This is a genomic window from Pseudomonas sp. LAIL14HWK12:I1, from assembly GCF_003202095.1.
In the GTDB taxonomy this organism is placed as follows: Bacteria; Pseudomonadota; Gammaproteobacteria; order Pseudomonadales; family Pseudomonadaceae; genus Aquipseudomonas; species Aquipseudomonas monteilii.
Map to the genome: position 1 here is coordinate 284,211 of NZ_QJKG01000003.1, position 111,402 is coordinate 395,612.

Consider the following 111,402-nt stretch of genomic DNA (forward strand, 5'->3'; position numbering starts at 1 on the left):
GTCCTGATGTTTGAGGTCGAGCACTTCCAGTGCTGTCCAGTTGCACCTTCTGGGGCCTTCGCTCAACAAACTTTATGCTGATGCATGATCAGGACGTAGTTTAAGCAGGGCGTCTACATGAAAGGTATTGAAGATAATTCACAGGTTTTTTAGCGTTGCTCATGATGGGTGTCATGGCCAGTAGCAGGCGTGTGCCTGATGGACGCGCCGAGCGAGCCCTTGGATGACAGCCTGTTCAGTTGATGAACGCTCCTCGGGCCATGCCTGGTTCTCAAGCGCGCTGAAGGTATTTCTGGACTTGGCACGAAAATCTCATGTCAATCCAAAGCCATACTATTCTTTTGCCTTTGCAACCACCCTTCATGGAAGAACAATAAAAGGGGGCTTACATGAGTTGTCTGATCTGCGCAGGGCAGGCTGAAACTGTCGAATGCGCCCACGGATGGGAAGCGCGGTGTTGTTCCCGATGTGGATGTTACCGAATGTCCCAAACGCTCATCCTGACCATGATGGAGGAGGGGCAGATTTTCGATACTGCGCGAATGCGCGAATGGCTGACGGCTCGGCGCGTTCAGGACGCTGTGCCTTCGATCGACCATCATCAGGCGATACTGGCCCGCTGACAGGGTAATCAATCCGGTACGGCAACCCCGGACATTTCGATCAGACTGCGGCATCATGGTTTGCTCAATCATCACCTGATGCCGGAGACAACGATGATCAAGACTGGCGATCAACTGCCCGACGTTACCCTTTACGAATACAACAACGATGCTGGCGTCTGCGCGATCGGCCCGAATGCCTTTTCTGTTCGCGACCGCTGCAAGCAGAAAAAAGTGGTTATTTTCGGCTTGCCTGGCGCGTTCACGCCCACGTGCTCCGAACGCCACGTTCCGGGTTACGTAGCGCAGGCGCAAGCGTTGTTCGCGGCTGGCATTGACGAAATTTTCTGTGTTTCGGTAAACGATGCCTTTGTCATGAATGCCTGGGGTAACAGCCTGCAGGTGGGCGATGCGGTGAAGATGATCGGCGATGGCAATGGCGAGTTCAGCGACGCACTGGGCTTGATCCAGGACCTTTCGGCCCGCGGGCTTGGGCGCCGTTCGCTGCGTTATGCCATGGTGGTCGACGACCTGATCGTCCAGCACGTAGCGGTGGAAGCGCCTGGCAAGTTCGAGGTCAGCGACGCGGGGAGCGTTTTGGCTGCGCTGCGCTAGGTTTACCCGCCCCCAAATCTGACACCCTTGATGAAGCATCCGATGATGACCGCCTTGGGCGGGCCATAGGACGTTGCGCGCGTAAATCCTGACGTAACCCTAAGCCCCGCCACTAATGGGGCGGGGCTTTTTCAGGCTCCGGTCATGATCACCCGTGACAAGGAGCGTGAGCATGTCCCCAATGCCACTACGTTCTACCGTCGATGTGGTTATCAGCGGGAGGCTGAAGGAATCTACACCTTGCCTTCAGGGCTTGAGCTGGCCTGCACACCCATGCACAAGCGATTGACTGGATACGCATGGCAGGGATAAAGCCTGAGCAGTTGACTCTCCCGTTAGGGGCAGACTTTACCCTGCACGCTTTCTGTTCAGGATGAAGTGATGATGAGCAAACGAGTACTCGTGGTGCTGGGGCACCCGTCAGGCGAGAGTTTCTGTGCAGCGCTGACCGAGAGTTATGTCGAGGCGGCCAGAACTGCCGGCCATGATGTAAGGGTGTTACGGCTTGATACCTTGAGCTTCGACCCGGTGCTGCGCAGCGGCTACCGGCAAGCGCAGCCATTGGAGCCCGACCTGCTCAGGGCTCAGGCCGACATCACCTGGGCCGAGCACTTAGCCTTTATCTACCCCATTTGGTGGGGCGGTATCCCTGCATTGATGAAAGGCTTTTTCGACCGCGTGTTCTTGCCCGGTTTCGCGTTCCGGTATAGGGCAGGCAAGGCTTTCCCCGAGCAACTGCTCAAGGGCCGTACGGCGCATTTGCTGGTGACGATGGATACACCGCCGTGGTACTACCGTTGGGTGTATCGCATGCCTGGCCTTCACCAAGTGCGCAAGACCACGTTACAGTTTTGCGGTATCAGACCGCTGCGTACCCTGATGTTCGGTCCGCTGCTCGGCTCCAGCGCGCGGCGGCGCGAAACCTGGCTCCAACAGGCACGAAGCATCGCCGGCTGACCTGCGCCTATGAGGTTCCCGAACCGCTGGCGCCGTGCAATGATGCGCCGCCCACTTATGAAAAGGACGTTCATGTACATCGGCAAAGCCGCCCAACTGTCGGGCACCACGGTCAAGACCATCCGCCACTATGAAGCGATTGGCCTGTTGCCGCCGCCCGAGCGCCAGGGGCAGTACCGCGTTTACAACCAGCAGAGTGTCGAGCTGCTGACGTTCATCAAATGCGCGCAGCAGTTGGGTTTCAAACTGAAGGAACTGCAGGCGATTCTGCCGAGGCATCAGGGTGCTGATTTGCCGTGGGAGTTGGCGGGCAAGGCCATTGCCGACAAGAAACGCGAAGTGCTGGGGCAAATCACTGGGCTACAACAGATATACGCAGGGCTCCAGGCGTTTGAAGCACGCCTTGAAGGTACCAGGTATCAGTGCGGGCTTGACCCGCAAGTACGGGCGTAACCCGTGCCAGGCAACCCTATTTCCTGGACTGGCGGCATCCGCGTGAAAGGTGCGGCTCGCAAGTGACCGCTCCCAATCCAAGCGGACACTGAGAGTTAGAGGGCTGTTGTGGCCTGCCGAACAACATTCGAGCGCCGCCAGCAGGCAAGCATGCAAACTGTCCTTACGCTGCGCTCGATGAAACGTGACCCTGTGCTCAGTTCGCGGGCAAGAGGATCACGAAGTTCTTTTTCATGTCTTCCAGCACGGTCCATTTGCCCTTGGCGCCCGGTTCGATAATGAACGTGTCGCCAGCGGCCAATGTGGTGGGGGCGCAACCCTCGAGCTCGATGACACAGCGTCCACTCAGGACATGGCAGAACTCCCAAACTTTGTAGTCGATGCGCCACGCTCCGGTACTGGCTTCCCACTCTCCGGAAATACGACCTTGCTGTTCATCGTGATAGTACTTGGACGTCAGCGTATGAGGGGTGCCCTCCACGACCTCTTCAAAAAAGGGAAGGTCGCGCACCGGTTGAATGTCCAGTTCGCGGAACACGGTCAGTTTCTTGTTCATGGTTTTTTCTCGAGCACGTTGTGGTTGGGGCGATACATCAAATAGGCTTCACCGGTTACGCCCAGCATCGGGTGCGGAACGATCTGGCAGGTTTTAACAATTTGAAAACCGTGACGTTCATAGAAACGGCGTGCACCGTGGTTTTCTGCATAATCGATCAGGCATAGCCCATCCAGGTCAGCGTCCTCAGCGCGCTGCTGGGCGTGGCGAAGAAACTGGACGCCCAGCCCCTGGCTGCGCCAGGCCTCATCCAGGGCCAGGCTGGATATGTACAAGGTGTCGGGTATTTCCATGTCGGAATACGGCGCGAGGACCGGGTCTGTCTCGACCGGCCTGTCAGAGGTCTCGCGCAAGGCATAGCTGTGCATCATGCCGATGACGTGCCCTTCGTAAGTGGCCATCAGGCAGTTTTTGTAGGAAAAGTCGCCCTGTTCCCTGGCATAGCGAGACGCACCGACACTCAGCAATGCTTCTCCAGGTGCGGCAAGCTTGCTCCAGATGTAATCGGCCATGCCTTCCGATGTCAGTTGAAAGAAGCGCGCAATATCGTGCGCGTCCGAGGCTTGAGCGGGTCTGAAGTCGATAGGCACGTACGGTGCTCCCATGGGATCGGGTGGTTAGTTTTCAAGGATTACGCCTTAGACAGGGAGGCAGGGTAGGCGGGTTGAGCGGTTCCCATCATGCTCTGGGCGAACACCGTCCGCACCGCGTGCGACTACCGACCGGAAACTACCGGTCAGTAGCGATGAAGTCGTAGCGCGCCACGAGGTTGGTGACGGCGTAGCCGCCCTGCGTAAAGGTGTGCAGGGCGGCACCGGTTTGCCGTGAACCCCTGCGTTCAGGTTCAGAGCACCTTGAACCCATGGGTGCCATCGCGCTCGAGTTGCGCGATCAGACCAAACTCCCAGTCCAGATACCCCTGCATCGCCTCGCGAGGATTGTCCGTACCCTCGTAGGGGCGCCGGTAGCGGTCGCTGCGTGGTACGGCAAGCTGCGTTTCGCCGGTTTCCAGCGGTTTCCCGGCAGCGATCCAGCGCGTGGTGCCGCCTTCGAGCAGGTAAACGGGAGTGCGGGTGAGGGCCTGCAGGTCACGCGCGGCGAAGCGTGCCAGCAGGCTGCTGCCGCACGTCAGTACGTAGCGACTGGCCTGTGGCACCCGTTCCAGGGTTTCGGCCAGTTGCGCGCGAATCGCCCAGTGCGCACCGGGGATATGACGCTTGACGTAGTTGGCGCTGGTGGTGAAATCCAGCACCACGGTGCCGTCTTCCTGCAGCCAGCCTTGCAACTGTTCGACACCGATCTCATTGGCCTTGGGTAGCTCCGGCAGCGGCGCCTGCCAATCGCCGACGGCGCTGAAATCAGCCGCCGACAGCCCGTCCAGCACCGCCACCTGCCAGCCCATCTGCGCCAGCCACGACGCGCTCATGTTGGCGCGCACGCCATCGTCGTCCACCAGCACGATGCGCGCGCCGCGCACGCTGGCGACGTGGTCGGTTTCCTGCACCAGCTGCCCGCCGGGCACGCTGCGGCTGCCGGGCAGATGGCCTGCAACGTATTCTTCGGGCGTGCGCACATCGAACAGGTAAGTGGTACGGCTGGCGTCGGCCTGCCAGGCATCAAGCCCGGCGCGCTCCAGGCGCAGCACGCCGGCGCGGTCGGCCACAGCACGAGCCTGGCGGGCGGCGTTGGCACGGGTGCCGGCGCTCACCTGGGCGAAGGTCTTGTCCTGGCCGTGAGCCAACTGCTGCCCGGCCAAGGTCCAGCCGATGGTGCCGTTGCGCAGGGCGGCCACCGGGTTGGGGATGCCGGCGTTGACCAGCGACTGGGTGCCGATGATGCTGCGGGTGCGGCCGGCGCAGTTGACGATCACCTGGGTGGCCGGGTTCGGCGCCAGCTCGGCCACCCGCAGCACCAATTCGGCGCCGGGCACGCTGATGCCACCGGGAATGCTCATGGTCTGGTATTCGTCGAAGCGCCGGGCGTCGAGCACCACCACGTCTGCCTTGTCATCGAGCAGCGCCTGCACCTGCTCGGCGGCCAGCGAGGGGGTGTGGCGCACGCTCTCGACCAACTCGCCGAAGGCTTTGCTGGGGACGTTGACGTCACGGAACAGCTCACCGCCTGCCGCGCGCCAGCCGGCCAGGCCGCCGTCGAGCACGGCCACGTCGCTGTAGCCTAGCGCGAGCAGGCGCTGCGCCGCCACGGCGGCCAGGCCTTCGCCATCGTCGTAGACGGTGATGGCGGTGTCACGTCGCGGCACACGGGCGAAGATTTCCAGCTCCAGTTTCGACAGCGCCAAGTTGGCGGCGAACAGCGGGTGCTCCTGGGCGAACGGGTCCTCTTCGCGCACATCGATCAGGGCCAGTTCCTCGCGGGCCAGCAGGGCGCGGCGGATGTCTTGGTAACGGCGGGTGGTGACTGTGCTCATGGGGCAGGGTTCTCTTTGGACAGGTCCCAGATGTTGGGCAGGCGGGTATTGGAATAGCCGGAAATGAACGCTTTTTCGCTGCCGTCCTCGGCGTAGACCGCGCGCTTGACCGCGCCGATGTTGCCGCCGTAGACGTGGATGCTGATCGACACCTGATCACTGAAGGCATTGCTGACCTGGTGAATGTCACCAATGCGCGGCGACACGGCCTCCACCTGACCTGGCGCCAGGCGCACCGGTGCGCCGCTGGGCTGCAGTGCGCCCTGGGCGTCGCGGGTGAAGTTTTGGGAGTATTCGGCGCCGCGCAGCATCCCGATCAGCCCCCACACCCGGTGATCGTGGATGGGTGTGCGCTGCCCTGGCCCCCAGACGAAGCTCACCACCGAAAAGCGTTGGCGCGAGTCGCAGTGCAACAGGTACTGCTGGTAGCGGTGCGGGTCGGGCTGGGCGAGGTCGTCTGGTAGCCAGTCGTCCTGCGCCACCAGGCTGGCCAGAAGGCCCCGGCCGCGATCGAGAAGGGTGGCTTCGTCGGGCTGCTGTTCGAGCAACTCGGCCAGGCTGTCGATGAAGTGGCGCAGGCGCTCCGGGTTATGGCTCATGGTTCAGGCTCGATGTTCAGGTTTCATATCACCCTAGCAAAGCCTGTTTCTATTCTCAAAATGCAAAATAATCATAAGCTAATATGCAAATAATGCATTTACAGCAGAGCGTTTCTGCTTTCAAATCGCATTACGCCGAAGGCATGAGGTTATGCCCAAAGCGCATTTCACAGCGGCTTGATTGATCTATAGATTATAAAAATCGATCGAGTAAGACTTAAAAGATATAAAACCGTTGCCACGAGACCGCACCTGCGGATCGGCCCTGACGTGCCCCAAGCGGGCATCTGGAGACCCCCGTGCGTTACTTCAAGCAACTGGCCGTCACTGTGCTGGCCACCACCTTCAGCCTTGCCGCCGCCGCCCAGACCTTGGTCGTAGGCGACCAGAGTTACAACGCCCGCGCGGTGATGGAAGCGGCCGGGGTACTCGACAACCTGCCTTATGAGCTGGAGTGGAAGCAGTTCACCGCAGGCTCCCCCGTGGCCGAGGCGCTCAACGTCGGCAGCCTTGACATTGGCCTTCTGGGCGATGCACCGCCCTTGTTTTTGGGCGCCTTGGGCGCGCCGATCAAGGTGATCGCGGTCAGCCGCCAGAACCTCGAAGGGGTGGCGATTCTGGCGCGCAAGGATTCGTCGATACACAGCCTGCAAGACCTGCGTGGCAAGCGCGCGGCGATCTGGAAGGGTTCGTGGAGCCAGCAACTTTTGTTCAGCGCCTTGGACAAGGCCGGCGTACCGCGTGATGCATTGGAGCTGCGTTACCTCAGCGCGCTGGACGCTTCCCACGCCCTGGATGGCGGCTCGGTGGACGTGATCGCCACCTGGGAGCCCTACGTTACCCAGCAAGAACGCCAGGGCGCCCGCGTACTGGCCACTGCCGAAGGCGTAATACCGGCGCAGAGTTTCGTGGTGGCCAACGCCAAAGCGGTGGACGCCAAGCGCACGCAGATCGCCGACTTTCTGCAACGGCTGAAAAAAGCCCGCGACTGGACCCTGAGCGACCCGGCCCACACCGAGGCCTACGCCGACGCCTGGGCCAAGCGCACCCGCGCTGACCGCGACATCGCCCGCGCCTGGTTCGCCCGTGCGCGCACTGACCTTGCGCCGCTGAACCCGCAGGTGATCGTCGACGCGCAGAAAACCGTGGACTTCTTCGCCGGGCTCGGGCTGATCCAGACGTATCCGGCCAGCAGCTTGTTCGATACCTCGTTTGGTGCGGCTATCGAGCAGCCGGCTGTCAGCCAGCACTGAAGCTCTGCGCTGGCTTCTTCGCGGGCAAGCCCGCTCCCATAGGCAAGCGCAGATCCCTGTGGGAGCGGGCTTGCCCGCGAAGGCCTCCCCTTGATTGCAAAGGACTCCCCCCATGACCCAACGCAAAATCAAACTCGGCGCCCTGACCATGGGCTGCGGCGGCCCCGGCCGGCACAACCTGTGGCTGGACCCCGAACTGCCGGCGGACGCCAGCGTCAACATCGACTGGTACATCGACATCGCCCGCCAGGCCGAGGCTGCGCTGTTCGACCTGATGTTCATCGTCGACAGCCAGTTCATCACCCCTGGCTCCCCCTCGCACTACCTCAACCGCCTGGAGCCGCTGACCCTGCTGTCGGCCCTGGCCGTGAGCACCCGCCATATCGGCCTGGTCGGCACCCTCACCACCTCCTACAACGCCCCGTACAACGTCGCCCGCCGGCTCGCTTCGCTGGACCTGATCAGCAAGGGCCGCGCCGGCTGGAACGTGGTCACCAGTGGTGATGCCGGCACCGCCGGCAACTACGGGCTGGACGAACACTACGACTACGACACCCGCTACGCCCGGGCTCAGGAGCATGTGCAAGTGGTACAGGGGCTATGGCACTCCTACGAGGACGACGCCTTCCCCCGTGACCGCGCTAGCGGCCGCTTTCTCGACCCCGCCAAGCTGCACGGGCTGAACCACAAGGGCGAGCACTTTTCGGTGGTGGGGCCGCTGAACATCCAGCGCTCGCCCCAGGGCCAGCCTGTGATCTTCCAGGCCGGCGACTCCGAGCAGGGTCGCGACCTGGGTGCGGCCACCGCCGATGTGGTGTTCACGCATGCCGCCAGCATCGAGCAGGGCCAGGCGTTCTACCGTGACGTCAAGGGCCGCGCGGCACGCCTGGGGCGTGATCCGGAGCAGTTGCTTGTGCTGCCGGGCGCGGAGATCTACGTGGGGGATACTGACGAGCACGCCCGTGAGATCGAACGGCACTATCACCAGGCCGATCACAGCTTCGAGCTGGCGCTCAAGGAGTTCGGGCGCAATTTCGGCTGGCACGACTTCAGCCAGTACGAGCTTGACGCCCCATTCCCGCAAGAGAGCCTGGAGTATGCCCGCAGCAGCTTCTTCACCAATGCCAAGCGCATCGCCGACCAGGCGCGGGACAAAGGCTTTAGCCTGCGCCAGGCGGTGGAGTTCGGTCGCCAGTTGCGTCCCGGCGCGTTCGTAGGTTCCGCGCAGACGGTAGCGGCGAAGATGGCCGAATGGTTCGAGGCGCGGGCTTTGGATGGGTTCAACATTTATATAGGGCATCCGGGGCAGTTCCGTCGCTTTACCGAGGAGGTGGTGCCGCTGTTGCAGGAGCGTGGGGTGTATCGCACGGCGTATGAAGGCAGCACCTTGCGCGAGAGCCTGGGGCTGTCGATTCCGCGTTTTAGCCGGTAGATCGCCGGGGCTGCAACGCAGCCCCCCTTTTCAGAAGTTGTATGTCACCCGCCCAAAGTAATACCCCCCGGTAAACCCATACGGCGAGTACACCCCATACCCCTTGACCATGGTCTTGCTGCTCGGTGCCTGGCGCTCGGGGTACACATCGAACAGGTTACGTGCGCCCACCGCCAGCTCCAGGTCCTTGGTCAGCTGGTAGCCCACGTCCAGGTCGGTGATCCAGCGCGCTTTGTACTCGCGGTCCAGCGAGCGATCATTGGCGGCGTTGACCTCGCGCCACGAGCCATAGCGCGTCAGCCCCAGGTTGACCCGGTAGCGGTCCAGCCGCCAGTTGCCGCCCAGGATCAGCTTGGTGTGCGGCTGCACCTCGGTGAGCAGGTTGCGGGCCTGGCGGTCCATCAGCGTGTAGGGGGCGCCGAGAATGTTCACGCTTTGCTGGTAATCGAGGATCTCGGTGTCGTTCCAGTTGAACGCTGCGGTCCACTTCACGGTGCCGGCGCTGCCTAGATCCTGGTCGTAGCTGCCCACCAGGTCCAGGCCCTTGGTGCGGGTGTCGGCGCCGTTGGTGAAGTACTGCCCGCCGGAGGTCGAGTCGATGCCGTTGTCCAGCAATGCCTGAGTGACTTCCGGGCCGAGCAGGGTGCCGGTGAGGGTGATGCGGTCGCGCACGTTGACCAGGTAGGCATCGGCGGTGAAGGCCAGGCGGTCGCTGGGTTGCCAGGTCAGGCCGAGGCTGTAGTTGGTGGATTTTTCAGGTTTGAGCGCTTCGGCTCCTAACGCCTTGGCCGCCGCCGAGTCCACCGGCAGTACGCCGTAGTTGATCGACTGATACACGCCATTGACCACACCATAGGTGGTGGAGCGCGCGCTGAACAGGCTGTTGGCCAGTGATGGTGCACGGAAGCCGTTGCTCACCGTAGCCCGCAGTGCCAGTTCCGGGGTGAACTCGTAGCGGGTGGTGAGCTTGCCGCTGCGGGTGGCGCCGATGCCACGGTCGTAGTGCTCGTAGCGCACCGCTGCGCCCCAGTACCACTGCGGCAACGGGTTGAAGCCCACATCCAGGAAGCCGGCGTAGCTGTTGCGGCTCGCGCTGGTAGCCTCGGCCGGTGAGATGCCGTTGGTCACCTGGGCGCCGGAGGCGGCGCAGTTGCCTGGGGTGGGGCAGTAACCGCCGTCGGCCCAACTGGCCCAGTCGCCGGCTTGCACCTGATACGTGTCGCGGCGCTGTTCAAGGCCCCACGAGAAGTCCAGCGGCTTGCTCAGCCCCACCTCGAAGCTGCGGTGCAGGTCGAGGTTGCTGGTCAGTTGCGAGCTGACCCAGGTGCCGGACTCGAAGTGGTTGGGCGTCGCCTCGCCCAGCGAAGGGTTTTGGTTATTCCAGGTGCCTTGGGCGGCTTCGTTGCGCCCGTAGGTGCTCGACAGGTCCCAGTCCCATTCGCCGGCCAGGCCCTTGGCACCGAACGCTGCCTGGTAGTCGTGCTCTTCGATGTACCAGGTGGGCGTGTAGCCGGACGGGCGCCCATTGGGCCCGGTGGTGATGGTGTTGGCGATGGTCGGCAGACGGAAATTCTGGCCCTGCTCGGCCTTGCGGTACGACCAGGTGCTGAACGAATACAGGGTCAGGTCGTCTTGCAGGGGCAGTTCGGCGTTGTAGCCCAGGGTCAGCAGGTTGATCTTCGGCGTGCCGTAGCCGCCGTAGGTGACCTTGCCGGCGCGGTCCAGCGCTTCGGCCTGGCTGTAGCCGTTGGCACTGGCCTTGTTGTCGTCGTTCTGGCTGCGCGCATCCATCGCCAGCTGCAGGATGCCGTCACGGCCGATCTCGAAACCCTTGTTCAGGCTTTGCTGCACGGTCTGCTTCTTGCCGTCGTAGCCCTGGCCGGCAGTCGTCACAGCGGTACCGCTGGTATCGGCCTTGAGGATCACGTTGATCACCCCGGCGATGGCGTCCGAGCCATACTGCGCGGCGGCGCCGTCGCGCAGCACCTCCACATGGTCGATGGCGCTGATGGGGATCAGGTCCAGGTCGCTGGGCGCAGCACCGGCGTTGATGCCGCTGATGTTCAGGGTGGCGCTGGTGTGGCGGCGCTTGCCGTTGACCAGCACCAGCACCTGGGCGGCATTGAGCCCGCGCAGGTTTGGCGCGCGGGCCATGCCGCTGGCGTCCCAGCCGGTCTTTTCCGGCAGGGTGAGCGAGGGCACGCTGGCGCTCAGGGCTTCCATCAGGCCGGGCTTGCCGGTCTCCTGCAATTGCTTGGCGCTGATCACGTCGATCGGCACGGGGCTTGTGGTGACGGTGCGCTTCTCGGCGCCACGGTTGCCGGTGACGATCACCGTGCCCAGGGCCTGGGCACTGGGTTCATCGGCCAGTGTCGGGGTAGTTTGCAGCCCCGCGGCGAGGGCCATGGGGAGTAACGAGGCAGAGGTAAAGACTTGCTTCATGCACGCAGTTCCTTGTTGGGCGGGGTGGCGCGCTCAGGGCGCCTTGGCCGCGATAGCGTCGATTTCCACCAGCGCGCCCGGCAACGGCAGGGCCACCACCTGCAAGGCGGTGCGGGTCGGGGTGCGGGGTTGATCGGCGGTGGCGAAGAACTCGGTGTAGGCCGCTTGCAGTCCGGCGAAATCGAGGTTGCCGCCATTGGCCGGATCGCCCACCAGGAACACCCGCAACTGGACGATGTCGCCCAGGTCCAGGCCTTGGCTCTGCAAGGCTGCGCGCAGTTTCTTCAGCACCGACCGGGCCTGTGTTTCGGTATTACCCAGGGCCGCGACGCTGCCCTTGGGCGCCTTGGGGTCTGCTACATCCGGCAGGGTGCCGCTGATGAAGGTCAGCTGACTGCCGGCCGGCACCGTGACCAGTTGCGAGATGGGGAAGTTCGAGCCAGGTGGCGCGACGCGCTTGATGCCGTCGGCGTGGGCGTTGAGGGTCAGGGACATGAGCACTCCGGCAAGTAGAAGAAGACGAGGCATGGGTAGAATTCCTGCAGGGTCAGGCGGCAGCGCCGCGGGTGGTCTGGCTGGCGTGTCGGGCGATCAGGCTGACCACGCGGCGGGCGGATTCGGCGGCGCTGTTCTGCCAGATGCCCACCCCGCCATGGGCCAGGGCGTCACTGGCCAGCCAGGTGCGGCCCTGGGGCTGGTTGAGCCGGTCGTAGCCGGGCTGGGCGACTTCGTCGTGGACGATCCACGGCGCCTCGCTGAAGGGGATCTTCGACCAGTTCACCACCACCGGCCGGCCGAGTTTCTGGCTGTGACCGGGGTGCAGCGATTCCACCGCCTGGCGCGACGAGGCAATCTGCGCGGCCAATGGCTTGGCGGCGAACTGCTGGGCCACGCCACCGGTGTTGTAGGTGGCCACCAGCACGCCTTGGGCGCTGTTGAGACGATCACTGGGGTACCACAGGGTGCGCGCCTCGTGGTTGATGTAGCTGAGGCCGCCGTAGATCTGAAAATCCGTTTCCCAGAACCGCGGCGACTGCCAGGCCACCTTGTTGGCCTTGTCGCCTTCGGCGCTGGCGATGGCTTGCTTGAACGGCGCGTCGAAGTTATTCGGCAACTTGGCCAGCAGCGGCAAGGGCAGGGTGACGATGGCGTAGTCGGCCTGTTCGACGTGCTGCTGGCCGCTCTTGCGATCACGCCACACTACCTTGGCGCCGGTGTCGCCGGTTTCGACCCCGAGCACCTCGGCGCCCAGGCGTACGCTGTCCTGGACCTGGCGGTAGAAGGCCTTGGGGATCTGGTCCATGCCGCCCACTGGCTGGAACATGGTCGAGGAAAACTCGGGGATCTCGTCGAACACCAGCGGCAGTAGCAGGTTGCTGTCCAGCAACTGATCGAGCGGCACGGGTTGGCGCTGGATCGGCGTCTGGTCGCCGGCGCCAGCGAAGCGGGTGTAGCCGGCGCGCACCGAGCCGCGGTACTGCTGTTGGCTGTCGAGGTCACCGTAGACCTTGAGGAAGTCCAGCAGCGCCTTGCGCTGGCCACTGCTGAGTTCGGCATCCAGGCTGTTGCGGCTGACGCTGCGCGCCAGCAGTTCGCTGAAATGCCCACGGGTGTCGTTGACCGCCTGGCGCAGCAGCAGCGGTGGACGGGCAAGGTCGGGTTGGGCCAGGGCGTTGCGGCTGCTGTTGACCAGCACCTGCAACTCTACGCCCAGTTCGCGGCAGTAACCCAGGATGGTCAGGTGATGGCTGGGCAGGCGCGCGGCGCCGGCGTTGAAGAACTGGCCCTGGTCGAACTCCACGCGCTGCGTGGTGCCGTCGTTGTGTTCGATACGGTCGCCCTGGCGCAGGGTCCAGACCCGGCCGCCGACCCGCTCGCGGGCCTCCAGCACGGTCACATTGAAGCCTGCCTTGCGCAGCTCGTAGGCCGACACCAGTCCGGAAATACCGGCGCCGACAATCAGCACGCGCTTGCCGTTGCCACCGTTGGCGGCCAGTTGCAGGGGTTCGAAGGTGGCGGCCAGGGCGTTCTGCCCCAGCGCGCCCAGTGCCGCCGAATAGCCGCCGATGGCGGCGAGGCGGGCGATCAGATCTCTACGGGACAATCCCATGTCGCGGTCTCCGAGAAGTTGGGTTCGGATGTGCGCAACAGGGCAGGCGGACGCATGGCGAGGCCCGACGACGGTTGGCACGAATCCATTTGCCTCCGCCAGGTCGGGGTCGGTTTACAGAACTTAATGATCTTTACGTGGGTTGTGAAAGGCTTTTTTGTTCTAAGTTAATTATGTAATTCAATCATTATGTTTGTTTTGCTAAATGCGTTATTTGTATTTTGTGGTGTGTTGTTCATTCATTTGGCGGCAACATGAAAAGGCCCCTTCGCGGGGCAAACCCGCTCCCACGATGCACAGCGGTCGTGCTTTCGTGGAAGCGGGTTTGCCCCGCGAAGGGGCCGTTGCCGTTATGAAGATCTAAGCCGTACGCGCGCTACGCTCACCTTCCCGCAGCGCAACCAGCGCCTTGATCCGCGGAATCAACGCCTGCCCATACTCCACCGCATCGCGCAACTGATCGAACCCCCGGAACAAGAAGGTACTCACCCCCAGCTCGTAATACGCGTGCGCAGCCTCGGCCACCTGGTCCGGCGTGCCCACCAGCGAGGTGGAGTTGCCCGCACCGCCGCCGAGCGCGGCGATCTCGGTCCACAGCCGGGTGTCGTGCACCTTGCCGGCCAGCTGCACCAGCCGTTCGGAACCCACGTTGCTCTTGCCGAAGTTCTTCTCGCGGCGGTTGCCCTGGCGGATGCCGATACGCTGCTTGGCGTCGGCCAGAATGCGCTCGGCGCGGGCCCAGGCTTCGTCCTCGGTGGCGCCGAGGATCGGGCGCAGCGACAGGCTGAAGCGGATGTGCTTCTCGCGCCCGTAGCGGGCGGCGGCCTTGCGGACCTTGGCAATCCGCTCGCGCACCTGCTCCAGCGGCTCGCCCCACATCATGTACACGTCGGCGTGCTTGGCGGCGACCTCCACGGCGGCGTCGGAGGCGCCGGAGAAGTAGATCGGCAGCTTGCCCACCGGTTTGACCAGGGTCAGGTTGTCTTCCACCCGGTAATGTTCACCCTGGTGGTCGAAGGGCTCGGTGCGGGTCCAGGTGTTGCGCAGCACCTCCAGGTACTCGTCGGTGCGTGCGTAACGGGCGTCCTTGTCGAGAAAGTCGCCATCGCGCTGCAGGTCGCCGCTGTCGCCGCCGGTGATGACGTTGATCGAGGCGCGGCCACGGCTGAGCTGGTCGAGGGTGGCGAACTGGCGGGCGGCGAAGGTCGGTGCCTGGAAGCCTGGGCGGTGGGCCACCAGCAGGCCGATGCGCTCGGTCAGCGCGGCCACGTAGCTGGCCAGGATCATCGAGTCCGGCGCGCTGGTGTTGACTGCCAGCAGCGCCTTGTCGAAACCGCCGTATTCCTGGGCCTGGGAGAACGCCTTGATGAATTCCAGGTCTACCAGCGGGCCGCGCGGGGCCTGGGATTCGCTGCCTTCCTGGGGGCCGATGAGGCCGACGAATTCGAGAGTCATGGAGCAAAATTCCTTTTCTGGGGGTATGGGCGGGCTGGGGCCGCAAAGCAGCCCTGGCGGTCTCAAGCCACTGCGCTTTGTTCGCGGCGCAAGGTATTGCGGTTGGCCGGCACATCCAGCCCGAAGTTGGCGCGCAGGGTGTCGCCTGCGTACTCGCCGCGTACCAGCCCGCGCGCCTGCAACAGCGGTACCACCAGCTCGGTGAAGTACTGCAGGCCATCGGGCAGCAGCTGGTTGATGATGAAACCGTCGGCGGCGCCGTGCTCGAACCAGTCCTGCAGGGCGTTGGCCACTTGCTCGGGGGTACCGACGAAGTCGCGGCGCGGGCGCGAGAAGCGCAGGGCCAGTTCGCGCAGGGTCAGTTGCTCGTCCCGGGCCAACTGCTTGAGCTGGTCGGCGGTGCCTTTGTGGCTGTTGTCGCCCAGAGTGCCCAGGTCGGGGAAGGGCGCGTCCAGCGCGTGCTGGCTGAAGTCGTAGTCGTTGAACGGGCGGCCCAGGGCGACGATGGCATCCTCGATGCTCACCAGCTCCACGGCCTGCTGGTAGCGGTGTTGCACTTCCTCCTCGTCACGCCCGACGATGGGGCGGATGCCCGGCAGGATAAACAGCTGCTCAGGGTCGCGGCCATGCTTGGCAGCGCGCTGCTTGAGGTCCTGGTAGTAGGCGCGGGCGTCACTGAACGACTCGGGGCTGACGAAGATCGCATCGGCGTTCTGGGCGGCGAAGTTACGTCCGTCCTCGGACACTCCGGCCTGGAAGATCAGCGGCTGGCCCTGGGGCGAGCGCTGGATGTTCAGCGGGCCTTTGACCTTGAAGAACTCGCCCTGGTGGCCGAGGGTGTGCAGTTTGTCCGGGGCGAAAAACTCGCCGGTGTGTTTGTTGCGGGTGAAGGCATCGTCCTCCCACGAATCCCACAGGCCCTTGACCACCTCGACGTGCTCGCGGGCGATGCGGTAGCGCACGGCATGCGGCGGGTGCTCGGCCTTACCGAAGTTGTCGGCAGTGCCTGATAACCACGAGGTGACAACGTTCCAGCCGGCGCGCCCGCCGCTGATCAGGTCCAGCGAGGCGAACTGGCGTGCGACCTGGAACGGCTCGGTGTAGCTGACCGTGACCGTGGCCACCAGACCGATGTGCGAGGTGACTGCGGCCAGGGCCGAAAGAATGGTCAACGGCTCGAAGCGGTTGAGGTAGTGGGGGCTGGAGCGGGCGTGGATGTGCAGGCTGTCGGCGATGAAGGCGAAGTCGAATTTGGCGGCCTCGGCCAGCTGCGCCTGCTGCTTGTAGAAGCCGAAGTTGACACTGGCATCGGCCAGCGCCTCGGGGTGTCGCCATTCGCCCCAGCCGTGGCCGACACCGTGGATCATCGCGCCGAGTTTGATTTGTCGCTTGCTCATGGGGAGTCCTTCTGCAATCAGGTGATGGAGGCCTCCGCCGGGTGTGGGGTCGGACTGGTAAAGGGGACGTTAGCGTGGAGGGGAGGGGGTTGTGAAAGGCTTTGTGGTTCTAAGCTAATTATGCATAAGTATTATTTGAGAAATTAAATAATATGCATTGTTTTTTGTTTCTGCCTGATCCTGTCGCAGGCTTCGCCAGCTCCCATAGTGTCCGGTGTGAACCTTGTGGGAGCTTGCGACAGGGCCGTCAAGGCAAATCAGGGGATCCGCCTTTACACCGCCACCGGCAACACACTGCGCGAATGCCCCGGGATCGCCGCAATCAACTCCCGGGTATAGGCACTGGCCGGCCGGCTGAACACCTCCAGCGCCGGCCCTTGCTCCACCACCTGCCCGCGCCGCAGCACCAGCACCTGATCGGCCATGCTGGCCACCACCGCCAGATCATGGGACACCAGCACATAGGCGATCCCCAGCTCGCGCTGCAACTCATCGAGCAGCGCGAGGATCTGCGCCTGCACCGACACATCCAGCGCGCTCACCGGCTCGTCCAGCAGCAACACGTGCGGCTCCAGCGCCAGGGCCCGGGCGATCGCCACCCGTTGGCGTTGGCCACCGGACAACTCCCGCGGCAGGCGGTCGAGAAAGTGCACTGGCAACTGCACCCGGGCGATCAATTCACGCGCCTTGCGCTCCAGAGCCTGGCCCTTGAGCACACCAAACGCCACCAGCGGCTCGACGATGCTGTCGAACACCGTGAAGCGCGGATCGAGCGCGGCGAAGGGGTTTTGCTGCACCAGCTGGATACGCCGGCGCAGTGGCCTGAACTGGCGCCAGCTGTAGTGGGTAACGTCCTGGCCTGCAAACTCAACACGGCCCTGGCTGGGCGTCTCCAGCCCCAGGGCGATGCGCAGCGCGGTGCTCTTGCCCGAGCCCGATTCACCGACGATGGCCAGGGTTTGGCCTGCTTTGACCTCCAGGCTCAGGTCGTGCAGGGCAGTGAAGTTGGCGTCCTTGCCCGGCAGCGCAAAGCGCTTGCCGACGTTGCTCAGACGCAGCAGCGGCGTTTCTCCCAGGGCTGTGTTCGGCCGCTGGCGCGGCACGAAGGCGGGCGCAGCGGCGAGCAGGTCGCGGGTGTAGGGCTGTGGCGTGCCCCACAGCACCTGACGCGGCGAGGCGTGCTCCACCAACTCGCCGTGCTTCATCACCAGCAGGCGGTCGGCGCGGTCGCAGGCCATCCCCAGGTCGTGGGTGATGATCAGCAGCGAGATGCCGCGCTCGGCCACCAGCCGTTGCAGGTGGTCGAGAATGCGCCGTTGCACGGTCACATCCAGCGCGCTGGTGGGCTCGTCTGCGATGATCAGGCGCGGATCGCCGGCCAGGGCGATGGCGATCAGCACCCGCTGGCGCATGCCGCCGGACAGCTCGTGGGGGTATTGGCGGGCGCGCAGGGCCGGGTCGTCCAGGCCCACTTGGGTCAGCAGCTCCAGCACATCGGTGTCCAGCCCCGGATAACGCCGGCCGCGGGCCAGCAGCAGGGCTTCGGCGATCTGCCGGCCAATGCGCAGGGTGGGGTTGAGGCTGACCATCGGGTCCTGCGGTACCAGGCCGACGGTACGCCCGCGCAACTGGCGGCGGGCCGGCTCGCTGGCCGTGGCCACATCGACCCCGGCGACCAGCAACTGGCCCTGGTCGATCCGTGCGTTGCCCGGCAGCAGGCCCAGCAGGGCGTTGGCCAGGGTCGACTTGCCCGAGCCTGACTCGCCGACGATGGCCAGGGTTTCGCCCTGGTTCAGGCTGAACGACAGTTGGCGTACGGCTTCGGTACGCTGCCCGGCGAAGTGGTAGCTGACACTGAGGTCGCGGACCTCGATCAACGCAGGCTGGCTCATCGGGCATGCTCCTCGACGCTGCGCGCCAGGTGGTTGAGGCTGAACACCACGGCCACCACGAATAATCCCGGCAACAGGGACACCCACGGGGCGGTGATGAGGAAGTGGCGGCCATTGGCGATCAGTGTGCCCCATTCGGCCGCCGGTGGCGCAGCGCCAAAGCCGAGAAAGCTCAGGCCCGCGGTGGCGAGGATGGCCGCGCCGAAGTCCAGGGTGGCGAGCACCGCCACTGGCCCCCAGGCATTGGGCAGCACATGGCGCAGGAGCGTGCGCGCCCAGCTGGCGCCGCCCAAACGCGCGGCCTCGACATAGGGCAGGGTCTTGATGCGCAGCACCTCGGCGCGGGTGGTGCGGGCAAAGCCGGGGATGATGCCGACGCCCACGGCAATCGCTACCGGCACCGTGCCAAAGCCGATGGCGGTGACGATCGCCAGGGCCAGCAACAGACCGGGCAGGGCCAGCAGCACGTCGATCAGGCGCATCAACGCGGCGTCCACGCGCCCGCCGGCAAAGCCGGCCAGCACGCCCAGGCCCAGGCCGCCGGCCAGGGCGATGACCACCGCCAGCAGCGCGGCCTGCACGCTCAAGCGCGCGCCGTAGACCACCCGGGTGTACAGGTCGCGGCCCAGCTCGTCGGTGCCGAACCAGTGCACAAGGTTCGGCGCGCTGAGTTTGTCGGCGGGGGAGGTGGCGTAGGGGTCGAAGCTGGTCAGCAGTTGAGGAGCCAGCGCGCTCAGCAGAGCGAACAGCACTACCAGCAAGGCCAGGCTGAAACCGGGGCGGCGCAGCAGCGGGGCCAAGGCCTCGTGCAGGCGTTGCCAGCGCGTGCGGCGTTGCCATTGCTGTGCAGCCGTTGAGGGGACTGGATGATAGAGGCGAGTATCGGAAGTCATATCAGCTCACCTTGGCGGTATGGGTGATGCGTGGGTCGAGGTACGGGTACAGCAGATCGACAATCAGGTTCACCACCACGAAGGCCGCCGCTGACACCGCGACGATGGCCAGCACCACCGGAATGTCCTGGCGTAGCACGGCTTCCTGGGCCAGGCGGCCGACGCCGTTGCGCGAGAAGATGGTCTCCACCAGCACCGCACCGGACACCGTGTTGCCCACCTGCAGGCCAACCAGCGTGAGCAGAGGCAGCGCCGCGTTGCGCAAACCATGCCGGGCCTGCACCTGCGCCCGGCTCAGGCCCTTGGCGAAGGCGGTGGCGATGTACGGCTCCTGCCACACGCCTTGGAAGCCTCGTTGCAGCACCTGGGCGTACACCGCAGCGCTGGGAATGGCCAGTGTCACGGCTGGCAGCACCAGGCTGGCAAAGCCCTGGCTGCCGGTGGCCGGGAACCAGCCCAGACCAAAGGCGAACACCTGGATCAGCAGCAGCCCCATCCAGAACACCGGCACCGAAAAGCCCAGCGACGGCAGGCGGGTCAGCGCGGTCTTGAGCGGGCGCCATTGCAGGTAGGCGGTCAGGTAGGCAAGGCCCACGCCACCCAGCAACGACAGCACGATCGCCAGGCCGGCCAGCGACAGGGTCTGCGGCAGGCGCTCGGCCAGCAGCGCGGTGACCGGCCGGCCCAGCGAAAGTGACTGGCCCAGGTCGCCGTGCACGGCGCGCCAGAGCAGGTCGAAATACTGCTCGAACAGACCCTTGTCCAACCCGTAGTAGGCGCGGGCCTTGGCCAGGTCTTCGGGCGACAGGCCGTCGGCTTCCATGCCGGAGGCGCTGAGCATGATTGCCAGGGTGTCGCCCGGCAGCAGGTAGAGGATGAAATAGCTGATGGTGTAGGCACCCCACAGCACCAGCAGCGCCTGGCCGATGCGGCCGATCAGGTAGCGCTTCATGGCTGGCCGACCTGGATGTCACTGAGGAAGGCGAAGCCTTCGGCGGTCCAGCGGAAGTCCTTGACCCGTGGTGCGGTGGCCGCCTGCCAGACCCGTTCGTACAGCGGGAAGGCTGCCGCCTCGTCCACCAGCAGGTCCTGCAACTGGCCGTAGGCGGCGGCACGCTGCGGGTCGGCGGTGGCGGTGATGCCGCTGTCGAACAGCGCCTGGACCTTGGGCAGGGTGTGCGGCTCGTAGCTGTTGGTGGCCAGCGTTGCGCTGTTGGCGGCGCGCGGGTCGAGGATGGTCTGCAGGATGATCGGGTCGGCGCGGGTCATGTAGGTGGACGTCAGGTCGTAGTTGCCGGAAGTGTTGCCGGCCACCCACTCGGCGCGGGTCAGCACATTGAGCTTGAGGTCGATGCCTACTTTGCGCAGTTGGTCCTGCACCAGCACATCGCCTGCGCTTTCGGCGGGGGTGAGGTTGTAGCGCAGGGTCAGGCGCTGGCCGTTCTTCTGCCGGTAGCCGTCCTCGCCCTTGTGCCAGCCGGCGGCTTCGAGCAGTTGCTCGGCGCCCTTGGGGTCGTAGGCCAGCTTGTCGGCCTGGGCCTTGAAGTACGGCGTGGTCACGTCGTACACCCCGCTGACCACCGGGAACTCGGCGTTGTACACGGTGTGCGCGTAGCTGGTGCGGTCGATGGCTTTCTGCAGGGCAAGACGCACCTGGCGGTCGCCCAGCAGGCGGTTGTTGCGGGTATTGGGGTAGAGGTTGAGCGCAGGCCCCGGCAGCGACCGGCTCTGGATGGTCGCGCCCTTGGACTGGAACAGCTTGAGGTCGACCTCCGAGAACGGGGTGCGCGGCCACAGGATGTCGGCTTTGCCTTGCAGGAACAGGCCGTTGCGCACGCTTTCTTCGGGAATGTAGCTGACCTCGACGGTGTCCAGGTGGGCAGCGCCCTGGTTGCGCACGTTGGCCGAAGCCCAGGCGTAGTCCGCGCGTTTGACCAGCTTGGCGCCGACTTCCGGCGTGTAGTGTTCGAGCACGAACGGGCCGGTGCCGATGATCTTGCCCAGCGAGCGTTCCTGGGCGGTCAGCTTGTACGAGGCCGGGGCGAGGATCGCCAGGTTGGTGGTCGAGGTGGCTTGCAGGAAGCCTGCATTGGGCTTGGACAGCACCAGGCGCACGGTGAAGTCGTCAATCACTTCGGCGTGATCGTAACCGGCCAGGTAGGTGGCGCCGAAGGTGGCGGGGAGTTGCGTGGCGAAGGCCTTGTTGCTGTCGAAGGCTGTCTTCACGGCGTGTGCGTCGAAGCGCTCGCCGTTGCTGAACGTGACGTCCTGGCGCAGGTGGAAGGTGTAGCTCAGTGCATCGCTGCCGATCTCCCAGTTTTTGGCCAGCCACGGGATGATGCGTCCGGTGTCCGGGTCCTGGTCGGTGAGCGACTCGGCGACGTTGCGCAGCAGCACGCGGTGTTCCAGCCAGTAGACCTGGAACGGGTCGACGCTGACCAGGGTGGTGTTGTCGCCCCAGAAGGCGATGTTGAGGGTCTTGCTGGCGGCGGTGTTGTCGGCGGGGGAGCAGCCGGACAAGACCAGGGCCAGGGAACTGATGGCGAAAAGGCGGTGCAGTGAGGGCATGGGGTGATCCTTGATCAAGATGGAGTTCGCCAGTACCGGCCCTTTCGCGGGCTTGCCCGCGAAAGGGCCGGTACTGGCAGCAGATGCCTTCAGTCAGTCCTGATAGTCCCGCCCCTCCCGATCCAGCTGGCGAATCAGCGCATCCCAATGCCGCTGGATCCCCTCACCCTGGCCGTCGGAAAACCGCTTGGACTGCTCATGCACTTTGGCAATCGCCGCCGGCGCCGCATGCAGCAGCTGATCATTGCCCCCAGCCTGGGCCGCCACCTGGATATTGCACGCCCGCTCCAGCCCGTGCAGCTCGCGGAAGGCATGCTCCACGCTGACACCGCCCGTGAGCAGCCCGTGGTTGCGCAGAATCAGGATGTTGCTCGCGCCCAGGTTGGCCACCAACCGCTCTTGCTCGTCCAGGTCCAGCGCCACGCCTTCGTAGTCGTGGTACACCACGCGGCTGTAGTAGGCCAGGGCGTGCTGGGAGATCGGCAGCAGGCCATCGCGCTGGGCCGACACCGCCGCGCCGTCGCGGGTGTGGGTGTGCAGTACCGCCTTGAGGTCGGGGCGGGCACGGTGGATGGCGCTGTGGATCACGTAGCCGGCCTGGTTGATGCCCAGCCCCAGCGGGTCGTCGATGATCGTGCCGTCGACATCCACCTTGACCAGGTTGGAGGCGGTGATTTCATCGAACAGCAAGCCGAAGGCGTTGATCAGAAAATGCTCCTCCGGCCCCGGTACGCGGGCCGAGAAGTGCGTGTAGATATGGTCAGTCCAGCGAAACAGCGCGGCCAGGCGGTAGGCGGCGGCCAGCTTGACGCGTACTTCCCATTCCTCGGCGCTGACCCGTTGGCGAACGCTCTGGGCGGTATTGCTGGTGACGGCAGACAGTGAAGTCATGGTGTGTTCTCCGGTGGTCAGTAGCCGCGCGCGGTATCGACCAGGTTGGCCAGGGGCGCCTGCTCGCGGTAGCGGTGGAAGTTGGCGATGAAGGCGTCGAGGAAGGCCGGGTAACCGTCCTCGGAAATAGCCGAGGTGTGGGGTGACAGGAACACCCGTGGGTGGTGGTACAGCGCATGGCCCGCCGGCAGCGGCTCGGGCTCGGTGACATCGAGACTGGCGCGGGCGATCAGGCCGCTGTCCAGCGCGTCGAGCAGCGCCTCCTGATCGAGCAAGCCGCCCCGGGCGATGTTGATCAGGTGCAACCCGGGGCGGGCATGGGCCAGCACCTGGCGGTCGATCAGCCCGCGGGTGGCGGGGGTCAGCGGGGCGGCCAGCACCAGGTGGTCGCTGCCAGCGAACAGCTCACGCAGATCGGCGGCACGCTCCACGCCGGGAATCTCGGCGATGGGGTGGCCGGGGCGGCTCAGGGCCAGCACTCGCAGGCCGAGGGCCTGCGCCTTGCGCGCCAGGCTCTGGCCGATGCTGCCAAAGCCGAGAATGCCCAGGGTGCGGCCACGTACCGGGGCCAGTGGGGTCAGGCGCCAGTCGGCGTCCTTGACCCACAGCTCCGGCAGTTGCTTGGCGGCGGCGAACACCAGGGCCAGGGCGAACTCGGCCACGTGCTCGGCGTTGGCGCCCTTGCCGCTGGTGACCGGCGGGCCCTGGAACACCCAGTCGGGGTAGAAGTCGATGCCTGAGGACACCAGTTGTACCCACTTCAGGTTCCACGGCCAGCCCGGCGGCGGGGTGTCGACCCGCTGTCCGCGGATGTTCACCGGGCGCAGAATGAAAACATCGGCGGGTACATCGACGTGTAACTGGCCGAAGGGGATATCGATTACCTCATGGTCCACCAGTCGCTCGCGCAAGACTTGGTTGGCCTGGGTGTCCAACTGGCTGGCGATGATCGAACGGCTCATGCTGCGACCTCCGTCAGCGCGTTGCGGCCGACCTGGCCGAACACCACATCGTCCTGGGGCGTGTGAATGCGGCTGCACAGCACGTCGCGGTAATGCCGCTCCAGTGGGTTGCGCCGCGACAGCCCTGGGTTGCCGGCGGCTTCGATGGCCAGCTCGACGGCCTGGATGGCGTTGGCGCTGACCAGGTGCTTGATTTGCCCGGCATGACTTGGGGCGATGTGCCCGGCAGCGGCCGAATCGAGCAGGCTCTGATTGGCGAACAGCAGGGTGTCGATGCGCCCGAGCACGTCCTGGAAGCGCGGTAGGCTGGCCAGTGGCGCGCCGAGGTTGGACGGCGTGCGCTCGTTGAGAAAGCGCGCCAGCCAGTCCCGCGCGGCGCGGGCCACGCCGTCGTACACCGCCGGCAGCAGCACGGCCATCCACAGCAGCCCCTCGCCATCAAGTTCGGCGCGCGGTGCGCTGGCGGGACTGACACTGACGGCGTGGTCGAGGGGGATCAGGACGTCGTCGAAACGCACTTCGTGGCTGCACGTGGCGCGCATGCCCAGGTGGTCCCAGTCGTCGATGATGCGGATGCCGGGGGTATCGCGGTGGACCAGAAAACCACCGACCAGCGGGTCGCTGTCATCGCTGCGGCCCCACACCAGGTACCAGCTCAGGCCATGGCTGCCGGTTGAGTAGATCTTGCGCCCGCTCAGGCGCCAGCCTTCGGCGGTGCGCCTTGCCACGGTGGCCGGCAGCCCGCCACGGGCCGGGGTACCCAGCTCGGGCTCGACACGCAGGGCATTGATCAGGGCTCCGTGGCGCACGGCGTCGTCGGCCACGCGCTGGCGCAGGTGGGCGGGCCAGCGGGTGTCGTCTTGCAGGCGAAAGTGTTGCAGGTACTGCATCACCAGGATCAGCGCGGTGGCCGGGTCACCCTTGCCGACCGCGCCGATCACCCGGCGCGCGGTGGCCAGGTCCGCGCCGCCGCCTCCGAGGGCGCGGGGCACGGTGAGGCCCAGCAGGCCGTGGCGCTGGAGCAGGTCGAAGTTGTCTTTGGGAAACTGCGCGCTGCGATCGTAGCGCTCGGCGTTGGCCGCTAGGGCCTCGGTGAGTTCGGCCAGGGCGCTGTCGGAAGGGTGACTCATGGGGGTTCATCCCTGAATGACGGTGTGTGACTAAGACCGTATTCGTATGAATGAGCTCTGTAAAAGTCTTTTTTGTTCTATGCTAATTATCAGTTTATGGAATTTATATTTTTACTAATTATGCGTAATTTGCATTTAGAGGGGCGTGGCGGGCTTCCCCGCGATGGCGATGTCAGCGTTGTACCGCTATCGCGGGGCAAGGCGTCACGCTTTCACCCTAACAACCGATGTCCCGCCACCTCACCAAACAGCTCCACCGGCTCCTGCAAGTTCCCCAGATAGCGCGGATGGAACAGCCACAGATCCACCTGCGGCTTGAAGTCGCTCACATTCAGGACCTCCAGGGTATCGCGGTGCCGGCTGGCCATCAGCAAGGGCTCGGGCACCAACCCCAGGCCTTGTCCGTTGGCCACCAGCCCCAGTTGCAGCTCGGTGCCGAAGGTCTCCAGGTTGATCGACAGGCTCAGTCCCTGTTCGCTCAGCGCTCGCTGCAAGCCTGCGCGGAAACCGCAGCCATCGGGGTTGAGCACCCAGCCACGGGTGTAGCAGTCGCGCAACTTGTAGTTGCGTTTGCCGGCGCTGCCCTTGGCAGCCACCACCTTGAGCGGCATGCGCGCGATAGACTGGCTGGCGATGCCCTCGGGGAAGATCTTGCCCGGCGGGAACAGCGCGGCGGCGGCGTCCAGCTCGCCGTTTTCCATGCGCGCGATCAGGCTGCTGCCCCAGCCGCTGCTGACCTGGGTGCGCAGTTGCGGGTAGGCCTCGCGGATCTGCGCCAGGGCGTCGAGCAGCACCACATCGCCCAGGGTTTGCGGCACGCCCAGGCGCAGGGTGCCGGAGGGGGCGCCGTCGTTGGCCACCAACTCGCGCAGTGAATCGATCTCGCGCAGGATCGCCTTGCACTGCTCGTACACCCGCAGGCCCATGGGGGTTGGCTTGAGCGGCTTGGTGTTGCGGTCGAGCAGGGTCGCGCCGAGGTCTTCCTCGAAGTTCTGCACCCGGCGGGTGATGGCCGGTTGGGTGAGTTGCAGGGCCTCGGCGGCGAGGTTGGTCGACTGGCAACGAATGACCGCCACGAAGGCGTCCATGTCATCGATTTTCATGTTCGGTGCTCACGCAAGAGAACGGAAAAAATAAGGTATTAGCATAATCCTGGTTCTATGTAATGCCATATATTCTTGCAGGAGAGCACCCAGCCCCGCTGGGCTGCGCTATCGCGCAGAGAACTGATTTCGCCAGCGCGCCGCGTACCCTTGGGGAGCGGTTTTCGCCGCGAAGCAGACAACGCGGTGCATGGCACCGGCTACGCCGGTGTTCGCGGCTAAAGCCGCTTCCACAGGTTTTCTGTAAATTTGCATATTAGGTTATTCCTAAAATCACTTTTTGTAATTATGCACTTCTCGCTACAGTCGCAGCTCCCGGGCCGCAAGACGCCGCCCGCCACGACACCGAGGAGCGCCATGTCCATTCGTTCGAAGTTGCTGACCCTTGCCGCCGCTGCGCTGCTGGCCAGCCAGGCTGCCGCCAGCGAGCGCCTGACCCTGCGTATCGGCGACCAGAAAGGCAATATGCGCGCCCAACTGGAGGCCGCCGACGCCCTGCGCGATTTGCCCTATGACATTCACTGGGCTGAGTTTCCCGCCGCCGCACCGCTGGCCGAGGCGCTCAATGCCGGCGCCATCGACGCCGGCATCATCGGCGATGCGCCGCTGTTGTTCGTGCTGGCCTCGGGGGCGCCGGTCAAGGCCATCGCGGTGGACAAATCCGACCCCTATGGCACCGCGCTGCTGGTGCGCCCGGACGCTCAACTGCACAGCGCCGCCGACCTCAAGGGCAAGCGCATCGCCACCGGTCGCGGTTCGATCGGGCATCACCTGGCGCTCAAGGCGCTGAATCAGATCGGCTTGAGCGAAAAGGAGGTGGAGTTTCGCTTTCTTGGCCCGGTGGACGCCAAGATCGCCCTGGCCAACGGTTCGGTGGACGCCTGGTCGACCTGGGAGCCCTACACCGCGCTGGCCGAACTGAGCGGGCAGGGCAGGGTACTGGTGAACGGCCGCGGCCTGTCCAGCGGCAACAGCTTCCTCGCCGCCACCGACAAGGCCCTGGACGAACCTGCCCGACGCGCTGCGCTGCAGGACTACCTCAACCGTCTGGCCGGCGCCCAGGTGTGGGCCAACCAGCACCTGGACACCTACGCCAAGAACCTGGCCGCGATCATCGGCTTCCCCGAGGACGCCGCGCGCCTGCAATTCGAGCGACGCCAGTTGCGCTGGCAGGTGATTGACCCACGCACAGTGGCCGAACAACAGGAAACCGCCGACTTCTACCAGGCCCACGGCCTGATGAACCAACGCCTTGATGTGGCGCCGACCTTCGCCATCGGCTTTACCGTGCCGACCAACGCCAAGCTGGCCGCACAACCCTGACCCGGAGACCCGCCCCATGACCTTCAAACCCCTGCGCCGTGTGGCCCTGGTGCTGCTGGCCAGCGCCTTGCTGCCGAGCTTTGCCAGTGCCGAGCAGACCCTGCGCATCGGCTACCAGAAATCCTCGACCCTGCTGACCCTGCTCAAGGCCCGCGGCACCCTCGAACAACGCCTGCAAGCCGAGGGCATCCGCATTAGCTGGCACGAATTCCCCAGCGGCCTGCCGCTGCTGGAGGCACTGAACCTGGGTAATGTCGACCTGTCGGCGGACGTCGCAGATACCGTGCCGGTGTTCACCCAGGCCGCCGGCGCCAAGCTTACCTACTTTGCCCGGGAAACCCCTTCACCCACGGCCCAGGCGATCCTGGTGCCGGCAGACTCACCGCTCAAGACCCTGGCCGACCTCAAGGGCAAGCGCGTTGCGGTGACCAAGGCCGCAGGCAGCCACTACCTGCTGATCCAGGCCCTGGCCAAGGCCGGGCTGACCTTCAAGGACATCACCCCGGCCTACCTGATTCCCGCCGACGGCCGAGCCGCCTTCGAGAACCACAAGGTCGATGCCTGGGTGACCTGGGACCCGTACGTGGCCAGTGCCCAGCGCCAGCAGAACGCGCGTATCCTGGCCGATGGCAGCGAGCTGGCCAGCTACCAGCGGTACTACCTGGCCGGTAGCGACTATGCCAAGACCCATCCCGAGGTGCTGCAGCAGGTGTACCTGGCTCTGCGCGAGGCAGGTGCCTGGACCAAGGCCAATCCGGCGGAGGCTGCGCGTATTCTCGGCCCATTGTGGGGCAACCTGGACAGCGCCACGGTGCAGCAGGCCAACGCGCGGCGCAGTTATGACGTGCAGCCGGTAAAGCTGGACAACCTGGCTGAGCAGCAGCGTATCGCCGATGCGTTCTATCGCGAGGGGCTGCTGCCAAAGGCGGTGGATGCCAGCTCGGTGAGCCTTTATGAGCCGGCACAGGACTAGCCATTGTTCTTAGGTCAAGCGTCACCGAGCTGAAGACTGTGCGTGGAATTGTTGGGCAGCCTGCGCCTGTGGTCAGAAGTCGTAGGCGATTTTGCTGTACCAGAATCCGCCGCCAGGATGGAAAGGGGGGGATCCGTAGTTGTACTTGTAGGCAGCCTGGGTAATGCCGTTGTTGTCGGGGCGCACGTTGAACAGGTTGGTGCCGCCGATGCTGAGCGTCAGGCTGTCGAAAAACACGTAGGACAGGTCGAGGTCGGTGATCCACTTGGCGCCAAATGAACGGTCATTGGCCGCATTCTGTTGCCAGGTCTCGACCTTGCCGTAGCGGGTGGTTTGCAGGTTGGCGGCGAAGTTTCCAAGTGTCCAGTTCGCGCCCAGTATCCATTTGCTGCGCGGGGTGGCCGCCACCAGCAAACCCTCTGCGGCGTGACCAACGACACTGATGCCCGCATTCTGCAGTGCGGCCGGCGTACCGCGGCTGCCTTCGACGGTCGTCTTGTTGTAGTTGAAGGCCGCGCTCCAGCGCACATCGCCCCAGGCGCCGAACTGGCTGCTGTGATCGGCTACCAGGTCGATGCCACGCGTACGGGTATCGAAGGCGTTGGTGTAGTAACTGACCCAGGTATTGCGTGCCACGCCGACGGATTCGAGGATGTCGCCGATCGCGCCGTTGCCGTTGCTGCGGTCATACAGGTTTTCACTGAGCAGGATGCGGTCGTCGATGTCGATCACATAGGCGTCGGCGGTGAAGCTGGTACGCGCAGCTGGCTGCCAGGTGATACCAAGCCCTGCGTTACGCGATTTCTCTGGTTTCAGATCCGCTGCGCCCAAGGCTTGAGCTACCTGGCTGTCCGGCGTTGCGGTGTAACGCAGGGCGGGTACTGCGTTGCCATTGGCATCAGCCGCCGTACGGTTGTCCGTTACGGTGTAGCCGAGCTGGGTCAGAGAGGGCGCTCGGAAGCCGGAACCCAGGGTACCGCGGACGGCAACCTGGTCAGTAAGCGCGTAGCGGGAGTTCAGCTTGAAGCTGTAGGTGTTTTCCTTGATGTCATCATAATGTTCGGCGCGCCCGGCGAGGCCGATGTACCAACGTTGGGTGAGATCGAAGCCAAGATCCAGGTAGGCTGCAAAGTTGTTGCGTTTCAGATCGGCCTCGTCTTGCGGGCGGATGGCCAGCACGCCTTGGGCGCCCGTTGAAGGTTGGGCACCATTGGCGACATACAGCTGACTGCCCACCGGGAAGGTGTAGGGGCCGACGCTGTAGGCGCGTGGGTCATTCCCGGCAAATGTCCTGAAGCGCTCCCAGCGGTGCTCCAGTCCAACGGACACTTGGGTGGGGACGGACACACCGAAAAGCCCATCGAAGTGGCGCGTGATATCCAGGTTGTTGACCCACTGTTCGAACTGCAAGGTCGCCAGGTCATCCCACTTGGTCGGGGACTGGGGGCCATAGGTCGGGTTGGCAGTCAGGTCGCTGGCATGCTCGATCTTGTTCCGGCCATAGCTGGTGGACAGGTCCCAGTCCCACTCGGCCGCGTTGCCTTTACCCCCGAACAGGATCTGATAGTCGGTGTCCTTGAGGTTGTTCAAGGGGTAGTAGCCATCCGGAAACAGCTCCGGGATCGATGCCCCGCCGTTGGCCGCGCGCAACTGGTTGTTCGCTTCGGTCTTGCGCTCGCCATAGGTGGCATAGGAGTAGAGCTTGAGGTCGTCGGCCAATGGCAGCTCGGCATTGTAGGCCAGATTGAATGCTTTCAGATCCGGGTCGCCGTTCTTGGTGCTCACATGATCCCAGGCGGCTTGGCGATCATCCTCGAAAAACGCACGGACGCTGTCCGGTGACTTCCCGACCCACGTAGCGGTACCGCGTTTGCGGGCATCTGCAGACAGGTGCAGGAAGCCCCCGTCACCCAGCTCGAAACCATGATCGGCAGCGCTCTTGATGGTTTCACCCTGGCCCGAGAACAATTGACCGTAGCTGGCCTCGGCATGACCACCAGAAGCACTGCTCTTGAGGATGATATTGATGACCCCGGCTACTGCGTCCGAGCCGTATTGGGCTGCAGCGCTGTCCTTGAGCACCTCGATATGGTCGACGGCACTGATCGGGATCATGTCGATGTCGACAGCGTTGGCGCCACTGGTATCGATGCTGCCATTGGCGGGGGCAGCGCCGTTATGCCGACGTTTGCCGTTGACCAGTACCAGCGTGTAGGCCGGCCCAAGGCCGCGATTGCTGAGCGGGCGTACTTGCGAGTTGACCCCGGCGATGTTGGTGCCGAAGTTGAACGATGGCAGCAATTTCGATATGGCTTCCGACAGTTCCGCCCGACCGGTCTTGAGCAGTTGCTCGCTGTTGATGATGTCGATGGGCGCTGGGCTGTCGGCGACCGTACGTTGGTGCCCACGCAGGCCAGTGGAAATTACCGAGACGGTGTCGAGCCGAGTCTCCTCCTGCTCGGCTGCCTGCACTGAGAGTTGCGGCAGCGCCAGGCATGCGACGAGTGCTGTCAGCCCTGATCGCAGTGGAAAGGGCGGGCGTTGGTTCATGTTGAGCTTTCCTTGTGTTGGCAAGCGGCAATCAGGGGCCGCGTTTTGTTAAGCCAGCACTGGCCCTTGGTGCGGGTACAGGATGCTTAGTCCCGATACAGTGGGACGTGTTGTATGGTGGGTGGGTTGGCCTGAGCGTGGGGGCGTTGGCATGCAGCGTTGGTCTCTCATCACGGGTGTAGGGGGGCAGATCGCAGCGCCGCTCGCTTTAGCGCCCCAGCGTGATGAGGTGGCCGTGTAAGACCGTATTCTTATATTTTTCCTCTGTAAAAGGCTTTTTCGTTCTAAGCTAATTATTACTACTACTGATTTATCGTTGTTTGAAATATGCAAAACTAGAATTTTAAACTCCTGGATGGCTAGCCTTCCATTGACCCGCACGATTCAGGGCTGCATCGATATGAATGTAACCCGGCTACGTTGACGGCGCATGGATGGGGACAGACAACAACAAATGGAGAGGTGCGTTATGAGTGGTGTTCTGATTGATGCAAGCCAGGCGACGTTGCTGGTTGTCGATGTGCAGGAAAAGCTGATAGGTGCCATGCATGAGGCCGAGCGCCTCACCGCACGGGTCGAGTGGCTGGTGGCTGCCTGCGCGCGGCTGGCCTTGCCGGTGGTGTTTTCCGAGCAGTATCCCAAGGGCCTCGGCCCGACCCTGGCACGGCTGAGGGAAGCCTGCGCTTCGGCGCCGGTGGTGGAGAAGCTGCATTTTTCGTGCGTACCCGCCGAATGCCTGCCGCAGGCGATGATGCAGCGTGAGCAGGTCATTCTCTGTGGCATCGAATGCCATGTGTGCGTGCTGCAGACCGCACTCGACCTGCTGGCCAGCGGCAAGCAGGTGTTCGTGGTCGCCGACGCCACGTCGAGCCGCACAGCGGAAAACCACCTCGCGGCGCTCCAGCGCATGGCGGCGGCTGGCGTTCAGGTCGTCACCCGCGAAATGGTCGTGTTCGAACTACTGCGCAGTGCAAGCCACGAACAGTTCCGTGAAATCAGCAAAGCCTTCCTGGCGGGCGAGCAGCCTTAGCTGACCCATGCAGGGTAGCCTGGGTAGTTGTGCTGGCGGCAATCAGAAGCCTTCCAGCACAATCTTGCCGCGCGCTTTTCCACTTTCGATCATGGCGTGGGCGCGCTTGAGGTGCTCGGCGTTGATCGTACCGTAGTGCTCGCCGAGGGTGGTTTTGAGCACACCACTGTCGACCAGTTGCGCAACGCGATCGAGCAGTTGGTGCTGCTTGATCATGTCTTCGGTCTTGTACAAAGAACGCGTGAACATGAGTTCCCAGTGCAGCGACAGTGACTTGCGCTTGAGCGGCATGACATCCAGCTGCGCCGGGTCGTCGATCAACGCAAGCTTGCCTTGTGGGCGAAGCACTTCTACCAGTTGCGGCAGGTAGGTGTCGGTGTGGGTAAGGCTGATCACGTAATCGACCGGGCCCAGCTTGAGCGCCTCCAGCTGAAGCGGGAGCGACTCGGCGTGATCGATCACATGATGGGCGCCCAGTGCCTTTACCCACGCCTGGGTTTCGGGCCTTGACGCTGTGCCGATGACGGTCAGTCGAGTGAGTTTGCTGGCAAGCTGGACCAGGATGGAGCCAACCCCGCCACCGGCACCGACCACCAGAAGGCGCTGGCCTTCGCCACCGTTTTCTTCAACGCCCAGGCGGTCGAACAGCAGCTCCCAGGCGGTAATGGAAGTGAGGGGCAGGGCGGCGGCACTGGCATTGTCCAGGCTGCGAGGCTTGTGCCCGACGATGCGTTCATCCACCACATGCAGCTCGCTGTAGCTACCCGGGCGGTCAATGGCGCCGGCGTAGAAAACTTCATCGCCCGGACGGAACAATGTGACCTCAGGCCCGACCTCGCGGACAACGCCGACAGCGTCCCAGCCCAGCACCTGTGGCTGGTCACCGCCGCGGCTTGCACGGATTTTAGTATCAACCGGGTTGACGGCAATGGCCCTGACTTCGACAAGCAGGTCCCGGGCACCGGGTTTGGGGGTGGGCAGTTCCGCGTCGTACAGCGATTGTGGGGCGTGGATCGGCAAACCGGGTTGGGTGTAAACGACGGCCTTCATTGGCGCTACCTCCAGGGTGGTCGAAAAGTGCATTCAGGCTATGCGATTCGATTTGCTCAAAAAACAGCCTGAATGCAGTAAGACTTTCTCGTTTTCAATGAAAATGAACGGTGCGGCTTGGGCTCATCTTGATCACTAGGCCCTGTAGCGGGGCGCGAGCTGGTTGCTGGACAGTTGGCCGAACAAGGCCTGGCGGCTGGCTTCGTAATGCTCGAACGCTTGCAGGTCGTGTACCGAAGGCAGGGAGATCAGCACACCCTTGTCGAAGTCCTGCAGGGCGCCGTCCACCAGGTCCTCGGCCGACATCACGATGGCAGGGTCGAGGTTTTCGAGCGGCAAGCCACCTGTCTGCCAGAGGTCAGTCGCCGTGGCCCCGGGCAGGACAGCCTGGACCTGGACGCCTTTGCCGGCCAGTTCCTTGTCAAGCGCCTGGGTGAACGCGGTGACATAGGCCTTGCTGCCGCCGTAGACGCCGTTAAGCAGTTCCGGTGCCAGGCTGACGATGGACGAAATGTTGATGACCGCGCCTTGTTTGCGCGCCACGAAGCCAGGCACAGCCGCGTAGGTGAGGCGGGTGAGGGCGGTCACGTTGAGGCTGATCATTTCGGCCATGCGCTCGACGTCACTTTCCAGCAGGCCGGTATGGGTACCGATACCCGCGTTGTTCACCAGCAGGCTGATGCTGGCGTCTTCGCGCAGTTTGCGTTCGACCTTGGCGAGGTCGGCTGCGTTGGCCAGGTCGGCCGGGAACACTTCCACGTTCTGGCGGGTTTCGCTGGTTAGCCGGGCGGCCAGTGCGTTAAGGCGTTCGCGGTTGCGTGCTACCAGCACCAGGTCATAGCCACGTCGGGCCAGATGGTCTGCGTAGATCGAGCCGATGCCGGTGGAGGCGCCGGTGATGAGCGCGGTGCCTTTGAATTGCTGCGTCATGGTGATGCTCCTGTGTTTGGGTGTGGAGCCATCATGCAAAATGTATTTTGTGACTTAAATGACGTATATGATACGTTTTCAGGACATCGCAAAGAGGGCTTCAATCATGCACCGGGTTGGCTACCTGATACCCGAAGGCTTCCAGGTCATGTCCCTGGCAACACAAACCGTATTCGAATTCGCCAATATCGTGGCGGGCGAAGCGGTTTACAGGATCGAGAATTTTTCCATCGGGGGTGGCACGGTGCGTTCTTCCCTGGGGATGCATATCGACACGTTGCCATTGAGCGCACCGGGCCTGGCCGACACCTGGATGGTCGCCGGTACGCTGACCCCGCTCACGCCCCCCAGTGAAGAGGTACTCGCCAGCGTGCGTGGATTCGTCGACGGTGCGCGCCGCACCGCAGGCCTTTGTACCGGCTGCTTCATGCTGGCGCAGGCCGGTGTGCTGGATGGCCGGCGCGCCACCACCCACTGGGCTTATGCAAACAAGCTGCGCGAGTTGCACCCGAAGATCGACGTCGAGGAAGACCGGATTTTCATTGTCGATGGGCCGGTATGGACGTCCGCCGGCATGACCGCCGCCCTGGACATGGCGCTGGGCATGGTCGAAAAAGACCTGGGCACCGAGCTGGCAAGGTCGGTGGCGCACAAGATGGTCATGCACCAACGCCGCTCTGGTGGGCAATCCCAGCATTCCGAACTGTTATCGCTTTCGCCCAAGTCGGACCGTATCCAGAGCGCGCTGGATTACGCCCGCAAACACCTCAGCCGCCCGCTAAGTGTGGAGGAACTTGCCGATGTGGTGCACCTGAGCCCGAGGCAATTCACCCGTGTATTCACCGCTGAGACCGGTGAGTCACCCGCCAAGGCCGTTGAGCGCCTGCGGCTGGAGGCAGCCCGTTTGATGATAGAGCAGAGCCGGCATAGCCTGGATGTTGTAGCCAGGGAGACCGGGTTCAGGGACCGCCGGCACCTGCGAGAAGTGTTCATGCGTGGGTTTGGTGTGCCTCCACAGGCTGTGCGCAGGGATGCCAGGAGGTTAGTGTCCATTTGATAGTGGGCGCTAGGGTGGCGGGGTGTTAACACCCTGATGCCGCAAGATAAAAATAGGTGCGTGCCTCACTTGCGGGCCGCCAGGACTCGGCGCACCCGCAGGAGGTGACTGGCAGGCTAACCGGCGTTCAAAGGCTTGGCGTTAGCGGCCTTTCTCATGCTTATGGCTCCCCACAACAGCCCGACTGTTGCTGCAATGAGCGAGCCGGTAAGGATGCCGAGCTTGGCTGCACCCAGTGAACCTGGGTCAACAAAGGCGAGGTTGGCGATAAAGATCGACATGGTGAAACCGATGCCTGCCAGCAAGCCGATCAAGGTAATGCCACGCCAGGTGACACCCTTGGGCAGTGCACACCAACCCAGGCGAACCATCAGCCAGCTGATACCGACGATGCCCAGGGGTTTGCCCAGGACAAGTGCCAGGGTGACAGCGAGCATGACGTGGTATGGCCCTTCGGAGGACAGGTCGACCCCAGACAGCCCGACCCCGGCATTGGCCAGCGCGAACAGGGGCATTATCACGAAGGCGACCCAGGGGTGCAGTGCACTCTGTACCCGCACCACAGGCGGTACCAAGTCACGCTGGGCAAGCCGCAGGCGTTTCAGCGGGTCGATCAGGCTGCTGCTGTCTTGCTCTGGCGCTTTTGCACTGCCGAGCAAATCGTTGGAGAACCGCTTGACGGCGTCCACAGGGCGCTCACCCATGGGGGCTGAGCGCACGGGTGTCATGAGCCCAAGCACCACACCCGCCAGTGTGGGGTGGGCGCCGGTCATCAGCACGCCGAGCCAGGTAATGGCGCCCGGAATAACGTACGCATAGGCCGAACCAACGCCGATCTTCTGCAACCCGACAACCAGCAGGATGCCAATGATGGCAACGCCAAAGCCGGTGTAGTCCAGGCCCCCGGAATAGAAAATGGCAATGATCAGCACCGCGATGATGTCGTCGATGATCGCAAGTGCCAGCAAGAAGATACGCACGTTGGACGGGATCGATTTACCGAGCAAGGCGAGCACGCCAACCGCGAAGGCGATGTCGGTGGCCGTGGGGACAGCCCAGCCGTTCTGTTCTTGCGGGGCATGCGCGAACGCCAGGTAAATCAGGGCGGGTACAACCACGCCGCCAACGGCTGCCGCCATGGGCAAGGTGGCCTGGCGCAGGCTCGCCAGCGCGCCTTCGTGAATTTCGCGACGGATCTCCATGCCGACCACCAGGAAGAAGATGGTCATGAGGCCGTCATTGATCCAGAAGTGCAGGGATTGCGAGAAGACCATCGACCCCACACCGAACGTTAGCGATGTGTGCCAGAGCGTATCGTAGCTATCCGCGAGGGAAGAGTTTGCCCAGGCGAGTGCAGCCAGGGCGGCTATGAGCAGTACGACACCACTCACGGCCTCGACATGCAGGTAGCGTTCAAGCGTGGTGAACGCGCGACGGGCCAGTTGTTGGGCGAGGGGAATTCGAATTTTTTGCATAGGCACAAGCAACCCCGCAAGGCGGCCCGACCTGCGCTGTTCTTTAACCTGCGTCGCTGCCTCATGCAGCTAGCACCCGGGGGGAGTCTATCATCCAAAACGCGGTTTTGCGGTGATAGATTGTGACGCTCCTTTTCCGCAGCTCAGGATCAGGTGGCGTGCGCCATGGAAAACGGCGGAAGAACAACTGTCACTCAACCCCGCGCTAACTGAAGCAGAAGCAAAGGCTAACGCTTGCCAGGGTTGTCAGGCCAAAAAGAGCGGGGCTGGCACCGACCTCGGCCCACGCCCTTCAGAGCAGAATGTAGTCGCTGAACTGTCGGACACCCGCATGCTCGCCCTTGACCAGATGCACATAGCGGCCTGCCACCAAGTCGACCGGCAGGCAATCGTCGACATCCAGCACAGCGTCGATATGTGGCTTGAGCCAATCTTCTGCCATGCGTTGCTTGCCCAGGCGCTTGGCCTCGGCCTTGTCGACAGCCGCCACCAGCAGGTACCGGTGAGCTTCGCCGAAGACCTGCCGTTCATAACCGCCCAGGTTCAGGAAAAACAAGCGCATGGCGCCGGGGCCGGGGGCTACTTGGCTCAGTTCGACACGGTAGCCATCGACCCCGCCGACTTCCAGCCAGGAGTCGATGTGCAGGCCTTGTGCGCTGCCGAACCAGGCTTCGCGCAGTTGGGGATGGAGCTGCTCCAGGGTGTCGGCCTGGGCGAAGACCACATCGTGGACTTCGATACGGGCTCGAGGGTGGCGACCGCCGAGCATGACGATGTAGAGCATGAGTAATCCTTTGGGGCAGCATCAAGCGCTGTAGTGTGAACACCCTAGCGCTGTTCGCCAAGCGCACAATCGGTCGGCACGGCGCCGTTCAGCACGCGTCATAGCAGCCAAGGAAAGGCAGCGCCTGGCAGGCCGGGATCCTTCAGGATCGATGCACTGCTGGCAATGTCCGGCGCCAGCCAACGGTCCTGGGCATAGGCCGGCACCCGTTCGCGCAACAACCGCCAGGCTACGTGGGTCCCTGCGCCAAAGCGCTGCTCCTTGAGGAACTCGAATGCCTGGGCCGCCAACAGGTATTCGATGGCAAGGATCTGTGTACAGTTTTCCAGGGCGCGGTGCAGCTTCAAGCCTGCGTTGGTGCCCATGCTCAGGTGATCCTCCTGCAGACCAGAGGTGACGTAGTTGTCGACGACTGCCGGTTGTGCGAGCTGACGGTTTTCTGCACACAGTGAAGCAGCCACGTACTGGACAATCATCATGCCCGAGTTCACACCCGGTTGGCTGACCAGGAAAGCCGGCAAGCCGCTGACCAACGGGTTGATCAGGCGATCGAGTCGGCGCTCGGCAATCGCCCCGATTTCGGCCACCGCGATGGCCAGCAAGTCGGCCGCCATGGCCACCGACTGGCCGTGCGGATTCGCCTGGGACACCACCCGATATGACTCGGGTGTACCGAGCAACATGGGGTTGTCGGTCGTGGAGTTGAGTTCGGTTTCGATCTGCCGCGCAGCGTGATCCAGCTGATCGCGCGCGGCGCCATGAACCTGCGGAATCGAGCGAATGCTCAAGGCGTCCTGGGTGCGAATGCCATGGCTATTGGCAATGATTTCGCTGCCGTCGAGCAGGCGACGCAGGTTACTCCCCACGCGCTGCATGCCGGGGTGCGGTTTCATCGCGATGATTTCGGGGTCGAAGGCGTCGAGTTGACCCCGCAGGGCCTCGAAGCTCATGGCGCCGATAACGTCCGCCCATTGGCTCAGGCGCGTGGCGTCGTCCAAAGACAGGCAGCTCAGGCCCGTCATGCAAGGGGTACCGTTGACCAGGCACAGGCCATCCTTGGCGCCCAGTTTGACCGGCGCCAGGCCGACGTCGGCCAAGGCTTGCCGGGCCGGCACGATCTGGCCGCGATAACCGACCTGGCCGACGCCCAGCAAGCTGATGCTGATATGTGCCATGTGGGTCAGATACCCCACAGACCCCTGTTTCGGAACCTGCGGGGTGATGTGCTGGTTAAGCAAGGTCAGCAGCGCCTCGACCACCGTGCGCTGAAGGCCGGAACGGCCCTGGCAGAAATTGATGATCGCTGCGCACATGATCGCGCGGGTCTGTTCGTCTGACAGCGCTGTGCCCACGCCACAGGCATGGCTGAGCAAGGTGTTGTGCGACAGCTGGCTGAGTTGTTCGTCCTGCAATGAGACATTGCACAAGGCGCCAAGCCCGGTGTTGACGCCATAGGCGCGTTCACCGCTGGACACGATGCGCCGGACAATCGCCTGGGCGTTGTCGATCCGCGCCCAGGCCGATGGAGCCAGCTCAAGCTTCGCCCCGTGTCGGGCCACTGCCACCACGTCCTGCCAGCGAACTGGCGCGTCGGCGATGATGATCTTTTCGGCAAGTGACATACACGCGGTTCCTTAAAGCGAAGCTACACGGCGCTGCACGAAACGGTCTACGTATTCGTCCGCAGGCTGGTAGAGGATTTCTTTCGGCGTGCCGACCTGGATCAGGCGACCGTCCTTGAGAATGGCAATCCGGTTGCCGATACGCACCGCCTCGTCCAGGTCGTGCGTGATGAAGACGATGGTCTTGTGCAGGGTCTTTTGCAGTTCCAGCAACTGGTCTTGCATCTCGGCGCGAATGAGCGGGTCAAGGGCACTGAAGGCTTCGTCCATCAGGATGATGTCGGTGTCGGCGGCCAACGCACGGGCCAGGCCGACGCGCTGACGCATGCCGCCTGATAACTGGTGCGGGTACGATTTTTCGTAACCCTTCAGGCCCACGGTGTTGATCCAGTGCAGGGCACGGTCGGTGCACATGGCCTTGCTCTCGCCACGGACTTTCAGCCCGTAAGCGACGTTGTCCAGCACAGTGCGGTGCGGCAACAGGCCGAAGCTCTGGAACACCATGCTGATCTTGTGCCGGCGGAATTCGCGCAGGGCTTGCAGGTCGTATTGCAGAATGTCTTCGCCATCAACCAGGATCTCACCGCTGGTCGGGTCGATCAGACGGTTGAAGTGACGCACCAGGGTTGACTTGCCCGAGCCCGACAGCCCCATGATCACGAAGATTTCACCGCTGCCGATGGACAACGACAGATCGTTGACCCCGACCACGCAGCCGGTTTCGGCCAGGACCTGATCTTTGGTTTTTTTCTGGCGGATCAGTTGCAGGGCATCTTCGGCGCGGGCACCGAATACCTTGAAGACATTTTTGACTTCGATCTTGTTCATAGTCTGCTTGGCGCTCATTTGCCCACCCCATGCCGTGGCCGGCCATAGGCCTGGGTAATGCGGTCGATCACAACCGCCAGAATCACAATGGCCAGGCCCGCTTCAAGGCCGCGGCCCACGTTCAGGGTCTGGATGCCGACCAGGACGTCTTCACCCAGGCCACGGGCACCGATCATCGACGCGATGACCACCATCGACAGGGCCATCATGGTGGTCTGGTTGATACCGGCCATGATGCTCGGCAACGCCAGTGGCAACTGCACGCCGAACAGTTGTTGCATGCGATTGGCACCGAATGCATTGATCGCCTCCATGACCTCGCCATCCACCTGGCGAATGCCCAGGTCGGTCAGGCGAATCAGCGGCGGGGCGGCATAGATGACGGTGGCAAAGATCGCCGGCACCTTGCCCAGGCCGAACAGCATCAATACCGGAATCAGGTACACGAAGCTGGGCATGGTTTGCATGATGTCGAGCAGCGGCATCAACACCGCCCGCAGGCGATCGTTGCGCGCCGACAGGATACCCAGCGGAATGCCGACCAGGACCGATATCAGCGTTGCCACCAGCATCAGCGCCAGGGTCTGCATCAGCTTGTCCCAGAGCCCGACCGCACCGACCAGAAAGAGCAAGCCGACGATCACGGCAGTGGGCACGACCTTGCGGGTGGCGTGCCAGGCAATACCGGCGACGATGGCCAGCATCAACCACCAAGGGGTTGCGCGCAGCAGGCCCTCGAGGTTGACGATGGCCCACAGCAGGGTGTCGGAAATGTGCCGGAACACCTCACCGTAGTTGGTTACAAGCGCATCGACCCAGCCATTGACCCAGTCGGCAATGGAAAACGTGAAGTTTTTGGGAAACATGGAATTCTCTCGAGCAAGTGTATGAAGCGGACTGTCGTGTCTTACCCGGCAGGCGCCGGAGGAGCCCACACGCTCAGAGTGCCGCGTCTACCTTTTTGGCTGCGTCTTCGCTGACCCAGCTGTGCCAGACTTCGGGGTGTTCCTTGAGGAACAACCTGGCCAGTTCCGGCGACTCGATACGTTCCTTGGTCATGCGCCCCAGGTTCTGGTTAAGCAGATCGACCGGCAAATTGACCTTTTCCAGCACCGCCACCAGTTCAGGCGCCTGCTCGTGGAAGGCCTTCGATACACCCACCTTGATGGTCAGGGCTTTATTCACGCCCGGCTTTTCGTCCAGCTTGACCAGGTCCAGCTGGCCCATCAGCGGCGTCGGCGACCAGTAGTAGAACAGGATGGGCTCGCCACGCTTGTAGCTCGACAGTACGGCAGCATCCAGTGCCGGGCCGGTGCCAGGGCGGAAGTTGGTATAGGTGCTTTCCAGGCCGTAGCTTTTCAGCATCTCGCTGTTGTCAAGCTCGCAGGTCCAGCCGGCCGGGCAATTGTAGAAGCGTCCCTTGTCCGGCTCTTCGGGGTCCTTGAATACCTGGGCGTATTGCCCCAGGTCGGCGATGTTCTTGAGGTTCGGTGCCTTGGCTTCAAGTTTGCGCTTGGCATCGCCCTCAATCACATAACGCGGCACATACCAGCCTTCGACCGCGCCAACGACCGGCGAACCGATGCCAATCACCTTGCCGGCAGCCGCAGCCTTGTTCCACACCTCGCTGCGCCCCACCCACTCTTCGGCAAATACCTGAATATCGTTGCTGCTCAGTGCGTTTTCCATGGAGATAGAGTTACCTGGCAGGCTATCGGTATCGCAGCCATAACCATGCTTCAGCACGAACTGCATCACGTCAGTGAGCAGCATCCCGCTTTCCCAGTTCAAACCGGCGAACTTCACCGGTTTGCCAGACTCGCACCAACCCGCTGCCTGGCTGGTGACAGCCGCTGCCAGCAGCCCGAAAGAAAGTGTCGTGGTCAACAGAGCCTTTGTAATTTTCATTGTGACGCTCCCAAACAAGAATGGAGTGCGGCAGTTGAGGGCATCCGGCCCAAAGAGGGTCGCCAAACTGGCTGATAAGCCTTGTAATCGGCGTTGGCGTGGCACTTCTGATCGGTGGCCACTGCGTAGGAGAAATATTTCACAACCTCAAAAAAGGATAAAATAATATGTGCTGATGTATCACAACGGAAAAAACTATGAAGTTCACACTGCGTCAGCTTCGCTATGCGCTAGCAGCTGCCAAGCACGGTAACCTGACGACCGCTGCCATGGAGCTTCATGTTTCACAGCCTTCCATCTCGGCGGCCATCACCGAACTGGAAGAGGTGTTGGGCCAATCCATTTTCGTGCGCCAACGTGGCCTCGGCATATCGCTGACCCCATTCGGTCGTACCGTCATGGTCCAGGCCCGTCGCGTTCTGGCAGAGGCTCGGACCTTTGCCGAGATCAATGCCAATGCAGGGGAGTGCGTCGGCGAACTGGTGGTCGGATGTTTTGAAGACCTGGCGCCCTATTGCCTGCCACAAATTGTGCGGCGGATGCAGGAGTCCTGCCCAAGGGTCACTGTCGACATGCGCGAAGGCAGCTTCGATTATGTTGGCAAGCGGCTGGGTGAAGGGGCGATAGAGTTGGCAATCACCTACGATCTGGGTTTGCCGCCGAATACGCAATGCACCCAGTTGTGTGAACTGACTGCTCAGGTACTGCTGTCGGCCGATCACCCGTTGGCCAAGGAGTCGCGTGTCAGTCTCAAGGCGTTATCCGAACATACGCTGGTCGTTACCGATCAGGTCCACAGTTGGCAGCATGTGTTGGACCTGTTCAGCTTTTACGATCTTTCACCCGCCGTTGTGCACCGTGTGCGCACGTTCGAGCTGCAGCGTAGCCTCGTCGCCAATGGGTTTGGCGTGGCGCTGATTTATACCCGGCCGTTTGGTGACCGCAGTTATGATGGCCAAGCGCTGGTCTGCAGGCCGACTGAGGAGAAATTGCCAACGCATAGCATAGTGCTGGCGCATGATCAGCGCTATCCGCTGACGCCTTCGGCCGAGGCGTTCAAGGAGCTGGCGGTGGCATGGTTTGCGGAACGACCGTCGTTTGCATCCGAGTGAATAATGGGTGGCGGGATTACGCGCTGTGTCACAACCCGTTTGTTATTTCCCGGCAGGGTTTGCAAAAGTGTGAACATGACGATTGGGCAAGTAACCCTGGACGTAACGCACCGTCTTTTCCAACGTTCGCGCCATGTCAGGATGTGCCAACTGATACTTTCGTTCCAGTTGCTGGCTGTCACTCATGTCGAAGCGCTGTGTCTGGATGAAGTGCAGTGACTCGGCGCTGATCGATAATCGGGTGGCCAGTCCGGGAATCGCCAATAGCCACTTCAGTAACCCTATCGGTACATGCTGGCGCGGGGCCTTTATCTCCAGCGTTTGTGCCAATTGCTCGAGCATACCCTGCAGGTTCGGCGTGTGCTCATACAGCGCCAGCACCTGCCGGTTGGCCATTGACGGGTCGAACGCCACGCAGGTCATCATCTTTACCAGGTAATCGACGCTGACCAATGGCAACCAGTGCCTGGCGGAACCAGGGATAGCCTTGAACCGGCCCAGTGCCAGATTTCGAATGAGATCTACCAGGGGTTGTCCTTCAGGGATGTGCCCACTCTCGCTGTGACCACACACCGTAGCAGGATGAACGATCGCGTAATCTGCGCCTACCTCCTGCATGTAACGGATGACAGCGAAATGAGACTCCAGCTTGCTGCCTTCGTAGCCACCCACACGGCCGTAGACTGCAGGCCAATGGGTGTTTTCAGGGTGCTCGTTATCAACCCCGATACTTGCAAGATGGCTAAGGTTCTGCAGCATATAACCGCCCACCATCAGCAAGCGCATGCGCTGGTTCGCCGCGAGCCTGGCGACGTTCAGCGCCCCTTGTACATTGACTGTGCGGGCCTGCTCCATTGTCAGGCCCCAGGTAAACTGTGCTGCGAGGTGGAAGACCACAGCCGCCGAAGATACGCATTGCCTGTCTGCTTCGCTGAGTCCAAGCCCATCCCTGCTGATATCTCCCCCGACTGCATGGATATACGCAGGGTTACCTCCCAGTTGCCCTACTTGCTCCTGGAGGCGTCCGATGTTTTCAGGGGTGCGCATGAGCACCCAGGTCTTGTGCCCTGCCGCGGTAAGACGGGCCAGCAAATGTTGACCCACAAACCCACTGCCGCCGGTGACGAAGCATTCCACGCTCATATCTGAATCCTTGTCTGAATGATCGGCGCAGGCTAAGGTGTAGAGCGTACTCTACAGTCAAGGAGTTTTTACTGTGAATGTTGGAGAGTTGGAGCGCCGGAGTGGAGTGGGCCGCCATACATTGCGCTACTACGAGCAACTCGGGCTTATCGTGGCCCATCGTCAGGCCAACAACTACCGAAGCTACAGCGACCAGACCGTTGTTGATCTGGCCTTTATTCAAAGTGCCCAGAGCGGCGGTTTTTCGCTCGCCGAGATCGGTGAAATACTTGCGGCCAAGCGGGGCAATACGCTCGATTGTGCGCAAGGCGCGATGTTGGTAGCCAGCAAGATGGCCGACATTCAAGCGAAGATCACCACGCTGCAAGCCGCCTATGCCCTTCTGGGCGCGGAGCGCGCAAAGCTTGAAGCCAGTGCCGTTGCCAACGGGCTGACCATTGCTCACCTTCCTGCTATTTAGCATACCGCAACGCGGTAGCTTGTTTATTCGCAATTATTTCTCATTTACACTTGTGTCTTGTTTCGGAGCCTACCTCTTATTCAGGATGCATCGTGTCGTTCGATCCCGCCAAACCGACGTTGCTGTCTACATTGGTACGTCACTATGACGATCTGGTGGACCACATTCGCCGACGCTTCGGCGACAGAAGCATGGCGCGTGATGTTGTGCATGACGTGTGCGTGCAATTGCTTGAGCGCGGTGAGAAAGAAGACGTTCGAACCCCATTGGCCTTGTTACGAAAAATCTCCCGCGACTCCGCCATGAGTCGCTATCGTAGCGATCGCCGCCGAGGCGCCTGGATAGAGGCGATCTCCGAGCTGCCTGAGGTGGCCTGCCCGGCAGCCACCCCGATGACCAGGTATGACAGCGAGCGCGAGTTTCAACTGCTCGTCGACGCGATCACAGACCTCCCACCTCGCTGCCAAGCTGTTTTCGTCATGCACAAGATTCACCAAATCCCCCAGGCAGAAGTAGCCACTCGCCTCGGTATTTCCATCAAGACTGTGGAAAAGCACCTGCGCCTGGGGCTGGCGGCATGCAGGCAACGGCTTGGGCGCGATGAGGTGCACCCATGACGAAGCAACCCGAACAGGTGCCACTGGACGAGGCTCTTGGGCGACATCGTGAAGAGCTCAAGCAGCTGTTCCCCATGCCGCCGTCCAGGCCTGCGCCCTCGAAGGCAGCAAAGTCGGCAGGTATCACGCTGGCGGTTGCGATCGCCTGTGCAGGCTTGGCCTGGCTGAACCCTGCCTACAAGAGCGAGCGTTTCGCTACCGCCATTGGTGAGCGGCGTGCTGTGCTGCTGAACGATGGAAGCAAGCTGCTGCTCGACAGTGCCACGCATGTCGATATCAGCTGGCGTCTGCTCAGCCGCGACGTCGACCTGCGCGCAGGGCAGGCGCTTTTCGATGTCTCCTCGGCCGTGTATCGCCCCTTTGTAGTGTCCGCTGGCCTGGCGAAGGTCGAGGTGCTCGGTACGCTGTTCAATGTCCGCCGCCTGGATAACGACGCGGTGCGTGTGACCCTGGCCCATGGACGCGTGGACGTCACCGCTACAGCTGCAGAACACGCGCCGGTCACCCTCAGGCCAGGGCAACAGGTCGACTCGATTGGCGGGCAACTGATGCCGGTTGCGAAGGTCGACGCCTTGAAGGCGATGGCCTGGAAAGATGATCGCATCGTGTTCGAGCAGACGTCGCTGGATGAAGCGGTGTCGTTGCTGCGTCACTACCGCAAGGCATCCATTGAGCTGAGCGACCCAAGCTTGGCTGCACTCAAGGTGACAGGGGTCTTCGAGGCGCACAATGTCGATCGACTGCTGGATCTGCTACCGAGCATCCTGCCCGTCGCCGTGTTGAAAACAGAGGATGGCAGCGTCAGGATTCAACGTAAATCGGCAATAAAATAATGCTCATGCGCAGGTAGGGTTTCTCGATTCCCATGGCGGCTATTGAAAAAAAGCCCAACCAACAAAGGAACTCGAGACGTGCATTTTCCCCTCCGCAGTCGCCAACTACGCCTGTCATTGCTCGCCAGTAGCCTGCTCATCGCAATGTCGGCCCAGGGCCGGGAAAAGGTGAGCGTGGATCTCCCCGCCGCGCCGCTGGGGGAGGCCATCAACGCCCTTGCGCAGCAGTCTTCGGTACAGGTCATCTTTGCCAGCGATCTCGGTGCAGGCCGAAACGCGCCTGCGGTGAAAGGGCGGTTCACACCTGAGGAAGCGCTTCAAACGCTGCTCAAGGACAGTGGCTTGCAGGTACAGGCCAAGGATGAGCGTACGTTCGTCATCGTCGCGCAGGGTGCCCCTGCATCCAGCCTCGTGACCCCGAGCGTGCCCGTGGAAATGGCGCAGATGGAAATCACCGCCTCGCGCACCAGCAGCAGCCTGGTTTCCGCAACGCGGCAATCCACCGTTCTTGAGCATGAACAACTGCAGGAGCTGCGCCAGGGTTCAGAGAGCCTGGCCACGGTACTGGCCAAGGCGATTCCGGGCATGTCCGACTCCAGCCGCACCATCACCGAGTATGGCCAGACCCTGCGCGGGCGCAGCATGTTGGTCATGGTCGACGGGGTGCCGCTCAATACCAACCGCGACTCTTCGCGCAACCTGGCCAACATCGACCCGGCGCTGATCGAACGGGTCGAAGTCATCCGTGGCAGCAGCGCCATCTACGGCAGCGGCGCCACGGGGGGCATCATCTCCATCACTACACGGCCTGCCGGTGGTGAAAACCGTGCCGAAACCAGCCTGAGCGCTACCTCGCCACTTACCCGCCTGGGCAGCGATGGCCTGGGGGGCCAGTTCCAGCAGTATTTCGCGGGCTCTCAGGGAGCGGTGGACTACGCGTTCGACTTCGGCACCCGCCACATCGGTGCCTCGTACGATGCGCATGGCGGCCGGATCGCCCCGGAGCCCAGTCAAGGCGACCTGTTCGATTCGAACATCTACAACATCGGCGGCAAGCTGGGGCTGCACATCGACGAGAACCAGCGAATCCAGCTTGCAGTCAGCCACTACGATGCACGCCAGGACAGCGACTACGCTACAGACCCGAGCGTCGCGAAACTCCCCGCAGGCTCTGTGCCGGCCAATGCGATCAAGGGCCTGGATCTTGATGAACAGAACCGCATTCGCAACACGTTGGTGAACCTGGAGTACGAGAATCTCGACATTCTCGGCAGCCGGCTTTCTGCCCAGATGTACTACCGGGACTATTTCACCCGCTTCACGCCGTTCGACGCCCGGGCCGTTGCCACTCGCGGCGGCAACGTGGACCAGATCATGCAGAACAGCGAAGTGTTCGGCAGCCGGCTGACCCTGCGCACGCCGCTTGGCGAAAGCGGGAGTACCGAGCTGGTGTGGGGTGGCGACTATAATCAGGAGCGCAGCGACATGCCGCTCGATGTCTTCGACCCTGCGGTTTATGACGCCAGTGGCGGCCTGGTCTTCGACAAGACCGGCAAGCTCACCTACATGCCCCCGCTGAGGACGCGAAGCGCCGGTGCCTTCGCCCAGCTACAGCATCGTTTTGATGAGCATTGGTCTGTCGACGGCGGCCTGCGCTACGAATACTCCACTGCCGAATTCGATGACTTCGTTCCCTTGTCCGAATCCACGGCTGCCTCCCCGGTGGCGGTGAAGGGGGGCGAAGTTCATTACGATGCGCTGCTGTCGAACCTGGGCATCGTCTACTCACCGGTACTCGGCCAGGAGATCTACGCCTCTTTCAGCCAGGGCTTCCAATTGCCCGACGTGGGTATTCAATTGCGCAATGCCCGCCGTGGTTTCGACATCGGCGCATCGAACCTGGAACCGGTCAAAACCAACAACTATGAGCTTGGCTGGCGAGGAGAGCTGGGCAGCAACACCCTCGGCACCTTGGCGCTGTTCTACACCACCTCCAAACTGGGGGATGTGCAGAGTTTCAACAATGGCCTGATTCTGACCCGCACCAAGGAGCGCATCTACGGAGCTGAAGCCAGTGCAGATTGGCTGTCGGACGATGCGGTGTGGGGCGCAGGGGGGAGTGCGACCTGGATGCGCGGACGAGAAAAACCGGACGGCAAAGGCTGGCAAGACATGACCGGCTATCGCGTTCCACCCCTGAAGCTGACCGCCTACGTCCAGTACAAACCGACACTGGAGTGGAGCAACCGCTTGCAAGCTACGTTCTTCGACGCCAAGGACTACAGGCTCGACGGCGTGGACAGCTTTGGTCGGCATCAAGTGAGTAGCTATACAACAGTGGACCTGGTCAGCCAGTACCAGATATCCGCTGACGACAAGGTAAGCGTCGGCATCCAGAACCTGTTCAATCGCGACTACTACCCGCTCTACAGTCAATTGCTGCGCAATAACAACAACACCAGCCACTTGCCAGCACCCGGCACTGTGTTGACTGCCAGTTATACGCACAATTGGTAAGGTGATTAACATCACCGGGCCGGTATGAAGCCTGGTGATCGTTTACAGGGCGAGACGCTTTGTGGAACGTGATGCAGTAACCTTGCAGTGCTCGCAGTCATACGCTTTAACCGCCCTCGGAAAACGCTACCATGCCCATCGAGATCGAACGAACGCGAGCCTGTGAAGAGCGCTGCACCGGCAGAGAGCCTCGTCAGGCCGGAACCTGTCCATGGATATGATCTGGCAAACAATCCTGGCCGAATTCGCCGATATTGGTGATGAGCGCGAGATCGTGCGAATCCTTGTACGCTTGGTGATGGCTGCCGTGCTGGGCGCCGTTCTGGGTTTCGAGCGCGAGCACAAGGGCAAGTCTGCCGGGGTGCGCACGCACATGCTGGTTTCGTTGGGCGCGGCGCTGTTCGTGCTGGCACCGAGCATGGCAGGTGCCGATGCGCAGGCGCTCAGCCGGGTGATTCAGGGCATCGTTGCCGGTATCGGCTTTCTGGGTGCTGGCACCATTCTCAAAGGCAATGGCCAGGACACCAGTCACGTCAAAGGCCTGACCACTGCTGCCGGGTTATGGATGACGGCTGCCATCGGTACGGCAGCGGGGATGGGGCGCGAAGCCACGGCGCTGGTCAGCACGGTGCTGGCGCTGTTGGTGCTGGGCACGATGCCCTTGCTGGTGGACAAGGTCGAAGGGCCGAACGAAGAAAAACAGAAGGAAGAGGGCAGGAAGCAATGAGGGGCGTGGGTCGCCGCCACAAAGCCTGCCTGCCCTTGTTCAGACCGACGCTGAGCCATTCAGGCGCTCGATTGCGTCGACCAGGTCGTCATAACCCACTGGCTTGTTCAGGTGGCGGTCGAACCCGGACTGGCGAGACTTGTATTGGTCAGCGCTTGCGCCATAGCCTGTCAACGCGATGGCAGGGATGTAACGCAGATGCTCCAGGCCGCGCAGCGCCCGGATCAGTGCATGGCCGTCCATGCCAGGCATGCCGATGTCGGAAATGATCACATCGTAACGCGCGTCCGCCGCCGATTGCAGCGCCAGTTTCGGGTCGCTGTAGGCATCGACGTCGGCATCCTCCATCAACAGCAATTGTTCCATCACTTCCAGCACATCGAGCGAGTCATCCACCAACAGGATGCGAACGCCTTTCAGGCGACCTTCTGGTGGCAGCACGTCGCCCTGATCCTGGGGTTGCTGGGTATACACGCGCAAAGGCAGGGTGATGATGAACGTACAACCCTGGCCTATTCCAGGAGACTCTACGCTGACCGCTCCGCCATGGGCCTCTACCAATTGACGGACCAGGGAAAGGCCAATGCCCAGCCCCTCACGCCCATGGCCGGTTGATGCCGCCTGGTTGAATAGCTCAAAAATATCTTCCAGCGAGTTTTCGGCGAGGCCTATGCCCTGATCGATGACTTCAAGGCGTGCCTGCTCATCCTGCCGAGTCAGTTTCAACAGAATTTCGCCATCGGCAGGGCTGAACTTCAGAGCGTTGTTCAACAGGTTCCAGATGATCTGCTCGACACGTGTGCTGTCGGCCTCCACATAGACCGGTTCGCCATCGGCCGGGAGCGCCAGCCGAACATTGCGGCCGCGTTGCTCGTTGCAGGCTACAGAACAGATACCTTGTAGCACGGCACACAAATCGACAGGCTGCGTCTTCAGTTTGAGCTTGCCCGTGCGGATGCGCGCTACATCGAGCAAGTCATCGATGATCCGCGCCTGGCTGGTGACCGCTTCGCGAATGACGTTGACCGCTTTGCTCGCCATGTCGGTACTTGTGACCGACGGTATACGTCGCAAGATATCCGCATTGAGCTGAATCAGGTTCAGTGGGTGCTTGAGCTCGTGGGACATCACCGCGAAGAACTCATCCTTCATGTGGCTTGAACTCTGCGACTCGGCCAGGCGCTTGCTTTGTTCGTCCTGCAGGCGCTTGTGGCCGGTCAGGTCACGGGCGATCTTGACGTAACCGCGCAAGCTGCTGCCCTTGAGGCGCGAGACTTCGCCACTGCAGTAGAAGCGGCTGCCGTCCTTGCGCACATGCCAGCGTTCGTCCTGGCCACGGCCATGCAGACGGGCGGCGCGCAGCTCACGCGCCGGCTCGCCATTTTCGCGGTCCTGCTCGGTGAAGATCAGGGAATAGTGCTGGCCAATGACTTCGTCCTTGGCGTAGCCGAAGATCAGCGCAGCGCCGGTGTTCCAGTCGATAATCAGGCCTTGTTCGTCAAGCAGGATGATGGCGAAGTCATGGGTACTTTCGGCAACCAGACGCATGCGCTCTTCACCCTGGCGCAAACGTTCTTCGGCGGCGCGACTCTTGGTGATGTCGATAAAGGTCAGTACGCTGCCATCGACATTCTGCTCGCTGGCCCGATATGGCAGCAGGCGCGCCAGGTACCAATGCTGGTCCTGCCCGATCACTTCACGCTCGATCGTGGTTTCGCGCTCGATCACCGCACGCGCATCGTCCGCCAGGCCTGGGTACTCCAGGCGGTGGGTGATGTCCAGTAGCGAGCGGCCGGTGTCGACCGGCAGCATGCTGAAAATATCGGTGGCCCTGGGGGTGAACCAGCGAATGTGCAGGTTGCGGTCGACGAACACGGTGGCGATCTGGGTGGAGGCGATCAGGTTGCTCAGGTAGTCGTTGACCTTGTCGGTTTCATCGACCTTGGTCTTGAGCTCGTAGTTGACCGTCAGCAATTCTTCGTTAATTGATTGCAGCTCTTCCTTGCTGGTTTCCAGCTCTTCGCTGGCCAGGCGCAACTCCTCGTTGATCGCCTGCATCTCTTCGTTGGAGGCGGTCAGCTCCTGGCTGGAGATTTCCGACTGTTCGATGGTTTCCTGCAACTGTTGGCGGGTGCGCTGAAGCTCGCGCTCCAGCGTGTTCAACACCATGCCGTCGGTTTGCTGGATGACCGGCTGGCTGTGTTGTTCGGCTTCGCGGACATGTAAAACCACCAGCAGGCATTCGCTGCCGCTGGGTTCATCCTGGTGCGGCTGGACCTCGACCTGTACCTCGACGCGATGATCGTCGACGGTGATTATCGCCGCGCCAGAGGTCACCGGCAGGCCCGTGTTCTGTGCCTGCAGCAGGCTACTGCGCAGGACAGGGCGCAGTGGTGCCAGCACCAGGTTCAGCAAGCTGGGGCTGAGTTCGCCCCCGGCATGGCGCAGGAAGCGCCCGACACCGTCGCTCATGTGCAGGATGTTGCCATCAAGGTCGACGATCAGGCTGGGCGGCGTATGCCTGGCCAATGCACGGTGGTGAACTTCGGCGTAGGACAATTTGCGCATGGGCTTGGGCTTGGCGCGCGCCGCCAGTGTGTCGGGCGTCAGCAGGCGCCCCGGGCGACGCGCCGGCTCAACCTCGCGTGCGCGGAAAATACGATGGCGCTTGTCCACGGCAATGAACAGGTCGGCCGCCACATCTGCCGACTCCGAGCTGCCCAGGAACAGGTAGCCGCCCTTTCGCAAGGCGAAGTGGAACAGACGCAGGATTTCCCGTTGCACCTCCCGGTCCAGATAAATGAGCAGGTTGCGACATACCACCAGGTCCAACTGGGAGAACGGTGGATCGGACAAGAGGTTGTGCCGGGCAAACAGCACCTTTTCGCGGATGTCCTTGCGTACCCGGTAATGCTGGTCCTCCTTGATGAAAAACTGACGCAGCCTGGCCGTGGGTACATCGGTGGCGATGGCATCGGGATAAACGCCTAGCCGGCCGAGATTGATCGCACGTTCGTCGAGGTCGGTGGCGAACACCTGTACCTTGGCACTGCGCTGCCCCATCGCCAGCTGTTCGGTCGCAATCATCGCCAGGCTGTAGGCTTCCTCTCCCGAAGAGCAGCCTGCCGACCAGATGCGCACTTCGCGTTGCAGGTCTTCGCTGTCGTCATTGGCCAGGCCCGGCATCACCTGTTGTTGCAGGGCTTCGAAGGCGTCCCGGTCACGGAAGAAGTTGGTCACGCCGATCAGCATGTCAGCCAACAGGGCGCGACATTCCTCCGGATGACCCTCCAGGTAATCGCGATAGCTGGCCAGGTCGGTCTGCGCAGTGACATGCAAGCGCCGCTCAAGCCGGCGCAGGACCGTTGCCCGCTTGTAGTGCTGGAAGTCATGGCCGGTGCTGGCATGCAGGCGGGTGAGGATGTCGTCGAGCAGCGGGTCGCTCTGCGCCGGGTCGCCTGAGCGCTCGCCAAGGGGAGGCGGCAGGCTGTCGTCTTCGATCGCCGGTAGTTTGACCTTGCGCGCCGTGCGCCACAGTTCCAGAAGCTTGCCGGGAATCTCGGCCACCGGCAGGATCAGGTCGACCATGCCGGTAGCGATGGCTGCCTTGGGCATGTCGGAGTATTGGGCGTCATCGGGCGATTGCACCAAGGTCACGCCACCCTGCTCCTTGATGCGCGACAGGCCCACGGCGCCATCGCTGCCGCAGCCTGAAAGAATCACGCAGAACGCATGGTCCTTGTGTACGTCCGCCAGGTCCCGGAAGAACAGATCGATGGCGACATGGTCGCCACGGCTACGCCTGGCCGGGCTGACCCGCAGGTAACCATCGTTGGTGGAAAGGCGGTTGGCCGGCGAAATCACATAGACGTGGTCACGCTCGATCGGTACCGGCTCGCTCACCTGGTACACCGGCATGCGCGTGACGCGCTGGATCAGGCGATCGGCCTGGCTCTGGTGGTCCGGCGATAAATGCAGTACCACGACGAACGCCATGCCGCTATGCTCCGGGGCGTGCTGGAAAAACGCCTGGACCGCCTCCAGCCCGCCGGCCGATGCGCCGATGCCCACCACTGGGAAATCCAGGTGGCTGGGGCTCAGCGCAGGGTTGTGCGGCGACGCGAGGGTAGTCTTGCTGGACGATTTCATGGGCACGAGCCTTGTGCGAACCGGGAATGAGCAGTGGCAGCGATTATAGGCCCGACACCGATCAATCGACGAGCGGGTTCAAGGTTAGGACTGGCTACGCTGGCCAAAGTGCCGCTGTCGGTCAAAGGGCCTGGGGCTGCTCGCGGTGTTGCGGCAGTGCGGTGACCTTGATGGCACGGACCGGCACGGCAAACTTGGCACCGATTCTGTTGAAGCGCTCGAGCAGGTGGAAATTGATTGCCTGCTGGATATCCATATAGAGGTTGTAGCCCGGGTCCTTCACGATATAGACGCATTCGAACTCCAGGGCCTCTTTGCCAAAACCCCGCAGGTGGGCGCGGTCGAAACGCACCTGCTGCTGGGCCTTGATCGCTTCCTCGACGATCGCGGGTGCCTGTTTTACCGCCTCGGTGGGCGTGTCGTAGGACAAGCCGAACTCGAATACGATGCGGCGCTCCTGCAAGCGCTTGTAGTTCTGGATGGTGCTGCTGATCATGCTGGCATTGGCCATGACGATCTGCTCGCCACCCAGGCTGCGGATGCGCGTGGTCTTCAGCCCCACATGCTCCACCGTACCGGCCAGCGGCCCGATGACGATGAAGTCACCGACCTCGAACGGCTTGTCGACGGCGATCGACAACGAGGCGAACAGGTCACCCAGGATGTTCTGCACAGCCAGGGCGACGGCAATCCCGCCCACACCCAGGCTGGCCACGAAGGCGGTGATATTGACGCCCAAATTGGACAGCATGGCCAGCAACACCACCGACCACAGCAGCACCCGTGCGCCCCAGGCCGAAAGCGTGGCCAGCGCACTGCCTTGGTAAAGGCCGTCGGCGCTGTGCCGGCTGAAGTAGCGGGTCAGGCCCAGCGCGATGGCGCGATTGACCCAGAGGCCGATCTGCAGGGCAGCGACCACGAACCACAAGCTACTGACCCGGCCCAACCAGCGCTCGGGCAGGTCCAGCATGCTCAAACCCACCAGCAGCGAAGCAAGCATCAGCAGGCTGTTGCTGGTGCCGGCCAGTACCTTGGCCAGCACCTGGCTCATTGCCCCGTCATGTTCGGACCAGCGCTGCACCCGGCGCATCAAGAGGCCGATGACAGCTCTGGCAACCACGAACGTCAGCACGGCAACGCACAGCGCTACCAGCAAGTTGAGAATGGAAATGCCAAAGAATGTGGTGTCGGTGAACAGTTCGATGATTCGATCATTCATGGGGAGCCCACCTCCAGATGGCTCATGGCAGGGCCGCAGGGCGGCCCCTGGGATTGCGCGGTGACGTGTGGGTTACTTGCCGTGGGTGGCTTGCAGCGCCTTGGCCTGTTCCAGATGGTGTTGCAGCGTTGGCAGCTTGTCGCTGGCGAAGGCCTTGAGCTCGGGCTTGTCGGAGGAGGCGGCCTCTTTCTTGAACAGTTCCACGGCCTTCTCGTGCGCGTCGACCTGGTTATTGACGTATGACCGGTCGAACGACTCGTCGCGCCATTCGAGGATCATCTTCTTGACCTTGTCGGTCAGCGCCGCTTCGTCGGGCACGGTGATGTCCAGCTTGCGGGCGATATCACCGAGTTCCTGGTTGGCTTTGGTATGGTCTGTGACCATTTGCTGGGCGAATTGCTTGATGTCTGCGCTCTGGCTCTTTTCCTGCGCCAGGTTGGCGGTGACCACTTCGGCGATACCGGCTTCAGTGGCCGCATCGACGAAATCGTCCGAAGACGCTGCCTGTACCTGCAGCGAAGCCAGGCCCATCAACAGGGTAACTCCGGCGATTTTCAAGAATGGTGTGTTCATGTCTCACTCCTTCGTTCTGTTGGCGCGACCTCAATGTCGCACTCGGTTGAACCGCAGGAGTGGGTGAAGGTTTAGTTTTTCTGAAAAACAGGGGTGCCGTGGCGCAATCTGCGTTTCGGGGCACCGCTCATCCGCTATGTCGTAATCAGAACGAATTCAGGGGGACAGGTGGGACTCGTTGGTTTAGGTCTTCACAAAAACGAGTAGCCATCATGAAAAACAACCTGTTCGCCATGTTGCTGTTGACTGCCAGTTTCTCGCTGCTCGGAGGTTGCTTCGACCGCGATAGTGATCATCCAGCGAAGGATGCCGACCCAAGCAAACCGTCACTTCAGATGCAGCAACCCAGTGACCCTGTAACTAACCCTCCAGCTGACACCAAACCGCAGAATCAATGAGTGAGGTACAGGGCATGGTGGCGACGACAAAGGCAGGTATAAGGCCTCACAATGCCAACTTAGGGCTGGAGCATCGCTATCGAGCGCTACTTGAGGGCCCGGAGCCCACCACCGAGGCCTGGCTGGAGGAGCAACTGCGTCTGGCCCGTGCGCTTTCCGACGACCTGCCAGATGATCCTGGGCTAATCCCGCAATGGGCCGATAACCATGCGGGCCGTGTCGCCAGCGAGCATGCGGCCTATCTGGAACAACGGCGTCAGGGCGGTCCCCGTCGTTTTTTTGCCAATCGTGCCCATGCCTTGTGGTTTTTGCAGCAAGTCGCGCCGACCAAAGCGGTCGACGGCGCATGGCTACACGGAGCCTTACGGCATTGGCAGGACCCGCGCTTCCATGGGCTGATCCGCACCTTCCTCGAAGAACTCGGCGACGGCGACCCACGCTGCAATCACGTGCTGATCTACCAGCGCTTGCTCAGCCGTCTGGGTTGCTCACAGGAGCGGCCGCTTGACCCCGCTCGTTACCTGCAGGGCGCGCTGCAACTGGCCTTGGGGCAGCACTGCCAGCGATTCTTGCCGGAAGTGGTCGGTTACAACCTGGGTTACGAGCAACCGCCCTTGCACCTGCTGATCACCACCCACGAGCTGGCCGAGCTAGGTATCGACGCCCATTACTTCCAGTTGCACGTGACCATCGACAATGCCGCCAGCGGCCACGCGAGGCGTGCCGTGGAGTGCTTCACCGAGCTGGCACGGGATCAGGGGCCGGCGTTCTATGAACGCGTGAGACACGGCTACCGGCTTAATGACCTGGGTATAGACACGCCCTCGTTGATCGCCTCGTTCGACCTGCATGCGGAGTTGCTAAGTACATTGGAACGCAAGCGCATCTACGGGCAGTGCATGCATTCGGACCGCTGTCGCCTGCAAGGACGCACCATCAACCAGTGGCTTGCTGAGCCCGGTGCGATGCCCGGGTTTCTTGAAGCATTACAGGCTCAAGGCTGGATCAAGCGTGACAGCGATCCTGGGCAAAGCCGCTTCTGGTCGCTGATCGAGGGCCCGACCGCAGCCATGTTCGGTGTGTTCGATGCCTATGAAAAGCAACTCTGGCATGACTGGATCGCCGGCTCCTGGCAAGGCACCGGAATCCGTCGGGTGCCGCCAGGGCAATGGGAACATGCCTTGCAACTGGACGATAAAGTCCCCATCGCATCCCAGGTACCGGACATACCTGCGCTAATCGATGCAATGGCCGGCAATCGGCACGCCACCCCTCAGGGCCTGCACGCCACTCATGCGTTCATCCAGGCCACCGGTTTGATGAACGGAGGGCTTCATTGATGCTGCTCGACCAAGACCAGATCCGTGCCGATGAGGCCTTGCTGCAGTTGGGGAACCGCTTGCGTGCCGACGGCTATCGTTTTACCTGCGTGACGCCGGCGACCCAAGCCAGGGTCAATGCCCGGGACGATGCGCAGCAGGCGCGTACCTTGCGTGATGTGTTCGGCTGGAGTAGGCCATTCGCCGCGTCACTGCTAAGCCCCGACGAACTGGAGCAGCTGCGCCTCGCTGGCGTGCTGGAGGCCCAAGGTGCACTGTGGCGCAGCACTGTGCGCTGGTCCAGCCTGGACGATCTGTTGCTGGTACATGCTGCCTGGCCAACGGACAGCCGCGACGCGGTGTTCTTTGGCCCGGACAGCTACCGTTTCGCCCAGCTGATACACGATCATTTGAGAAGCACGCCCGAGCGCGTGCAGCATGCCGCAGACATCGGCTGTGGCAGCGGTGTAGGGGCGTTGCTGGTCGCTCGCGCCGCCCAACACGCGCAGGTTTGCGCAGTGGACATTAACCCTATGGCATTGCGCTACACCGCCATCAATGCCGCCTTGGCCGGTGTGGCCAATGTTTCGGTCGAGCGCAGTGACCTGCTCAATGACATCGCGGGTACGTTCGACCTGATCGTCGCCAACCCGCCGTACATGCTCGACGCCGGCCAGCGCGCCTACCGCCACGGCGGCGGCGCACTGGGTGCCGAGCTGTCGCTGCGCATCGTCGAGCAAGCCCTTGAGCGCCTGTCGCCCGGGGGGACGCTGCTGCTCTACACCGGTGTCGCCATCGTCGAGGGGCGCGACGCGCTGCTCGAAGCCATGCGGTTACGCCTGGCGGGGCCTGCGTTCAGTTGGTTCTATCGCGAGCTGGACCCAGATGTATTCGGTGAGCAATTGCTTGAACCCGGTTACGAGCAGGTCGAGCGCATTGCCGCCGTGGCCCTGACCGTCACCCGTCGCGGCTGATAGCGTCGTGGCGCGGCAATGTACGTTTGGCATCGAGGAAGAATACCTGCTGGTGAAGCTGGCCACCGGGCAGGTCATGGCTGCTCCGTCAGCCGCCGTGGCCCGCTGTTGTCGGGATGCACTGGGCCCGTGGTTCGCCGAGGAAATGTTCCACAGCCAGATAGAGGCCGCTTCGCCCATATTCGACGCACTGCATCAGGCGCGTGATTTCTTTGGCGAGCGGCGTCAGCGCCTGGCCCAGGCGCTGGCCGAGGAGGGCGCCGGCCTGTACGGCGCGGCGAGCCACCCCAGCGCCCGGTGGCTGCGCCAGCGTCCCCGTGGCACTGCGCACTATCGCCAGTTGTTCGACGATTACCAGCTGGTGGCCCGGCGCAGCCTGTTGAATGGTCTGCACGTGCACGTCGGCGTACCGGTGGGCATTGATCGGATACGAGTGATCAATCGGGTGCTGTACTGGCTGCCCTTGTTGTTGGCGCTCAGTACCTCGTCTGCGTATTGGGGCGGTGAGGATACAGGCTACATGAGCTACCGCCGCGCAGTGTGCGGGGAATGGCCGCACATGGGCCTGCCAGAGCCTTTGCCGGACTGGAGCGCGTACCAGCGCTACCGGGCATTGCTGCAACGGACCGGTAGCCTGGCCGAGGACGGTGACTTCTGGTGGGCGATCAGGCCCTCGCGGCGGTTTCCGACGGTCGAGCTGCGTATCTGCGATGGCTGCCCGCGGCTGGAAGATGCGCTGGCCGTCGCCGGCCTGTTTCGCCACCTGGTCGAGCAGGCGCTGGCCCGCCACGATGACCCCGCCAGCCGCGAGATGCGCTGGGTCACCCAGGAGAACTACTGGCGCGCCCTGCGTCAGGGCCGCCTGGCCACCTTCATCGGTGTCCACGAGCAACAGCCGGTCAGCGCCGAGGGCTGGCTGATGCAGTTGCAGCAGCAGTGCCCGGCTGACACCGCCGATGCCGAGCGTTCATTCATTCAGGCCCGGCACATCCTGCGCGAGGGCAGCAGCGCCGATCGCCAGCGCCAAGCCTTCGCGCTGGCCCGTGAACAGGGCCTGGATAACCGCCAGGCGATGCGCGCAGTAACCGGGCAGGTGATGCGCGACTATCGGTAGGGCCGGTGGCGAGCCGCTGCCCTGATGGCCTGACTTGGAAATCCGGATAAACCTTCGCGGCGCTGCGCAGTCAGTTTCAGAAAGGGGCCCGGATACTCAAGAGGGTCAGGGAGGTGGCGGATGAAACTCGTCTGTCTGCTGCGGGGCTGCCAATGGCGCAGCCTGGTGGTGTGTGAAGTCGCCGGGCTTCACTGCCAGTGTTGCGAACGCTGCGGCGCGTTGCGCTACAGCCAGCCCGGTCAACCTTTAAATGTGTAGGAGCGGACCATGGCCCGGTCAATCTGGAAAGGCGCGATCAGCTTCGGCTTGGTGCACATCCCCGTCTCGCTGAATACTGCCGTGCGCAGCGAGCGTGTGGACTTCGACTGGCTGGACAAGCGCAGCATGGAGCCGGTTGGCTACAAGCGGGTGAACAAGGTGACCGGCAAGGACATCGACAAGGAGCACATCGTCAAAGGGGTGGAGTACGAAAAGGGCCGCTACGTGGTGATCAGCGAGGAAGAAATCCGCAAGGCCAGGCCCGAGGCGACCCAGACCATCGACATCTTCTCGTTCGTCGATGCCGGCGACATTCCGCTGCAACAGTTTGACACCCCCTACTACCTGAGCCCCGACCGTCGTGGCGGCAAGGTCTATGCCTTGCTGCGCGAGACCCTGCACAGCACCGGCAAGGTGGCCTTGGCCACCGTGGTGTTGCACACCCGCCAGCACCTGGCCCTGCTGCGTCCGCTGGAAGATGCACTGGTATTGATCACTCTGCGCTGGCCGGAAGAGGTGCGCGGGCTGGAGACGCTGGAACTGGACAAGAGCGTGACCGAGAGCAAGGTCGACAAGCGTGAGCTGGAGATGGCGCGGCGCCTGGTGGAGGACATGAGCGGGCAATGGACGCCCGATGAGTACCATGATGCGTTTCGCCAGACCATCCTCGATTTGGTGGAGGAGAAGGCCAGCAAAGGCAAGATCGAGACCGTGGACAAAGGCGAAGGCGCGGCGGCGGAGAAGGGCGCCGACATCATCGACCTCACCGAACTGCTCAAACGCAGCCTCGGTGGCAAGACCAAGACAAAGAAACCGGTGGCCAAGCGGCCACGCAAGGCCTCTTGAGCTACGGTAGCTGCCCCTCCAGCCCGGAGAGATAATCCCCGAAGCCCTGCCGCGCGCGGCTGTCCACCCGGCTGCTGGTGGCCACGCTGTGCGCCGCGGTCCAGACGATCTGTGCGCCGCTGGCTTCAAGGGCCAGGACCAGTTGCACATCTTCATGCGCCGGCAACGGCTGGAAGCCGCCCACACGCTCGTAGGCCTTGGCGCATACGCCGAGGTTGGCGCCATGGATATGCCGATGCCCTTCACGGGCCTGATAATGGCTGCGATACAACTGGCGTAACGCTGCGTTCTGCCACGGCTGCCAGCGTTCGATGTGCACCGTGCCGCACACCGCGTCCGCGTGCCATTGCAGCTGTGACACCAGCCAATGCCTGGGCACGCGACTGTCGGCGTCGGTGAAGGCCAGCCACTGGGCGCCGCGCTCGATCATCCACGCTGCGCCCAGGCGCCGGGCGATGCCGACGTTGCCGGCCTCCAGTTCCAGGGTATGCACGCCATGGCGGCGGGCGATGCGCGCGCTGGCGTCGACACAGCGGTCGAGCACCACCAGGACCTCCACTGCCAAGCCCGCCGCTTTGGCTTGCGCCCCAGCCAGCTTGACAGCGGCCAGGCAGTGCCCGAGGCGACGGGCTTCGTTGTGGGCGGGGATGATGACGGCGATCATGGGCAGGTCTCGTCAAGGTCCACCACGCTGGGCTGACACGACCAATATTCGAGCAGGAAGTCTGCCTCCTCGTGGCGCAGCAGTGGATAAAGTGGCAGATGCCGGGCGAGCAGGGCATGCACCTCGCGGCCATCCTGCGGGCAACCGGCGATGGGATGGCGCCAGTGGCAGGCCAGCAAACCACCGTCATACGCCAGGCTGGCCACCGACTGCTCGATCACCTGCAACCAGTCGGTGGGGTCCAGGTAGTAGCCGATCTCACTGAGCACGATCAGGTCAAACTGACCGCCCGGCCAGTCGCTCGGCAGGTGGCCCTGTTCGACATGGGCGTGGCTCACACCTGCAAGCCGCTGACGGGCCAGGGCCACGGCTGTCGCGTCGATGTCCTGGCACGACAGGCTGGCGCAGCGTTCGGCCAGCAGGATGCTCAGCTCGCCGTTGGCGCAGGCCGGCTCGAATACGCGCTCATAGCATTGGCGCGGCAGGCTGGCCAGGGTCAGCTCGTGCTTGCGCCGCTCGTACCAACGGGTACGAAAGGCCCAGGGGTCATCGCTGCCGGCGTACAAGTCGGCGAAGTACTGTGCGTCCAGGCTCATGTTGCCTCCGTTGACAGAAAGATCAGCTCGAATGGTTGCAACAGACAAGCCTGCAGCTGTTCTGGCACAACCGGGGGGCGATCACCATCGGGCTGCAACTGGCTGGCATGGGCGGCAAGGGCTTGGCGCTTGAGCGCCAGATGCTCATCGCACAGCTGCAGGCGGTGAGCCCGGGGCCAGGGCAGGCGCGGGTCATCGGGGCTTGCCCAGTGCCAGGCCCAGACCGGGGCCTCTGCGAGTTGTACACGCCTGGCCTGGGCCGCCTGGGCACAGGCGCGACCTGCTGCTTCGTGGTCGCAATGGCCGTCGCCGCGCCAAGTGGTCAGCAGCAGGTCGCCAGGTTTGAGCAACTGGTTCAGGTGGTTGACCAGGAAGGCTTCATCGTGGGGCAGCGCGCCATCCTTGAGGTTGAGTCGTCGCCAGTCGAGGCGGGTGAGATCCAACCCAAGCAATTGCAGGGCATGACGGCTTTCCAGTGGGCGCTGATGGCGCAGGCGGCGCTCTGGCCATTGTGAGGAATGCGGGTGGCTGCCCTCGCCATTGGTGGCAGAAACAAGCAGCACGTCCTGTTCTCGTCCCTTGAAGCTGGCCAGCAGCCCGCCGGCCATGAGGATTTCGTCGTCCGGGTGCGGAGCCAGCAGTACCAGGCGCCTTCCAGGTGGGCACAACTGCTCGGGCAGCGTCCAGCTGGCGCGGGCCAACTGAGCAGAATGCTGCCAGGCGCTCCATGGTGTGCCTTGCGCAGCCCGTATCAAGTTCTTGCTCATAGTTGCCATGCTCCCGCCGGCATGCCGGTCAGTTGCCGGCCCAACTCGGCCAGGTCGCGTTCGGCGTGGCTCTGGCGTATGTATACCGGCAGGTCGGCACTGAGCCGGGCGAAATGGCTGCTGCAACAGAACGGCGTGGCACCGAGCGCCCGGCCGGCATGCTGAATGACCTGCTCGACCGCCTGCTCGACCTGGGCGCGGGTGCGCCGCACCTGGAAGCTGGCGTCGTTCTGAGGGTGGAGGTCGATCCACGTGGCGCATTCGTGCAAGGCTGCGCGGGCACCGTACAAGGCTGCATCGACTGCGCCCAGATGCGCATCGGCATGCGGGTCGCGCCGGGGTTTGCGGCACTGTTCGCGAAGGTAGCCGGCCAGGGCCTCGGCGGCGCCATACCAGCAAGCGGCGATACCCGCGCCGCCTTGCCAGAAGCCAGGACGTGATAGGTACTGGCCTGGCGAACCGATGGCCAGCCCTGGCGAGCCGTCGAATTCGATCACAACGCTGCTGGTGGCGGCCATGCCTACGGCCTGCCAATGCTCGGTCAGGATGCGCTGGCTGGGATGGGGCAATTCGATGGCCACCAACTGAGGCTGGTCGTCTTCCCAGGCAGTCAGCAGGGCACGGTCGATCTGCAACGCGCCCGAACACCAAGCCTTGCGGCCTTGCAGGCGTACGCGTTCACCGTCCCGCTCGACGATGTATGCCCGGGCATCCGGCGGCTCGGCGGCCCACACGCCCCAAATGCCGTCGGAGGCATGCTGGGCGGCACCGCATTCGGCGAGGATTGCCAGGGCGTCGGTATGGCCTTCATAAAGTTTGGCCAAGCTTAGATCGCAACTGGCGACCCGCGCCAGGGCGCGCCAGCGTTCGAGCGTGCAACCCTGGCCGGGTAACGGGAGCACGTCGAGCCGTTCGGCCTGCAGGGCCTGCATCAGTTCTATTGGCGAAGCGTCGCGTTCGATAGCCTGCGAACGGTGAGCAAAGCGGTGTAACAACGAATCGAAGTGGGTCAGTTCCATCATGCAATACCCAACTGCTTGCGCATACGCAACGTGATCGACTGGCGGGTCTTGCCCATTTCGGCCCATGGGTCTTCGACCTGTGAGAGCCGCGTGTGAAGGTTGCCGATGTTCCACTGGTTGGCACCCTTGAGCTGGTTCAGTTCCTCACGCCAGATCGGTACCGACACCGGCAGGCCCTCGCGGGCCCGCAGCGAGTAGGCGGCGGCGGTGGTGGCACCCTTGCCGTTACGCAGGTAGTCGATGAAGATCCGCCCGACCCGGTTCTTCGGCCCGGACACGGCGCTGAGACGGTCAGGGAACAGCCCGGCCATGTGGTTGACCAAGGCATGGCTGAAGTCTTTCACCTCGTCCCAGCCAGCGCGTCGGGTCAACGGTACGACGAGGTGCATGCCCTTGCCGCCGCTGGTCTTCAGAAATACCTTCAGGCCTAGTTCGTCGAGCAGGGTAAGGGTCAGCTGGGTGGCCTCGAGCATGGCTTTCCAGGGCAGCGCCGGGTCAGGGTCCAGGTCGAGGACAAAGCGGTCGGGTTTATCGAAATCCTTGGTGGTGGCATTCCAGGTGTGCAGTTCAAGCGTGTTCATCTGCACCGCGCCCATCAGGCTGTCGGCGCGGTTGAGCACCATGGCTGCCTGGCCGGCCTGGGCCTTGTTGTAGCTGAGCACGTTGGGAATATTCAGCTGGCCGGCGTTTTTCTGGAAGAACAGCTCGCCGTCCAGACCATCCGGTGCCCGCACAAGGGCTACAGGCCGGTCCTTGAGCTGTGGCAGCAGCCAGTCGGCGACCTGAGCGTAGTACTGGGCGACCTCGCGCTTGGTGGCACCCGTGGTTGCGTCTACCACGCGGTCGGGGTGGGTCAGGCGCAGGGTGCCCAGGTTCTCGGGTTCTGTCTGTACTGCGCGCTTGGTGGGCATTGCTCGCTCCAGGTCGATGGCGGTGGCAGGTTTGTCGTCACGCAGGCCGTGGAACACCGAGTGGCGAACGATGCCTTCGCGGGTCATCTGGGCATAGGCGACTTCTGCCAGTAGCTGTGGCTTGAGCCAATGCACGCCGCGGGCTTCGGCACCGGTGGGTGGTTTGGGCAAAGGCGATTTGTCTGTCTGCAACGGCTTGAGGCGGGCGTGAATGCTATCCAGGGTGGCCGCGCTGAAACCGGTGCCGACCTTGCCGGCATAGCGCAACGGGCCGCTGCCGTGGTCGTGAAGGGCGAGCAGCAGGGCGCCGAAGCCGTTGCGGCTGCCTTTGGGGTCGGTGTAGCCGACGATCACGAATTCCTGACGCTGCTTGCACTTGAGCTTGACCCAGTCGCTACTGCGCCGGCCAACGTAGGGGCTGTCGGCACGTTTACCGATCAAACCTTCGAGTTCCAGCCGGCAGGCGCTGTCGAGCAATGACGCGACGGGCTCCTTAAAATCGGCGGAATACCTGATTACCTGCGACGCATGGCCTTCCAGCAACCGGGCGAGGGTTGCACGGCGCTGTTGCAGCGGCAGTGCTCGCAGGTCCTCACCGCCCAGCCAGGGCAGGTCGAACAGGTAGTAGGTGATGCGCTCGTCATGCTCGGTGTCGAAGGCATTCTGCAAGGTCTGGAAGTCGGCCACGCCGTTGTCGTCGACCACTACCATCTCGCCGTCCAGCCATGCCGAGTCGAGCCCCAGGGCCTTGAGCGCCTCGACCTGCCGGGGCATCTTCGCACTCCAGTCGTGGCCATTACGGGTAAACAGGCGTATATCGTCACCGTCGATACGCGCCAGGATGCGGTAGCCGTCGAACTTGACTTCGTAGCGCCAATCGCCGCTTGGCGGGGAAGCGACCAACGTGGCCAGTTGCGGCTGGAGCGCATCCGGCAGGGCTTTGGGGTCGGTTTTCCGCTTGTGCCTGACGGTGGTCGCCTTGCCCGGGCTGCGCGGGGGCAGGGTACGTTCGCTCAGCACGCTGTCCGGCAGGGCCTCGACAATCCTGTAGTCCGTTTCACTGCGCGCCTGCCCGTCATGGGACTTGACCAGCATCCACTGCTCTTTCTTGCCTGCCAGGTGAGTGCGGAACAGGTTCCAGACCCCCGACAGCTTCTCGCCCTGCAGGCGAAAGCGCAGCTTGCCCTTTGCATAGGCTTCGCGTGGATCGCCCTCGGGCTCCCAGACACCCCGGTCCCAGACGATCACATCGCCGGCGCCGTAGTGGCCTTCAGGGATGCGGCCTTCGAAGTTGGCGTAGTCCAGCGGATGATCCTCCACATGCACTGCCAGGCGCCGGACCTTGGGATCCAGCGAGGGGCCCTTGGGGATGGCCCAGCTCTTGAGGGTGCCGTCGAGCTCCAGGCGAAAATCGTAATGCAGGTGGCTGGCATCGTGCTTCTGGATGCAGTACTGCAGCGCATGGGCCGAGCGGGGGCGGGCGCGTTTGCCAGCCGGCTCGGGCGTGGCATTGAAGTCGCGCTTGCGCTGGTACTCCTGCAGGGGCTTGGCCATGACGGGCTCCGGAAGGGTTTGCGGGTCTCAGGATTGGGAGGTGGCGGCGCAGCGAGGAGTTCAAAAAAAACGCGGGACGGGGCTGGCAGAAACTCTGAATCATTTGCCGCTGGGGAGGGTCGACCGAGTGAAGCCCACTAACGGAGACCGTTCATGTCCACACCCAATGACCCAAGACCGCCCATTGAGATCGACGACATCGAGGACCGCATGGGCAGCGTCCACGAGCTGGATTTCAGCGAGCGCCGTGATGAGCGCCAGGGGCGTGTCGGCGACGAGCGTCCGGCGCGGGAGCTTGCCGAGGATTACCCGCCCCGGCGTGTCGCCGAAAGCGGCATGACCGGCGGCGAGGCGTTGAGCGACAGCCTGCACGAGGACAATGTCACCCTCGATGACCTGAGCCCGGATACGTTGTTCGATGAGACCGGTGCCCGCGATCCGGATGAGCCTGGCAGTGGCGGCCCGGCGGACAAGGCCTTGCGCCAGGTGGAGGCCCACGAGATCGGTGGCGGTTTCGGCCTGGACGAGGCCGAACTGGCCCGCTCGGCGCCGCTGGACGGCGAGCCGTGGACCGATGACGTGGTACCCGATGACGAAGGGAGAGAGCCGAGATGAACGAGCAACGCTGTTCCTGCACCCATTGTTCTTGCACCGTGGATGCCAATGCTGTGGTCCAGGATGGCAAGGCCTACTGCTGCGAAGCCTGTGCGACGGGCCATCGTAACGGCGAGCCCTGTCGTATGAGCGACTGCAAGTGTGGTGAGTTGGCTGAGTCGAAAGAGTCCAATGTCGATAATGCATTGGATGAAACATTCCCGGCGAGCGATCCGATTTCGCCATGAGGCCCAGTGGCTTACAGATGTGAGACGGGAGAGCGACAGGACGTCATTTAGATCATGTGGAACCTCACCCGTCACGCATCTGGTTTGGGTTACGCCCTCAATGGGTCTGCCAGACACCGTTGTTGCGCTCGCAATCGCTGCGTGCCTGGCCCAGGCTAGGGGTGTCGTAGTAGTAAGTGATGATCCGCGCATCCTTGGGTAGTGCAGGGCGGGTGGCAGGTTCATCCCGCCCAGCGGCATCGGGGTTGGCCAGTGTCTCCTGCGTCAGTGGCGCGATACAGCTGCCAACGCTGCCGTCGGGGCAACGCTCCACCCGACGCTTCTCGCTGTTCAACATCTGCTTGCTTTCGTTGCTGCACGACCAGGCAATCGCCTCAGCGGGCGTGTTGCTGTAGCTGTAACAGGTGTGTTGCTGCAACGGTTTGACCGCCTCGCTGGATGAGCGGGTGACCACGTCGCAACCTTCGGCCAACACCTGCCCGCTGCCAAGGGTGCCCAGCATTGCCATATACAGAGCGAATCGCATGATATACCTCCCGGGCACCAGGGCCAGTCAGCGCTTGTCGAGGGCTGCCCCGGCCTGCCTGCGCAAGGCCTTGGCACGCTTTTCGAGGATCAGGTAGGTCACCACCGCCAATAGCAGCGGGATCAGGTAGTACAACGTCCGATAGCCGAGCAGTGCGGCAACCAGGGTGCCTTGCCCTAGTTGGCCATGGAGCAGCGCCAGGAATACGGCTTCCAGTACGCCGAGCCCGGCGGGAATGTGAGCGACCACCCCGGCGACGCAACTGATCAGCAACACACCCAGCACCGAGGGATAGAACAGCTCGGGCGGCAACAGCAGGTCAATCAGCGCTGCCATCAGCGCCCAGTTGCTAGCGCCCAGTGCCACTTGGCAGAGCGCCATACGCAGGCTCGGCAGGGTGACTTCGTGCCCGCGCAGCGCCCAGGTGCGCCGAGTGGCGAAGGCACAGGCGCACAGGTAAGCCAACGCTACCGCCACCATCAATACGCCGATCAGGCGCAGGCCGCTGGCACCCACCGCCCAGCTTTCCGGCAGTTTGACAAAGCCCAGGGCGAATACCGTGCCGGCCAGCAGCAGGTAGCCCATCCAGTTGGTCAACAGCCCCAAGGTGAGGATGCGGGTGATGGTTGGGGTATCCAGGCCCAGCCGGCTGTACAGGCGATAACGCAGGGCAACGCCACCGACCCAGGTGGTGAAGTTAAGGTTGAATGCATAGCAGACGAACGCTACCGGCAGCACCTGCCGGGCCGGCAGGCGGTGGCCGGTGTAGGCGCGGGCGAGCAGGTCGTAACTGGCGAATACCAGGTAGCTGCAAAGGGCCAGCAGTAACCCCAAGGCCAGGGTCGAGGGCCGGTACGCCAGCAGCGACTGGCGGACTTCGTTCCAGTCCAGGTTACGCGCCAGGGTGAACAGCAGCGCGGGTATCAATACCAGGAACAGCACGGTCAGCAAGCGTTTGCCCCAGGTCTTCCAGCGTGAAGTGGCCATCAGGTCTTGCCCCCGTGGTAGTCGGCGGGGGCCTCGCCGTCGGCTTGCAGCGACTGCAGGCGCTGCCGGTGTGCCGGAAACCAGCCGGCGATCCGCGGGAAATAGCGCGTGATGTGGAAGCCCAGAAAGATCAGCGGGGCACGCCACCAGTAGCCGCGCACCATGCGCTCCAGTGTCACGGTCTTGCAGTGCTCCCGGCTCAGTTCGGTCAAGTGCTGGTACAGTTGTTCGTTGAACGCGGGGTCTTGAATCAGCAGGTTGGCCTCAAGGTTGAACGACAGACTCAGTGGGTCGAGGTTGCTTGAGCCCACGGTGGTCCAGTCGTTGTCCACCAACGCAACCTTGCCATGAAGCGGCCGCTGGCAGTACTCATGGATGCGCACGTCGTCGCGCAACAGGTAGTTGTAGAGCAGCCGCGAGAGCGCACGCACCCAGCGCATGTCCGGTTGCCCCTGGAGGATCAGCGTCACCTCGACCCCGCGCCTGGCGGCGTTGCGCAGTTCGCGCAGCAAGCGGTAGCCCGGGAAGAAGTAGGCGTTGGCTACGACGATACGATGCCTTGCTTCACGGAAAGCCTGCAGGTAGCAGGCTTCGATATCGTTGCGATGGCGCTGGTTGTCGCGCTCCACCAGCACGGCGCTGGCCGGGCCTGAAGCGATGCCGCCCGCCTGAACCCTGCTGGAGGCATCCAGCACCGGTGCGAGCATGCGGCAGGAAGAAGCATGCACCTGGGCCACCACCGGGCCGACGACCTCCACGGCATAGTCCTGCTTGGCCTGTGGGCCGAAGTCACCCAGGTGGTCGGCACTGTAATTGATGCCGCCGATGAAGGCGCGTTGCCCGTCGATCACCAGGATCTTGCGGTGCAAGCGGCGAAACAGGTTGGTGCGCATGCCTACCAGCCGTGGTTGCGGATCGAACGAATGGAAACGCACCCCGGCCTCGGTCATCGACGAGATGAAATCGTCAGGCAGGTCGGCGGTGCCGTAGCCGTCCACCGCCACCTCGACCCGCACCCCGCGCCGCGCGGCATCGATCAGGGCGTGGCGCAAGGGTTGGCCGACTTTGTCATCGTAGATGATGAAGGTTTCCAGGAGGATTTCCTCGCGTGCCTGGGCCATGGCCTCGAATACGCGGGGGTAATACTGCTCGCCGTTTATCAGCAACTCGACGCGGTTGCCGTCGCACCAAGGCAGCTTCATAGTGTCACCTGCGCCACCAGCGGGGCATGATCGGAGAGGTGGGACCACGGGTATCTGGACAACACCCGTGCTTCGCAAGCTTGTGCGTTACGCAGGTAGATGCGGTCCAGCCGCAGCATTGGCAAGCGCGCGGGAAAGCTGCGTGCCGGTTTGCCGAAAGCCTCCGCCAGGTGGCCCGACAGCCTCGCATCTGCTTTCAGGCGCCAGTCGTTGAAGTCGCCGGCGACGATGACCGGCTCATCCGGCGGCAGGCTGTCCAGCAATGCCAGGAGCAGGCCGACCTGACGCTGACGATGCGCTTCACGCAGGCCCAGGTGTACGCAGACTGTGTGCACCTGTTCATGGCCCGGCACTTCCAGCTGGCAATGCAGCAGGCCCCGTTCTTCGTTGCCATGGACCGAAACATCCAGGTTGTCATGGGCACGGATGGGGAACTTGGACAGCAGGGCGTTGCCATGGTCGCCATGGGGGTAGACCGCATTGCGGCCATAGGCGAATTGCGGCCACATGCTGTCGGCGAGGAATTCGTACTGAGGTGTCTGTGGCCACTTGGGATGGCGCTCGGCATGGTGTTGATGACTGCCATGCACCTCCTGAAGAAACACCAGGTCGGCGCCGGTCGAGCGTACCGCCTCGCGCAGCTCCGGCAAAATGAAGCGGCGGTTGAACAGGGTGAAGCCTTTGTGCACATTGAGGGTCAGTACCGTCAGGTGATGTACGGCGGTCACCTTGTCGATGATGCAGCGGGGGGCGGGCAGTGTCGGGTTCATAGCGGCTCCTGCGGCTCGACGCCTGGTTCGGTCACCAGCTCGCCGTCAAGGCCTAGCTTGTCCAGCAGGCGGCGGGCATCGTAGGGGGCGTGGACTTTCTGGTCGTTGTCGAAGTAGCAGTAGACATCCCGGGAAGTGCGTTTTGCCGGGGCGCGGCGCACCACACGCTGAGCATCCTCAGGCTGGCTGCCCGCCGCCCAGGCCTGGATGCGCAGGCGCCAGCGGCGCAGCGCCCTGGCCGTGTAGCCGCTGCTGTACAGTTCGACATCGCCATGCAGGCGCAGGTACACGAAATCGGCCGTGAGCTCTTCGACATAGGGCCATTTGCCCGCGCTGTCGGCGACCACCAGGGCAACCTTGTGCCTGCGTAGCAGGTTGATGAAGGTGTCGCAGAGGAAGCTGGGGTGGCGGATTTCCACGGCGTGGCGAAGGCGCGCATTACCCGGCACGGCAGTGCCGCCGTTGCCTTGCAGGCGTTCGGCGGCGTGTCGCGCAAGGCTGCGGGCGGCTTTGCGGTCGCGTGGCAGCTTGGCCAGAAAGTCGCTGAAGCGCTGCGCGTCGAATTTCAGGTTCGGGGGAAACTGCCACAGGAAGGGGCCCAGCTTGTCACCCAGCAGCAAGGGGCCCGATGCGAAGAAGTTGGCAAGCGCCTCGTCGATTTCGCGGAGCCTGCGTACGTGGGTGATGTAGCGCGGCGCCTTGACCGAGAATACGAACCCCTCCGGTGTCTCGTCACGCCACTTGCCATAGCGCTCGGGCGTTTGCAGTGCGTAGAACGAACCGTTGATTTCGATGCTGTTGACTGCCCGCGAGGCAAACGCCAGCTCGTCGTCCTGGCGCAGCCCCTCGGGGTAGAAGTCCTTGCGCCATGGGCCATAGCGCCAACCGGAAATTCCGATGCGAATCTCGCTCACCATAAGTCCCTGCGCTCCTGTACGTAACAGTAGCGACAGGTACCGGGACCGGATTGTTCAGTGGGATTGACGAGTGGATGGCCATGCAAAAAGGGAACTTTACCGGTATTGCAATCCTCCACCGGGTGCGTGGGTTTCACTGAGGTACACCATGAAGGAGGCTCAGCCATGAAGTTTGATCGGTTTGCACAATGGCTAGCCAAACATAGCGGGCGGCCGTTGACCTTCATTATTGCCTTGATGCTGATCATTGCCTGGGGTGTAAGCGGGCCCTTGTTTCATTTCAACGACACGTGGCAGTTGGTCATCAATACGTCGACCACGATCATCACGTTCCTGATGGTGTTCCTGATCCAGAACACCCAAAACCGTGAGAGCGACGAATTGCACATCAAACTTGACGAACTGTTGCGCACTACCCAACGGGCGCACAAGGCGTTGCTCGACCTTGAAGACATGGGGCCAGCTGAACTCCATGCGCTTCGAAAGCGATACCAGCAACTGGGGGAGCACGACGAAGCGGGGCCAGACTGGGAGGACTCTCATTGACGCGTTCAAGCACACGCCATGGCGTTGTTCAGAAAGGGGCAAGACCATGACGGTGAAAAACTCACACTTCGGAGACCAGTTGATGAACAAACCCGACGATCAGCAGCAGAAAGGCCCCCATTCTTCCGATCATGCAACAACTGATCAGGACTTGGGTTTCGACCCGGACTCTCCGGATCTGGACGACCCTCAAGTGGACCCCCAAGGCCCCGCGAAACCACCCAGAGACGTGGAAAAGAAAGCGTAAGCCTGACTACCGTGGACGAAGGCCTGCCGCACGCATCCATCTGTTGCCCGGCGCGTCTTCCACAGCTCGACATGCCTGCCATGCCGGCGCAAACGGCGCTGGTTTGTTGAACTGGCAAACCAGGTGTTTGCCAGTTCACGGGTCAGGCAGCTAGCCAGCAAGGGCTTTGATCAGTTGCTCGCTGAAGGCGGGGATATCATCCGGCTTGCGGCTGGTGATCAGGTTGCCGTCCACCACTACCTCTTCATCTACCCAGTGGCCACCTGCATTGCGAATGTCATCCTGCAACGTCTTGTAACTGGTCATCCGTTTGCCCTTGGCCAGTCCACTCGATACCAGCAGCCAGGCGCCGTGGCAGATTACCGCCAGCGGCTTGCTGGCCGAGTTGTGGCTTTTGACCAGTTTCTGGGCGCCCGGTATCAGCCGGATGGTGTCGGAATTCTGTACCCCACCCGGTAGCACGATGGCATCGTAGAGGTCGAGGTGGGCGCTGTCGAACGTCGCGTCCACCGCAAACTCGTCGGCCGGCTTGTCATGGTTCCAGCCGCGGACAGTGCCTTCCTTGTCACTCAGTATATCGATCACGGCCCCAGTTTCCTGCAAGGCTTCACGAGGTCCGGTCAACTCCACTTGCTCGAAGCCATCGGTGACCAGAAAGGCTACGCGCTTGCCACTCAGTTTTGCAGTCATCGTTCAATCTCCGTTTTCGTCATGTGTGAATGTGGGACGTCTCGGAAGGGGTGCGAAGTTCCAATGCACTGCTTCAGCGGTAGGGAGGCTGACCGGCTGACCGTTGCAGTTGAACATTGCGCGGGGCTTGAGCTCTCACTAGCAGAGATAGAACGAGGCGGCCGTCATGAGCATCGAACGCAGCATTCCTGAACTTGAAGCCTGGTACGCGCAGTACGACGACATCAGCTACCGGCGCGAATCGCCGGACGCCTACTACCATGAACTGGTTCGCACCGCCGAGGCGCTGCGGGACGATGGTGCCATTGACTGGGATGACTGGTTGGCGCTGAAGGCACTGGCCGACGAGGCACATATTCGGGCACTGGAAGATGCCGTGCAGGCTCACGTGAGTGACCCTGACGCATGAAAGCGCTGAAGATCGCCACCTTCAATATCAATGGCATCCGCAGCCGCCTGCCCGCGCTGTTGGCCTGGCTGGAGCGGGAGCAGCCGGACATTGCGTGTTTGCAGGAACTAAAGGCGGCCGATCAGCAATTTCCTCGCCAAGCCATCGAAGCGGCAGGTTATGGCTGCCTGTATCAGGGGCAACCCTCCTGGAATGGCGTGGCGATCCTGGCGCGCGATAGTGAGCCGCTGGAGGTACGGCGCGGGCTGCCCGGCATGCAGGACGATGAGCAGAGCCGCTATCTGGAAGCTGCGGTGCACGGTGTACTGGTGAGCTGCCTTTACCTGCCCAATGGCAACCCGCAACCCGGCCCCAAGTTCGATTACAAACTGCGCTGGTTCCAGTGCCTGATCAAGCATGCCCAAACACTGCAGGGCAGCCACCATCCTGCGGTGTTGGCGGGCGATTTCAATGTGGTGCCCACCGATCTGGACATCTATAACCCGCGCTCATGGCTCAAGGACGCGCTGCTGCAACCTGAATCGCGGGCGTGTTTCGAACAATTGCTGGCGCAGGGCTGGGTCGATGCTGTGCGTCACCTGTATCCCGAGCAGCGCATCTACACATTCTGGGACTATTTTCGCAATCATTGGGCGCGCAATGCCGGGCTGCGCATTGATCATCTGCTGCTCAACCCCAGTCTCAGCCCTTACTTGAAGCGGGCGGGCGTGGATGCCTGGGTGCGCAACGAAGCCAAGGCCAGTGATCATGCGCCGGTCTGGATCCAGTTGAGCGGGCGTCGAAAGCAATGCTAGAGGGGCACGACCTTCCGCTTATCCCTGCCCATAGCATAAGTGTGGTCACGCCGTCGCTTCCAGTTGTGTATTTTTTCGCCACCCTCGCAGATTCATGGCGCAGAGACAGAATTGAAGGATGATCAATGCCCACGCTTCTGCTTGCCAGCCCCACACGGCCCACAATACGTTGCTTGCAATAAAGCAGCAGAAACCTGCCTTCCTCCGCCCCGGACGGCGCGAACCGATGCACCACGCTGCCAGCACGGTCATCAACATCGCAGGCCATTCAAGTAACCCAATCCAATAATCCATGACACCTTCCGACTGATGGTGGGGTATGTGAAGCTGATTACCTGCCAGCGGCCTGAGCGCTGGCAGGTAATCGCTTGACTAAGCTGCTTGCTGCTCGCTCTTGAGCATCTTTTTCTGCATTTCCATGGTTTGCCCAAGCTCCTCGAGGGTGTCCTTGCTGAGCAGCTTCTTCGCGGTAGGGAAGAGCTCGCCTTCCTCTTCCTCGATGTGATGCTCCAGCAACTCTTTCATGACCTTGACCCGCCCCGCGAATTCGACGGTACCTGTGTCGGTATGCAGGAGGTCGGGTAAGACGAGGGCGTCGACAGTGCGGTGTTCTTCCTTGGCCTCGTAGTACATCTTCGCTTCTTCCTTGCCACCCGCTTGCTTGATGGCCGGGTAGAGTATTTCTTCCTCGAGCGCGGTGTGGATCTGCAACTCTTGCTCGATCCTGTGGAGTAACTCGGCCCGTTTCTTCACTGCGCGCTCGGTAGTGGTCGACAGCTCTTCGAGCAGCTTCTTCACGAGCTTGTGGTCCTGGATCAGTAAGTCGATAGCGTTCATGGCGTTCCTCGTCACGGATTAAATCAAGAACCTGCTCGTGGTGGAGTACACGCAGAAAGAAACGGTTCAATGCTTAAGATGGCTGGCATCCCCCTCAGGCGCGCTCGCCGAAGAAGCGAACGTGACCTCGCAATGAGACCACGCTCATTCCTCGGTACGCAGACCTCCTCTAGCTATCCCTGCGTCGTGAATGTGTGAGTGTGAAACCCACAAGGATTCCCAGCGCCGCTGCGCCGATCAGCAGTGGCGTTATGTTTTTTGGCTTCCTCCAGCCTCCGTCGATACCCCTCCTGCCATTCGAAGGCTCAAAGAGGGCCCCCGATGATTCTTTGGCTTTGGGACTGCGATTTATCCAAGCGCCACTATCAGGCACTTCTCGTTCCGTACCCGATGCACCGGGGGCAACTGGGACAATGGTGTCACTGGCCTCGATCCGTGATAGCTCAAGCGTGGTGCCATCGACCAGAGTCAACGTCAGCCCTTCGACCGTGCCTGCCTCCCGGTTTGGAAAAACGGGTTCACCTGCGGCATCCAGGCTGTCGTAGATGAAGCGGGTACCTTCAAGCCAGCCCACGGCGGTGAGAAGCTCAGGGCCGAGATAATACTTCCCGTCCTGGAAGAAGCCTGGAAACTGATGAGCGCGCTCCACGTTTTCCACGCGATAGCGTTCGCCTGATTTCATGCCTGTCGCTTGATCGATCATGTTGAAAACCCCTGTAAGTGGCGCTCAGAACTGTCAGCCTTTGCTGTATTCGTCGGAAGTGGGCCCTGAGTGCCGGGTGCAGCGCCTGGCACGAGGATGACCTTGCGGCAGTTTTCCTGCTTCTGATCGAACATCTTGTAGCCCATGGCTGCTTCTTCGAGGGCCAGGCGGTGAGTGACGATCAATTCCGGTTGTAGACGTCCTGCTTCGATGTGTTCCAGCAGTTCAGGTAGGTATTTCTGAACATGGGTCTGGCCCATCTTGAAGGTAAGGCCCTTGTCGAACGCGTCGCCGAACATGAACCCGTGAATGAAGCCCGCGTACACACCGGGCACACTCACGACGCCGCCACGCCGCACGGCAGCAATGCTCTGGCGCAATGCTTTGCCACTGCTGCCTTCAATCTTCAGGGCCGTCATTACCGTTTCGGCAGTGCTGCCCTTGGCCTCGAAACCGACCGCGTCGATCACCGCATCGACTCCGCGCATGCCTGGCGTCTGCCGGATGATGCTGTCGGCTGGATCGTCGTCCTGCTCGAAATTGATCGGTATGACCCCGTAAGCTTCGCGGGCGTAGACCAAGCGGTAATCGTTGTCATCGACCATGAAGATGGTCTGAGCGCCGAGCATTCGCGCACAGGCGGCGCTCAGCAAACCCACCGGCCCGGCGCCGTAGATCGCCACCGACGACCCTTGGCCTATTTCGGCATTGATGACGGCCTGCCAAGCGGTCGGCAGGATGTCAGAGAGAAACAGTACCTTGTCATCGGCCAGCTCGGTGGGCACTTTGAACGGGCCAATGTTGCCCTTGGGCACCCTGACGTAGTCCGCTTGGCCGCCTGGGATACCGCCATAGAGATGGCTGTATCCGAACAGCGCTGCGCCCGGGGGAATGCGCTTCTTGTTGATGATCGCGCCCCGCCCCGTGTTGGTGGTTTCGCAGGCAGCAAACAGGTCGTGCTGGCAGAAGAAGCAACTGCCGCAAGCGATTACGAAAGGAATCACTACGCGGTCGCCGACCTGGAGATTGGTGACTGCATTTCCAGTGTCCTCTACGATGCCCATGAATTCATGGCCGAAGATATCGCCAGCTTCGGTTTCAGGAATTTTGCCTCGGTAGAGGTGTAGGTCGGAGCCGCAAATGGCTGTGGCGGTGACCCTGAGGATGATGTCGTCGTCTTGCTCGATGATGGGATCAGGAACGTTGTCGACCCTGACGTCGTTTGCTCCGTGGTAAGTCAGTGCTCTCATGAAAGTCAGCTCCTGCAGCCGCGTATTTCCGTTATCGGTATGCAGGGGAAGCCACGGCGGACAGTAAAGTTCAGACCAACACGTCAGGCGGTACTGGTTTGCTGCGTACCCGAAAACAACGCGGGACGACAGAACCGCTAGAGAAGTCCGGCCCGGGTTGTCCCGAACCGGCGCCACGCAGGCGTTTATCGGGATTTAACTTGAACATTGCCACCGTTATGTCGGTCATCTAACGGACACACGGGCGATTTACGCTCGGCAAGGACCCTGCCGGATCCAGACCGGCCAACTTCAAGGGCAGCGCATGAAGGCAATGGACACTGCAACAGCGAAACGCAAAGGCATCAAGCTGCGCGCCACCATCATCTACCGCAAGGATGGTGAGGTTTTGTTCGTTCGCAAGCGCAAGGCCAAGTGGAACCTGCCGGGTGGCCGTGTCGAGCGAGACGAAACGCCGCTTGAGGCGGCTATGCGGGAGATGGCCGAGGAAACTGGCCTCGCGTTCGACGAGCTTCGTTACCTCACGATGTTCCGGGAGGACAAGGTCATCCATTATCTGTTCGAAGCCCGAAAGGCCGACGATAAGCCACGCCCTCGAAACGAGATCGAGGCTTGCCGTTGGATCAAGGCCAGGGATGTGGCGAAGCGCCGAGTAAGGCGCCCGATCAAGACCCTCCTGAAACGCTGCGCCTGATCATCCCAAGCCGTATCACATCACTTTGTCGAGCGTGATCGGGAATTCCCTCACCCGTTTGCCTGTGGCATGGTAGACCGCGTTGGCCACCGCAGCGGCCACCCCGACGACGCCGATTTCGCCCACGCCCTTGGACCCCAGTTCGTTGACAATGTCATCGTGCTCTTCAACGAAGATCACTTCGATATCCCCGCAGTCTGCATTGACCGGGATGTGGTACTCCGCCAGGTTGTGATTGACGATGCGGCCCAACCGGTGGTCGGTCAACGCTGCTTCGTGCAGGGCCATGCCCACCCCCCAGACCACGCCCCCCAGGATCTGGCTGCGTGCGGTTTTGGGGTTTATCACACGGCCTGCCGCTACAGCGCTGACCACTCGGGCTACCTTGATCGTGCCAAGGTCCTCGTCGACGTGGACTTCCACGAATACCGCCGAATGGGTGGCGGTGGAGAACGGTTGGCGCCTGGCGCCGGGCTCTGCGTTGATCTGCACTTCGAACGCACCTTCGGGGGCGCTGGCGACGATGTCTGCCATGGCCAGGCGATGACTGCCCGCGTGCAAATAGCCATCGGCGAAAACGAACTGCTGCCGGGGTGTGCTGGCCACTTGGGGGTACATGTTGCGCGCATGTTCCAGCACCTTGGTGCGCAGAACATGGCAGGCCTGGCGCACGGCCGAGCCCACCGAAGACACCGTGAACGAGCCGCCCTGAAGCGGTGCGGTGGGCAGTGAGGAGTCACCCAGCATGAAGGTGACGTCCTGCACCCTCGCGCCGGCAGCGTCGGCGGCGATCTGAGTCATGACGGTATAGGTGCCTGTCCCGATATCGGTGGTGGCACTGCTGACGGTAAGGTGGCCCCGGGCATCGATGCGCGCCTTGGCACTGGCCTTCATCTGCATGGCTTCCCAGACGCCGCCAGCCATCCCCCAGCCGACTAACTGGTTGCCACTGCGCATGCTGCGCGGTTGCGGATTGCGACCATGCCAGCCAAAGCGTTCGGCACCGTGCTGATAGCACGCCAGCAATTCCTTGCTGGAGTAGGGCTTGCCTTCGTTGGCATTGTTGTCGGTGAAATTACGCCGGCGCAGGTCAAGCGGGTCAACCCGGGCTGCACAGGCGAGCTCATCCATGGCGCACTCCAGCGCAATCATCCCGGACGCGGCCCCAGGTGCCCGCATGTCCAGCGGGGTGTACACATCGAGCGAGGCCAGGCGGTAACTGAGCGCAACGTTATCGCACTGGTAAAGCATGCCGCTCCATTCGACCAGGTGTTCGGTGAAGTCCTCGAAGCGGGAGGTCTGGCCAAGCGCATCATGAGCGATCGCCAGCAAGCGCCCGTTTGCGTCTGCACCCAGGCGCATGCGTTGCTCGGTGCGGGGCCGGTAGCCAAAGGTGAACATCTGCTGGCGGGTCAGGGTGACGCGCACCGAGCGCTTCAGGTGCAACGCCGCCATCACTGCCAGCGGCAACTGGTACTGCGGGCGCAAGCCCGAGCCGAAGGCGCCGCCGACGAACGCCGCGCGCACACGAATGTTTGCCTTGGGCAGGCCGAACACCTTGTGCAGGTAGTCCTGGCAGTTCTGCGTACCTTGGGTCTTGTCGTGGATTTCCAGAGTGCCGTCGGCCTTGTAGTGCACGGTCGAGGCATGGGGCTCCATTGGGTTGTGGTGTTCGTTGGCCGTCAGGTAGGTGGCATCCACCTGCAGAGGCGCCCCGGCAAACTGCCCGGCGAAGTCGCCACGCGGCGCCGGTGTTTCGGCGGGTGCCGCATGCGATTGATGGCATGCGCCCAGGTCTGTCTGGTGAGCCTCCTGGGCATAGTCGATTTTGATCAGCGAGCCTGCATAGCGGGCCAGTTCGAGGGTTTCGGCGATCACCAGCGCCAACGGTTGCCCGCTGTAGAGCACTCGATCATTGAACAAGGGCCGAAACGGCGAGCCCTCGGCAGGGTCGGCATCGCTGTAGTCGTCGTCATAACTGGAGATAGGCGGACGATGGCCATGGTCGAGCACGGCGATAACCCCGGGCACGCGCATGGCCAGCGAGCTGTCGATTTCGAGAACCCGACCGCGCGCGATGGTACTGGACACGACGCTGCCGTGCAGCAGGCCCGTCTCGGGGTATTCGCCCGCATAGCGGGCCTGCCCGGTGACCTTCGCCACACCGTCCACGCGGTCCAGGGGCGTGCCGACTACGGGTGTGCTTGTGATCATGGTCGTGCCCCCCCGTTAGCGGCGCCGCGCGCCGCGTCATCCAATGCCCGCACGATTGCTCGCTGAGCGAGCGTCACCTTGAAACCGTTGTGGCTCAGGGGTTGTGCACCTTGCAGCAACGTTTGCGCGGCGCGGTTGAAGAGCGCTTTTGAAGGCACCTGGCCGGCCAGCAGGCGCTCCACAACCGGGTCCCGCCAGGGTTTGTGGGCAACGCCGCCCAGCGCCAGGCGCGCCTGCTGGATCACTTCGCCATCGAAGGTCAAGGCTGCAGCGACTGACACCAGCGCGAACGCGTAGGAGGCGCGGTCGCGTATTTTCAGGTAACGGTAATGGTGTTCGAGCACCGGGGGTGGCAGCTCGATGCCTGTCACGAGCTCATCGAATGCCAGGTTATTGTCGCGCTCGGGGGTGTCTGCGGGCAGGCGATGGAAATCCGCGAAGGGTATCTGCCGTTCACCGGACGGCCCCTGTACGTGCACCACGGCTTCGAGCGCAGCCAATGCCACGCACATGTCCGAGGGATGGGTCGCGACACAGGCATCGCTGGCACCGAGAATGGCATGGATGCGGTTCATGCCTGTACGCGCAGGGCATCCGCTGCCAGGTTCACGTTTGTTGCAGGGGGTGCCGGTGTCGTAGAAGTAGTAGCAGCGGGTACGTTGTAGCAAGTTGCCACCGGTGCTGGCCATGTTCCTCAACTGCGGCGATGCCCCCGCCAGGACCGCGTCTGACAACAGTGGATAATGCCGCTCGATCAGCGGGTGCCATGCCAGGTCGGCATTGCTCACCCTTGCACCGATCAGTACGCCGCCGCCAGGGGTGGCGTGAATACCGTTCAGCCCAAGGCCGGAGATGTCGATCAGGCGCGCGGGGCGAACCACGTTTTCCTTCATCAGGTCGACCAGGTTGGTGCCCCCGGCGATGAAGTGCGAGCAGGCGTCAGCCAGGTTCACCGCTTCGCTGACTGAGGCGGGCTTGTGGTAGCTGAAGGGCGTCATGGGTGCTGCCCTCGTTGTGCCTTGGCCCCATTCGTCATCGACGGTAAGGCTTCTTCCACGGCTGCGACGATGTTGCCGTAGGCACCGCAGCGGCAAAGATTGCCGCTCATCTGCTCGCGAATGGCCTCGCGGGTGTCGGCACGTCCCTCGTGAACCAGCCCGACCGCAGAGCAGATCTGCCCTGGGGTGCAGTAACCGCACTGGAATGCATCGTGGGTGATGAAGGCGCGCTGCATGGGGTGCAGGTCGTCGCCACTGGCCAGCCCTTCGATGGTCACCAGGTCGGCCCCGTCGCACATGATGGCCAAGGTCAGGCAGGCATTGACGCGCTTTCCATCGCGCAGCACCGTGCAGGCGCCGCATTGGCCATGGTCGCAGCCTTTCTTGGTGCCGATCAGGTCCAATTGCTCACGCAGCAGGTCGAGCAAGGTGACCCAAGGATGCACCTGCAGTGTTCGGGGCTGACCATTAAGGGTCAGACAGATGGGGTGCTCCGCAGCCCCGTTTGAAGCGATCGCGGTCATGGTAGGTCCTCACGGTCAGGGTTCGCGCACTTTGCTGCGTCTCTTTTGTGCGACCGGGCCGGCAGATCAAACGTTCAGCCGGATCGCCGGGGTGCCGATCACTTCTTGCTTGACCAGCGCGCGCCAGGTTTCTACCTTGTCGCGCCAGCGCAGGTCAGTCTTGTGCTCAAGCAACGGCAACAGTGCGCGCAATGTTTCGCTGGCGTCGCCGACCAGGTTGACCTCCATCGGGTAGCGCAGGCTGAGCATGTCGGGTTGCAGGTCGATCTGCACGCCTCGCGCCTGGCCTTCCCTCGGCGAAAACTCGGAATAGGGAAAGCCGGAGCCGATCATCAGCAAGGTGTCGCAGTCGCTCATCAGCTGATAACTGGGTTCGGTGCCGGGGAGGCCGATCGACCCGGTGACCCATGGGAGGTCGTCCGGCAGCACAGCCTTGCCCAGTAGCGCTTTGGCCACCCCGGCGCCGAGTGTTTCGGCAATTGCAACGACCTGCTCTGTCGCCTGCAGTGCGCCGGCACCCACCAGTATCGCCACCTTGTGCCCGGCATTGAGCACCTCGGCGGTTCGTTGTAGGGGAAGTCCTGCAGGTCGTTGGGCAGGATGACAGCGGTGACGCGGCGTTCGCCGACGGCCGTACGCACCGCACGGTCGAGCAGGTGGCGCACCTGCTCGGGGGTCGATGCCTGCTGAACGAACGCACCGGCAACGTCCTTGAACATCGACAGCAGGTCCAGCTCCTGCTGGTAGTGCCCACCTAATGCCGCCCGGGCCGGATGTGGCCATGCACACACCGAGCTCGCCGGTGAACTTGGCATGGGCGCTGGCCATGAAGGCTGCTCAGGCCAGAATGTCTACGTCAGACTCATTTCGTCAAATGCTAAGTTCCGGCCTGACGGGGCCTTGCTCAAGCACGTATCTATACGAGTTTCATACAGAGCCCGGACGTTCACTACTCGGCTTTTTGATCCTGATCAAGTGTGGCAAAGCTGCCAGTGCTAGTGTCCAGCTTAGTTTCGCCACGGGTTGTGCAGATGATCTGGCTCTAAAACCATCAAAGCAGGTTGCTACACATTACCCTGGTGCTATTGGTGCTGGTCTTCGGGGGTGCGGCAGGTCATGGCTGTTCTACCCAGTGCATGACTCCGCAGTAGCCCATAAGGATGTCGCTATGAGTCTGGAGGAGCATGCACACCCGTTTAAACATCTGGAGATCGCCATGTACATCACTACCAGAACGCTTGTCGCCGCACTGCTGATCGGCAGCCCGCTTCTTGCCGTGGCTGTCGATGAACACCACCCCGATCAGGCTCCGGCGGGCGCCCAAAGCCAGTCGGCGTCAGCCCAGGGCCAGGAAAAGGTCATGGCCGAACAGGTACAAAGGATGCAGGCCATTCACGACAGGATCGCTGCCGCCAAGACCCCGGAGGAGCGCCAGGCGGCCATGCATGACGGCATGCAGGCGATGAAGGATGGACTGGGCATGATGCAAAACGGTTGTGCCGGAAAGGGCATGGGTATGCACATGAAGATGATGGACCCAAAGATGATGGAAATGATGATGAAAATGTTGGATCAGCAGGCCGGCATGATGAGTTCGCCATCCAACATGAAAGACATGCCCATGCAGCGCTCCATGGAGCCGCCAGCCCCGAAGCCAGCCCAATAATCATCCGCCGCGGTTCGGGTTCCGGCCTTGCCCTGCGGAGCGCAAGCGTTCCTGGCAAGGCCTCTGAATATGATGATTATGTTGTTAGGCAATAATGTCATTGGTAGAGGGCCTGCTGATACAACCTCAAATCACAAGCCCCAGCCACATTGCTCCGAGGATGATCAGTTGGCCGGGAACAAGGTATCGCGCAAAACTGAAGCCGCCGTTGGTCAGGGCCAATATACATTTGGTCAACGTGTTTCCGGACAACGCCAGCAAGCCTGGTATTACCAGACTCTCCACACTTAGCCTGCCGACAATGACCAGTGAGGCCACCGAGGCAATTGCTGCATGAGCATCGCCCATACCGCTGACGAAGGCCGCTATATTCACGCCATTGTGGCCAAGATGCTGAAGAAGAAATGCCGAGAACAAGGCGATGCAGGTCAGGGCGACGGTAATGATTAGAGCTGTCCAGAGGCTGAAGGCCCCGTCACCCCGATGTGCTGGCGAGCCTCCGGAGGTGGCACGCCAGGGTGCCAGCAGTAATACACCATAAACCACGGTGATCAAGGCGCCGAGCCCGATCGATGGTACGAATGGTTTCAGCAGGCGTCGGTCGACGATAGCCAGCACCAAGGCGAATTGCGTGATGCTGGCGAGGTTGGACAGCACCGCTGCCGAGGCGAAGGATCTGGCAGCCGCCTGCTGCCGTCGAGCCTCGTGTGCCAACAGAGCGATAGTGGCAGAGCTTGAGGCAAAGCCTGACGCGATTGCGCTCATCGGCAAGCCATAACGCGGGCCCATCAGGCGCATGGCAATATGGCCTAATGCCCCAACGGTCATCAGCAAGACCGCCAGGGTACAGATCGTGCGAGGGTTTACCACACCGTAAGGTCCCAGGAAACGGTTCGGTGTCAATGGCAGTACCACCAGTGCTATCGTCAACAGCATCAAACCATCGCGCACTTCTTCTTCGCTTAGTTGTTGCAGCACGAAATGATGTAATTCACGCTGCAGTGCCAGCAGCACGGTCAGCACCACGCCTACCGCCGTAGCAAGTTCGGGTTCGCTCAAGCTTAGCGCGCCCAGCGTCAGCACCAGTAGCAGGGCGATTTCGCTGGTGACTTCGGGGTCTTTGTCGGCATGTTTGCGGTAATGCATGCACAGCATCAGCACCAGGCCAATGCTGGCGACCCCGACCAGCACCGGTCCGGCCAGCAACATGCTGACGTAGCCCAGCAGGGCGGTGATGGCGAACGTCCTCAGGCCGGCGGCGGCATGGTCTTCATTGCGGCCTTTCTTGCGCTCGCGCTCAAGCCCCACCAGCATGCCGACGCCTAGCGCCACAGCGCCGTGGCTGACATTCATCGTGTCGAGCATGGCGCCTTCGGAGTGTCCTTGGGCGCGACTTCCGCGCCGCCTTGCTCGAGGGCTATCAAGGCTGGCAGATCGAGTATCTCGACAAGCCTGCCACGCATACTGACGATGCTTAGCGCACGCAAGCGGGCGACCGAACGACACACGGTCTCAAGACGAAGTCCCAGGTACGAAGCCATGTCCTCCCGGGACATGCGCAGCATGAAGCCGTGGGCAGAATAGCCCCGGCTGACGAAGCGCCGTGACAACCCCACCAGGAAGCTGGCCAGGCGCTGTTCGGCGGTAAGGTTGCACAGCATCAGCACCCGCTCATGCTCGCGTACGATTTCTCGGCTCATCAAACGGTTCAGGCTTTGCTGCAGGACGGGAAAGTCGCGTGCCAGTGCCTGCAACCGGCGATAGGGGACAGGGCAAACTTCGCTGTCTTCCAGAGCAATGGCGTCGCATACGTGATGCTCGGTTGCGATGGCGTCGAGCCCAAGCACATCGCCCGCCATCCAGAAGTTGATCACCACGCCCTGGCCTTCGGCGCTGTTCAGGCTGGTCTTGAAGCTGCCACAGCGCACGGCATAAAGCGTCGTCAGCGGATCGTTGGCGTTGAACAGCGCGGCGCCTTTGCGAATGCGCATGCGTGGTCCGATCAGTGCACCCAGGCAACTGTTGTCATACACGGGCAGACCGGTGGGCAAGCACAGCCCGCTGACACGGCACTCTGTGCACAGGGTTGCTAGCGGTTTGAGATGAATCGGGGTTGCCGGGCTCGACGCTGCAGGTTGGTCGAGCAAGGTCACTTTCAGTAGACCAGTCATTTTCAGGCCTCCTTCGCGCATCGTAGACCTGCCTGGGCAGCCATCCGTGCATTGGCTTTGCCAACGTTGCCCATATCTGGGCGTGGTGACCAGTCGGCGAGCATGTCCCGTGAATGGGGCGCGTTGAGGCGCGCATTCAACCGATCGACGAAAGCTTGCGCTTCGTTGGGCGTATTGAAGCTCACCCGGCAGTCGTCCATGCGGACCCACCAGCGATCCTGTTCAGGATTATTTTCGACGTAGATGTTCATGAAAGCCTCCAAAGAGCATGCATGCGCAAACCAACTGCAAATCCATGCGTAACGAAGGCATCCCTGCCGGCAACAGGGGGGGGTAGGGCGTGATGGCCATTTTCATCACGCCATCGCGCTGGTTGGCGAATGTCTCATGGGCAACTTCGATGGTTTTCATGTGCGCCATGACACGCCTCCGGGGCATTCGATGATTGTTGTTGGTGTGGGGTCAGATTGCGCCGTTAACGGCCAGAAGCTTTGACCAGCATCAAATTTCCGCGCAGTCGGCGTTGCCGTCTGTCCGCCCAGTAATTCAGTTGATAAACATCAAATCCGCCAGGTGCGGGTGATGGATGATCCAGCAACACTCACCAACCGCTGAGGTGTGCCATGGACAACCCGCAAAGACTTCTGCTGATCGCCTCGCCCCTGATGCGGCGCACCCCGGTCTACGACCGTGCGGCTGCGCTGGCCAAGGCCAAGGGCATGGCCCTGCATATCGTTGCTTTCGACTATCTCGAAGGCCTTGCCACGGCGGGCCTGGTCAATGACCAGGCACTGGCTGTGATGCGTGAAGGTTATGTTCAGCAACACCGTGCATGGCTGGAAACCCAAGCGCTTTCGATGCGCCGTAACGGGGTCACGGTCACCACCGAAGTGGTATGGGTGCAGCATCCGCTGGACGAGATCCTCGTCCATCTGCGCGAGCAGCCATTCGCCCTGCTGATCAAGGCCTTCGAGCATGAACCCTGGTGGGTGCGGGCGATGTTCACCTCGCTCGACATTCAGTTGCTGCGCGAAGCCCGCATTCCCCTGCATCTGGTGCATCAGGCCAGCCACGCGCTGCCGCGCAAGATTCTGGCTGCCGTGGACCTGTCCCGCCCCGAGGACCAGTTCGAGGGGTTCAACGACCAGATCATCAGCGAAGCGCTGAAACTGGCATTACAGTGCAATGCCCAGATCGAACTGCTATATGCCTACGATCTAGGGTCCATGTACCTGGACTCAAGCGGCAGCCGCGAGCATTCGTTTCTGTTCGATTCCAACCTCGCCCAAACACTGCACGAGGCGCAAAGCGAGGCCTTCCAGGTACTCGCCGAACGCAACGGTATCGCCCCCGAACACCGCCACCTGCGCCTGGGAGACCCGGCCAAGGTGCTGGCGCTGTTCATGGAGAACAATGATATCGATGTACTGGTCATGGGCAGCTACCACCATCACGGCATTGGCTGGTTCATCGGTACCACTGCAGAGCGGGTGTTGCATCGGTTGTCCAGCAGCATGCTGGTGATTTCACCAGAGCATTCCCAAGGCTGAGAGACAAGGCCCGAGAGGGCCTTGTTTTCAGGTGCGAAGATCGAGTTCGTGGATGATTTCGCTGACATCGCCACCCACGTAGCGTGAGGCCCACCCCAGGGCCTTGGTCAGCCGGTGCATGGCGTAGTTGTTCGCCAGGTCCCTGGAGATCATGAAGTGAAAGCCATTGCGCTTTGCGGCTGCGATCAGGTGCTGCATCAGCAGCCGGCCCAGCCCCTTGCGTTGCCACTCTTCATTTACGGCTACGGCGCATTCGCACAGGAGGCTGCCGGGAACACTGGCATACCGACTGACCCCGATCTGGCGCAACTGCCCATCTGCATGGACCAGGGCAACGTAGGCTTCACGCTGGTGATGATCCATTGGCATATGCTGCGCATCCAGGCTCGGGGCACCGCCGCTGAGCCCGGCGATGAAGCGGAAACGCCGGGTCTCGAAGGCGATCGTGCTGAGAAAACGGCGGTCCCTTTCCCGGTCTTCCTCGCGCAGGGGGCGGATCAGCACAGCAGTGCCGTCAGAAAGCTTTTCGATCCAATGCTCGCATGCGTCTGGCTTTTCAGTCTGCTGCCTGTTCATGTCGCCTCCCGCTTATCTGGTCGATGCTTGCCAGAGCTTTTGTACCGTGCTGGGCGGCGCCGGTTCTGACAATCGTCAAGTTCAGGCTCGGCTGGTGGTTTTCTGATCTGCATCAAGCGCGAACAGGCCTGCTTTCGGACAATCGCCTACATCATCACGCCAGACGCGCAAGCCCGGAGGTTCGCCATGGGTCAATATCGACAACTGCTGGTGCTGCTCACCGAGCTCGACCCGCATTCGGCCGCGCTACGCCGGGCCCTGGCCCTGGCGCATGTCAGTGGTGCCAGTGTGCATGTACTGGGCTTGTTCGAACCGACGCAGGAGCACCTGCTGCGCGAAGAGCGATTGAACGAGGCCGATATCCAGCGTCAGTTCGACCACTACCGTGTGCGGCTGGCTGGGTTGGTCGAGCGTCACCGTGGCAGCGGCATCGCTTTGACGGTTGACAGCTTGCAGGCAGAGGACATCCGCAGCCAGGCCATCGACTACATCAGCGAACTGCAGCCTGATATGGTCATCAAGGACAGCGAAGCGACGCCAACCATGGTGCGCCTGTTCAGCACGCCCCTGGATTGCGCGTTGATGCGGGGCTTGAAGGGCATCATGCACTTCGTACCGGCGGCAGCAGCGTCACTGCCCCAACGCGTGCTGGTCGCCGTTGACACTTCCTTCAGCGAAACGCCCGAGGTCCAGGCGTCCTTCAACCGTGGCCTGATCCGCGCCGCGCAGGCGCTTGCACTGCAATGCGATGCGCAGTTGCACCTGCTCTCGGCCTACAACCTTACGGGCGTGTTTGCTTCGGACATGAACGTCACCCAGGCGTGGATCGATGAGATGCGCAGTGCCCTGAAGGAGCCGTTCGACACCCTGGCAGACGCCGAGGGGGTCGCGGCGGAACGCCGCCACTTCATGGAAGGAGGCCCGGTTCAGGTGATTCGCGAGCAGGTCGCTGTGCTGGATATCGACGCGGTGGTCATGGGCGTCGTGCAGCCAAAGGGCCTGGAAAAACTGCTCGGCGACACCACCGAACGCATCGTCAGCCGCCCGCCGTGCAGCGTGCTGGCGGTTCACCCTCAAGTGGCCGAAACCCTGGAGCCCTAGCCATGCAACTGACCTTCCTCGGCGGGACCGGGACCGTGACCGGCAGCAAGTTCCTGCTGACCCGCGACAGCAGCCGCGTGCTGATCGACTGCGGACTGTTCCAAGGCTACAAGCAACTGCGCCTGCGCAACTGGGAACCGCTATCGGCGGCGCTGCGCGCGCTCGATGCCGTGGTGCTGACCCACGCCCACCTCGACCACAGCGGTTATCTTCCGGTGCTCGCGAAGGAAGGCTATACCGGGCCGATCTACGCTACGCCGGCCACCTGTGCCTTGGCCGAGATCCTGTTGCTCGATAGCGCCCGGCTGCAGGAAGAGCAGGCCGAGCATGCCAACCGACACGGCTATTCCAAGCATTCACCGGCACGCCCGCTTTACACCGCACAGGATGCAAAGCGCGCCTTGGCATTGTTCCGCCCTGTGGAGTTGCATCACCCGACCGTGATTGCGCCGGGGATGGAGCTGCTGTTGCGCACGGCTGGGCACATACTCGGCGCCGCGACGGTACAGATCAAGGTAGACGGCCAGACCGTGGTCTTCTCTGGCGACCTGGGCCGGCCACAAGACCCGATCATGCGCGCGCCGGAACTGATCAGGACGGCAGACGTGCTGCTGGTGGAGTCCACCTACGGCGATCGCCAGCATCCAACCGAGTCGACCGAGCAATTCCTGGCCCAGGTCATCAACCAGACCCTCCTGCGCCATGGCATAACCTTGGTGCCGTCGTTCGCCGTTGGCCGTGCCCAGTTGCTGATGTACTACCTGTACAAGCTCAAACGCGATGGCCTGATACCCGACATCCCTGTCTACCTCAACAGCCCTATGGCTACCGACGCAACCACCCTGTACCAACAGTTCAGGAGCGAGCATCGCTTGACGCCAGCGCAATGCGCTGCAATGTGCAGGGGCACGCATATCATCCGTACCGTCGATGAATCCCGGCATCTGGATCAGTTGCGTGAACCTGCGGTCATTATCGCCGCCAGTGGCATGGCGACCGGTGGACGGGTTTTGCACCATCTCAAGGCGCTGGCGCCCAACCCACGTAACAGCATCCTGTTCTCGGGTTTCCAGGCCGGTGGTACGCGCGGCGCCGATATCGTCGCCGGGGCGCGCAGTGTCCGCCTGCATGGCGAAGACGTGCCCATCCGGGCCCAGGTGCATGCCATGGAGAACCTGTCTGCGCATGCCGATGCCGACGAGATCATGGAGTGGCTGCGCGGATTCGCCCGCCCCCCTCGCCAGACCTACGTTATCCATGGTGAGCCGCACGCCGCCGACACGTTGCGGCGGCGGATCAGCATCGAGCTCGGTTGGCAGGTGTACGTGCCCGAGTATCAGGAAACCGTTGCCATTGACCCAGTGCGCTAGCCTGGGCCGGGAGGTTGTCATGGAAACACAAGCAAGGTCGAAAATCCGGGCCTGGATGCATCGGCCACGGGGGAGCCTGGGTTTGATCGTGGCCATCTTCGCGGTGCTCGCCGTGTTCGCTGCCTACCGGGCGTTGAGCCCGAACTGGCGCCTGCCGATGCAACATCCACTTGTGCTGCTGGCTTTGCTCGCCTTGTGCGTGGCGTTAGGCTGGGTGGTGCAGCGTGGCGTGAAACGCACGGTAGCCAAGACCATATTCAATGGCCACGCCACGGGCTGGCAGGCTCGGCTTGCTTTCCTGCGCTCGGTCACCCAGGAGTCAAACGTGCTTTTGGGCTTGTTGCTGTTCCTGGCGTTGCTCGCTGGCGGCACGCTTTGGCTGGCGGGGCGCTCGGTGGACCGTATCGTGGAGAATTGCACAGACAGCCTGCAGGCCCGGGTGAACACCCTTGAGGATGAAAAGCTCACGGCATTGGTCGGCAAGCCGGTGTGTACCTGCCTGGCGCAAACGTTTCTCGACCGCAATGGGGTGATACGCCTGGCCTTGTTCGAAACGCCGATGCGGGAAGTGAGCGCATACAAGGCGTTGACGGCAGACGATGAACAGCGTTGCCTCGAACAGTTCGACCTGCTGCCTGAAGAGGCCCGGGTGACGGTGCCTTGAATGGTAGTAGTGCTTGCCAGTAGCTGAAACGACCGGCGCCCGTCGCGGCGAACAGCACAGCGAAGGCGGGGGAATCTGGGGCGGGCAACTCGTGCGGATGGGTATGGCCGGAGGTTGTGTGGCTTGAAGCGGACGGGGCAGCACGGTGGCTGCCCCAGGCACTGGCGCAACGGCGCTTCAGGTCAGGTTGAGGCGATGGATGACCTGGGCCGGATCATCCGGATCGGTGCTGGTGGTGAATCCTGCCGCCTTGGCCAGGTCGCGCATCGCCAGGTTGGCGGCTGAGTCGATCGAGTACATCTGCCGCATGCCCTTTGCCCGGGCATGATCGGTCAGGTGCTTGAGCAACAGGCGGCCCAGTCCATGGTGCTGCCAGCTGTCAAGCACCGTCACGGCGCATTCGCATTCATCCTTGCCGGCAATGGCGGCATAACGCGATATGCCCACCTCCTGCAGTTCGCCGTCCACATGGGCGAGGGCGACATAGGCGGCTTGTCGGTCCTGGTCGACCGCCATCAACTGGTCGAGCATTGCCTCACCGGGCTCCTTGATCTGGCACAGGAAGCGAAAATGCCGCGATTGCGGTGACAGCCGTTCGATGAAGGCCCTTTCGCGCTCCCGGTCCTTGGCTTGCAGCGGCCTGATCAGTACGTGGGTGCCATTGTCGAGGGCTTCGATCCAATGCTCGCCCGCAGGCTTGGGAAACGAGGGGGCGGTGTATTGACGGGAGGGTTCTGTAGGAGCCATGGCAATGATCCTCGTGGGTCGGGAATGAACAATGGAGGTTCAGTTTCGACGCTCGACCCTTCGTGGACTTGATAGTTGTCAATTGCCCCGGTCGCCGGCCGCTGTCATCTGTCAGGCGGGGAACAACAGCGGATCATCCGGGCTGGCGCAACCCTTTGTCGGACAGCCAGAAGAGGCCAGGTGAACCCGCTAATTTGTATTAATACCCGCATGTAGAACAGCGGAGGCATGATCATGTCAGGCCCTCTGGATATGGGGGCAAGGCCCCATGTGAAGTGCCTTGCGTGTTCGTTGAGCCGGCTATGCCTACCCGCCAGCCTTAGTACCGACGAAGTGGACAAGCTGGAGCGAATCGTGCGCCGTAACCGGCCTTTGAAGAAGGGCGAATATCTGTTCAAGGCCGATGAGCCCATGGAGCATGTGTACGCCCTGCGTTCAGGGGCCATCAAGAGTTTCCTGCTCGATGCCGGGGGCAACGAGCGGGTTACCGGCTTCGTCCTGCCGGGGGAGATGCTTGGGCTGGACGCTATCGGTGCCTGGCATTACCGAAGCTATGCACTGGCGCTGGAGGTTTCGCTGGTGTGTTCCATCAGGCTGGATCAGCTCGTCGACCTGTCGGGGCAGATCCCTGGCTTGCGCTACCAGCTGTTGCATATGCTGAGCCTGGGGATTCAGAGTAAGGACGAACACTTGCGTTGCTGCCATGGGCGAGCCGAGCAGCGGCTTTCGATTTTCCTGCTCGGCATGTCGGAGCGCTATCACGAACGCGGTCTGCGCGCAGACGTCTTCAACCTGCCGATGTCCCGAGGTGATATCGCCAACTACCTGGACCTTACCCTGGAAACCGTCAGCCGGTTGTTCAGCCGTTTCACCCAGGCAGGGTTCGTGAAGTGCGTCGGGCGGGAGGTTCGATTGGTCGACTTGCAAGGCCTACTGAACCTCAGCCGGCTGGAGGAGCCCACTTGAGCGCAGCCAGAACCCTGTCGTAGCGTTGGACCGGCCCATCCAGAGGGAGTTGATCCCCCCAGGTTGGCCGAGGCATATGATCGGACCGCAGCCAGATGCGCTGGGGCGAAACTCCTTTTTGCCAACACATGCGCGCCGCCTGCCGGGCCACCTGAGCCGGCGCGCAACCATAGACCGTATCTGGCTGGAACTCTTGCAATTGATGTGTCAGTTGCCGCCATCCGCTGGAGCTGTCGCGCGGCGCTTTCGCTTGCTTGTGAAGCCACGCCCGGCATTCGTTGGGCAGGCGCTCCAGCGGCAAGCCGTCGTGCAGTAACCGCACCTGCACCCAAGGCAGCCAGCAGCGGATTTCATCCAGCATGCACAGTAACGCCAATATTCCTTCACCACGTGTGATCGCCAGTAGCCGTGCGCTCTGCAAGGGCACTGGCCAGGCACTACCCAAAGGGCCTGAATACCCCAGAAGCTCGCCTGGCTGCCCCAGAGGATGTGCGCTACGGGTGGTCACCAGAAACCGCCCATCCACCCCGGGCAGGCTGACGTAGCTGCAAGGCCAGCGCTCGGTACGATTGGCCAGCAGGCAATACTGACCTGGCATCGCCTCGCTGAACTGCGCGCTGCACAGTGCAAGGCGCAGGCACTGTTGAATGCCCGGGCCCGGTAGGGTTTCAAGCAAGCGGACACTTCTGCTGTCGTCCCGCTCCATAGTCGCCTCGATCTTGTCTGGCTGTGTCGCGCAGTTTTCAGGCTAACCGCATGCCAGAGCGGGACTTTGATCAGTATCAAATCGACAAACGATGGTGGCAGCCAGGCGATTGATAAAGGTCAAACGCAAGGTTGACTGCCAGCGCAATATCGAGGCGTCTCCCAGGGAGGCATTACTCATTAGAGGAGGGCGCCATGTCCGAAGCAGCGAAGAAAGTACCTGTCACTTCCGCAACCACCCAACCTGCCAAGGTTACGCCGCCAAGTACCGAAACATCGGACTTGTGGCGCCCATTCCAGCAGTTGCGGCGTCAGATCGACAGCCTGTTCGACGATTTCGGTCGCCGGCCATTGCGCATGCCGTTCAGCCATACCCCGTTCGATGTCGAGCCATTCTGGCGTCGTGAACTGTTCAGCCATGGCATGCCGGCGATGGATATCAGCGAACTGGCCGATGAGTTTCGCATCAGCGCCGAACTGCCTGGTGTGGACGACAAGGACATCGAGATCAAGCTGGTCAATGGCAACGTTGTGATCCGCGGCGAGAAGCAGGAAGCGGTTGACGAAAAGCGCAAGGAGTACCACCTGTCAGAGCGGCACTACGGCAGCTTCGAGCGGGTCTTCCAGCTACCCCGTGAAGTAGACGTGGAAAAGATTAATGCACAGTTCGCGAAGGGCGTGCTGCTGGTGCATCTGCCCAAGCGTGCAGAAGCGATTCACCCCGAAAAAGTGATTCCTATCAAAGGCAGCAAGTGATTGACCCGACCGATTTCAGGAGCAGGGATGCTCCGTCTTCGCATCCGAACCCATACGCGGGCGCGCCATCGACAAGAGGGGGCGATCATGAACGATTTTCCAGGTACCGAGGAACTCGAAGGATTGGATGCCTGCTGGCGTGCCGCGAACTACCTTACCGTTGGCCAGATCTATCTGCAGAGCAACCCCGTGCTGGCCACCCCGCTGAAGTTGGCCGACATCAAGCCCAGGTTGCTGGGGCACTGGGGCACATCACCGGGGTTGAACCTGATCTACACCCATCTGAACCGGCTGATCCGCCATTACTATCTCAACATGCTCTTCGTCACCGGCCCTGGTCATGGCGGCCCGGCCATGGTTGCCCAGGCGTATCTGGATGGCACCTATACCGAGCTGAACCCTGCGATAGAACGCAATGCGCAGAAAGCTGTACCTGATCGAGCATGGCGAAGACATGCCTGAGGTTGCAAAATGGCACTGGACGCCGCACCCAGACGCCTGAGCAGGCGCTATTTGGCTTTCCAGTATTTCTGCATTTCGAGGAACAGGAACGACGCGGTCCAGGTGATCAGCACCAGGCCTGTCAATGCTTGCAGGCCGGTGAGGTACTTGAGATGGCCGGTAGGGGCGATGTCGCCAAAGCCTATCGTGGTGTAGGTGGTGAAGGAAAAGTACACGCAATCCAGGAAGCTGCCGTCGAAGTTGCCACTGAGCGAGCCCCAGCCTTCGGCGTGAGTCATTAGGTAATACACCAGGGCGAAACACCAGACCTCCAGTGCATGGGCCAGCAGCGCGCCGAATACGCCTGCAACGATCCGGAATCGGCTCCACAGTTTCAGCCGCGGTAGCCAGTCGTTCAGGCGCAGCAGGCATTCGTAGTGGATGATCACCACTAGGATCACCACCAGCATGTTGATCAATGTGACGGTGAGCATGGTCGCTACTCGGACTGGAACGGCGTGTCATTTGGCCGCATCGACCAGATTATAGATGGCAGGCTCCTTGGCCTGCGGCAGCAGTGCCGGGAATTCTTCCGGGGTGATGGTTTCCTTGGCCAACAACAGGCGTGCCCCAGTGTCCAGGTCGGCGCGTCGTTGCTCGAGCAAGGCCCGGGCACGGGCGTAGGCGTCTTCCACCAGGCCACGAATACCCAGGTCGATTTCGCGTGCAGTCTGCTCTGAGTAGTCCTTGCGATCCTGGCGCAACAACGATTCGCCCAGGTAACTGGCCTGCTGCCGCTCCAGCACTGCCTGGCCCAGTTCCGTGCTCATGCCGAATCGGGTGATCAGCTGGCGAGCAATGTCGGTGGCGCGCCCCAGATCGTCGGCGGCCCCGGTGGACACCTGACCGAATACCAGGCTTTCAGCGGCTCGCCCGGCCATCAGTACGACAATCCGGTCGCGGAGCATTTGCGCGGCACGCTGAGGGAGATTGATAAATGTCAGGCTACGGTGGGCGGCGATGCCGATACTGGGGGTGTCTTGAGCATGCGCGAGGGCACCAACATGCAACGCTATCTGCTTGCCGGATTGTCCAGCCTGCTGCTGGCATCGGCATCGGGCTGTACCCCTTGGCACGCTGAAGAATACGACGCGCGCCTGGAGTCGGCCGAGAACAATGCGGCTACCGCCCGGTTGCGGGCCGATCAGGTGTGCTACCGCATAGACCTGGTCGAGCAGACCGCCAACGAGGCGCTGCGCAGAGCGACCCAGGCACAGGAACAGGTCCAGCAGTTGCTCCAGCAGGCCAAACGCAAGTGACCGCCATGTCACGGCGATGGCTGGATCCAAGCTTGTTGATGGTCTGCGTTCTGGCCTTGCTGCTCGGAGGGCTGGCCTATGCGGCGCAACAGCCGACCTGGGCTGCGCTGATCTGGGCCTCCGGCAACGCGATCATGGCAGCGGTGCTGGCGGGGGAAATGGCCCAGCGTCTGGCCAGGCGTGAGGCGGGCATTGACCTGATCGCGCTGATGTCGATTGGCGCGGCCCTGGCCCTTGGGCAGATGCTGGTAGGCGCAGTGGTTGCACTGATGCTTGCCACGGGCCGTGCATTGGAGACTCTCAGTTTGCGTCACGCCGAGCGCGAGTTGCGGGCACTGATCGACCGGGCCCCTCAGCGGGCCTGGATTCAAGAGCAGGATGGCTTGCGTGAGGTACCGGTGGACGAAGTCCGCGCTGGGCAGAGTGTACTGGTGCGCCTGGGTGAGATCGTGCCGGTGGATGGGTGGTTGCAATCCGAGCAGGCAACCCTGGACGAAGCTGCGCTGACTGGCGAATCGTTACCCGTTACCCGCCATGCCGGTGAGCCGGTGGCCAGTGGGGTGACCAACTCCGGTGCGCCGCTGCTGTTGCTGGCCACGCATACCGCGGCGCAAAGTACCTACGCTGGCATCGTGCGTCTGGCCGAAGCGGCACGTCAGTCACGGGCACCCTTCATGCGCCTGGCCGACCGCTATGCGCTGGCGCTGATCCCGCTGACATTGCTCATTGCTGCGCTGGCGTGGTGGGCCAGTGGCGATGTGCAGCGAGTGCTTGCCGTGCTGGTGGTCGCCACGCCTTGCCCGCTGATACTGGCAGTACCGATTGCCATCATCTCAGGTATTTCGAGGGCTGCACGGCGCAACATACTCGTGCGTGACGGCGAGGTGCTTGAAGCCTTGGCCGGCATCCGCCAGGTGTTCCTCGACAAGACCGGTACCTTGACCAGTGGTCATGCCCAGTTGCAGTCTATCGAACTGAAGGGGCAAGGCGTACCCTTGCAGATGCTGCAGTTGGCCGCTTCGTTGGCCCAGTCATCCACCCACCCGATTGCCCAGGCCATCGTTCATGCTGCCCGTCTGCGCAACCTGACGCTGACCGCTCCCGAGCAGGTGCAGGAAAGCCCCGGCCAGGGGCTTGCCGGGATTGTTCAAGGCAAGGCCGTACGCTTGGGCGCCCTGACCTACGTGCAGAACGAGAAGGACGATGGCCGGTGGGCACAGGCGCGTTTGCAGCAACTGGACTACCTGGCCAACAGTGGCAGTTTCGTGGCGGTTGACGGTGAGTTGAAAGCGGTACTGCGGCTGGCCGATGACCTGCGTCGGGAAACCCCCCAGACATTGCGCCGCCTGCGGGCGCGCGGGATCGAAAAGATCGTCATGCTCACCGGTGACCGCCCGGAAACGGCGGAAATGGTTGCGCTGGCGGCGGGTATCGACGAGCTTCGCTCGGGGCTCTCTCCAGAAGACAAGATTCGCCTGGTGCAAGACGGCTGCCGCATGGCACCCTCGCTGATGGTCGGCGATGGCATCAACGATGCGCCAGCATTGGCGGCGGCCGATGTCGGGGTTGCCATGGGCGCTTCTGGCGTCACGGCGTCTGCCCAGGCGGCCGGTGTGGTGTTGCTGGTCGATCGCCTCGATCGATTGGTCGATGCCTTGGATATCGCTCGGCACGCCGTGTACATCGCCCGGCAGGGGGTATGGGTGGGCATGAGCCTGTCGTTGCTGGCCATGCTGGTTGCAGCCGCCGGTTACCTGCCCGCGCTAATGGGGGCGGTGTTGCAGGAAGCTATCGACCTGTTGATCATCGTCAACGCCTTGCGTGCGCTGGGCCCCTTGACGGCCAGGCGTCGCAGTGGGCTTGCCGTCGAGGACCTGGATCGGTTGCAGGATGAGCATCGGCAACTGGACGGGTTGCTGACGGAGCTGAGCCAGATGGCCTGCGACTTCGCCAAACGCCCCATCGAGCAGGCGCGGGACGACCTGGGCAAACTGGTCACCGGGCTGCATGACCTTCTGGAACGCCACGAGCACGATGACGAGCGTCGTTTGTATCCGCTGCTGAGCCGCTTCATGCCCGGCGAAGATCCACTGTCGGCGATGAGCCATACCCACCGGGAAATCTTCCGACTCATCCATCTTCTTTCTTGCATGAGCCAAGATTTCAGCCGGGCGGCAGCGAGCCCGAGCCCTGATGAAATCCAGCACCAGCTGATACGCCTGGACACCTTGGCCAAGTTGCATTTCGACCAGGAAGAAGCCCTGTACCGGTACCTGGATCAACGCTGAGCGCGGTGTTCAGCGCCCTGTAGGATTGATAAAAATCAAGCACCCAACACGGTGCGGCGGGATGCTGACAACAGTTGTTTTCTGCCCTGGCCTGAACGGGAGGCAATACCATGCCCCACAGCAAAATCCTGTTTCGCTCCGCAGCGCGGGAGAAAATCCTCAGTGGTGCCACCCAGCTCGCCGATGCCGTGCGCGTTACGCTAGGGCCCAAATCGAAATCGGTACTGATGCAAAGCAGTTGGGGTAAACCGACTGTCTGCAACGATGGCGTGACCATCGCCAAGCGCGTCTATCTACAGGATCCAGAGGAAAACCTCGGCGCGCAGATGCTGCGCCAGGCGGCCGAGCGCACTGGTGAAGCGGTGGGTGATGGCACCAGTTTCGGTCGCCAGCATCCTGCTGCTGACCGAGGCAACCATGACCGATATCCCGGAAAAGCCAGCACCTTTGATGCAACCCCCAATCCCTGAGTGATCGGGCGAACTGATCATCGGAGGCTACCATGAGCCACTATCAACGCCTGTTGCTGATCCTGCGCCCGGCATTGTGCCAGTCCTGTGCCTTGGAACAGGCTGCCGCCCTGGCCAGGTCAAGTTCGGCCAGCCTGCACATCGTGGGTTTGCTGGAGTCGCTGGACAACCTCAGGTTCCTGGAGACAGGTGACACTCAGAGCGAGCGGCAGGCTTACCTGCAATCCCAGCAAGACCAGCTCGAGGCCCAGACCAAGGTGCTGCGAGCCTCGGGTGTGCAAGTGACGACGGAAGTCGCCTGGAGCAGCGATCTGCAGGCGGATATTCTCGAACACGCCCTGGAGATGCAGCCAGATGTACTGCTCAAGCAGGTCGAGCACGAACCGGCGCTCAAGCGGGCCTTCTTTACCCCGTTGGACTGGCAGTTGCTGCGCCATTGCCCGATCCCGGTCTACCTGTTGGGCGCCGCCAGACCGGCCTTGCCTCGTCAGATCGTCGCGGCGGTGGACGTGGCCGATCCATCGCCTCAGGGCCAGGCGCGCAATAACAGCATCATCCAGCAGGCCAATGCGCTGGCCTTGCAGACTGGCGCGCAACTGGACCTGCTGTTCGCCTGTGACCTGACCATGGCCTACATGGGCGACATGGGGTATGGCGCCTGGGCCATTGGCGACGTCGGCGAGTCCTTGCGCCACGCCCTGGAGGACGATTTCAAGGCGCTGGCCGACCGCTACGGTGCGCCGGCCGAACGCAGGCACTGCCTGCTGGGCCGCCCGGTCGCGGTGCTGAGTGAGTATGTCGAAACCCACCCGGTGGACGTGATCGTCATGGGCAGGCCGCTTGCCCGGGGGGTGGACCGACTGTTCGGCAGCACCACGGAGCATGTGTTGTACCAGATACCCTGCAATATCCTGGCGGTGTAGGGCCATGCGTCGGGGTTATGCGCCCCAGCCCCGGCGGTTGGCAAGCAACTCGGCGACCAGCGCGCTGGTATCGACGATATCCAGCTGCTGCAGGCATCGCACGGGCAGGCGAAAGGGCGCGATGCTGTCGGCCACCAGTACCCGTTCGAATACACCGCTGTCGAATAGCTCGCCACCAGTGGTGAACAGGCCATGGGTGGCAGCGGCCAGCATGCGGCTGGCTCCGGCCTGCCGGCAGGCCTGGGCTGCGCGCAGCAGCGTCTGCCCCGTGCTGATCAGGTCGTCGAACACGATGACAGTGCTGCCTGCCACGTCGCCCACCAGATGTTCGCCGGTCAGGCCCGCCTGCTGGCGATGCTTTTCCATCATGGCCATACATACCGGGCGCCCCAGCAGGTCCGCCAGAACCTGGCGAAACTGCTCGGCGCGTTTGATGCCGCCGATATCCGGCGACACGACCGTGACTGTCTGCTCACCGAGCAGGGGGGCTAGGTGTTGGGCGAATAGCTCGGTGCATTGCAGGTTCCAGCTCGGGATTCGGTAGGCGTTGTCGAAGGCGCTGGGGTTGTGTACGTCCAGCGCCACCACGCGGTCGACGCCGCAGCTTTCCATCAGGCAAGCTACATGGCGGGTGATGGTCGCATCCTGAAACTCCACCTTGCGGTCCTTGCGGCCATAACACAGGTAAGGCGTGACAGCCGTCACCTGGCTGGCACCGGCGTCCTTGAGCGCACCACAGAAGAACAGCAACCGGCACAGCTTGTCGTGTGCGCTGTGGTGCGCGTCGCCATAGAGCGAGTGAAAGACGATGACCGATCGACCGTCGACCGATTCGCCAGGCCAGCATTTGTGTTCTCCGTCCTCGTAGTCGCGCTCTTCATGTGCTGACAGTGTCCAGCCCAGGCGTTGCGCCACGGCATTCCCATAGGCCTGGCTGCCTCGCAGGGCGAACAGTAACGGAGTTGTGTCATTCATACCCTGAGCTCCAGAGGTCGTTCATAGCAACATAAGCTGCATGGGGCTGTGCGGTTTGACGTTTATCAAATCGAACATAGCCAGCAGACAGACACTCGGCAGGTAAGAGCATGCCAAGGCCTGCGCCCCTGTACCCTGCATGGAGAGTACGCCAATGGACAAACACCAGCAAAGCCACAAGGACAAACTGGATGGCGTGAAACCAGGCGGGTGATCGTTCAACCGTGGATTGCCAGAATGCTGGAGTGAACCTTGTACAGGGTTTGCTCTGTAGTACTGCCAACGACCTTGCTCACCCCCTCGTGGTAGAGCGTACCCATCACCACCACATCGAAGCCATGCTTGTTCGCGTAGTCGCTGACCACGTTACGGGCAGCGCCTCGCACCAGGTGCAGGTGATCTGGCTTGATGCCGTAGCGGCTGCCGAACGTCGCCATGCGCTCGCGCGCGCGACCAGATATTTCCTCTACCAGCTTGTCAGTCCAGGCCACGGGTGCGGCGGCATAGGCAACGAAGCTGGTGCTGGGTTCATAGGCCTGCAGCAGATGCAGTTGCGCCTTGCATCGCTGTGCCAGTGCCTGCGCCGATTGCAGGATGTGGTCGTTGAGCTTGTCGATCACCGGGTCGTGCTCGACAAGATCCACGGCGACAAGTATGCGCGCTGGCAGCTTGGTTTCAGCCTGGGCCACCAGGTGCATCGGGATCGGGCAACGGCGCAGCAACTGCCAGTCCAAGGGGGTGAGCAGGGCACGGCTCAAGGCGGTTTCGTGCCTGATGTCCTTGATCACCATCTCCACCCGGTGCAGTTGGGCCAGCCGGATCAAGTCCGTGAGCGGGTCTTCATCGTCCAGTGTTTCGGCGTAGGCGGTAATGCCCAGTTCGCCCAGCGCCTTCACCTGGTCGGCGAGCCAAGCCTTGCGGTGCTCGGCGTCCTGCTTGCGGGCATTGCTGCGCAGCACTTGGTCCAGTGTGGCCAGGCGTGAGGGCAGTTGACTGAGCACCACCAGGTGCAAGGTGGCGCCTGTCGTACTGGCCAGCGCCTGAGCACGCGTCAGGGCAGGCGAGGGGTGTAGGTCTGGATGGCAGATCAATAGCAGTCGCGAGTAAGCGTTCATGATGGCCTCCACGGCGATGGCAGCCTCGATGAAGGCCCACCGGTATAGGCCAAGGGTGACGCACTGAGACTTGATGGCCTTGATATTTATCAAGTGCCGCGATGCATCGGGCCATGGCATTGGCTCAAGCGTTAGGTGCCTCCTTGCACGTACTGGGCATCCACACCCCCACTGAGCCTGGCCTGCCCGAGCCAGGGCAGCAAGCTTCACAACCTTCAGCGTGGTGGTGGTCGGCGTGGTGCAGCCCAGACGCTGGGCCAAGCTGATCGGCGATACTACCGAACGGCTCGTCAATCATGCCCCGTGCAGCATTTTGACAGTCAGGCCCCCGTCAGCAGATTGATTCAGACCGTATCGCCGGCTCGGCCATGGCGAATCAATTCCACGCTGAAATCCTGGCGAATCTGCAGGTCGCGGGCGAACCAGTTGGCACAGGAGCCGGAGTCGCTGGTAATGATGGCGTGGTCCGGCAGGCGAGGGGACAGCTCATGGACCACGCGTTGCGGGTTGATCGGGTCAGCCTTGACCAGCGCGCGCTTGGCCACGGTCTTGTCCCACTGCGCACGCCAGGTTTCTACTTTGTCGCGCCGGCACCCACCAGTAGCGCAGCGGTCTGGCAGCTGGAGCCTGGTAAAAGCCGACAGGCTCGAAGGTGAACCGATAAGCCACAGGAATGCAGTGGGCCTTGCACTGGGCCAAAATTTTCCCATCACCCCAGTTTATGCAGGGCTTCTACCAATTGAGCCTTGTTCATGGTCGAACGCCCTTTGAGATCTTTGCTGCGCGCCTCCTTCATAAGGCTTTCCTTGCTTTGCGACTCCAGCGATGCGCGCGAGGTGCGTGAATGCCCCTGGCGAGACTCGGCGGCGCGTTTGGCTGAGTCCGTGCGTGCGGTCTTCTTCTCGCGCGACGGCGTCTTGCTCCCCGAGCCTCCCGGCTTTTCACCGCCACCGGAATGTTTGTTCACGGTGGCCCAGGCGCGCGCTTCGGCTTCGTCCTTGCCCACGCCCTTGTCCTCGTACGATTGCTCGATGTGCTCGGCCTTGCGTTTCTGCTTGTCCGTATACTTGTCCTTGTCACCGCGTGGCATGGCATTGACTCCTGAGTGAGTTGCTTGATCAATGGCGAAACTGAAACGCCGGGCCATGAACGGGAGATCCACCGCCATTCGGCCATTCCACCTAGCTGCCCGATCCTGCGCCTGATCCACTACCGGTTGAGCCACCGCTACCACTCGCCGGACCTGCACCGCTACCGTCCCCTCCGTTCCCGCCGGAGCCCGAGTCAGTGTCGGTACCGTCACCTCCCGTGTTGTCCGTTCCATTGTCATGGGTACCGCCATTACCCGTGCCCATGCCATCGGCTGGTGTTCCTGAGCCTGTCGCACCGCCTTGGCCGTTCATGTGCCCATTGCTGTGCGGTTGCATGCCCGGGGCACGTTGATCGTTCAGGTCTGTGGCGGCCAGGGCAAGTGGCGCCGCGCAACCCAGACACATGGCGAGCAGCAACGCGTACGTTTTTTCTGCGTTCATGGTGAAACTCCGTCTCTGGTTGTTCACCCTGTGTTCGGCCTGCCGTTTACCGAAGGGTGCCCTCAGGGCGACGGAAGGTTCTGATGCACAAAGGCCGGCTGTCCGGGTGAGGCGCGATCGCGATCGAGGGGTTGCTACGCCACTTGTCTGGCTGCAGGCACTCCTGAGCCTCGCCCGCTTCTCAAGTTCAGGTGCAGATCGGCAGTGAGGCGCGTGGTTTCATGTCCGCAACAGGTGAACTGCCAGGCCGGCCAGGGCGCAAGCGAACAGTACTTCGATCACGCCCCGCTTGAAGCGGAACAAAGCGATCGCAGCTGCAGCTGCAATAGCCGCGCAAGGCCAGTCAAGCGCTCCACCAAAGCCTTTCGGCCAAAGCACGTGGTAGCCGAAGAACATGGCGAGGTTCAGGATCACGCCCACTACGGCGGCCGTGATCCCCGTCAGCGGTGCGGTAAATTTGATCGCGTTGTGGGTCGACTCTACCAACGGTCCACCGATGAGAATGAACAAGAAAGACGGCAAAAAGGTGAACCAGGTGACGAGGCTCGCCGCGACAGCGCCAGCAAGGAATGGGTGTTCGCTCCCGAACATCGGATAGACGTAGCCACCGACGAAGCCGACGAAGGCAACCACCATGATCAGTGGCCCCGGTGTGGTTTCCCCCAAGGCGAGACCATCGATCATCTGGGTGGGTGTCAGCCACCCGTAGTGCCCTACAGCGCCTTGGTAGACATAGGGCAATACCGCGTATGCACCGCCAAAAGTCATCAGTGCGGCCTTTGTGAAGAACCAGCCCATCTGCGTCAGGGTGCCGTCCCAGCCAAATGACAGCGTCAGCAACCCCATGGGCAGTATCCACAGGCCAGCACCGACCAGCAGCAACCGTACCAGGTGCCCCCAGCTGAAACGGGCATGCTCGGGGGTTGGCGTGTCGTCATCGATCACAGCCGGGCCAAAGCTGTTCTTCGCGGCCGCATGATTGCCGCCAATGACAAACTTGCGTGGAGCGAAGCGACCACCCACATAGCCGATGATGGCGGCCATCAGCACGATCAGTGGGAACGGCACGTTATAGGCGAAGATGGCTACGAACGAGGCGCCGGCCATGGCCCACAGCCAGCCATTCTTCAAGGCCCGTGAACCAATCCGGTGGGCGGCGTGGACGACAATGGCCGTGACCGCCGGCTTGATGCCATAGAAGATCCCCGCGACTACCGGTACCTCGCCAAAGGCGATGTAGACCCACGACAAACCGATCAGGATGAACAGCGAAGGCAGCACGAACAATGCGCCGGCAATTACCCCGCCGCAGCTGCGATGCATGAGCCAACCAATATACGTGGCAAGCTGCTGAGCCTCGGGGCCGGGCAGCAACATGCAGTAGTTCAGTGCATGCAGGAATCGCTTCTCACTGATCCACCGCCGGCGCTCGACAAGCTCTTGATGCATGATCGAGATCTGTCCCGCAGGCCCGCCAAAGCTGATGAAGCCCAACTTGAGCCAGAACAGGAAGGCTTCATATGAACTGATAGACTGCTGAGTTGCTTGCGGCGGCGGCTGTTCAGTCACTGCGGGGGGCGTCTCAACCATTTTGGGCTTCCTCACTTGCGAAAGCCGTCAGCAGGCCATCAAAGATGCCTCCGGCGACCATTGTCAGTTGATCGTCATCGCCAATGCTCTCTCTCAATCCGGCGAGGACACGCTCGATACCGGATGCTTCGGAAGGTTGGTACCCCCCAACATCCAGGTAGCGGATAACACCTGCCAGGCGTGCCAAGCCTGGTTGCTGAACGGCAAAGCTCTCAATGAGGGTTTCGAAGGAAACACGGTGGCCAACGTGGCTGAACCTGGCCCCATCAAAATCGAAGCCGAGCGCATCGCTTGGGCAGTCACCGGGACTGGCCAGCCAAATGAATCGGGCGTCGGGATCGATGAAACGACGGATCAGCCAGGCACATGCCAACCGGTCTACCCATGGGCGCTTTCGCGTTGCCCATCGGCGACCTTGGTATTCCCTGCGCTCCAGATGATGGCCAGCACATCTCGCTCCACGGCTTGAAACGCTTCACGGCCCACGCTTTTTTCAGGCAGCAGGTATACGCCATCCCGCAAAACTGCGGCACCCGAGGCCTTCAGGGTTCTCCAGGCGCGCATTCGCTCGGTAGCCTTCGCCGTGGGCAAACCAAGGATCAATAGCGACCAATCAAGCATGTAGAGATCTCAACAAAAAATATTTATTTGTTTACATTATGCAAGACCCACGGAAAAGCAATGACTGAGAAACAAAAGGGAAGAAGGCAGCAATGACTGAGCAGCGTGGGCATCCGATCGGAGCGCCTGTCAGCACCCTCACGCACCGCCCATGATGCGCTGGGAGGGGGCATCGGAACAGGCATGCCGGTGCTGGTTTCTCAATGCGGCTGTTATCGTATGTCTCAAGCGCTCATTCTGGTGATGATGGAAGAGGGTCAGATTTTCGATACCGAGCGAATGAGGGCCTGGCTGGTATCTCGTCGAGAACTCATGCCCATCCCTACCATTGACCATAGCCAGGCGATATTGGCACGTTGAACGGGCCAGGACTCTACTGTGAGAAGCGCCGTGCCTTACTCGGCAGGAATGATCGAAATCTTTCCATTGCGCTCGACGATAGCGAACTTCACCTGCTCAATTTTTTCGATGCCTTGGCTGTCTCGTGCTGACTCGAGGATATCGTCCTCCGTGAGGCGCGCCCGGCGCATCCGGTGGTGAAGAAATCGCCCATCCACATACCATCCCACGCGCTCGAAGCGCCAGACGCGCTGCTGCATCGGAATATCTTCTTGAACAGGGTGACGTCTGGATACCCGTTCATCTTCCGAGATGATCACCGACCTCAGGCGCGCTCGCCGCGTAACCAGCGCTGGTGATAGTGGGAAAGCCGGGTCAGCCCGAACAGGGCGCCTTGGCGCATGACCTCAGACCGCTCGCCGAAGAAACGTTGAGTGCGCGTGAAAACGGCAACGGGTTCGCCGGCAAAAGCCCAAGCAAAGCACATCGTCCCCGGTGGTATTCCGGACTCGGGCGCCGGCCCGGCTACCCCGGTGGTGGCGATCACCACATTGGCATCGCTGTCTCGCAACGCGCCCAAGGCCATTTCCCAGGCTACTGCTTCGCTGGTCAGGCCGTATCGCTCGATGGTTTCGGCGCTGACCCCCAGCAGGCGTTTCTTGGCGCTGGGTGAGTAGACGACATAGCCGCTTTCCAACACCTCTCCGGTACCCGGTATCGCCGCCAACAAAGCCACAAGGCAGCCCGCAGTGCACGATTCTGCTGTGCTCAAAACCAGTTTGTTGTTTTTGAGATAGCCGAGGGCGGCCAGTACAGGGTCGTTTTCCATTCCAGAGTCGACTCGCTTGTTTTGCGGTGGACGCGATCCTGGTGTGTTTGGTTCATCTCATCTATTGCCCGGCGATCTGGAGAAGTGAACCTGACATGAACTTTGCCCCCGCTTCGGCTTCCCTTGTTCAAAGGCAAAGGACAGGAGCGCAAGCTGATGAAACAGAGCGATAGGCAAAAGGAAGCGGGACAGACCAGGCCGCATGGGGAAGAGGAGCGAGACAACGATGCTCATCGTCCGGATGGATCCACCGGAACATCCCATGACTCGACAGCGCAAAAAACGGCCCGTGATCACCATCAGCACAAACGCTGAAACTGCCACGTAAAAAAGAGGGTGAGGCTCGCCAGCATGGCGAGCCTCTTTTTGCTAGAGGATCGGTTTGCCGCCAGTCACAGCGTAACGTGAGCCACTGATGTAACTGGCCTCGTCGGAGCCCAGCAGCACGTAAATAGGCGCGACCTCCACCGGTTGCCCGGGGCGTCCCATCGGGTAGCTGGAACCGAAGTTCTTGACGGCTTCGTCCGGCATGGTGGCCGGAATCAAAGGCGTCCAGATAGGGCCTGGCGCGACGCTGTTGACCCTGATGCCTTTCTTGGCTAGCAACTGAGCCAAGCCGGCAGTGAAGTTGGCAATGGCCCCTTTGGTCGCGGCATAGGCCAGCAGGCTGGGGGATGGATCGTCGGAATTGACCGAGCTGGTATTGATGATCGAGCTGCCCTTGGGCATGGAAGGCAGGGCCGCCTGGCAAATACGGAAGATGGCGGTGATGTTGGTATCGAAGGTCTTCACCCATTCATCATCGTCGATTTCCTCCAGGGTCTCGTGGGCCATCTGGAACGCCGCGTTGTTGACCAGGATGTCGATGCGCCCGAACTGGCTGACGGTCTTTTCGACAATGTCATAGCAGTGCTGTTTATGCGCCAGGTCTCCGGGCAACAGCAGGCATTGACGGCCTGCGGCCTCAACCCAGCGCGCGGTTTCTTGCGCGTCGTCATGCTCATCCAGATAAGCGATGGCGACGTCGGCTCCTTCACGGGCGTAGGCAATCGCTACTGCCCGCCCGATGCCGCTGTCTGCTCCGGTGATGAGTGCAATCTTGCCTTCGAGTCGATTGTGGCCGGTATACGACTGCTCACCACAATCCGGGTAGGGCTCCATCTTGCGCTGTGAGCCAGGGACATTTTGAGGCTGGGAAGGGAAGGGCGGGGTGGGGAAGTCTCGCATGGTAGAAGCTCCTGCAGTTGAGAACGCTCATACCGGTTCGAAAGGCCTGGCCCCGGCGTGTTGGTTTCAATCTGCGGTTGGTACGACGAGCGGTGCGGGATATCAATCCAATTGAATTCCATGGCCCATCGCCTGTTCTACCGAATTCAGCTCCAGGCTCATCTCTGCGCCCGGAGTCCAATTCCAGGAGTACCGAGTGCCTCGAATCATTACCCCTACGACCCCTGAGCACGAGATCAGCGAACACAATGCCAGGATGTTCGGCTCTCCCAAGGAGCGTCTGGATTTTTACCGGCGTGAGATCCAGTACGAAACCAGCATCCTGGCCAACCGCACGGACGCCTACCTGGCGGCGCAGTCGTTTCTGGTCATTGCCTTCGTCTCCTCCATGGGAAACCTCAATCAAGGATGGGGCGAGATGTTCACCCTGATCGTACCGGCGTTCCTTGCCTTGCTCGGGGTATTGAGCTCGCTCAACGCCTGGCCTGGCATCCGCGCGGCGTACAACATCATCGATCACTGGCAGCTCAAACAAAGTCATTTGCTGCGCAGCGAGCCGTTGATGGGGCTGGCTTACGACGAATCGCCGCTGTTCTGCGAGGCGGAAACCTCGCGTGCAGGGCATCGAAAGTCATTGCTGTTCTCGCTACGGACGCCGTGGATCTTTCTGGTGTTCTGGGTGCTATTGGGTAGCTACTCGGTTTACATCCAGCTGGCCTGAACACGTTTGCTTGAAAACATGGCGGTAACGTTTTGAAGACTGAGGCCTTACTGACCGAGCGCCTCAACGCCCGAGGGCCGGGCGGACAAGAAGATGAAGTGCGAAACATTGGATTACAGTGGATGCACCGAGGGGAGGGCCGGTGTCAAACGTGCAATCCCTCACCCGGCCGCGCAGCTTGTACTTTGGACTCGTCCCAGTCGCTACGCGTTGCAGCAGTCAGCGCATCCCAGTCATCAGGAGGGTTGCCGCGGCCCAGCATCTTCTCGAATACGGCGTATGGATCGGATTTGCTGCCTGCGGACCGTAGGGTATTTTCGTCGTTGACCCATGCATAGACGATGACCTTGGATGTTGAGTCGTAGCGAAAGAACAGCCGAAAGCGCCTGCCGATTTTTGCCCGCCGCCAATGTCGGTAGGCGGTGCCCAGCGTGTTGCCTTGGCGGAACTCATCACGGCCCGAGTCGGCAGGCACAGCCTCCATGATCAGATGGCTCAATGCCCGAAGCAGCTTGACGTTGGCGTTGCTTTCAAAACCTTGCGGGTCGTTCTGCTCGGCCCGGGCGGCGGCTTCTTGCAATTTGCGTAGCTGTAAAGTCACATCTTCTTGGATCAACAGTGTCCAGCCATGTCGCAGCATCAGATCGCGACCTCACCGTCGATATCTTCGTCCAGGTTTACAGACTGGTTTGCGTTGGCGAGCATGGTTTGCGCCAAGTCTTCCGGCAAAGTGGTGAGGTTGCGGGCGCCTCGGATATCAGCCTCCAGCAAACCCAGGAACGCACCGATGGCAGGGTCTTCGTGAGTGGTTTCTACGCGGCTGACCACGACTTCCCCCCCCCCGCGTACGTCGAATGCGATCTTGCCACCTGTGTCAACGCCCAGTATCTGGCGAACGGATTTGGGCAGTGTGACCTGCCCCTTCGAGGTCAACGTGGCGATTTCGTGGATGGCAGGCATGAGCGTTCTCCCAGATGTATTGATTGGGTGGTAAGGAATAATCCTTACTCGGTCAATCCTGGTTTTCTGCTGATGAAGCTTAGGCGGGGAGGACGCTCAATAGCGCCGAAAGACGAGTTACACCACTTCCAGGGACACGATCAGTCTCATAGTGAGAGTTTGAGGTGTCTAGGAAACCAGGGGCGATTCAAAGACAGAAGTGATCAGTTGAACAGCCTGCCCGACGACGCCTAAAGACTCTCAGGGTCGCCGAAGAACATCTGTATCCTCGACCGCAACCACCTTTCCGCCGGGTCATTATCCTGCGCTCCACGCCAAGCCATGTGCAGTTCGAAACTGCGCACGGGTATCGGCAAGTCCTCGGCACGCAACCCTCCCGCCGCAGTCAGTGCATCGGCCGTGTAGTCCGGCACCGTCGCCACGATATCCGTGCCCGCCAGCAAGCTCCCCAGCCCGTTGAACTGCGGCACCGCCAGCACCACATGGCGCTTGCGACCAATTTCTTCCAACGCTTCGTCGATAAACCCGGAAAGGTCACCGGCAAACGACACCAGTGCATGCGGTCGGGCACAGAAGTCGTCCAGGGTGATGCTGCCGGGCACGCTGTCGGCCCGCAGCAGTTTCGGCATGCTGCGGCGCAGTACTTTTCGCTTGGCGTTGGCCGGCAGTTCGCTGGTGTAGCTGACGCCCACCGAAATCTCGCCCGAAGCCAGCAACGTAGGCATCAGCAGGTAATTGACCCGCCGCACCACCAGCACGATACCAGGCGCTTCCGCGCGAATGCGCTTGAGCAACTGTGGCAGCAGGGCGAACTCGGCGTCGTCCGACAGGCCGATGCGGAAGACGGCATTGCTGGTGGCGGGGTCGAACTCGGCTGCGCGGCTGACCGCCGTGGAAATGGAGTCCAGCGCCGGCGACAGCAGGGCGAAGATCTCGTGCGCCCGCGCAGAGGGTTCCATGCTGCGGCCGGTGCGCACGAACAGCGGGTCGTCGAACAGGTTGCGCAGGCGCGACAAGGCGGCGCTGATGGCCGGTTGGCCGAGGAACAGTTTTTCCGCGGCACGGGTCACGCTGCGCTCGTGCATCAGCGTTTCGAACACGATCAGCAGGTTGAGGTCTACGCGACGCAGGTCGTTTCGATTCATCGGTGCGCTTCGCCTAAAGTGGGGCAGGGGTGAATCTTAAGGCCAAAGGCTGTTACCCTGCACGGGTTTAGGGGGACCAATTGCAGGGAAAGTGAGGTGCCCAATCGATGACAAGCATGTCGACTATTAATGACCGCTGATGGTCTAACCGGTAAAGCCCGGATAGAGTCAGTGGTAATTAGAGGTTCACAAAGGCGAGGTATGCGATGTCCCGCATGATCCGTTTCCACAAGTTCGGCGCTGCCGATGTGCTCCGTTGCGAGGAGCAGGCCGAACCGTCACCCGCTGCCGACGAGGTTCAGATCCGCGTCGAGGCGGTTGGCGTCAGCTGGTATGACGTGCTTTGGCGCCAGAACCTGGCGCCGTCCCAGGCACGGCTGCCTGCGGGGATCGGCCACGAAATGGCCGGGGTGGTGACGGCGATCGGTGAAGGGGTAGAAGACATTGCCGTCGGTGATCGGGTTGCCAGCTTCCCGGCTACCAGTGCCAACGACCACCCGGTGTATGGTGATGTCATTGTGCTCCCGCGTTCAGCCATTACCCGCTACCCGGATGTACTCACCCCGATCGAGGCCAGCGTGCATTATACGCCGCTGTTGATCGCCTATTTTGCCTACGTCGACCTGGCGCGGGCCAAGACCGGGCAGACTGCGCTGGTCACCGATGCCAGCCATTGCGCCGGCCCCGCCTTCGTGCAGCTTGGCAAGGCGTTGGGGCTGAAAGTGTTTGCGGCCACCAAGGAAGCGGAACAGCGTGAGTACCTGCTGAGCCTGGGCGCCGACAAAGTGATTGTCACCGAAGAGCAGGACTTGCTGCTGCAGGTTGGCAAGTATACCGAAGGTCGCGGCGTAGACATGGTTCTCGATGGCATGGGTGGCCCGCAGATGTCGCTGCTGGGCGACGTGCTGGCACCGCGTGGCAGCCTGGTGCTGTATGGCCTGCAAGGCGGTAATCAAACGCCGTTCCCGGCGTGCGCGGCTTTCCAGAAGAACATCCAGTTCTATGTGCATTGCATCGGTAACTTCACCGGCAAGCCAGAGCTTGGCATCAGCCAGGACCAGGTGGCATTGCAGCGCGCCTTGCGCGACATCAACCAGTTTACCGCCGACCAGTTGCTGACACCGCAGATCATCAAGGTGTACCCGTTCGAGCAGGTGGTAGAGGCGCATCGCTACATGGACCAATGCCCGTGCGGTGGGCGGGTGGTGCTGGACATGGCACAACACTGACGGTTGCATGCGTTACTGGAAAACCCGGGTGAGCCCCGGGTTTTTTTGTGTCTGCGGGGTGGGGTTGAAACATTAAAAATAGGAACGTTCCTACAAATAAATATAAAAATTACTACATCTAAGTGGGATGTTTTTTAATTGTCGGAAATATTCCGCCAAATAATCTGGCTTGAACGCATTCGCCATGCGCTTCAATGTGCGCTTGTGCTTCTGGTGAATGGTTTTTTTACCGCGATCTGTATCTTCAATTCGCTCTGCATCCCTCGATAATGGCTCGGTAGTAGTTTGCGCAAGGAGCGTGAAATGAGCATGGCTATGCCTAGGCCAGGGCGATGTGTGTTAGCGATAGGTCATTGTCGTGGAGGGCTTTTCTCGATGGCTTGGCGACAGTGAAGGGTTACGTCATTACTTCCATTTGATTGTAGGAAATTTCTTCTGGGTAAGTTTGGCGCAGGTTCAAGCTCAATGCAGTGGGCTCGGCATGTGTCGGCTGAATGAAGTGGGCGAGGTGATTTCGTGACAGCTATTCACGACCAGGCAATGCATTACGTCTACGAACAAGTGCTTGAACGCTTGCTGAACCACATGTCACAGGCGCAGCGTGCTTCTTTGCAACTGTTGATACAACGGCTGGTGGTTGCGGCGGGTGGGCTCGAGTATATCGGTACCTTCCGCTTGCAGGTGTTGCAGGGCAGCGATCGCCACAGTGCCAGGCTGTTGGCGATGCTGCGTGCCGCACAATTGAGTATTGCCCTGCGTGCGCCGGTAACCTTCCAGCTGCGGGTGCTGGTGGTCAGCTTGCCGGTTGCGGACAGCGCCAGGCTGGACGCGCACGAGCGTAGCTTCAGCGCACTGTTCATTCAGGATGACCCCCGGGTGCAGTTGCAGATGATCGAGGGTGACGCAGTGGTGCCGTTTCGTCGCCAGCCCTCGGCCAGGCCCGAGCGTTGGGCACTGGCGAAAGACGCTTTGTTGATGTTCGGCCACTTGGTCGACGCCAGGCCTGAAGCCTTGCTGGGTTGCCGTCTGCACCTGGAGCTGGCGGGGGCTATAGGTTTTGCGCTGCAGGCACAGGCACCTGCCGATGCATTGGTCACCGCCATACCCGGTGCCCAGCGGCGCCGATACCTGGCATGGGCCCGGCGTAACCTGCGCCTGTCCGGCGAGCACGGCCCGTATGCGATGTACCAGTGCCTGGCGTTGCTGGCCCAAGGT

At 62.1% G+C, this 111,402-nt stretch carries 106 protein-coding genes and 8 pseudogenes (1 of these 114 cut by a window edge); 45 read left to right on the plus strand and 69 right to left on the minus strand.

What is annotated here, in order from left to right; all coding sequences use genetic code 11:
• The first annotated feature begins 482 nt into the window (after positions 1–482).
• From D906_RS26605 to D906_RS10680, 4 genes are all read left to right on the plus strand, one after another.
• Positions 483–623 carry a hypothetical protein gene (locus D906_RS26605; protein WP_016714277.1) on the plus strand — a complete coding sequence of 47 codons (141 nt, stop codon included), beginning with the start codon at positions 483–485 and terminating at the stop codon, positions 621–623.
• A gap of 93 nt (positions 624–716) precedes the next feature.
• Positions 717–1,217 (plus strand): peroxiredoxin, encoded by a 501-nt coding sequence (locus tag D906_RS10670; protein ID WP_019099507.1) that lies wholly within the window; start codon positions 717–719, stop codon positions 1,215–1,217.
• Positions 1,218–1,598: 381 nt separating this feature from the next.
• The gene (locus tag D906_RS10675) at positions 1,599–2,174 is read left to right on the plus strand and encodes an NAD(P)H-dependent oxidoreductase (protein ID WP_019099506.1); all 576 of its coding nucleotides are present in this window, start codon (positions 1,599–1,601) and stop codon (positions 2,172–2,174) included.
• Between the two features lie 72 nt (positions 2,175–2,246).
• Entirely contained in the window at positions 2,247–2,627 is a 381-nt protein-coding gene (locus tag D906_RS10680; protein WP_016714274.1) for a MerR family transcriptional regulator, read from the plus strand.
• A 196-nt stretch (positions 2,628–2,823) separates the two neighbouring features.
• Here D906_RS10680 and D906_RS10685 read toward each other — a convergent pair whose 3' ends face one another.
• From D906_RS10685 to D906_RS10700, 4 genes are all read right to left on the minus strand, one after another.
• Positions 2,824–3,183, minus strand: coding sequence for a cupin domain-containing protein (locus D906_RS10685; protein ID WP_016714273.1), 360 nt, complete (start codon positions 3,181–3,183; stop codon positions 2,824–2,826).
• Complete coding sequence (locus D906_RS10690) at positions 3,180–3,788, minus strand: GNAT family N-acetyltransferase (protein ID WP_019099505.1); 609 nt, start codon at positions 3,786–3,788, stop codon at positions 3,180–3,182. The genes D906_RS10685 and D906_RS10690 overlap by 4 nt, the downstream gene beginning before the upstream one ends.
• A 239-nt stretch (positions 3,789–4,027) precedes the next feature.
• Positions 4,028–5,611, minus strand: a complete 1,584-nt coding sequence (locus tag D906_RS10695) for a rhodanese-related sulfurtransferase (protein ID WP_027615164.1) — start codon at positions 5,609–5,611, stop codon at positions 4,028–4,030.
• On the minus strand, positions 5,608–6,210 hold the full coding sequence (locus D906_RS10700; protein ID WP_027609020.1) for a cysteine dioxygenase: 603 nt from the start codon (positions 6,208–6,210) through the stop codon (positions 5,608–5,610). Before D906_RS10700 ends, D906_RS10695 begins: the two co-directional genes overlap by 4 nt.
• Positions 6,211–6,509: 299 nt before the next feature.
• Between D906_RS10700 and D906_RS10705 the strand changes: the two genes are divergently transcribed.
• Together D906_RS10705 and D906_RS10710 are read left to right on the plus strand one after the other, a co-directional pair.
• Entirely contained in the window at positions 6,510–7,463 is a 954-nt protein-coding gene (locus tag D906_RS10705; protein ID WP_025753153.1) for an ABC transporter substrate-binding protein, read from the plus strand.
• 112 nt (positions 7,464–7,575) lie between these two features.
• A complete protein-coding gene (locus tag D906_RS10710; RefSeq protein ID WP_016714268.1) occupies positions 7,576–8,895 on the plus strand; it encodes an LLM class flavin-dependent oxidoreductase in 1,320 nt (439 codons plus the stop codon).
• A gap of 30 nt (positions 8,896–8,925) precedes the next feature.
• Here the strand turns inward: D906_RS10710 and D906_RS10715 are convergent, their stop codons facing one another.
• From D906_RS10715 to D906_RS10775, 13 genes are all read right to left on the minus strand, one after another.
• Positions 8,926–11,337 (minus strand): TonB-dependent siderophore receptor, encoded by a 2,412-nt coding sequence (locus D906_RS10715; protein ID WP_027615165.1) that lies wholly within the window; start codon positions 11,335–11,337, stop codon positions 8,926–8,928.
• A gap of 33 nt (positions 11,338–11,370) precedes the next feature.
• Entirely contained in the window at positions 11,371–11,865 is a 495-nt protein-coding gene (locus tag D906_RS10720; protein WP_026020330.1) for a RidA family protein, read from the minus strand.
• A 19-nt stretch (positions 11,866–11,884) separates the two neighbouring features.
• A complete protein-coding gene (locus tag D906_RS10725; protein WP_016714265.1) occupies positions 11,885–13,447 on the minus strand; it encodes an NAD(P)/FAD-dependent oxidoreductase in 1,563 nt (520 codons plus the stop codon).
• 360 nt (positions 13,448–13,807) lie between these two features.
• Entirely contained in the window at positions 13,808–14,902 is a 1,095-nt protein-coding gene (locus D906_RS10730) for an LLM class flavin-dependent oxidoreductase (RefSeq protein WP_016714264.1), read from the minus strand.
• A 62-nt stretch (positions 14,903–14,964) separates the two neighbouring features.
• Positions 14,965–16,299 carry an LLM class flavin-dependent oxidoreductase gene (locus D906_RS10735; protein ID WP_016714263.1) on the minus strand — a complete coding sequence of 445 codons (1,335 nt, stop codon included), beginning with the start codon at positions 16,297–16,299 and terminating at the stop codon, positions 14,965–14,967.
• Between the two features lie 272 nt (positions 16,300–16,571).
• Complete coding sequence (locus D906_RS10740) at positions 16,572–18,191, minus strand: ABC transporter ATP-binding protein (protein ID WP_016714262.1); 1,620 nt, start codon at positions 18,189–18,191, stop codon at positions 16,572–16,574.
• Entirely contained in the window at positions 18,188–19,084 is an 897-nt protein-coding gene (locus D906_RS10745; RefSeq protein ID WP_027615166.1) for an ABC transporter permease, read from the minus strand. The genes D906_RS10740 and D906_RS10745 overlap by 4 nt, the downstream gene beginning before the upstream one ends.
• 1 nt (position 19,085) lies before the next feature.
• Positions 19,086–20,036: an ABC transporter permease gene (locus D906_RS10750; protein WP_019098635.1), complete on the minus strand. Its 951-nt coding sequence runs from the start codon at positions 20,034–20,036 to the stop codon at positions 19,086–19,088.
• Positions 20,033–21,652, minus strand: coding sequence for an ABC transporter substrate-binding protein (locus D906_RS10755; protein ID WP_027615167.1), 1,620 nt, complete (start codon positions 21,650–21,652; stop codon positions 20,033–20,035). Before D906_RS10755 ends, D906_RS10750 begins: the two co-directional genes overlap by 4 nt.
• A 93-nt stretch (positions 21,653–21,745) precedes the next feature.
• Positions 21,746–22,543 carry a class II aldolase/adducin family protein gene (locus D906_RS10760; protein WP_019098633.1) on the minus strand — a complete coding sequence of 266 codons (798 nt, stop codon included), beginning with the start codon at positions 22,541–22,543 and terminating at the stop codon, positions 21,746–21,748.
• Between the two features lie 17 nt (positions 22,544–22,560).
• Complete coding sequence (locus tag D906_RS10765; protein WP_025753143.1) at positions 22,561–23,505, minus strand: D-isomer specific 2-hydroxyacid dehydrogenase family protein; 945 nt, start codon at positions 23,503–23,505, stop codon at positions 22,561–22,563.
• Positions 23,502–24,635 (minus strand): acyl-CoA dehydrogenase family protein, encoded by a 1,134-nt coding sequence (locus tag D906_RS10770; RefSeq protein ID WP_027609014.1) that lies wholly within the window; start codon positions 24,633–24,635, stop codon positions 23,502–23,504. Before D906_RS10770 ends, D906_RS10765 begins: the two co-directional genes overlap by 4 nt.
• A 212-nt stretch (positions 24,636–24,847) precedes the next feature.
• A complete protein-coding gene (locus tag D906_RS10775) occupies positions 24,848–25,738 on the minus strand; it encodes a LysR family transcriptional regulator (protein ID WP_016714255.1) in 891 nt (296 codons plus the stop codon).
• A 357-nt stretch (positions 25,739–26,095) separates the two neighbouring features.
• On the opposite strand from D906_RS10775, the gene D906_RS10785 reads away from it, so the two are divergent.
• Complete coding sequence (locus D906_RS10785; protein WP_033694579.1) at positions 26,096–27,061, plus strand: ABC transporter substrate-binding protein; 966 nt, start codon at positions 26,096–26,098, stop codon at positions 27,059–27,061.
• A 16-nt stretch (positions 27,062–27,077) separates the two neighbouring features.
• Entirely contained in the window at positions 27,078–28,034 is a 957-nt protein-coding gene (locus tag D906_RS10790) for an aliphatic sulfonate ABC transporter substrate-binding protein (RefSeq protein WP_025753138.1), read from the plus strand.
• A 72-nt stretch (positions 28,035–28,106) separates the two neighbouring features.
• On the opposite strand, the gene D906_RS10795 is transcribed toward D906_RS10790, so the two are convergent.
• On the minus strand, positions 28,107–30,584 hold the full coding sequence (locus D906_RS10795) for a TonB-dependent siderophore receptor (RefSeq protein ID WP_027615169.1): 2,478 nt from the start codon (positions 30,582–30,584) through the stop codon (positions 28,107–28,109).
• A gap of 469 nt (positions 30,585–31,053) precedes the next feature.
• Between D906_RS10795 and D906_RS10800 the strand changes: the two genes are divergently transcribed.
• Positions 31,054–31,614, plus strand: a complete 561-nt coding sequence (locus D906_RS10800; protein WP_019096433.1) for a hydrolase — start codon at positions 31,054–31,056, stop codon at positions 31,612–31,614.
• Positions 31,615–31,656: 42 nt separating this feature from the next.
• Here the strand turns inward: D906_RS10800 and D906_RS10805 are convergent, their stop codons facing one another.
• Positions 31,657–32,664, minus strand: coding sequence for a zinc-binding alcohol dehydrogenase family protein (locus tag D906_RS10805; protein WP_019096432.1), 1,008 nt, complete (start codon positions 32,662–32,664; stop codon positions 31,657–31,659).
• Positions 32,665–32,799: 135 nt separating this feature from the next.
• On the minus strand, positions 32,800–33,594 hold the full coding sequence (locus D906_RS10810) for an SDR family oxidoreductase (protein WP_016714249.1): 795 nt from the start codon (positions 33,592–33,594) through the stop codon (positions 32,800–32,802).
• 106 nt (positions 33,595–33,700) lie between these two features.
• Here D906_RS10810 and D906_RS10815 point away from each other — a divergent pair, with 106 nt between their 5' ends.
• Entirely contained in the window at positions 33,701–34,651 is a 951-nt protein-coding gene (locus D906_RS10815) for a GlxA family transcriptional regulator (protein WP_019096431.1), read from the plus strand.
• A gap of 116 nt (positions 34,652–34,767) precedes the next feature.
• On the opposite strand, the gene nhaA is transcribed toward D906_RS10815, so the two are convergent.
• The 6 genes from nhaA to D906_RS10845 form a co-directional block, all read right to left on the minus strand.
• Positions 34,768–36,126: a Na+/H+ antiporter NhaA gene (gene nhaA / locus D906_RS10820; protein ID WP_025753136.1), complete on the minus strand. Its 1,359-nt coding sequence runs from the start codon at positions 36,124–36,126 to the stop codon at positions 34,768–34,770.
• Positions 36,127–36,418: 292 nt separating this feature from the next.
• Entirely contained in the window at positions 36,419–36,910 is a 492-nt protein-coding gene (locus tag D906_RS10825) for a DUF1543 domain-containing protein (protein ID WP_016714246.1), read from the minus strand.
• A 98-nt stretch (positions 36,911–37,008) separates the two neighbouring features.
• Positions 37,009–38,532, minus strand: a complete 1,524-nt coding sequence (gene hutH, locus D906_RS10830) for a histidine ammonia-lyase (protein WP_019096429.1) — start codon at positions 38,530–38,532, stop codon at positions 37,009–37,011.
• 12 nt (positions 38,533–38,544) lie between these two features.
• The gene (locus tag D906_RS10835) at positions 38,545–39,378 is read right to left on the minus strand and encodes a glycine betaine/L-proline ABC transporter ATP-binding protein (protein WP_081717244.1); all 834 of its coding nucleotides are present in this window, start codon (positions 39,376–39,378) and stop codon (positions 38,545–38,547) included.
• Entirely contained in the window at positions 39,375–40,226 is an 852-nt protein-coding gene (locus tag D906_RS10840; RefSeq protein WP_019096428.1) for a proline/glycine betaine ABC transporter permease, read from the minus strand. The genes D906_RS10835 and D906_RS10840 overlap by 4 nt, the downstream gene beginning before the upstream one ends.
• A gap of 73 nt (positions 40,227–40,299) precedes the next feature.
• Positions 40,300–41,268 carry an ABC transporter substrate-binding protein gene (locus D906_RS10845; protein WP_025753130.1) on the minus strand — a complete coding sequence of 323 codons (969 nt, stop codon included), beginning with the start codon at positions 41,266–41,268 and terminating at the stop codon, positions 40,300–40,302.
• A gap of 197 nt (positions 41,269–41,465) precedes the next feature.
• Between D906_RS10845 and D906_RS10850 the strand changes: the two genes are divergently transcribed.
• Positions 41,466–42,380 carry a LysR family transcriptional regulator gene (locus D906_RS10850; protein ID WP_019096426.1) on the plus strand — a complete coding sequence of 305 codons (915 nt, stop codon included), beginning with the start codon at positions 41,466–41,468 and terminating at the stop codon, positions 42,378–42,380.
• 42 nt (positions 42,381–42,422) lie between these two features.
• Here D906_RS10850 and D906_RS10855 read toward each other — a convergent pair whose 3' ends face one another.
• Positions 42,423–43,523 carry an SDR family oxidoreductase gene (locus D906_RS10855; protein ID WP_027615170.1) on the minus strand — a complete coding sequence of 367 codons (1,101 nt, stop codon included), beginning with the start codon at positions 43,521–43,523 and terminating at the stop codon, positions 42,423–42,425.
• A gap of 73 nt (positions 43,524–43,596) precedes the next feature.
• Between D906_RS10855 and D906_RS10860 the strand changes: the two genes are divergently transcribed.
• The 5 genes from D906_RS10860 (at position 43,597) to D906_RS10880 (ending at position 48,677) form a co-directional block, all read left to right on the plus strand.
• The gene (locus D906_RS10860; protein ID WP_019096424.1) at positions 43,597–43,983 is read left to right on the plus strand and encodes a MerR family transcriptional regulator; all 387 of its coding nucleotides are present in this window, start codon (positions 43,597–43,599) and stop codon (positions 43,981–43,983) included.
• A 92-nt stretch (positions 43,984–44,075) separates the two neighbouring features.
• Positions 44,076–44,600: an RNA polymerase sigma factor gene (locus D906_RS10865; protein ID WP_019096423.1), complete on the plus strand. Its 525-nt coding sequence runs from the start codon at positions 44,076–44,078 to the stop codon at positions 44,598–44,600.
• Positions 44,597–45,433, plus strand: a complete 837-nt coding sequence (locus D906_RS10870; RefSeq protein WP_027615171.1) for a FecR family protein — start codon at positions 44,597–44,599, stop codon at positions 45,431–45,433. The genes D906_RS10865 and D906_RS10870 overlap by 4 nt, the downstream gene beginning before the upstream one ends.
• Before the next feature lie 78 nt (positions 45,434–45,511).
• A complete protein-coding gene (locus D906_RS10875; protein ID WP_027615172.1) occupies positions 45,512–47,950 on the plus strand; it encodes a TonB-dependent receptor in 2,439 nt (812 codons plus the stop codon).
• Between the two features lie 211 nt (positions 47,951–48,161).
• Entirely contained in the window at positions 48,162–48,677 is a 516-nt protein-coding gene (locus D906_RS10880; protein WP_019096421.1) for an MgtC/SapB family protein, read from the plus strand.
• Positions 48,678–48,716: 39 nt separating this feature from the next.
• Here D906_RS10880 and D906_RS10885 read toward each other — a convergent pair whose 3' ends face one another.
• The 3 genes from D906_RS10885 to D906_RS10895 form a co-directional block, all read right to left on the minus strand.
• Entirely contained in the window at positions 48,717–52,826 is a 4,110-nt protein-coding gene (locus D906_RS10885) for a CheR family methyltransferase (RefSeq protein ID WP_027615173.1), read from the minus strand.
• 121 nt (positions 52,827–52,947) lie between these two features.
• Positions 52,948–54,045, minus strand: coding sequence for a mechanosensitive ion channel family protein (locus D906_RS10890; protein WP_019096419.1), 1,098 nt, complete (start codon positions 54,043–54,045; stop codon positions 52,948–52,950).
• Positions 54,046–54,117: 72 nt separating this feature from the next.
• On the minus strand, positions 54,118–54,618 hold the full coding sequence (locus D906_RS10895) for a DUF4142 domain-containing protein (protein ID WP_027615174.1): 501 nt from the start codon (positions 54,616–54,618) through the stop codon (positions 54,118–54,120).
• A gap of 212 nt (positions 54,619–54,830) precedes the next feature.
• Between D906_RS10895 and D906_RS10900 the strand changes: the two genes are divergently transcribed.
• The 6 genes from D906_RS10900 (at position 54,831) to D906_RS10920 (ending at position 59,527) form a co-directional block, all read left to right on the plus strand.
• A complete protein-coding gene (locus D906_RS10900; RefSeq protein WP_016714230.1) occupies positions 54,831–55,016 on the plus strand; it encodes a hypothetical protein in 186 nt (61 codons plus the stop codon).
• A 14-nt stretch (positions 55,017–55,030) separates the two neighbouring features.
• Positions 55,031–56,356, plus strand: a complete 1,326-nt coding sequence (locus D906_RS10905) for an iron-containing redox enzyme family protein (RefSeq protein ID WP_033693175.1) — start codon at positions 55,031–55,033, stop codon at positions 56,354–56,356.
• Positions 56,356–57,309, plus strand: a complete 954-nt coding sequence (locus D906_RS10910) for a class I SAM-dependent methyltransferase (RefSeq protein WP_027615175.1) — start codon at positions 56,356–56,358, stop codon at positions 57,307–57,309. The genes D906_RS10905 and D906_RS10910 overlap by 1 nt, the downstream gene beginning before the upstream one ends.
• A gap of 7 nt (positions 57,310–57,316) precedes the next feature.
• A complete protein-coding gene (locus D906_RS10915) occupies positions 57,317–58,423 on the plus strand; it encodes a carboxylate-amine ligase (protein ID WP_025753114.1) in 1,107 nt (368 codons plus the stop codon).
• Between the two features lie 120 nt (positions 58,424–58,543).
• Complete coding sequence (locus D906_RS26940) at positions 58,544–58,681, plus strand: PSPA7_2676 family Cys-rich small protein (protein WP_280516791.1); 138 nt, start codon at positions 58,544–58,546, stop codon at positions 58,679–58,681.
• 9 nt (positions 58,682–58,690) lie between these two features.
• A complete protein-coding gene (locus tag D906_RS10920; protein WP_019098224.1) occupies positions 58,691–59,527 on the plus strand; it encodes a Ku protein in 837 nt (278 codons plus the stop codon).
• A gap of 1 nt (position 59,528) precedes the next feature.
• On the opposite strand, the gene D906_RS10925 is transcribed toward D906_RS10920, so the two are convergent.
• Genes D906_RS10925 through ligD form a run of 5 tightly spaced genes read right to left on the minus strand, consistent with a single transcriptional unit; the run spans position 59,529 to position 65,041 of the window.
• Complete coding sequence (locus D906_RS10925; RefSeq protein ID WP_027615176.1) at positions 59,529–60,191, minus strand: glycosyltransferase family 2 protein; 663 nt, start codon at positions 60,189–60,191, stop codon at positions 59,529–59,531.
• Entirely contained in the window at positions 60,188–60,787 is a 600-nt protein-coding gene (locus tag D906_RS10930; RefSeq protein ID WP_027615177.1) for a bifunctional 2-polyprenyl-6-hydroxyphenol methylase/3-demethylubiquinol 3-O-methyltransferase UbiG, read from the minus strand. Before D906_RS10930 ends, D906_RS10925 begins: the two co-directional genes overlap by 4 nt.
• Complete coding sequence (locus D906_RS10935) at positions 60,784–61,554, minus strand: PIG-L deacetylase family protein (RefSeq protein WP_027608999.1); 771 nt, start codon at positions 61,552–61,554, stop codon at positions 60,784–60,786. Before D906_RS10935 ends, D906_RS10930 begins: the two co-directional genes overlap by 4 nt.
• Positions 61,551–62,576, minus strand: coding sequence for an acyl-CoA dehydrogenase (locus D906_RS10940; protein WP_097156166.1), 1,026 nt, complete (start codon positions 62,574–62,576; stop codon positions 61,551–61,553). The genes D906_RS10935 and D906_RS10940 overlap by 4 nt, the downstream gene beginning before the upstream one ends.
• Complete coding sequence (ligD, locus tag D906_RS10945) at positions 62,573–65,041, minus strand: DNA ligase D (protein ID WP_027615178.1); 2,469 nt, start codon at positions 65,039–65,041, stop codon at positions 62,573–62,575. Before ligD ends, D906_RS10940 begins: the two co-directional genes overlap by 4 nt.
• A gap of 153 nt (positions 65,042–65,194) precedes the next feature.
• Here ligD and D906_RS10950 point away from each other — a divergent pair, with 153 nt between their 5' ends.
• Both D906_RS10950 and D906_RS10955 read left to right on the plus strand, forming a co-directional pair.
• Complete coding sequence (locus D906_RS10950; protein WP_016714220.1) at positions 65,195–65,656, plus strand: hypothetical protein; 462 nt, start codon at positions 65,195–65,197, stop codon at positions 65,654–65,656.
• The gene (locus D906_RS10955; protein ID WP_019098231.1) at positions 65,653–65,883 is read left to right on the plus strand and encodes a metallothionein; all 231 of its coding nucleotides are present in this window, start codon (positions 65,653–65,655) and stop codon (positions 65,881–65,883) included. Before D906_RS10950 ends, D906_RS10955 begins: the two co-directional genes overlap by 4 nt.
• A 97-nt stretch (positions 65,884–65,980) precedes the next feature.
• Here the strand turns inward: D906_RS10955 and D906_RS10960 are convergent, their stop codons facing one another.
• From D906_RS10960 to D906_RS10980, 5 genes are read right to left on the minus strand one after another with little or no spacing between them, the layout of a single operon-like run.
• Entirely contained in the window at positions 65,981–66,409 is a 429-nt protein-coding gene (locus tag D906_RS10960) for a hypothetical protein (protein WP_027615179.1), read from the minus strand.
• A 27-nt stretch (positions 66,410–66,436) separates the two neighbouring features.
• Entirely contained in the window at positions 66,437–67,396 is a 960-nt protein-coding gene (locus tag D906_RS10965; protein ID WP_016714217.1) for a lysylphosphatidylglycerol synthase domain-containing protein, read from the minus strand.
• On the minus strand, positions 67,396–68,598 hold the full coding sequence (clsB, locus tag D906_RS10970; protein WP_019098234.1) for a cardiolipin synthase ClsB: 1,203 nt from the start codon (positions 68,596–68,598) through the stop codon (positions 67,396–67,398). Before clsB ends, D906_RS10965 begins: the two co-directional genes overlap by 1 nt.
• Positions 68,595–69,368, minus strand: a complete 774-nt coding sequence (locus tag D906_RS10975) for an endonuclease/exonuclease/phosphatase family protein (protein WP_019098235.1) — start codon at positions 69,366–69,368, stop codon at positions 68,595–68,597. Before D906_RS10975 ends, clsB begins: the two co-directional genes overlap by 4 nt.
• Positions 69,365–70,285, minus strand: coding sequence for a DUF72 domain-containing protein (locus D906_RS10980; protein ID WP_033694580.1), 921 nt, complete (start codon positions 70,283–70,285; stop codon positions 69,365–69,367). The genes D906_RS10975 and D906_RS10980 overlap by 4 nt, the downstream gene beginning before the upstream one ends.
• Positions 70,286–70,450: 165 nt before the next feature.
• Between D906_RS10980 and D906_RS10985 the strand changes: the two genes are divergently transcribed.
• Together D906_RS10985 and D906_RS10990 are read left to right on the plus strand one after the other, a co-directional pair.
• Positions 70,451–70,831 (plus strand): low affinity iron permease family protein, encoded by a 381-nt coding sequence (locus D906_RS10985; RefSeq protein WP_016714213.1) that lies wholly within the window; start codon positions 70,451–70,453, stop codon positions 70,829–70,831.
• A gap of 82 nt (positions 70,832–70,913) precedes the next feature.
• Positions 70,914–71,078, plus strand: coding sequence for a DUF6021 family protein (locus tag D906_RS10990; RefSeq protein WP_219857509.1), 165 nt, complete (start codon positions 70,914–70,916; stop codon positions 71,076–71,078).
• A 150-nt stretch (positions 71,079–71,228) separates the two neighbouring features.
• Here the strand turns inward: D906_RS10990 and D906_RS10995 are convergent, their stop codons facing one another.
• Entirely contained in the window at positions 71,229–71,768 is a 540-nt protein-coding gene (locus D906_RS10995; protein WP_019098239.1) for a type 1 glutamine amidotransferase domain-containing protein, read from the minus strand.
• 166 nt (positions 71,769–71,934) lie between these two features.
• Here D906_RS10995 and D906_RS11000 point away from each other — a divergent pair, with 166 nt between their 5' ends.
• Positions 71,935–72,177 carry a hypothetical protein gene (locus D906_RS11000; RefSeq protein ID WP_016714210.1) on the plus strand — a complete coding sequence of 81 codons (243 nt, stop codon included), beginning with the start codon at positions 71,935–71,937 and terminating at the stop codon, positions 72,175–72,177.
• On the plus strand, positions 72,174–72,971 hold the full coding sequence (xth, locus tag D906_RS11005; RefSeq protein WP_016714209.1) for an exodeoxyribonuclease III: 798 nt from the start codon (positions 72,174–72,176) through the stop codon (positions 72,969–72,971). The genes D906_RS11000 and xth overlap by 4 nt, the downstream gene beginning before the upstream one ends.
• 45 nt (positions 72,972–73,016) lie before the next feature.
• On the opposite strand, the gene D906_RS11010 is transcribed toward xth, so the two are convergent.
• From D906_RS11010 to D906_RS11025, 4 genes and pseudogenes are all read right to left on the minus strand, one after another.
• On the minus strand, positions 73,017–73,265 hold the full coding sequence (locus tag D906_RS11010) for a hypothetical protein (protein WP_080578119.1): 249 nt from the start codon (positions 73,263–73,265) through the stop codon (positions 73,017–73,019).
• A gap of 78 nt (positions 73,266–73,343) precedes the next feature.
• Entirely contained in the window at positions 73,344–73,808 is a 465-nt protein-coding gene (locus D906_RS11015) for a hemerythrin domain-containing protein (protein WP_019098240.1), read from the minus strand.
• 355 nt (positions 73,809–74,163) lie between these two features.
• Positions 74,164–74,511 (minus strand): annotated as a pseudogene (locus D906_RS11020) (short-chain dehydrogenase); the annotation flags it as partial.
• Positions 74,508–75,761 (minus strand): zinc-dependent alcohol dehydrogenase, encoded by a 1,254-nt coding sequence (locus D906_RS11025; protein WP_016714206.1) that lies wholly within the window; start codon positions 75,759–75,761, stop codon positions 74,508–74,510. The pseudogene D906_RS11020 and the gene D906_RS11025, both read right to left, overlap by 4 nt.
• Positions 75,762–76,065: 304 nt before the next feature.
• Here D906_RS11025 and D906_RS11030 point away from each other — a divergent pair, with 304 nt between their 5' ends.
• Positions 76,066–76,455, plus strand: a complete 390-nt coding sequence (locus tag D906_RS11030) for an NUDIX domain-containing protein (protein ID WP_050545243.1) — start codon at positions 76,066–76,068, stop codon at positions 76,453–76,455.
• A gap of 15 nt (positions 76,456–76,470) precedes the next feature.
• On the opposite strand, the gene D906_RS11035 is transcribed toward D906_RS11030, so the two are convergent.
• The 4 genes and pseudogenes from D906_RS11035 to D906_RS11050 all read right to left on the minus strand — a co-directional run.
• Positions 76,471–78,669: a xanthine dehydrogenase family protein molybdopterin-binding subunit gene (locus tag D906_RS11035; protein ID WP_019098242.1), complete on the minus strand. Its 2,199-nt coding sequence runs from the start codon at positions 78,667–78,669 to the stop codon at positions 76,471–76,473.
• The gene (locus tag D906_RS11040; protein WP_027615181.1) at positions 78,666–79,667 is read right to left on the minus strand and encodes a xanthine dehydrogenase family protein subunit M; all 1,002 of its coding nucleotides are present in this window, start codon (positions 79,665–79,667) and stop codon (positions 78,666–78,668) included. The genes D906_RS11035 and D906_RS11040 overlap by 4 nt, the downstream gene beginning before the upstream one ends.
• The gene (locus D906_RS11045; RefSeq protein WP_025753083.1) at positions 79,664–80,191 is read right to left on the minus strand and encodes a (2Fe-2S)-binding protein; all 528 of its coding nucleotides are present in this window, start codon (positions 80,189–80,191) and stop codon (positions 79,664–79,666) included. The genes D906_RS11040 and D906_RS11045 overlap by 4 nt, the downstream gene beginning before the upstream one ends.
• A 117-nt stretch (positions 80,192–80,308) precedes the next feature.
• Positions 80,309–81,028 (minus strand): annotated as a pseudogene (locus tag D906_RS11050) (thiamine pyrophosphate-requiring protein); the annotation flags it as partial.
• Between the two features lie 331 nt (positions 81,029–81,359).
• Between D906_RS11050 and D906_RS11055 the strand changes: the two are divergent.
• Positions 81,360–81,857: a hypothetical protein gene (locus D906_RS11055; protein ID WP_016714200.1), complete on the plus strand. Its 498-nt coding sequence runs from the start codon at positions 81,360–81,362 to the stop codon at positions 81,855–81,857.
• A 126-nt stretch (positions 81,858–81,983) separates the two neighbouring features.
• Here D906_RS11055 and D906_RS11060 read toward each other — a convergent pair whose 3' ends face one another.
• The 4 genes from D906_RS11060 to D906_RS11075 are packed head-to-tail and all read right to left on the minus strand — an operon-like array spanning position 81,984 to position 84,448.
• A complete protein-coding gene (locus D906_RS11060; protein WP_025753079.1) occupies positions 81,984–83,222 on the minus strand; it encodes a DUF4010 domain-containing protein in 1,239 nt (412 codons plus the stop codon).
• Positions 83,207–84,028 carry a helix-turn-helix domain-containing protein gene (locus tag D906_RS11065; RefSeq protein WP_025753077.1) on the minus strand — a complete coding sequence of 274 codons (822 nt, stop codon included), beginning with the start codon at positions 84,026–84,028 and terminating at the stop codon, positions 83,207–83,209. Before D906_RS11065 ends, D906_RS11060 begins: the two co-directional genes overlap by 16 nt.
• Positions 84,029–84,030: 2 nt before the next feature.
• Positions 84,031–84,279: a hypothetical protein gene (locus tag D906_RS11070; protein WP_025753075.1), complete on the minus strand. Its 249-nt coding sequence runs from the start codon at positions 84,277–84,279 to the stop codon at positions 84,031–84,033.
• On the minus strand, positions 84,257–84,448 hold the full coding sequence (locus D906_RS11075) for a hypothetical protein (protein WP_019098248.1): 192 nt from the start codon (positions 84,446–84,448) through the stop codon (positions 84,257–84,259). The genes D906_RS11070 and D906_RS11075 overlap by 23 nt, the downstream gene beginning before the upstream one ends.
• 203 nt (positions 84,449–84,651) lie before the next feature.
• Between D906_RS11075 and D906_RS11080 the strand changes: the two genes are divergently transcribed.
• Positions 84,652–85,578: a universal stress protein gene (locus D906_RS11080; RefSeq protein WP_097156165.1), complete on the plus strand. Its 927-nt coding sequence runs from the start codon at positions 84,652–84,654 to the stop codon at positions 85,576–85,578.
• A gap of 27 nt (positions 85,579–85,605) precedes the next feature.
• Here D906_RS11080 and D906_RS11085 read toward each other — a convergent pair whose 3' ends face one another.
• Complete coding sequence (locus tag D906_RS11085) at positions 85,606–86,154, minus strand: GNAT family N-acetyltransferase (protein WP_027615183.1); 549 nt, start codon at positions 86,152–86,154, stop codon at positions 85,606–85,608.
• 186 nt (positions 86,155–86,340) lie between these two features.
• Here D906_RS11085 and D906_RS11090 point away from each other — a divergent pair, with 186 nt between their 5' ends.
• From D906_RS11090 to D906_RS11100, 3 genes are read left to right on the plus strand one after another with little or no spacing between them, the layout of a single operon-like run.
• Positions 86,341–87,255, plus strand: a complete 915-nt coding sequence (locus tag D906_RS11090; RefSeq protein ID WP_027615184.1) for a universal stress protein — start codon at positions 86,341–86,343, stop codon at positions 87,253–87,255.
• Between the two features lie 2 nt (positions 87,256–87,257).
• A complete protein-coding gene (locus tag D906_RS11095; RefSeq protein ID WP_025753070.1) occupies positions 87,258–88,625 on the plus strand; it encodes an MBL fold metallo-hydrolase RNA specificity domain-containing protein in 1,368 nt (455 codons plus the stop codon).
• 55 nt (positions 88,626–88,680) lie between these two features.
• Positions 88,681–89,289, plus strand: a complete 609-nt coding sequence (locus D906_RS11100; protein ID WP_019098252.1) for a hypothetical protein — start codon at positions 88,681–88,683, stop codon at positions 89,287–89,289.
• 177 nt (positions 89,290–89,466) lie between these two features.
• Here D906_RS11100 and D906_RS11105 read toward each other — a convergent pair whose 3' ends face one another.
• A complete protein-coding gene (locus D906_RS11105; RefSeq protein ID WP_019098253.1) occupies positions 89,467–90,036 on the minus strand; it encodes a GNAT family N-acetyltransferase in 570 nt (189 codons plus the stop codon).
• 234 nt (positions 90,037–90,270) lie between these two features.
• Between D906_RS11105 and fnr the strand changes: the two genes are divergently transcribed.
• The 3 genes and pseudogenes from fnr to D906_RS11125 all read left to right on the plus strand — a co-directional run.
• Positions 90,271–91,002 carry a fumarate/nitrate reduction transcriptional regulator Fnr gene (gene fnr / locus D906_RS11110; protein ID WP_033694591.1) on the plus strand — a complete coding sequence of 244 codons (732 nt, stop codon included), beginning with the start codon at positions 90,271–90,273 and terminating at the stop codon, positions 91,000–91,002.
• Between the two features lie 900 nt (positions 91,003–91,902).
• Positions 91,903–92,463, plus strand: a complete 561-nt coding sequence (locus D906_RS11120) for an Hsp20/alpha crystallin family protein (protein WP_027615186.1) — start codon at positions 91,903–91,905, stop codon at positions 92,461–92,463.
• An 87-nt stretch (positions 92,464–92,550) separates the two neighbouring features.
• A pseudogene (locus D906_RS11125) lies at positions 92,551–92,883 on the plus strand (xylulose-5-phosphate phosphoketolase); the annotation flags it as partial.
• A gap of 89 nt (positions 92,884–92,972) precedes the next feature.
• On the opposite strand, the gene D906_RS11130 reads toward D906_RS11125, so the two are convergent.
• Positions 92,973–93,398: a potassium channel family protein gene (locus D906_RS11130; RefSeq protein WP_016714186.1), complete on the minus strand. Its 426-nt coding sequence runs from the start codon at positions 93,396–93,398 to the stop codon at positions 92,973–92,975.
• A gap of 27 nt (positions 93,399–93,425) precedes the next feature.
• A pseudogene (locus tag D906_RS11135) lies at positions 93,426–93,881 on the minus strand (cell division protein FtsH); the annotation flags it as partial.
• Between the two features lie 87 nt (positions 93,882–93,968).
• On the opposite strand from D906_RS11135, the gene D906_RS11140 reads away from it, so the two are divergent.
• The 4 genes and pseudogenes from D906_RS11140 to D906_RS11155 all read left to right on the plus strand — a co-directional run bounded on the left by D906_RS11140 (position 93,969) and on the right by D906_RS11155 (position 97,904).
• Positions 93,969–94,223 carry a hypothetical protein gene (locus tag D906_RS11140; protein ID WP_024086880.1) on the plus strand — a complete coding sequence of 85 codons (255 nt, stop codon included), beginning with the start codon at positions 93,969–93,971 and terminating at the stop codon, positions 94,221–94,223.
• Positions 94,224–94,228: 5 nt separating this feature from the next.
• Positions 94,229–96,511, plus strand: coding sequence for a heavy metal translocating P-type ATPase (locus tag D906_RS11145; RefSeq protein ID WP_027615188.1), 2,283 nt, complete (start codon positions 94,229–94,231; stop codon positions 96,509–96,511).
• A 110-nt stretch (positions 96,512–96,621) separates the two neighbouring features.
• Positions 96,622–96,891: pseudogene (locus tag D906_RS11150) on the plus strand (TCP-1/cpn60 chaperonin family protein); the annotation flags it as partial.
• 122 nt (positions 96,892–97,013) lie between these two features.
• Positions 97,014–97,904, plus strand: coding sequence for a universal stress protein (locus D906_RS11155; RefSeq protein WP_027615189.1), 891 nt, complete (start codon positions 97,014–97,016; stop codon positions 97,902–97,904).
• Between the two features lie 15 nt (positions 97,905–97,919).
• On the opposite strand, the gene D906_RS11160 is transcribed toward D906_RS11155, so the two are convergent.
• Positions 97,920–98,879 (minus strand): ribose-phosphate pyrophosphokinase, encoded by a 960-nt coding sequence (locus D906_RS11160; RefSeq protein ID WP_027615190.1) that lies wholly within the window; start codon positions 98,877–98,879, stop codon positions 97,920–97,922.
• Between the two features lie 218 nt (positions 98,880–99,097).
• The gene (locus D906_RS11165) at positions 99,098–100,087 is read right to left on the minus strand and encodes a universal stress protein (RefSeq protein ID WP_027615191.1); all 990 of its coding nucleotides are present in this window, start codon (positions 100,085–100,087) and stop codon (positions 99,098–99,100) included.
• A 127-nt stretch (positions 100,088–100,214) separates the two neighbouring features.
• Between D906_RS11165 and D906_RS27015 the strand changes: the two genes are divergently transcribed.
• Complete coding sequence (locus D906_RS27015) at positions 100,215–100,337, plus strand: universal stress protein (RefSeq protein ID WP_371104868.1); 123 nt, start codon at positions 100,215–100,217, stop codon at positions 100,335–100,337.
• A gap of 34 nt (positions 100,338–100,371) precedes the next feature.
• Here D906_RS27015 and D906_RS11175 read toward each other — a convergent pair.
• The 7 genes and pseudogenes from D906_RS11175 to D906_RS11210 all read right to left on the minus strand — a co-directional run.
• Positions 100,372–100,581, minus strand: a pseudogene (locus D906_RS11175) (thiamine pyrophosphate-requiring protein); the annotation flags it as partial.
• Between the two features lie 122 nt (positions 100,582–100,703).
• On the minus strand, positions 100,704–101,084 hold the full coding sequence (locus D906_RS11180) for a hypothetical protein (protein ID WP_019098264.1): 381 nt from the start codon (positions 101,082–101,084) through the stop codon (positions 100,704–100,706).
• Positions 101,085–101,745: 661 nt separating this feature from the next.
• A complete protein-coding gene (gene chrA / locus D906_RS11190; protein WP_019098265.1) occupies positions 101,746–103,116 on the minus strand; it encodes a chromate efflux transporter in 1,371 nt (456 codons plus the stop codon).
• Positions 103,109–103,737 (minus strand): annotated as a pseudogene (locus D906_RS11195) (chromate resistance protein ChrB domain-containing protein). The gene chrA and the pseudogene D906_RS11195 overlap by 8 nt, the downstream one beginning before the upstream one ends.
• A gap of 395 nt (positions 103,738–104,132) precedes the next feature.
• Positions 104,133–104,291 (minus strand): annotated as a pseudogene (locus D906_RS11200) (YetF domain-containing protein); the annotation flags it as partial.
• Between the two features lie 110 nt (positions 104,292–104,401).
• The gene (locus D906_RS11205) at positions 104,402–104,905 is read right to left on the minus strand and encodes a CinA family protein (protein WP_027608979.1); all 504 of its coding nucleotides are present in this window, start codon (positions 104,903–104,905) and stop codon (positions 104,402–104,404) included.
• A gap of 369 nt (positions 104,906–105,274) precedes the next feature.
• Positions 105,275–106,132: an SDR family oxidoreductase gene (locus tag D906_RS11210; RefSeq protein ID WP_019098270.1), complete on the minus strand. Its 858-nt coding sequence runs from the start codon at positions 106,130–106,132 to the stop codon at positions 105,275–105,277.
• Positions 106,133–106,328: 196 nt separating this feature from the next.
• Here D906_RS11210 and D906_RS11215 point away from each other — a divergent pair, with 196 nt between their 5' ends.
• Positions 106,329–106,853, plus strand: a complete 525-nt coding sequence (locus D906_RS11215) for a hypothetical protein (protein WP_016486361.1) — start codon at positions 106,329–106,331, stop codon at positions 106,851–106,853.
• Positions 106,854–106,998: 145 nt separating this feature from the next.
• Here D906_RS11215 and D906_RS11220 read toward each other — a convergent pair whose 3' ends face one another.
• The 3 genes from D906_RS11220 to D906_RS11230 all read right to left on the minus strand — a co-directional run bounded on the left by D906_RS11220 (position 106,999) and on the right by D906_RS11230 (position 108,958).
• Positions 106,999–107,493: a type II toxin-antitoxin system YhaV family toxin gene (locus D906_RS11220; RefSeq protein ID WP_027615193.1), complete on the minus strand. Its 495-nt coding sequence runs from the start codon at positions 107,491–107,493 to the stop codon at positions 106,999–107,001.
• Positions 107,493–107,813, minus strand: a complete 321-nt coding sequence (locus D906_RS11225) for a type II toxin-antitoxin system PrlF family antitoxin (protein ID WP_027615194.1) — start codon at positions 107,811–107,813, stop codon at positions 107,493–107,495. Before D906_RS11225 ends, D906_RS11220 begins: the two co-directional genes overlap by 1 nt.
• 230 nt (positions 107,814–108,043) lie before the next feature.
• Positions 108,044–108,958, minus strand: coding sequence for a LysR family transcriptional regulator (locus tag D906_RS11230; RefSeq protein ID WP_014591302.1), 915 nt, complete (start codon positions 108,956–108,958; stop codon positions 108,044–108,046).
• A gap of 206 nt (positions 108,959–109,164) precedes the next feature.
• Between D906_RS11230 and D906_RS11235 the strand changes: the two genes are divergently transcribed.
• Together D906_RS11235 and D906_RS11245 are read left to right on the plus strand one after the other, a co-directional pair.
• Entirely contained in the window at positions 109,165–110,187 is a 1,023-nt protein-coding gene (locus D906_RS11235) for a zinc-dependent alcohol dehydrogenase family protein (RefSeq protein WP_019098277.1), read from the plus strand.
• A 516-nt stretch (positions 110,188–110,703) separates the two neighbouring features.
• Positions 110,704–111,402, plus strand: the 5' portion of a protein-coding gene (locus D906_RS11245) for a hypothetical protein (protein ID WP_027615195.1). 681 nt of this gene lie beyond the right edge of the window; the window shows 699 of its 1,380 coding nt (coding positions 1–699); it begins with the start codon at positions 110,704–110,706; its stop codon lies off the right edge, out of view.

What these genes read in the sequence shown, in the direction of transcription:
- D906_RS26605 (WP_016714277.1), top strand. Translation starts at nt 483, where the DNA reads ATGTCCCAAACGCTCATCCTGACCATGATGGAGGAGGGGCAGATTTTC.
- D906_RS10670 (WP_019099507.1), top strand. Translation starts at nt 717, where the DNA reads ATGATCAAGACTGGCGATCAACTGCCCGACGTTACCCTTTACGAATAC.
- D906_RS10675 (WP_019099506.1), top strand. Translation starts at nt 1,599, where the DNA reads ATGATGAGCAAACGAGTACTCGTGGTGCTGGGGCACCCGTCAGGCGAG.
- D906_RS10680 (WP_016714274.1), top strand. Translation starts at nt 2,247, where the DNA reads ATGTACATCGGCAAAGCCGCCCAACTGTCGGGCACCACGGTCAAGACC.
- D906_RS10685 (WP_016714273.1), bottom strand. Translation starts at nt 3,183, where the DNA reads ATGAACAAGAAACTGACCGTGTTCCGCGAACTGGACATTCAACCGGTG.
- D906_RS10690 (WP_019099505.1), bottom strand. Translation starts at nt 3,788, where the DNA reads ATGGGAGCACCGTACGTGCCTATCGACTTCAGACCCGCTCAAGCCTCG.
- D906_RS10695 (WP_027615164.1), bottom strand. Translation starts at nt 5,611, where the DNA reads ATGAGCACAGTCACCACCCGCCGTTACCAAGACATCCGCCGCGCCCTG.
- D906_RS10700 (WP_027609020.1), bottom strand. Translation starts at nt 6,210, where the DNA reads ATGAGCCATAACCCGGAGCGCCTGCGCCACTTCATCGACAGCCTGGCC.
- D906_RS10710 (WP_016714268.1), top strand. Translation starts at nt 7,576, where the DNA reads ATGACCCAACGCAAAATCAAACTCGGCGCCCTGACCATGGGCTGCGGC.
- D906_RS10715 (WP_027615165.1), bottom strand. Translation starts at nt 11,337, where the DNA reads ATGAAGCAAGTCTTTACCTCTGCCTCGTTACTCCCCATGGCCCTCGCC.
- D906_RS10720 (WP_026020330.1), bottom strand. Translation starts at nt 11,865, where the DNA reads ATGCCTCGTCTTCTTCTACTTGCCGGAGTGCTCATGTCCCTGACCCTC.
- D906_RS10725 (WP_016714265.1), bottom strand. Translation starts at nt 13,447, where the DNA reads ATGGGATTGTCCCGTAGAGATCTGATCGCCCGCCTCGCCGCCATCGGC.
- D906_RS10730 (WP_016714264.1), bottom strand. Translation starts at nt 14,902, where the DNA reads ATGACTCTCGAATTCGTCGGCCTCATCGGCCCCCAGGAAGGCAGCGAA.
- D906_RS10735 (WP_016714263.1), bottom strand. Translation starts at nt 16,299, where the DNA reads ATGAGCAAGCGACAAATCAAACTCGGCGCGATGATCCACGGTGTCGGC.
- D906_RS10740 (WP_016714262.1), bottom strand. Translation starts at nt 18,191, where the DNA reads ATGAGCCAGCCTGCGTTGATCGAGGTCCGCGACCTCAGTGTCAGCTAC.
- D906_RS10745 (WP_027615166.1), bottom strand. Translation starts at nt 19,084, where the DNA reads ATGACTTCCGATACTCGCCTCTATCATCCAGTCCCCTCAACGGCTGCA.
- D906_RS10750 (WP_019098635.1), bottom strand. Translation starts at nt 20,036, where the DNA reads ATGAAGCGCTACCTGATCGGCCGCATCGGCCAGGCGCTGCTGGTGCTG.
- D906_RS10755 (WP_027615167.1), bottom strand. Translation starts at nt 21,652, where the DNA reads ATGCCCTCACTGCACCGCCTTTTCGCCATCAGTTCCCTGGCCCTGGTC.
- D906_RS10760 (WP_019098633.1), bottom strand. Translation starts at nt 22,543, where the DNA reads ATGACTTCACTGTCTGCCGTCACCAGCAATACCGCCCAGAGCGTTCGC.
- D906_RS10765 (WP_025753143.1), bottom strand. Translation starts at nt 23,505, where the DNA reads ATGAGCCGTTCGATCATCGCCAGCCAGTTGGACACCCAGGCCAACCAA.
- D906_RS10770 (WP_027609014.1), bottom strand. Translation starts at nt 24,635, where the DNA reads ATGAGTCACCCTTCCGACAGCGCCCTGGCCGAACTCACCGAGGCCCTA.
- D906_RS10775 (WP_016714255.1), bottom strand. Translation starts at nt 25,738, where the DNA reads ATGAAAATCGATGACATGGACGCCTTCGTGGCGGTCATTCGTTGCCAG.
- D906_RS10785 (WP_033694579.1), top strand. Translation starts at nt 26,096, where the DNA reads ATGTCCATTCGTTCGAAGTTGCTGACCCTTGCCGCCGCTGCGCTGCTG.
- D906_RS10790 (WP_025753138.1), top strand. Translation starts at nt 27,078, where the DNA reads ATGACCTTCAAACCCCTGCGCCGTGTGGCCCTGGTGCTGCTGGCCAGC.
- D906_RS10795 (WP_027615169.1), bottom strand. Translation starts at nt 30,584, where the DNA reads ATGAACCAACGCCCGCCCTTTCCACTGCGATCAGGGCTGACAGCACTC.
- D906_RS10800 (WP_019096433.1), top strand. Translation starts at nt 31,054, where the DNA reads ATGAGTGGTGTTCTGATTGATGCAAGCCAGGCGACGTTGCTGGTTGTC.
- D906_RS10805 (WP_019096432.1), bottom strand. Translation starts at nt 32,664, where the DNA reads ATGAAGGCCGTCGTTTACACCCAACCCGGTTTGCCGATCCACGCCCCA.
- D906_RS10810 (WP_016714249.1), bottom strand. Translation starts at nt 33,594, where the DNA reads ATGACGCAGCAATTCAAAGGCACCGCGCTCATCACCGGCGCCTCCACC.
- D906_RS10815 (WP_019096431.1), top strand. Translation starts at nt 33,701, where the DNA reads ATGCACCGGGTTGGCTACCTGATACCCGAAGGCTTCCAGGTCATGTCC.
- nhaA (WP_025753136.1), bottom strand. Translation starts at nt 36,126, where the DNA reads ATGCAAAAAATTCGAATTCCCCTCGCCCAACAACTGGCCCGTCGCGCG.
- D906_RS10825 (WP_016714246.1), bottom strand. Translation starts at nt 36,910, where the DNA reads ATGCTCTACATCGTCATGCTCGGCGGTCGCCACCCTCGAGCCCGTATC.
- hutH (WP_019096429.1), bottom strand. Translation starts at nt 38,532, where the DNA reads ATGTCACTTGCCGAAAAGATCATCATCGCCGACGCGCCAGTTCGCTGG.
- D906_RS10835 (WP_081717244.1), bottom strand. Translation starts at nt 39,378, where the DNA reads ATGAGCGCCAAGCAGACTATGAACAAGATCGAAGTCAAAAATGTCTTC.
- D906_RS10840 (WP_019096428.1), bottom strand. Translation starts at nt 40,226, where the DNA reads ATGTTTCCCAAAAACTTCACGTTTTCCATTGCCGACTGGGTCAATGGC.
- D906_RS10845 (WP_025753130.1), bottom strand. Translation starts at nt 41,268, where the DNA reads ATGAAAATTACAAAGGCTCTGTTGACCACGACACTTTCTTTCGGGCTG.
- D906_RS10850 (WP_019096426.1), top strand. Translation starts at nt 41,466, where the DNA reads ATGAAGTTCACACTGCGTCAGCTTCGCTATGCGCTAGCAGCTGCCAAG.
- D906_RS10855 (WP_027615170.1), bottom strand. Translation starts at nt 43,523, where the DNA reads ATGAGCGTGGAATGCTTCGTCACCGGCGGCAGTGGGTTTGTGGGTCAA.
- D906_RS10870 (WP_027615171.1), top strand. Translation starts at nt 44,597, where the DNA reads ATGACGAAGCAACCCGAACAGGTGCCACTGGACGAGGCTCTTGGGCGA.
- D906_RS10880 (WP_019096421.1), top strand. Translation starts at nt 48,162, where the DNA reads ATGGATATGATCTGGCAAACAATCCTGGCCGAATTCGCCGATATTGGT.
- D906_RS10885 (WP_027615173.1), bottom strand. Translation starts at nt 52,826, where the DNA reads ATGAAATCGTCCAGCAAGACTACCCTCGCGTCGCCGCACAACCCTGCG.
- D906_RS10890 (WP_019096419.1), bottom strand. Translation starts at nt 54,045, where the DNA reads ATGAATGATCGAATCATCGAACTGTTCACCGACACCACATTCTTTGGC.
- D906_RS10895 (WP_027615174.1), bottom strand. Translation starts at nt 54,618, where the DNA reads ATGAACACACCATTCTTGAAAATCGCCGGAGTTACCCTGTTGATGGGC.
- D906_RS10900 (WP_016714230.1), top strand. Translation starts at nt 54,831, where the DNA reads ATGAAAAACAACCTGTTCGCCATGTTGCTGTTGACTGCCAGTTTCTCG.
- D906_RS10905 (WP_033693175.1), top strand. Translation starts at nt 55,031, where the DNA reads ATGGTGGCGACGACAAAGGCAGGTATAAGGCCTCACAATGCCAACTTA.
- D906_RS10910 (WP_027615175.1), top strand. Translation starts at nt 56,356, where the DNA reads ATGCTGCTCGACCAAGACCAGATCCGTGCCGATGAGGCCTTGCTGCAG.
- D906_RS26940 (WP_280516791.1), top strand. Translation starts at nt 58,544, where the DNA reads ATGAAACTCGTCTGTCTGCTGCGGGGCTGCCAATGGCGCAGCCTGGTG.
- D906_RS10920 (WP_019098224.1), top strand. Translation starts at nt 58,691, where the DNA reads ATGGCCCGGTCAATCTGGAAAGGCGCGATCAGCTTCGGCTTGGTGCAC.
- D906_RS10925 (WP_027615176.1), bottom strand. Translation starts at nt 60,191, where the DNA reads ATGATCGCCGTCATCATCCCCGCCCACAACGAAGCCCGTCGCCTCGGG.
- D906_RS10930 (WP_027615177.1), bottom strand. Translation starts at nt 60,787, where the DNA reads ATGAGCCTGGACGCACAGTACTTCGCCGACTTGTACGCCGGCAGCGAT.
- D906_RS10935 (WP_027608999.1), bottom strand. Translation starts at nt 61,554, where the DNA reads ATGAGCAAGAACTTGATACGGGCTGCGCAAGGCACACCATGGAGCGCC.
- D906_RS10940 (WP_097156166.1), bottom strand. Translation starts at nt 62,576, where the DNA reads ATGATGGAACTGACCCACTTCGATTCGTTGTTACACCGCTTTGCTCAC.
- ligD (WP_027615178.1), bottom strand. Translation starts at nt 65,041, where the DNA reads ATGGCCAAGCCCCTGCAGGAGTACCAGCGCAAGCGCGACTTCAATGCC.
- D906_RS10950 (WP_016714220.1), top strand. Translation starts at nt 65,195, where the DNA reads ATGTCCACACCCAATGACCCAAGACCGCCCATTGAGATCGACGACATC.
- D906_RS10955 (WP_019098231.1), top strand. Translation starts at nt 65,653, where the DNA reads ATGAACGAGCAACGCTGTTCCTGCACCCATTGTTCTTGCACCGTGGAT.
- D906_RS10960 (WP_027615179.1), bottom strand. Translation starts at nt 66,409, where the DNA reads ATGCGATTCGCTCTGTATATGGCAATGCTGGGCACCCTTGGCAGCGGG.
- D906_RS10965 (WP_016714217.1), bottom strand. Translation starts at nt 67,396, where the DNA reads ATGGCCACTTCACGCTGGAAGACCTGGGGCAAACGCTTGCTGACCGTG.
- clsB (WP_019098234.1), bottom strand. Translation starts at nt 68,598, where the DNA reads ATGAAGCTGCCTTGGTGCGACGGCAACCGCGTCGAGTTGCTGATAAAC.
- D906_RS10975 (WP_019098235.1), bottom strand. Translation starts at nt 69,368, where the DNA reads ATGAACCCGACACTGCCCGCCCCCCGCTGCATCATCGACAAGGTGACC.
- D906_RS10980 (WP_033694580.1), bottom strand. Translation starts at nt 70,285, where the DNA reads ATGGTGAGCGAGATTCGCATCGGAATTTCCGGTTGGCGCTATGGCCCA.
- D906_RS10985 (WP_016714213.1), top strand. Translation starts at nt 70,451, where the DNA reads ATGAAGTTTGATCGGTTTGCACAATGGCTAGCCAAACATAGCGGGCGG.
- D906_RS10990 (WP_219857509.1), top strand. Translation starts at nt 70,914, where the DNA reads ATGAACAAACCCGACGATCAGCAGCAGAAAGGCCCCCATTCTTCCGAT.
- D906_RS10995 (WP_019098239.1), bottom strand. Translation starts at nt 71,768, where the DNA reads ATGACTGCAAAACTGAGTGGCAAGCGCGTAGCCTTTCTGGTCACCGAT.
- D906_RS11000 (WP_016714210.1), top strand. Translation starts at nt 71,935, where the DNA reads ATGAGCATCGAACGCAGCATTCCTGAACTTGAAGCCTGGTACGCGCAG.
- xth (WP_016714209.1), top strand. Translation starts at nt 72,174, where the DNA reads ATGAAAGCGCTGAAGATCGCCACCTTCAATATCAATGGCATCCGCAGC.
- D906_RS11010 (WP_080578119.1), bottom strand. Translation starts at nt 73,265, where the DNA reads ATGGATTATTGGATTGGGTTACTTGAATGGCCTGCGATGTTGATGACC.
- D906_RS11015 (WP_019098240.1), bottom strand. Translation starts at nt 73,808, where the DNA reads ATGAACGCTATCGACTTACTGATCCAGGACCACAAGCTCGTGAAGAAG.
- D906_RS11025 (WP_016714206.1), bottom strand. Translation starts at nt 75,761, where the DNA reads ATGAGAGCACTGACTTACCACGGAGCAAACGACGTCAGGGTCGACAAC.
- D906_RS11030 (WP_050545243.1), top strand. Translation starts at nt 76,066, where the DNA reads ATGAAGGCAATGGACACTGCAACAGCGAAACGCAAAGGCATCAAGCTG.
- D906_RS11035 (WP_019098242.1), bottom strand. Translation starts at nt 78,669, where the DNA reads ATGATCACAAGCACACCCGTAGTCGGCACGCCCCTGGACCGCGTGGAC.
- D906_RS11040 (WP_027615181.1), bottom strand. Translation starts at nt 79,667, where the DNA reads ATGACGCCCTTCAGCTACCACAAGCCCGCCTCAGTCAGCGAAGCGGTG.
- D906_RS11045 (WP_025753083.1), bottom strand. Translation starts at nt 80,191, where the DNA reads ATGACCGCGATCGCTTCAAACGGGGCTGCGGAGCACCCCATCTGTCTG.
- D906_RS11055 (WP_016714200.1), top strand. Translation starts at nt 81,360, where the DNA reads ATGAGTCTGGAGGAGCATGCACACCCGTTTAAACATCTGGAGATCGCC.
- D906_RS11060 (WP_025753079.1), bottom strand. Translation starts at nt 83,222, where the DNA reads ATGCTCGACACGATGAATGTCAGCCACGGCGCTGTGGCGCTAGGCGTC.
- D906_RS11065 (WP_025753077.1), bottom strand. Translation starts at nt 84,028, where the DNA reads ATGACTGGTCTACTGAAAGTGACCTTGCTCGACCAACCTGCAGCGTCG.
- D906_RS11070 (WP_025753075.1), bottom strand. Translation starts at nt 84,279, where the DNA reads ATGAACATCTACGTCGAAAATAATCCTGAACAGGATCGCTGGTGGGTC.
- D906_RS11075 (WP_019098248.1), bottom strand. Translation starts at nt 84,448, where the DNA reads ATGGCGCACATGAAAACCATCGAAGTTGCCCATGAGACATTCGCCAAC.
- D906_RS11080 (WP_097156165.1), top strand. Translation starts at nt 84,652, where the DNA reads ATGGACAACCCGCAAAGACTTCTGCTGATCGCCTCGCCCCTGATGCGG.
- D906_RS11085 (WP_027615183.1), bottom strand. Translation starts at nt 86,154, where the DNA reads ATGAACAGGCAGCAGACTGAAAAGCCAGACGCATGCGAGCATTGGATC.
- D906_RS11090 (WP_027615184.1), top strand. Translation starts at nt 86,341, where the DNA reads ATGGGTCAATATCGACAACTGCTGGTGCTGCTCACCGAGCTCGACCCG.
- D906_RS11095 (WP_025753070.1), top strand. Translation starts at nt 87,258, where the DNA reads ATGCAACTGACCTTCCTCGGCGGGACCGGGACCGTGACCGGCAGCAAG.
- D906_RS11100 (WP_019098252.1), top strand. Translation starts at nt 88,681, where the DNA reads ATGCATCGGCCACGGGGGAGCCTGGGTTTGATCGTGGCCATCTTCGCG.
- D906_RS11105 (WP_019098253.1), bottom strand. Translation starts at nt 90,036, where the DNA reads ATGGCTCCTACAGAACCCTCCCGTCAATACACCGCCCCCTCGTTTCCC.
- fnr (WP_033694591.1), top strand. Translation starts at nt 90,271, where the DNA reads ATGTCAGGCCCTCTGGATATGGGGGCAAGGCCCCATGTGAAGTGCCTT.
- D906_RS11120 (WP_027615186.1), top strand. Translation starts at nt 91,903, where the DNA reads ATGTCCGAAGCAGCGAAGAAAGTACCTGTCACTTCCGCAACCACCCAA.
- D906_RS11130 (WP_016714186.1), bottom strand. Translation starts at nt 93,398, where the DNA reads ATGCTCACCGTCACATTGATCAACATGCTGGTGGTGATCCTAGTGGTG.
- D906_RS11140 (WP_024086880.1), top strand. Translation starts at nt 93,969, where the DNA reads ATGCAACGCTATCTGCTTGCCGGATTGTCCAGCCTGCTGCTGGCATCG.
- D906_RS11145 (WP_027615188.1), top strand. Translation starts at nt 94,229, where the DNA reads ATGTCACGGCGATGGCTGGATCCAAGCTTGTTGATGGTCTGCGTTCTG.
- D906_RS11155 (WP_027615189.1), top strand. Translation starts at nt 97,014, where the DNA reads ATGAGCCACTATCAACGCCTGTTGCTGATCCTGCGCCCGGCATTGTGC.
- D906_RS11160 (WP_027615190.1), bottom strand. Translation starts at nt 98,879, where the DNA reads ATGAATGACACAACTCCGTTACTGTTCGCCCTGCGAGGCAGCCAGGCC.
- D906_RS11180 (WP_019098264.1), bottom strand. Translation starts at nt 101,084, where the DNA reads ATGCCACGCGGTGACAAGGACAAGTATACGGACAAGCAGAAACGCAAG.
- chrA (WP_019098265.1), bottom strand. Translation starts at nt 103,116, where the DNA reads ATGGTTGAGACGCCCCCCGCAGTGACTGAACAGCCGCCGCCGCAAGCA.
- D906_RS11205 (WP_027608979.1), bottom strand. Translation starts at nt 104,905, where the DNA reads ATGGAAAACGACCCTGTACTGGCCGCCCTCGGCTATCTCAAAAACAAC.
- D906_RS11210 (WP_019098270.1), bottom strand. Translation starts at nt 106,132, where the DNA reads ATGCGAGACTTCCCCACCCCGCCCTTCCCTTCCCAGCCTCAAAATGTC.
- D906_RS11220 (WP_027615193.1), bottom strand. Translation starts at nt 107,493, where the DNA reads ATGCTGCGACATGGCTGGACACTGTTGATCCAAGAAGATGTGACTTTA.
- D906_RS11225 (WP_027615194.1), bottom strand. Translation starts at nt 107,813, where the DNA reads ATGCCTGCCATCCACGAAATCGCCACGTTGACCTCGAAGGGGCAGGTC.
- D906_RS11230 (WP_014591302.1), bottom strand. Translation starts at nt 108,958, where the DNA reads ATGAATCGAAACGACCTGCGTCGCGTAGACCTCAACCTGCTGATCGTG.
- D906_RS11235 (WP_019098277.1), top strand. Translation starts at nt 109,165, where the DNA reads ATGTCCCGCATGATCCGTTTCCACAAGTTCGGCGCTGCCGATGTGCTC.